Annotated in this window: 94 protein-coding genes and 3 tRNA genes; 31 read left to right on the top strand and 66 right to left on the bottom strand. The window is 72.0% G+C overall.

Annotation, left to right across the window (positions count from 1 at the left end; all coding sequences use genetic code 11):
- Positions 1–102 precede the first annotated feature (102 nt).
- From ACFVXJ_RS16060 to ACFVXJ_RS16030, 7 genes are all read right to left on the bottom strand, one after another.
- Positions 103–1,584: an MFS transporter gene (locus ACFVXJ_RS16060; RefSeq protein ID WP_389662309.1), complete on the bottom strand. Its 1,482-nt coding sequence runs from the start codon at positions 1,582–1,584 to the stop codon at positions 103–105.
- A gap of 166 nt (positions 1,585–1,750) precedes the next feature.
- Positions 1,751–2,335 (bottom strand): TetR/AcrR family transcriptional regulator, encoded by a 585-nt coding sequence (locus tag ACFVXJ_RS16055; RefSeq protein ID WP_389662308.1) that lies wholly within the window; start codon positions 2,333–2,335, stop codon positions 1,751–1,753.
- 324 nt (positions 2,336–2,659) lie between these two features.
- Positions 2,660–3,088, bottom strand: coding sequence for a MaoC family dehydratase (locus ACFVXJ_RS16050; RefSeq protein ID WP_389662307.1), 429 nt, complete (start codon positions 3,086–3,088; stop codon positions 2,660–2,662).
- 1 nt (position 3,089) lies between these two features.
- Positions 3,090–3,542 (bottom strand): MaoC family dehydratase N-terminal domain-containing protein, encoded by a 453-nt coding sequence (locus ACFVXJ_RS16045; RefSeq protein WP_389662306.1) that lies wholly within the window; start codon positions 3,540–3,542, stop codon positions 3,090–3,092.
- A gap of 210 nt (positions 3,543–3,752) precedes the next feature.
- On the bottom strand, positions 3,753–3,917 hold the full coding sequence (gene rpmG, locus ACFVXJ_RS16040) for a 50S ribosomal protein L33 (protein ID WP_003956487.1): 165 nt from the start codon (positions 3,915–3,917) through the stop codon (positions 3,753–3,755).
- Positions 3,918–4,006: 89 nt separating this feature from the next.
- A tRNA-Met gene (locus ACFVXJ_RS16035) sits at positions 4,007–4,079 on the bottom strand.
- Positions 4,080–4,127: 48 nt separating this feature from the next.
- Positions 4,128–4,200: transfer RNA gene (locus ACFVXJ_RS16030), tRNA-Thr, on the bottom strand.
- A 364-nt stretch (positions 4,201–4,564) separates the two neighbouring features.
- Here ACFVXJ_RS16030 and ACFVXJ_RS16025 point away from each other — a divergent pair.
- Together ACFVXJ_RS16025 and ACFVXJ_RS16020 are read left to right on the top strand one after the other, a co-directional pair.
- On the top strand, positions 4,565–5,872 hold the full coding sequence (locus tag ACFVXJ_RS16025) for an amidohydrolase family protein (RefSeq protein ID WP_389662305.1): 1,308 nt from the start codon (positions 4,565–4,567) through the stop codon (positions 5,870–5,872).
- Between the two features lie 64 nt (positions 5,873–5,936).
- Positions 5,937–6,593 carry an SDR family oxidoreductase gene (locus ACFVXJ_RS16020; RefSeq protein ID WP_389662304.1) on the top strand — a complete coding sequence of 219 codons (657 nt, stop codon included), beginning with the start codon at positions 5,937–5,939 and terminating at the stop codon, positions 6,591–6,593.
- Positions 6,594–6,654: 61 nt separating this feature from the next.
- On the opposite strand, the gene ACFVXJ_RS16015 is transcribed toward ACFVXJ_RS16020, so the two are convergent.
- The 3 genes from ACFVXJ_RS16015 to ACFVXJ_RS16005 form a co-directional block, all read right to left on the bottom strand.
- Positions 6,655–7,053: a DUF3574 domain-containing protein gene (locus ACFVXJ_RS16015; RefSeq protein WP_389662303.1), complete on the bottom strand. Its 399-nt coding sequence runs from the start codon at positions 7,051–7,053 to the stop codon at positions 6,655–6,657.
- A gap of 170 nt (positions 7,054–7,223) precedes the next feature.
- Positions 7,224–7,556: a hypothetical protein gene (locus ACFVXJ_RS16010; RefSeq protein WP_389662302.1), complete on the bottom strand. Its 333-nt coding sequence runs from the start codon at positions 7,554–7,556 to the stop codon at positions 7,224–7,226.
- A 321-nt stretch (positions 7,557–7,877) separates the two neighbouring features.
- Positions 7,878–7,959: transfer RNA gene (locus ACFVXJ_RS16005), tRNA-Tyr, on the bottom strand.
- Between the two features lie 200 nt (positions 7,960–8,159).
- Here ACFVXJ_RS16005 and ACFVXJ_RS16000 point away from each other — a divergent pair.
- From ACFVXJ_RS16000 to ACFVXJ_RS15990, 3 genes are all read left to right on the top strand, one after another.
- A complete protein-coding gene (locus tag ACFVXJ_RS16000) occupies positions 8,160–8,648 on the top strand; it encodes a YajQ family cyclic di-GMP-binding protein (protein WP_136213204.1) in 489 nt (162 codons plus the stop codon).
- A gap of 321 nt (positions 8,649–8,969) precedes the next feature.
- Positions 8,970–10,403, top strand: coding sequence for a SulP family inorganic anion transporter (locus ACFVXJ_RS15995; protein ID WP_389662301.1), 1,434 nt, complete (start codon positions 8,970–8,972; stop codon positions 10,401–10,403).
- Positions 10,404–10,478: 75 nt separating this feature from the next.
- Positions 10,479–11,801: an APC family permease gene (locus ACFVXJ_RS15990; RefSeq protein ID WP_389662461.1), complete on the top strand. Its 1,323-nt coding sequence runs from the start codon at positions 10,479–10,481 to the stop codon at positions 11,799–11,801.
- 252 nt (positions 11,802–12,053) lie between these two features.
- Here ACFVXJ_RS15990 and ACFVXJ_RS15985 read toward each other — a convergent pair whose 3' ends face one another.
- The 12 genes from ACFVXJ_RS15985 to ACFVXJ_RS15930 form a co-directional block, all read right to left on the bottom strand.
- Positions 12,054–12,446, bottom strand: a complete 393-nt coding sequence (locus ACFVXJ_RS15985) for a YccF domain-containing protein (protein ID WP_389662300.1) — start codon at positions 12,444–12,446, stop codon at positions 12,054–12,056.
- Positions 12,443–13,306, bottom strand: coding sequence for a zinc metalloprotease HtpX (gene htpX, locus ACFVXJ_RS15980; RefSeq protein ID WP_389662299.1), 864 nt, complete (start codon positions 13,304–13,306; stop codon positions 12,443–12,445). Before htpX ends, ACFVXJ_RS15985 begins: the two co-directional genes overlap by 4 nt.
- 285 nt (positions 13,307–13,591) lie before the next feature.
- Positions 13,592–15,196 carry an NADH-quinone oxidoreductase subunit N gene (locus ACFVXJ_RS15975; protein WP_389662298.1) on the bottom strand — a complete coding sequence of 535 codons (1,605 nt, stop codon included), beginning with the start codon at positions 15,194–15,196 and terminating at the stop codon, positions 13,592–13,594.
- A complete protein-coding gene (locus ACFVXJ_RS15970; protein ID WP_389662460.1) occupies positions 15,193–16,746 on the bottom strand; it encodes a NuoM family protein in 1,554 nt (517 codons plus the stop codon). The genes ACFVXJ_RS15975 and ACFVXJ_RS15970 overlap by 4 nt, the downstream gene beginning before the upstream one ends.
- Before the next feature lie 38 nt (positions 16,747–16,784).
- A complete protein-coding gene (locus ACFVXJ_RS15965; RefSeq protein WP_389662297.1) occupies positions 16,785–18,791 on the bottom strand; it encodes an NADH-quinone oxidoreductase subunit L in 2,007 nt (668 codons plus the stop codon).
- A complete protein-coding gene (nuoK, locus tag ACFVXJ_RS15960; protein WP_389662296.1) occupies positions 18,788–19,162 on the bottom strand; it encodes an NADH-quinone oxidoreductase subunit NuoK in 375 nt (124 codons plus the stop codon). The genes ACFVXJ_RS15965 and nuoK (ACFVXJ_RS15960) overlap by 4 nt, the downstream gene beginning before the upstream one ends.
- On the bottom strand, positions 19,162–19,833 hold the full coding sequence (locus tag ACFVXJ_RS15955; RefSeq protein ID WP_389662295.1) for an NADH-quinone oxidoreductase subunit J: 672 nt from the start codon (positions 19,831–19,833) through the stop codon (positions 19,162–19,164). Before ACFVXJ_RS15955 ends, nuoK (ACFVXJ_RS15960) begins: the two co-directional genes overlap by 1 nt.
- A complete protein-coding gene (locus tag ACFVXJ_RS15950) occupies positions 19,830–20,432 on the bottom strand; it encodes an NADH-quinone oxidoreductase subunit I (protein ID WP_361312488.1) in 603 nt (200 codons plus the stop codon). Before ACFVXJ_RS15950 ends, ACFVXJ_RS15955 begins: the two co-directional genes overlap by 4 nt.
- A complete protein-coding gene (locus ACFVXJ_RS15945) occupies positions 20,432–21,400 on the bottom strand; it encodes an NADH-quinone oxidoreductase subunit H (protein ID WP_389662294.1) in 969 nt (322 codons plus the stop codon). Before ACFVXJ_RS15945 ends, ACFVXJ_RS15950 begins: the two co-directional genes overlap by 1 nt.
- The gene (locus ACFVXJ_RS15940) at positions 21,397–22,389 is read right to left on the bottom strand and encodes an NADH-quinone oxidoreductase subunit C (protein WP_389662293.1); all 993 of its coding nucleotides are present in this window, start codon (positions 22,387–22,389) and stop codon (positions 21,397–21,399) included. The genes ACFVXJ_RS15945 and ACFVXJ_RS15940 overlap by 4 nt, the downstream gene beginning before the upstream one ends.
- Positions 22,386–23,021: an NADH-quinone oxidoreductase subunit B gene (locus ACFVXJ_RS15935; RefSeq protein ID WP_389662292.1), complete on the bottom strand. Its 636-nt coding sequence runs from the start codon at positions 23,019–23,021 to the stop codon at positions 22,386–22,388. The genes ACFVXJ_RS15940 and ACFVXJ_RS15935 overlap by 4 nt, the downstream gene beginning before the upstream one ends.
- Positions 23,012–23,419 carry an NADH-quinone oxidoreductase subunit A gene (locus ACFVXJ_RS15930; RefSeq protein ID WP_136213193.1) on the bottom strand — a complete coding sequence of 136 codons (408 nt, stop codon included), beginning with the start codon at positions 23,417–23,419 and terminating at the stop codon, positions 23,012–23,014. The genes ACFVXJ_RS15935 and ACFVXJ_RS15930 overlap by 10 nt, the downstream gene beginning before the upstream one ends.
- 157 nt (positions 23,420–23,576) lie before the next feature.
- Between ACFVXJ_RS15930 and ACFVXJ_RS15925 the strand changes: the two genes are divergently transcribed.
- The 5 genes from ACFVXJ_RS15925 to ACFVXJ_RS15905 all read left to right on the top strand — a co-directional run bounded on the left by ACFVXJ_RS15925 (position 23,577) and on the right by ACFVXJ_RS15905 (position 30,526).
- Positions 23,577–24,782, top strand: a complete 1,206-nt coding sequence (locus tag ACFVXJ_RS15925) for a sensor histidine kinase (protein ID WP_389662291.1) — start codon at positions 23,577–23,579, stop codon at positions 24,780–24,782.
- 332 nt (positions 24,783–25,114) lie between these two features.
- Positions 25,115–26,404: a sensor histidine kinase gene (locus ACFVXJ_RS15920; RefSeq protein ID WP_389662290.1), complete on the top strand. Its 1,290-nt coding sequence runs from the start codon at positions 25,115–25,117 to the stop codon at positions 26,402–26,404.
- 191 nt (positions 26,405–26,595) lie between these two features.
- Positions 26,596–27,255 (top strand): response regulator, encoded by a 660-nt coding sequence (locus ACFVXJ_RS15915; protein WP_389662459.1) that lies wholly within the window; start codon positions 26,596–26,598, stop codon positions 27,253–27,255.
- 255 nt (positions 27,256–27,510) lie between these two features.
- On the top strand, positions 27,511–29,460 hold the full coding sequence (locus ACFVXJ_RS15910; RefSeq protein WP_389662289.1) for a 2-oxoacid:acceptor oxidoreductase subunit alpha: 1,950 nt from the start codon (positions 27,511–27,513) through the stop codon (positions 29,458–29,460).
- Complete coding sequence (locus tag ACFVXJ_RS15905; RefSeq protein ID WP_389662288.1) at positions 29,453–30,526, top strand: 2-oxoacid:ferredoxin oxidoreductase subunit beta; 1,074 nt, start codon at positions 29,453–29,455, stop codon at positions 30,524–30,526. Before ACFVXJ_RS15910 ends, ACFVXJ_RS15905 begins: the two co-directional genes overlap by 8 nt.
- 32 nt (positions 30,527–30,558) lie before the next feature.
- Here the strand turns inward: ACFVXJ_RS15905 and ACFVXJ_RS15900 are convergent, their stop codons facing one another.
- On the bottom strand, positions 30,559–30,945 hold the full coding sequence (locus ACFVXJ_RS15900) for a winged helix-turn-helix transcriptional regulator (RefSeq protein ID WP_389662287.1): 387 nt from the start codon (positions 30,943–30,945) through the stop codon (positions 30,559–30,561).
- Positions 30,946–31,038: 93 nt separating this feature from the next.
- Here ACFVXJ_RS15900 and ACFVXJ_RS15895 point away from each other — a divergent pair, with 93 nt between their 5' ends.
- The 3 genes from ACFVXJ_RS15895 (at position 31,039) to ACFVXJ_RS15885 (ending at position 34,600) form a co-directional block, all read left to right on the top strand.
- The gene (locus ACFVXJ_RS15895) at positions 31,039–31,896 is read left to right on the top strand and encodes an SDR family oxidoreductase (RefSeq protein ID WP_389662286.1); all 858 of its coding nucleotides are present in this window, start codon (positions 31,039–31,041) and stop codon (positions 31,894–31,896) included.
- A 133-nt stretch (positions 31,897–32,029) separates the two neighbouring features.
- Complete coding sequence (gene rarD / locus ACFVXJ_RS15890) at positions 32,030–33,016, top strand: EamA family transporter RarD (protein ID WP_389662285.1); 987 nt, start codon at positions 32,030–32,032, stop codon at positions 33,014–33,016.
- Positions 33,017–33,247: 231 nt separating this feature from the next.
- Positions 33,248–34,600, top strand: coding sequence for a M28 family metallopeptidase (locus ACFVXJ_RS15885; RefSeq protein WP_389662284.1), 1,353 nt, complete (start codon positions 33,248–33,250; stop codon positions 34,598–34,600).
- Positions 34,601–34,639: 39 nt separating this feature from the next.
- Here ACFVXJ_RS15885 and ACFVXJ_RS15880 read toward each other — a convergent pair whose 3' ends face one another.
- The 4 genes from ACFVXJ_RS15880 to ACFVXJ_RS15865 all read right to left on the bottom strand — a co-directional run bounded on the left by ACFVXJ_RS15880 (position 34,640) and on the right by ACFVXJ_RS15865 (position 37,886).
- Positions 34,640–35,056 carry a hypothetical protein gene (locus tag ACFVXJ_RS15880; protein ID WP_361312510.1) on the bottom strand — a complete coding sequence of 139 codons (417 nt, stop codon included), beginning with the start codon at positions 35,054–35,056 and terminating at the stop codon, positions 34,640–34,642.
- Positions 35,053–35,256: a hypothetical protein gene (locus ACFVXJ_RS15875; protein WP_389662283.1), complete on the bottom strand. Its 204-nt coding sequence runs from the start codon at positions 35,254–35,256 to the stop codon at positions 35,053–35,055. Before ACFVXJ_RS15875 ends, ACFVXJ_RS15880 begins: the two co-directional genes overlap by 4 nt.
- Before the next feature lie 111 nt (positions 35,257–35,367).
- Entirely contained in the window at positions 35,368–36,609 is a 1,242-nt protein-coding gene (locus tag ACFVXJ_RS15870) for an outer membrane lipoprotein carrier protein LolA (RefSeq protein WP_389662282.1), read from the bottom strand.
- Positions 36,610–36,875: 266 nt separating this feature from the next.
- Positions 36,876–37,886 (bottom strand): polyprenyl synthetase family protein, encoded by a 1,011-nt coding sequence (locus ACFVXJ_RS15865; RefSeq protein WP_389662281.1) that lies wholly within the window; start codon positions 37,884–37,886, stop codon positions 36,876–36,878.
- Positions 37,887–38,168: 282 nt separating this feature from the next.
- Here ACFVXJ_RS15865 and ACFVXJ_RS15860 point away from each other — a divergent pair, with 282 nt between their 5' ends.
- Positions 38,169–40,205 carry a CocE/NonD family hydrolase gene (locus tag ACFVXJ_RS15860; protein ID WP_389662280.1) on the top strand — a complete coding sequence of 679 codons (2,037 nt, stop codon included), beginning with the start codon at positions 38,169–38,171 and terminating at the stop codon, positions 40,203–40,205.
- Between the two features lie 37 nt (positions 40,206–40,242).
- On the opposite strand, the gene ACFVXJ_RS15855 is transcribed toward ACFVXJ_RS15860, so the two are convergent.
- Positions 40,243–41,061: a Cof-type HAD-IIB family hydrolase gene (locus tag ACFVXJ_RS15855; RefSeq protein ID WP_389662279.1), complete on the bottom strand. Its 819-nt coding sequence runs from the start codon at positions 41,059–41,061 to the stop codon at positions 40,243–40,245.
- A gap of 141 nt (positions 41,062–41,202) precedes the next feature.
- Between ACFVXJ_RS15855 and fahA the strand changes: the two genes are divergently transcribed.
- Positions 41,203–42,426 carry a fumarylacetoacetase gene (fahA, locus tag ACFVXJ_RS15850; protein ID WP_389662278.1) on the top strand — a complete coding sequence of 408 codons (1,224 nt, stop codon included), beginning with the start codon at positions 41,203–41,205 and terminating at the stop codon, positions 42,424–42,426.
- Positions 42,427–42,521: 95 nt separating this feature from the next.
- Here the strand turns inward: fahA and nuoN are convergent, their stop codons facing one another.
- Genes nuoN through ACFVXJ_RS15780 form a run of 14 tightly spaced genes read right to left on the bottom strand, consistent with a single transcriptional unit; the run spans position 42,522 to position 58,438 of the window.
- Positions 42,522–44,171 (bottom strand): NADH-quinone oxidoreductase subunit NuoN, encoded by a 1,650-nt coding sequence (gene nuoN / locus ACFVXJ_RS15845; RefSeq protein WP_389662458.1) that lies wholly within the window; start codon positions 44,169–44,171, stop codon positions 42,522–42,524.
- 5 nt (positions 44,172–44,176) lie between these two features.
- A complete protein-coding gene (locus ACFVXJ_RS15840; protein ID WP_389662277.1) occupies positions 44,177–45,796 on the bottom strand; it encodes an NADH-quinone oxidoreductase subunit M in 1,620 nt (539 codons plus the stop codon).
- A 1-nt stretch (position 45,797) separates the two neighbouring features.
- Complete coding sequence (gene nuoL, locus ACFVXJ_RS15835; protein WP_389662276.1) at positions 45,798–47,738, bottom strand: NADH-quinone oxidoreductase subunit L; 1,941 nt, start codon at positions 47,736–47,738, stop codon at positions 45,798–45,800.
- A 12-nt stretch (positions 47,739–47,750) separates the two neighbouring features.
- Complete coding sequence (gene nuoK / locus ACFVXJ_RS15830) at positions 47,751–48,050, bottom strand: NADH-quinone oxidoreductase subunit NuoK (RefSeq protein WP_007265827.1); 300 nt, start codon at positions 48,048–48,050, stop codon at positions 47,751–47,753.
- Complete coding sequence (locus tag ACFVXJ_RS15825) at positions 48,047–48,859, bottom strand: NADH-quinone oxidoreductase subunit J (protein WP_389662275.1); 813 nt, start codon at positions 48,857–48,859, stop codon at positions 48,047–48,049. Before ACFVXJ_RS15825 ends, nuoK (ACFVXJ_RS15830) begins: the two co-directional genes overlap by 4 nt.
- Positions 48,856–49,473, bottom strand: a complete 618-nt coding sequence (gene nuoI / locus ACFVXJ_RS15820; protein ID WP_389662274.1) for an NADH-quinone oxidoreductase subunit NuoI — start codon at positions 49,471–49,473, stop codon at positions 48,856–48,858. The genes ACFVXJ_RS15825 and nuoI overlap by 4 nt, the downstream gene beginning before the upstream one ends.
- Positions 49,466–50,836: an NADH-quinone oxidoreductase subunit NuoH gene (gene nuoH / locus ACFVXJ_RS15815; protein WP_389662273.1), complete on the bottom strand. Its 1,371-nt coding sequence runs from the start codon at positions 50,834–50,836 to the stop codon at positions 49,466–49,468. The genes nuoI and nuoH overlap by 8 nt, the downstream gene beginning before the upstream one ends.
- Positions 50,833–53,340 (bottom strand): NADH-quinone oxidoreductase subunit G, encoded by a 2,508-nt coding sequence (locus tag ACFVXJ_RS15810; protein WP_389662272.1) that lies wholly within the window; start codon positions 53,338–53,340, stop codon positions 50,833–50,835. Before ACFVXJ_RS15810 ends, nuoH begins: the two co-directional genes overlap by 4 nt.
- Positions 53,337–54,710 (bottom strand): NADH-quinone oxidoreductase subunit NuoF, encoded by a 1,374-nt coding sequence (nuoF, locus tag ACFVXJ_RS15805; protein WP_389662271.1) that lies wholly within the window; start codon positions 54,708–54,710, stop codon positions 53,337–53,339. Before nuoF ends, ACFVXJ_RS15810 begins: the two co-directional genes overlap by 4 nt.
- A complete protein-coding gene (gene nuoE, locus ACFVXJ_RS15800; protein ID WP_389662270.1) occupies positions 54,710–55,459 on the bottom strand; it encodes an NADH-quinone oxidoreductase subunit NuoE in 750 nt (249 codons plus the stop codon). Before nuoE ends, nuoF begins: the two co-directional genes overlap by 1 nt.
- A complete protein-coding gene (locus ACFVXJ_RS15795) occupies positions 55,456–56,790 on the bottom strand; it encodes an NADH-quinone oxidoreductase subunit D (protein WP_389662269.1) in 1,335 nt (444 codons plus the stop codon). Before ACFVXJ_RS15795 ends, nuoE begins: the two co-directional genes overlap by 4 nt.
- Positions 56,790–57,512, bottom strand: a complete 723-nt coding sequence (locus ACFVXJ_RS15790) for an NADH-quinone oxidoreductase subunit C (protein WP_361312540.1) — start codon at positions 57,510–57,512, stop codon at positions 56,790–56,792. Before ACFVXJ_RS15790 ends, ACFVXJ_RS15795 begins: the two co-directional genes overlap by 1 nt.
- Positions 57,509–58,063: an NADH-quinone oxidoreductase subunit B family protein gene (locus ACFVXJ_RS15785; RefSeq protein ID WP_007265818.1), complete on the bottom strand. Its 555-nt coding sequence runs from the start codon at positions 58,061–58,063 to the stop codon at positions 57,509–57,511. Before ACFVXJ_RS15785 ends, ACFVXJ_RS15790 begins: the two co-directional genes overlap by 4 nt.
- A 15-nt stretch (positions 58,064–58,078) precedes the next feature.
- Positions 58,079–58,438, bottom strand: a complete 360-nt coding sequence (locus tag ACFVXJ_RS15780; protein WP_190182942.1) for an NADH-quinone oxidoreductase subunit A — start codon at positions 58,436–58,438, stop codon at positions 58,079–58,081.
- Between the two features lie 846 nt (positions 58,439–59,284).
- On the opposite strand from ACFVXJ_RS15780, the gene ACFVXJ_RS15775 reads away from it, so the two are divergent.
- Positions 59,285–60,133 carry a C40 family peptidase gene (locus ACFVXJ_RS15775; RefSeq protein WP_389662268.1) on the top strand — a complete coding sequence of 283 codons (849 nt, stop codon included), beginning with the start codon at positions 59,285–59,287 and terminating at the stop codon, positions 60,131–60,133.
- Positions 60,134–60,313: 180 nt separating this feature from the next.
- On the opposite strand, the gene ACFVXJ_RS15770 is transcribed toward ACFVXJ_RS15775, so the two are convergent.
- Positions 60,314–61,288 (bottom strand): hypothetical protein, encoded by a 975-nt coding sequence (locus ACFVXJ_RS15770; RefSeq protein WP_389662267.1) that lies wholly within the window; start codon positions 61,286–61,288, stop codon positions 60,314–60,316.
- A 23-nt stretch (positions 61,289–61,311) separates the two neighbouring features.
- Entirely contained in the window at positions 61,312–61,722 is a 411-nt protein-coding gene (locus ACFVXJ_RS15765; RefSeq protein WP_389662266.1) for a hypothetical protein, read from the bottom strand.
- Positions 61,723–61,980: 258 nt separating this feature from the next.
- On the opposite strand from ACFVXJ_RS15765, the gene ACFVXJ_RS15760 reads away from it, so the two are divergent.
- The 5 genes from ACFVXJ_RS15760 to ACFVXJ_RS15740 are packed head-to-tail and all read left to right on the top strand — an operon-like array spanning position 61,981 to position 66,308.
- A complete protein-coding gene (locus ACFVXJ_RS15760) occupies positions 61,981–62,433 on the top strand; it encodes a hypothetical protein (RefSeq protein WP_389662265.1) in 453 nt (150 codons plus the stop codon).
- Complete coding sequence (locus ACFVXJ_RS15755) at positions 62,430–63,968, top strand: peptidoglycan-binding protein (RefSeq protein WP_389662264.1); 1,539 nt, start codon at positions 62,430–62,432, stop codon at positions 63,966–63,968. Before ACFVXJ_RS15760 ends, ACFVXJ_RS15755 begins: the two co-directional genes overlap by 4 nt.
- The gene (locus ACFVXJ_RS15750; RefSeq protein WP_389662263.1) at positions 63,965–64,720 is read left to right on the top strand and encodes an ABC transporter ATP-binding protein; all 756 of its coding nucleotides are present in this window, start codon (positions 63,965–63,967) and stop codon (positions 64,718–64,720) included. Before ACFVXJ_RS15755 ends, ACFVXJ_RS15750 begins: the two co-directional genes overlap by 4 nt.
- Positions 64,717–65,949, top strand: a complete 1,233-nt coding sequence (locus ACFVXJ_RS15745) for an ABC transporter permease (protein ID WP_389662262.1) — start codon at positions 64,717–64,719, stop codon at positions 65,947–65,949. The genes ACFVXJ_RS15750 and ACFVXJ_RS15745 overlap by 4 nt, the downstream gene beginning before the upstream one ends.
- A 41-nt stretch (positions 65,950–65,990) precedes the next feature.
- Positions 65,991–66,308, top strand: a complete 318-nt coding sequence (locus ACFVXJ_RS15740) for a hypothetical protein (protein WP_389662261.1) — start codon at positions 65,991–65,993, stop codon at positions 66,306–66,308.
- A 517-nt stretch (positions 66,309–66,825) separates the two neighbouring features.
- On the opposite strand, the gene ACFVXJ_RS15735 is transcribed toward ACFVXJ_RS15740, so the two are convergent.
- Positions 66,826–68,109 (bottom strand): geranylgeranyl reductase family protein, encoded by a 1,284-nt coding sequence (locus tag ACFVXJ_RS15735; protein ID WP_361312612.1) that lies wholly within the window; start codon positions 68,107–68,109, stop codon positions 66,826–66,828.
- A 109-nt stretch (positions 68,110–68,218) separates the two neighbouring features.
- Here ACFVXJ_RS15735 and ACFVXJ_RS15730 point away from each other — a divergent pair, with 109 nt between their 5' ends.
- Positions 68,219–68,758 carry a GNAT family N-acetyltransferase gene (locus ACFVXJ_RS15730; protein ID WP_389662260.1) on the top strand — a complete coding sequence of 180 codons (540 nt, stop codon included), beginning with the start codon at positions 68,219–68,221 and terminating at the stop codon, positions 68,756–68,758.
- Positions 68,759–69,024: 266 nt separating this feature from the next.
- On the opposite strand, the gene ACFVXJ_RS15725 is transcribed toward ACFVXJ_RS15730, so the two are convergent.
- The 6 genes from ACFVXJ_RS15725 to ACFVXJ_RS15700 form a co-directional block, all read right to left on the bottom strand.
- The gene (locus ACFVXJ_RS15725) at positions 69,025–69,945 is read right to left on the bottom strand and encodes a glutaminase (RefSeq protein WP_389662457.1); all 921 of its coding nucleotides are present in this window, start codon (positions 69,943–69,945) and stop codon (positions 69,025–69,027) included.
- A 61-nt stretch (positions 69,946–70,006) separates the two neighbouring features.
- A complete protein-coding gene (locus ACFVXJ_RS15720) occupies positions 70,007–70,699 on the bottom strand; it encodes a demethylmenaquinone methyltransferase (protein ID WP_389662259.1) in 693 nt (230 codons plus the stop codon).
- Positions 70,700–70,785: 86 nt separating this feature from the next.
- Positions 70,786–71,430 (bottom strand): hypothetical protein, encoded by a 645-nt coding sequence (locus ACFVXJ_RS15715; RefSeq protein ID WP_389662258.1) that lies wholly within the window; start codon positions 71,428–71,430, stop codon positions 70,786–70,788.
- A 5-nt stretch (positions 71,431–71,435) separates the two neighbouring features.
- Positions 71,436–72,635 (bottom strand): cyclic dehypoxanthinyl futalosine synthase, encoded by a 1,200-nt coding sequence (gene mqnC / locus ACFVXJ_RS15710; protein WP_389662257.1) that lies wholly within the window; start codon positions 72,633–72,635, stop codon positions 71,436–71,438.
- Between the two features lie 176 nt (positions 72,636–72,811).
- Complete coding sequence (locus ACFVXJ_RS15705; RefSeq protein ID WP_389662256.1) at positions 72,812–74,428, bottom strand: serine/threonine-protein kinase; 1,617 nt, start codon at positions 74,426–74,428, stop codon at positions 72,812–72,814.
- 283 nt (positions 74,429–74,711) lie between these two features.
- On the bottom strand, positions 74,712–75,575 hold the full coding sequence (locus ACFVXJ_RS15700) for a menaquinone biosynthetic enzyme MqnA/MqnD family protein (protein WP_389662255.1): 864 nt from the start codon (positions 75,573–75,575) through the stop codon (positions 74,712–74,714).
- 237 nt (positions 75,576–75,812) lie between these two features.
- Between ACFVXJ_RS15700 and ACFVXJ_RS15695 the strand changes: the two genes are divergently transcribed.
- Positions 75,813–76,016 (top strand): cold-shock protein, encoded by a 204-nt coding sequence (locus ACFVXJ_RS15695; protein ID WP_015610594.1) that lies wholly within the window; start codon positions 75,813–75,815, stop codon positions 76,014–76,016.
- Between the two features lie 213 nt (positions 76,017–76,229).
- Here the strand turns inward: ACFVXJ_RS15695 and ACFVXJ_RS15690 are convergent, their stop codons facing one another.
- Positions 76,230–77,918, bottom strand: coding sequence for a hypothetical protein (locus tag ACFVXJ_RS15690; protein WP_389662254.1), 1,689 nt, complete (start codon positions 77,916–77,918; stop codon positions 76,230–76,232).
- 360 nt (positions 77,919–78,278) lie between these two features.
- Between ACFVXJ_RS15690 and ACFVXJ_RS15685 the strand changes: the two genes are divergently transcribed.
- Positions 78,279–79,061, top strand: coding sequence for an SDR family oxidoreductase (locus ACFVXJ_RS15685; protein WP_389662253.1), 783 nt, complete (start codon positions 78,279–78,281; stop codon positions 79,059–79,061).
- Between the two features lie 39 nt (positions 79,062–79,100).
- Positions 79,101–81,677 (top strand): bifunctional FO biosynthesis protein CofGH, encoded by a 2,577-nt coding sequence (locus ACFVXJ_RS15680; protein WP_389662252.1) that lies wholly within the window; start codon positions 79,101–79,103, stop codon positions 81,675–81,677.
- 21 nt (positions 81,678–81,698) lie between these two features.
- Here ACFVXJ_RS15680 and ACFVXJ_RS15675 read toward each other — a convergent pair whose 3' ends face one another.
- Positions 81,699–82,826 (bottom strand): cation diffusion facilitator family transporter, encoded by a 1,128-nt coding sequence (locus tag ACFVXJ_RS15675; RefSeq protein ID WP_389662456.1) that lies wholly within the window; start codon positions 82,824–82,826, stop codon positions 81,699–81,701.
- A gap of 281 nt (positions 82,827–83,107) precedes the next feature.
- Here ACFVXJ_RS15675 and ACFVXJ_RS15670 point away from each other — a divergent pair, with 281 nt between their 5' ends.
- The 4 genes from ACFVXJ_RS15670 to ACFVXJ_RS15655 all read left to right on the top strand — a co-directional run bounded on the left by ACFVXJ_RS15670 (position 83,108) and on the right by ACFVXJ_RS15655 (position 86,840).
- Positions 83,108–83,515 (top strand): ribonuclease domain-containing protein, encoded by a 408-nt coding sequence (locus ACFVXJ_RS15670; protein WP_389662251.1) that lies wholly within the window; start codon positions 83,108–83,110, stop codon positions 83,513–83,515.
- 242 nt (positions 83,516–83,757) lie between these two features.
- Positions 83,758–84,966, top strand: a complete 1,209-nt coding sequence (locus ACFVXJ_RS15665) for an ADP-ribosylglycohydrolase family protein (RefSeq protein ID WP_389662250.1) — start codon at positions 83,758–83,760, stop codon at positions 84,964–84,966.
- A 47-nt stretch (positions 84,967–85,013) separates the two neighbouring features.
- Complete coding sequence (locus ACFVXJ_RS15660) at positions 85,014–85,877, top strand: hypothetical protein (RefSeq protein WP_389662249.1); 864 nt, start codon at positions 85,014–85,016, stop codon at positions 85,875–85,877.
- Positions 85,878–85,979: 102 nt separating this feature from the next.
- Positions 85,980–86,840: an LLM class F420-dependent oxidoreductase gene (locus ACFVXJ_RS15655; protein WP_389662248.1), complete on the top strand. Its 861-nt coding sequence runs from the start codon at positions 85,980–85,982 to the stop codon at positions 86,838–86,840.
- Between the two features lie 111 nt (positions 86,841–86,951).
- Here ACFVXJ_RS15655 and ACFVXJ_RS15650 read toward each other — a convergent pair whose 3' ends face one another.
- Together ACFVXJ_RS15650 and ACFVXJ_RS15645 are read right to left on the bottom strand one after the other, a co-directional pair.
- The gene (locus tag ACFVXJ_RS15650) at positions 86,952–87,911 is read right to left on the bottom strand and encodes a M56 family metallopeptidase (protein WP_389662247.1); all 960 of its coding nucleotides are present in this window, start codon (positions 87,909–87,911) and stop codon (positions 86,952–86,954) included.
- On the bottom strand, positions 87,908–88,279 hold the full coding sequence (locus ACFVXJ_RS15645; protein ID WP_389662246.1) for a BlaI/MecI/CopY family transcriptional regulator: 372 nt from the start codon (positions 88,277–88,279) through the stop codon (positions 87,908–87,910). Before ACFVXJ_RS15645 ends, ACFVXJ_RS15650 begins: the two co-directional genes overlap by 4 nt.
- Before the next feature lie 133 nt (positions 88,280–88,412).
- Here ACFVXJ_RS15645 and ACFVXJ_RS15640 point away from each other — a divergent pair, with 133 nt between their 5' ends.
- Both ACFVXJ_RS15640 and ACFVXJ_RS15635 read left to right on the top strand, forming a co-directional pair.
- A complete protein-coding gene (locus tag ACFVXJ_RS15640; protein WP_389662245.1) occupies positions 88,413–89,111 on the top strand; it encodes a DedA family protein in 699 nt (232 codons plus the stop codon).
- Entirely contained in the window at positions 89,111–89,719 is a 609-nt protein-coding gene (locus ACFVXJ_RS15635; protein ID WP_389662244.1) for a phosphatase PAP2 family protein, read from the top strand. The genes ACFVXJ_RS15640 and ACFVXJ_RS15635 overlap by 1 nt, the downstream gene beginning before the upstream one ends.
- A gap of 139 nt (positions 89,720–89,858) precedes the next feature.
- On the opposite strand, the gene ACFVXJ_RS15630 is transcribed toward ACFVXJ_RS15635, so the two are convergent.
- The 11 genes from ACFVXJ_RS15630 to ACFVXJ_RS15580 all read right to left on the bottom strand — a co-directional run bounded on the left by ACFVXJ_RS15630 (position 89,859) and on the right by ACFVXJ_RS15580 (position 101,416).
- Positions 89,859–90,479 carry an isochorismatase family protein gene (locus tag ACFVXJ_RS15630; RefSeq protein ID WP_389662243.1) on the bottom strand — a complete coding sequence of 207 codons (621 nt, stop codon included), beginning with the start codon at positions 90,477–90,479 and terminating at the stop codon, positions 89,859–89,861.
- 57 nt (positions 90,480–90,536) lie between these two features.
- Positions 90,537–91,520 carry a GlxA family transcriptional regulator gene (locus tag ACFVXJ_RS15625; protein WP_389662242.1) on the bottom strand — a complete coding sequence of 328 codons (984 nt, stop codon included), beginning with the start codon at positions 91,518–91,520 and terminating at the stop codon, positions 90,537–90,539.
- Between the two features lie 90 nt (positions 91,521–91,610).
- Complete coding sequence (locus ACFVXJ_RS15620) at positions 91,611–91,946, bottom strand: hypothetical protein (protein ID WP_389662241.1); 336 nt, start codon at positions 91,944–91,946, stop codon at positions 91,611–91,613.
- Positions 91,947–91,988: 42 nt separating this feature from the next.
- Positions 91,989–92,810 carry a DUF4239 domain-containing protein gene (locus ACFVXJ_RS15615; protein ID WP_389662240.1) on the bottom strand — a complete coding sequence of 274 codons (822 nt, stop codon included), beginning with the start codon at positions 92,808–92,810 and terminating at the stop codon, positions 91,989–91,991.
- Between the two features lie 77 nt (positions 92,811–92,887).
- A complete protein-coding gene (locus ACFVXJ_RS15610; RefSeq protein ID WP_389662239.1) occupies positions 92,888–93,178 on the bottom strand; it encodes a hypothetical protein in 291 nt (96 codons plus the stop codon).
- Between the two features lie 87 nt (positions 93,179–93,265).
- Positions 93,266–94,831, bottom strand: a complete 1,566-nt coding sequence (locus ACFVXJ_RS15605; RefSeq protein WP_389662238.1) for an APC family permease — start codon at positions 94,829–94,831, stop codon at positions 93,266–93,268.
- Positions 94,832–95,064: 233 nt separating this feature from the next.
- Positions 95,065–96,531, bottom strand: a complete 1,467-nt coding sequence (locus ACFVXJ_RS15600) for an aldehyde dehydrogenase family protein (RefSeq protein WP_389662237.1) — start codon at positions 96,529–96,531, stop codon at positions 95,065–95,067.
- On the bottom strand, positions 96,528–98,267 hold the full coding sequence (locus ACFVXJ_RS15595; RefSeq protein ID WP_389662236.1) for an amidohydrolase family protein: 1,740 nt from the start codon (positions 98,265–98,267) through the stop codon (positions 96,528–96,530). The genes ACFVXJ_RS15600 and ACFVXJ_RS15595 overlap by 4 nt, the downstream gene beginning before the upstream one ends.
- A 104-nt stretch (positions 98,268–98,371) precedes the next feature.
- Positions 98,372–99,493 carry an LLM class flavin-dependent oxidoreductase gene (locus tag ACFVXJ_RS15590; RefSeq protein WP_389662235.1) on the bottom strand — a complete coding sequence of 374 codons (1,122 nt, stop codon included), beginning with the start codon at positions 99,491–99,493 and terminating at the stop codon, positions 98,372–98,374.
- 122 nt (positions 99,494–99,615) lie between these two features.
- Positions 99,616–100,401 carry an SDR family NAD(P)-dependent oxidoreductase gene (locus ACFVXJ_RS15585; RefSeq protein WP_389662234.1) on the bottom strand — a complete coding sequence of 262 codons (786 nt, stop codon included), beginning with the start codon at positions 100,399–100,401 and terminating at the stop codon, positions 99,616–99,618.
- Between the two features lie 67 nt (positions 100,402–100,468).
- A complete protein-coding gene (locus tag ACFVXJ_RS15580) occupies positions 100,469–101,416 on the bottom strand; it encodes a TIGR03619 family F420-dependent LLM class oxidoreductase (RefSeq protein WP_389662233.1) in 948 nt (315 codons plus the stop codon).
- Positions 101,417–101,882 lie beyond the last annotated feature (466 nt).

Raw genomic sequence — 101,882 nt, 5'->3', positions numbered from 1 at the left:
CCCCGCACCGTGACTCGCGGGGGGGCGCGGCGGCCGTGACGACGCCCGGGGGGGGGGCCGGGCGGCGCCGGGCCCCCCGGCCGCCGCACGTGGGGCTCGGGCTCAGCTCGCGGCGGGCACCTTCGGCGCGCCCGCGGCGGAGGCCGGCGCCGCGTCCGCGGCGGGCTCGGTCGGCGCGGCGGCGACCGGCGGGGTCTTCGCCTTGCGGGGCAGCAGCAGGGCGAGCCCGGCGGCGAGGGCCACGGCCCCGGCGCCGATCCACAGCGCGGGGACGGTGCCGTCGGTGAAGGCCTGCGGGGTCTCGTAACCGCCCTGGGCGGAGAACACCGAGGCCAGGACCGCGACCCCGAGGGCGCCGCCGACCTCGCGCAGCGCGTTGTTGGTGCCGGACGCCTTGCCCTGGTCGGCGGGGCCGACGGTGGACATGAGCGCGTTGGAGGCGGGGGCGAAGTACAGCGCCATGCCGATACCGCTGAGGATCAGGGCGGGCAGTTGGGCGGCGTAGGAGACGTCCGCGCTCAGGATCACCGCGAACCAGCCGAGGCCGATGGCCTGGAAGGCGAGACCGGCGGTGACGACGGGACGGCTGCCGATCCGGTCGGAGAGGATTCCGGCGATCGGCGCGACGATCATCGGCATTCCGGTCCAGGGCAGCATGCGCAGCCCCGCCTCGGTGGGCGAGTAGCCGGCGACGCCCTGGAGGAACTGGCTGAGCAGGAAGATCGACCCGAACATGCCGAGGAACATCAGGAGGCCCGCGAAGTTGATCCCGAGGAAGCCGCGGTCGCGGAAGAGGCGCATCGGGAGCATGGCGTGCGGGTTGCCGGAGCCGTGGCGGATGAAGCCGCCGACGAGCGCGACACCGACGATCAGGCCGGTCAGGACGGGCGCGCTGGTCCATCCCTTGGCGTTGGCGTTGACCAGGGCGTAGACGATCCCGAAGAGACCACCGCTGATGAGGAGGGTGCCGGGGACGTCGAGGCGGGCGCCGGGGGCGGTGGACTCGGCGAGGCGGAGGCGGGCGAGCGGGACCAGGGCCACGCCGATCGGGACGTTGATCCAGAAGATCCACTGCCAGGAGACGTGCTCGGTGAGGCTGCCGCCGATGAGGGGCCCGCTGGCGACGGCGAGGCCGGTCACGGCTCCGTAGACGCCGAGGGCCATGCCCCGGCGGGCGGCCGGGACGGCGGCCGTGAGCAGGGTGAGCGTGAGCGGCATCATGACGGCGGCGCCGACACCCTGGACGGCCCGGGCGGCGATGAGCTGGTCGATGCCGGGCGAGAGGGCGGCCGCGGCGGAGGCGACGGTGAAGAGCGAGAGCCCGCCGATGAAGAGGCGTCGCCGGCCGAAGCGGTCGCCGAGGGCGGAGCCGAACATGAGGAGGACGGCGAAGGTGAGCGTGTAGGCGTTCACCGTCCACTCCAGGTCTTCGAGCTTGCCGCCGAGGTCCGCGCGGATGGCGGGGAGGGCGGTGGTGACGACGAGGTTGTCGAGGGCGGCCATGAAGCTGGCGGCGCCGGTGATGACCAAGGCCCAGACGGCGGAGCGGCTGAGGGCGGGTGGTGCGGCTATCTGCTCGTTCACGGGTCCCCCTGAGAGACGATGTTAGTTATTGCTGACTAACTTGACGGGACAAACGAAAGGGCGGCGGGTAGGTGCACCGGAAGGTGCGGAGGTGCCGGAGGCGCCGAGGTGCGGGAGGCGCCGAGGTGCGGGAGGCGCCGAGGTGCGGGAGGCGCCGGTCCGGGGTCTACGCCTCCGCCTCCGCCTGGGCTGTACCGCCCGGCTCCTTGCCGGTGAGGTAGCACCCCTCCCAGACGCGGTGACCGGGCGGGAAGCCGAGGGCGGTGAGGGTGTTGATGAGCATCCCGTGGGCCATGAAGTCGGTGGTCTGTCCGACGTCGGCCCCGAGCGCGAGGTGGACGGTGTCCCACAGCCGCATCCAGCCGGCCCGCACCATCTCCCCGAACTCCGGCTCCCCGGCGGCCTCGGCGGCGGCGATGGTGAGGCTGGCCTGGAGCTGCATCTGCAGCTTGTCGGGGTGCTCGGCGATGAGCCGCAGGTAGGCGTCCCCCATGGAATGGAGGGCCTCCTCGCTCGTCCGCCCCTCGGCGGCCTCTTCGAAAACGATCCGAATGTCCTCGGTACACCGGGCGACGGCGGCGACGAAGATCGCCTGCTTGTTGGGGAAGAGCCGGAAGAGGTACGGCTGCGAGACACCCACGCGCTTGGCGATCACCTCGGTGGAGGTCCCGTAGTAGCCGCCGCGGGCGAACTCCTGCATCGCCGCGCGGATGACGCTCTCGCGTCGTTCTTCTGCACTCATCCTTGCCATGAGAGAAAGTTAGTATGCAATCACTAACTTGGCAAGGGGGCCGGAAAGCGGGTCGGGCGGGGCGGGGTCGGCCTCGTGGGGCCCGTCACGGGGGCGGGGTTGTGGTGGGGCGGTGTCGGGGTGGTGCTGGGGGCTGGAACGGTCGGAGGTGTGCCCGGGGAGAGCCGGTCTCAGCGCTGCCCGACCGAAGCCCCGGTTCAGCCCCTTGGCCGCCTGGGTCGTTTCAGCCTCGTGGGGGCACCTCCCAGCGGTAGCTGGGGGAGTTTGAGGCGCGGCTCGAAAGGGGCCCCGCCAGGCCGACCCCGCCCCGCCCCTTTCCGCCCCCTACGCCAGCCGCACCACAGCCCGGGACATGCCCAGGACCTTCTGGCCCGCGCTCGTGGCCGTCAGGTCGACCCGGACGCGGTTGTCGTCCAGCTTCGCCGCGACCTTGCCGGTGACCTCGATCACCGCGCCGGCGTCGTCGTTCGGGACGACCACCGGCTTCGTGAACCTGACCCCGTACTCCACGACCGCGCCCGGGTCGCCCACCCAGTCGGTGACCACACGGATCGCCTCGGCCATGGTGAACATGCCGTGCGCGATCACGTCCGGCAGCCCGACCTCCTTGGCGAACTTCTCGTTCCAGTGGATGGGGTTGAAGTCACCCGAAGCCCCGGCGTACCGGACGAGCGTGGCGCGCGTCACGGGGAAGGACGCCGCCGGCAGCTCGGTGCCGACCTCGACGTCGGCGTACTGGATCTGCGCGGTCATCTCATGCCTCCTCAGGGGCGCGGGACACGAGCTTGGTCCACGCCGTCACCACGTGCTCGCCGGATTCGTCGTGCACTTCACCCCGGATGTCGATGATGTCGTTGCCCGCCAGCGACTTCACGGCCTCGATCGTCGACGTCACCGACAGCCGGTCCCCGGCGCGCACCGGGCGGGAGTACGCGAACTTCTGGTCGCCGTGCACGACGCGGCTGTAGTCCAGCCCCAACTGCGGATCCTCGACGACCTGGCCCGCGGCCTTGAACGTGATGGAGAACACGAACGTCGGCGGCGCGATCACGTCCGGGTAACCGAACGCCTTGGCGGCATCCGGGTCGGTGTAGACGGGATTGGCGTCACCCACCGCGACCGCGAATTCGCGGATCTTCTCCCGGCCGACCTCGTACGGATCGGTGGGCGGGTAGCTCCGCCCCACGAAGGTCTGGTCGAGGGCCATGGCTCACTACCTCCTGTTGAGGGACACGAAAGTCGTCCGACGGTCGACCGTCGATCGTCGGACACCGGCATCGCCCGCCCCACTCCCGCCGGCTCGGGCCGGGCCGCGGCCGGAGCGGTGCGGTGCGGTGCGGTGCGGAAACGACACGAGGCCGCCCCCGGTGAAGGGGACGACCTCATGACGGTGCCTGTATTCGAGACTCGCTAAGGCTTAGCGGGTCTCGCGGTGCGCGGTGTGCGAGTTGCAACGCGGGCAGTGCTTCTTCATCTCAAGACGGTCCGGGTTGTTACGCCGGTTCTTCTTGGTGATGTAGTTCCGCTCCTTGCACTCCACGCAGGCCAGCGTGATCTTCGGGCGGACGTCGGTGGCAGCCACGTGAGTGCTCCTTGACGGACAATTGGGACGGATGAACGCATACAAGAGTAGCCGACCGGGAGACCGACCCCGCAATCGGCTACTGTGTGTAGCGGCGACCGGACTTGAACCGGTGACACAGCGATTATGAGCCGCTTGCTCTACCGACTGAGCTACGCCGCTTTGATGTGATCGACTCCCCACCCGAGGGTGGGGAACCTCTCTCACCAGAGCCCCAATGCGGAATCGAACCGCAGACCTTCTCCTTACCATGGAGACGCTCTACCGACTGAGCTATTGGGGCGAGCGATGAAGACATTACACGGTTGCCCGCCGATCGCCCAAATCCTTTGGGGCGACAGGGCTCGGGGGCGCTCCGGCCTCGATTCCCGTCCGGCTCCCACGTCACGCCCGACCCGTTTTCCCCCGTATCCGCGGAGATTTGTGTCCGACGTCACGCGCCGGCCCGCGCCGCCGTCACGCAGCGCATGCGACGCCACGGGACACCGCACCGCGGCGCGCACCCCGTGGCACCACACCGGTACGACTATTTCGCTCCTCCGCCAACCGGCCATCCCCGCACCCTAGGCTCTGACCACGCTGCGTGATCTTGGGCCGCAGGCCGCGGGCCGTGGCCCAGGAACCGCCCGAGCCACCGCAGGAGCGCGATGTCCGACAGCCAGCCGCAGCAGCCCTCCCCTCCTCCGCGCGGCGGCCGGGGTGACGGCGGTGGGTACGGATCCGCGCGGGGCTCCGCCGGAGGGTCCGCCGGGGCCGAGGTCACCACGCTGCTCCTCGTCGGCGCGCGCCTCACCGACGGCCGGACCGTCGACATCCGGCTGCGCGGCGGCCGTATCCAGGCGGTGGGCGCCCCCGGCAGCCTGCCCGTGCCCGCCCCCTCCCGCGTCGACCTGAGCGGCTACCTGCTGCTTCCCGCCCCCGCCGAACCGCACGCCCACGGCGACACCGCCATGACGGCGGACGGCGAGGGCCCCGTGTCGTACACCGCCGACGAGGTCCAACGCCGGGCCACCGAGTCCGCGCTGCTCCAGCTCGGCCACGGCGCGACCGCCCTGCGCTCGCACGTGCGCATCGGCGAGGCCCACGGGCTCGGCCCCCTGGAGGCCGTGCTCCAGGCCCGCCGCTCCCTTCGCGGCCTCGCCGACCTGACCGCGGTCGCCGTCCCCCGGCTGCTCACCGGTGCCGCCGGGGCGGACGGCCGTGCCATGCTGCGCGACGCCGTCAAGATGGGCGCCTCGGTGATCGGCGGCTGCCCGGACCTGGACCCCGACCCGGCCGGCTACCTCGACACCGTCCTGGAGCTGGCCGGTGAGCAGGGCTGCCCCGTGGACCTGCACACGGACGGTGACGACCCCGCCCGTCTCACCCGCCTCGCCGCCATGGCCGGCGGCCTGCGTCCCGGCGTGACCATCGGCCCCTGTGGCGGCCTGTCGCGCCTCCCGCTCGACGTGGCGAGCCGCGCCGCCGACGAGCTGGCCGCGGCCGGGGTGGGGGTCACCTGCCTCCCGCAGGGCGACTGCGCCGCGCTGGAACGCCGGGGCCTGCGCACCGCGCCCGTACGCCTGCTGCGCAGCGCCGGGGTCCGGGTCGCGGCGGGGAGCGGGGCGCTGCGGGACGCGGCCAACCCGGTCGGCCGCGGCGACCCGCTCGAAGCCGCGTACCTGCTGGCCTCCCAGGGCGGCCTGCGACCGGCGGAGGCGTACGAGGCGGTCAGCGCCACCGCCCGCGAGGTGATGGGCCTGCCGGAGGTGCGGGTGGAGGCGGGGTTCCCGGCGGAGCTGCTCGCCGTACGCGGTGACCGCATCGCGGGCGTGCTGTCTCTCGCGTACAGCCGCATCGTGATCCACCGGGGGCGGGTGGTAGCCCGTACGAGTGCCGTACGGGAGTACTGCGACTCGGCGGTCGCGGTCGCCCTGGACCTGCCCCGGCAGGGACGTACGGAGCCGGGACCCTGACCGGTGTCGGGCCGGCGCCGGCCGTTCGCGGGCGGTCGGGCCCGGCTCGTCGTACGGTCGGGGCATGCGCATCGTCATCGCTGGTGGACACGGTCGGATCGCGCTGCGGCTGGAGCGGCTGCTCTCCGCGCGCGGGTACGAGGTCGCGGGCATCATCCGTGACCCGGAGCAGGGCGACGACCTGCGGGAGGCGGGCGCCGAACCGGTGCTGTGCGATCTGGAGACCGCCACGGTGGAGCACGTGGCGGGAATCCTCCAGGGCGCGGACGCGGCGGTGTTCGCGGCCGGCGCCGGTCCGGGCAGCGGTATCGCGCGCAAGGACACGGTGGACCGCGCGGCGGCGGTGCTCTTCGCGGACGCGGCCGAACGCGCGCGCGTCCGGCGCTTCCTGATGGTCTCCTCGATGGGCGCGGACGCCCGCCACGAGGGCGAGGAGGTGTTCGACTACTACCTGCGCGCCAAGGGCGAGGCCGACGACCACCTCCGCACGCGCCTCGGCCTGGAGTGGACGGTACTGCGCCCGGGCGCGCTGACCGACGCCGAGGGCACGGGGCTGGTCCGCATGGAGGCGCACACGGGGCGCGGGTCGATCCCGCGCGAGGACGTGGCGGCGGTGCTGGCGGAGCTGGTGGAGACCCCGGCGACGGCCGGCCTGACGCTGGAACTCGTCTCCGGGTCCGCCCCGGTGTCGGTGGCCGTCAAGGACGTGGCGGGCAACTGACCGGGGCGGAAACCGGGCGCCCGGGCGGCGCGGGGGCGGAAGCGGGGGTCGGCGGCGGGGGTTAGAACTCGGCCGTGACCTCGTCGTCGGAGCGGCCGACTGAGTCCTGTTCGTACTGCCGCTCGTACGCCTGCCGGATCCGCTCGATGCGCGCGCTGCGGTCGTCGGCCTCCTTCTTCGGGTAGAGCAGCACCACTTCGTACGACGCCTCGTGGACGATCGCGCCGTCTTTGCCGCGCCACTGGCCGTGCGCGTCCTGGACGGTGAGCCCCTCGGGGAACGCCGGGGTGATCTCGCGGTCGATGAAGCGGTCGAACTCCGCCGCGTCGACCGGCTCCTGGCCGACGGGCCGCGCGGTGCCGAAGTAGAGCCGGGTCTCCTGGTACGGCTGCCCGACATGGGGGTGCAGGGCTGCTCCGACCAGGGCCGGGATGCCGGCGCCGAGCAGGGCGATGAGCACCCCGCCGCCGACCTTGCCACGTGTATGCGATGTCCAATTCACGCCCCGTGAACGACGGGACGCGTTGATCGTTGCGCCGGGGCGCCCGATGGGGTCACCGCGACTCTGGCGCGGAGGCGGGGCGGAGGGCGGCCGGCTCGCCCCACTCCGCCCACTCCGCCCCCGGCGTCTCAGGGCCGCTCCAAGCGGCGAAGCCACCACGGGTCCTGGGGCGAGGCGAACGGGTCGTTGAGCGTGCGGGCGAGGAACCGCTCGTCGAGCGGGGTGAGTACGGCGCGCAGCTCCCGGGCCGATCGGCGCGGCAGGACACGGCACATGGCTTCGAGCACCGAGCGGACTTCCACACCGCGGAACGGGTCACAGCACTCGCACGTGCCATCGTCGAGTACGGCGTGCATCACCCACGGCCCGGGTTTGTAGGCGAGCGCTCGCCAGCGCCGCCATGCCTCGAACGTCGGGCCGGGCCAGTACGGTTTGCGCTCTGTCCGGGAGATGTCCGCCACGGCTCTGGCGGACAGGCCGGGTACGACCTGGCGCCGGCTCGCCGCTGTTCCCCTCCGGGGCAGGTCTGCTCTGACCTGCGCGGGTGTCCTACGCGGCATGGGCCTTTCGGGCGTTGTTCATGGCGGCCATGGTGCCAAGACCCGGGCGGCCTGCCCACCGGTTTTCCCCGGCGTGCCGGCGGGACTTGTCGCCGGACCGAGAGCAGGGCCGGGGCCGGGGCCGGGAGCAGAGCGCCAGGGTCGAGAGCAGTGCCCGGGCCGGGGGTAACGAAAGAACCCCCGTTCGCTGCGTTTCCGCAGAGAACGGGGGTTCCACTCGCGTGGCGGCGCCAGGGTTCGAACCTGGGTAGGCTGAGCCGGCAGATTTACAGTCTGCTCCCTTTGGCCACTCGGGCACACCGCCATGGGATGTTGCCGTTTTTCCGCCTTGCGGCGGCGCTCCGTGGCAACGACGTAAACAATACCCGATGCCCGGGGGTGCTCCGCCACCGGATTGATCAGCACCGCACGGGGGCGTGATGGCTAGGCTTGCGGAGCGGTCCGGGGATGTCCGGACCGTGGCCCCACGGGGCACAGCCAGCCGACTTCAAGGAGCCACAGCACATGGCCGACTCCAGTTTCGACATCGTCTCGAAGGTCGAGCGGCAGGAGGTCGACAACGCCCTCAACCAGGCCGCCAAGGAACTTTCGCAGCGCTACGACTTCAAGGGCACGGGCGCGTCGATCGCCTGGTCCGGCGAGAAGATCCTCATGGAGGCGAACTCCGAGGAGCGTGTGAAGGCCATCCTCGACGTTTTCGAGACCAAGCTGGTCAAGCGCGGCATCTCGCTAAAGGCGCTGGACGCCGGCGAGCCGCAGCTGTCCGGCAAGGAGTACAAGATCTTCGCGACGATCGAGGAAGGCATCTCCCAGGAGAACGCCAAGAAGGTCGCCAAGATCATCCGGGACGAGGGTCCCAAGGGCGTCAAGGCGCAGGTCCAGGGTGAGGAGCTGCGTGTCAGCTCCAAGAGCCGCGACGACCTCCAGGCCATCCAGGCGCTCCTCAAGGGCAAGGACCTGGACTTCGCGATCCAGTTCGTGAACTACCGCTGATCAGCGGCTCCGCCCTGGGCGAACGCGGCAGGGTGAGCACGGCAGGGCGCGATGGGGGCACGGCGCCGAGGACCGCCTCGACGGCTGCCCGCGTCGCGCCCTCGCCGTGCCGGACGTGAGTGCGGGCTTCTGTACCCGTGGGCGAGACAGCCCGGGCCACCGCCCGTCACCGGGGGTTCCGGGCGGGGCGTGGGGCGTGGGTGGGGTGCGCCGGGCGTGAGCGGCGCGTGCTCCGCCAGGGCTCCCAGTGGTCACTAGGCACCGGGCTGCGCGCCCGTCACGCTGAGTGCCATCCGTCACCGTGTGACAGGAGGTTCTCACATGCCTGGGGCCGACACCTTTCGCGAAGACTTCGGGGCGTCCGTCGTCGTCGCGCTCGTCGCGCTGCCGCTCTGCGTGGGGGTGGCCGTCGCCTCCGGCGTGCCCGCCGAGCTGGGCATAGTGACCGGGATCGTCGGCGGCCTGCTGACCGGCTGCTTCCGTGGGAGCTCGCTTCAGGTCAGCGGGCCGGCGGCGGGACTGACCGTGCTCGTCTACGAGGCGGTGCGGACGTACGGCCTCGCCGCACTCGGCGTACTGGTGGCCGCTGCCGGGGTGGCGCAGCTGGGTATGGGGATGCTCCGGCTCGGGCGGTGGTTCCGGGCGATCTCCGTTGCCGTGGTGCACGGGATGCTGGCCGGGATCGGGCTCGTGCTGATCGCCGGGCAGCTCTACGCCCTGGGCGGTGTGGAAGCGCCGGCGAGGACCCTGGGGAAGCTGGCCGGGGTCGCCGCGTTGGGCGCGCGGGCCGACTGGGGGGCCGTGGCGCTCGGGGTCGGGACCATCGCCGTTCTGGTGGTGTGGCGCCGGATGCCGGCCCGCCTGCGGCTCATGCCCGGGGCGCTGGTCGGGGTGGCGGCCGCCACCGCCGTGGCCGCGCTGCTGCGGCTGCCGGTCGAGCGGGTACGGGTGACGGGCGTACTGGGCGCGGTGTCGCCGCCCCGCTGGGAAGACCTCGGGGCGCTGGCGTCCGTGGGGGCGTTCGGGACGGTGGTGGCGATCGCCCTGATCGCCTCCGCGGAGACCCTTTTCAGCGCCGCCGCAGTGGACCGGATGCACGACGGGCCCCGCACCGACTACGACCGGGAGCTCGTGGCCCAGGGCGTCGGCAACCTGGTGTGCGGGCTGCTCGGCGCGCTGCCGATGACGGCGGTGATCGTACGCAGCGCCGCGAACGTGGAGGCCGGGGCCCGGACCCGGGCGGCCAGGGTGATGCACGGCGGCTGGCTCCTGCTGTTCGCCGTGGCCTTCCCCCGGGCGCTGGAGGTGGTGCCGCTGGCCGCACTGGCCGGCGTGCTGCTGCACGCGGGGTGGAAGCTGCTCCCCGTCCGGGCGGTCACCGCCCTGTGGCGTACCCACCGCGGCGAGGCCGTCGTCCTGGTGGCGACGGCCGGCGCGATCGTGGCCACCAACCTTTTCGAAGGTGTGCTGGTCGGTCTGGGGCTGGCCGTCGCCAAGGCGGCCTGGGAGACCTCCCAGGTGCACATCGAGGAGGTCTGGGAGGCGGAGGGGGACGTACTGTGCGTGCGCATGGTGGGGACCGCCAGCTTCCTACGGCTGCCCAAGATGCTGGACTCCCTCGACGGCCTGCCGCCGGGCCAGTCGGTGCGGCTCGACCTCACCGGGTTGCGGCACCTGGACCACGCCTGTCTGACCGCCCTCGACGGCTGGGAGAAGCAGCGCTCGCCGGTCCCGCGCCCTCGGGGCGTCATGTAGGGCGGTTAGCCTCCCCCCATGGAGGATTTGCCCAGAGACGGCCTGCCCGAGGCACTGCCCGGGACCGACTCGCCGATGGGTGACGCACCGGCGCAGAAGCCGCCGCACGACGCGGAGTTGAAGCGCACGCTCGGTGTCTTCGACGCCGTCGTGGTCGGGCTGGGCGCGATGGTGGGTGCCGGGATCTTCGCGGCGCTCGCCCCGGCCGCCCGCGCGGCGGGCCCGGCGGGCGGCGCGCTGCTCACCGCGCTCGGGTTGGCGGGCATCGTGGCGTACTGCAACGCACGGTCCTCCGCGCGGCTCGCCGCCCGGTACCCCTCCTCCGGCGGCACGTACGTGTACGGGCGCGAGCGGCTCGGCCCGTTCTGGGGATATCTGGCCGGCTGGGGCTTCGTCGTCGGCAAGACGGCCTCGTGCGCGGCGATGGCACTGACCGTGGGGGCGTACCTGTGGCCGGGGCAGCGGCATGTAGTGGCCGTGGCGGCGGTAGTGGCGCTGACCGCCGCGAGCTACGGCGGTGTGCGGAAGTCGGCCGGGATCGCCCGGGTGATCGTGGCGACGGTGCTGGTGGTGCTGGCCGGGGTGGTGGCCGTCTGTCTGGCCTCCGGCGCGGCGGACCCGGCGCGGCTCGGTGCCGGCCCGGCGGCCGACGGGCCGTGGGGAGGCGGCCAGTGGGGAGGTGGGCAGTGGGGAGGCGTGGCCGGGCTGTTGCAGGGCGCCGGGCTGCTGTTCTTCGCCTTCGCCGGCTATGCCCGGATCGCCACCTTGGGCGAGGAGGTGCGTGATCCGGAGCGGACGATCCCGCGCGCCGTGCCGATCGCGTTGGGCATCGCCCTGCTGGTGTATGCCGCCGTGGCGGTGGCGGTCCTGTCGGTGCTGGGCGGTGCGGCGCTGGCGCGGTCCACTGCCCCGTTGGTCGATGCCGTGCGCGCCGCGGGGTGGTCCGGGCTTGCCCCTGTGGTCCGGGTGGGTGCGGCCTTGGCCGCCTTGGGCTCGCTGTTGGCCCTGGTGCTCGGGGTGTCGCGCACCAGCCTGGCGATGGCCCGGGACGGCCATCTGCCGCGGGTGCTGGCCGCCGTACATCCCCGGCGTCGGGTGCCGCACCACGCGGAGCTCGCGGTGGGCACCGTGGTGGCGGTGCTCGCCGCGACCACCGATCTGCGGGGAGCGATCGGTTTCTCCTCCTTCGGAGTGCTGGTCTACTACGCGATCGCGAACGCCTCCGCGTGGACTCTGGATTCAGGTGTCAAGGACCGGGCCGGGGCAGCGGTCGGACTGGCCGGCTGTGTGCTGCTCGCCTGCGCGCTGCCCGTCGCGTCGGCGGTCGCGGGGGCGGCGGTGCTGGGGGCGGGCGCGGTCGGCTACGCCGCGCGGAGGCGGCGTCGGCACGGCATATGAGGACGGGTCAGGTGTGCGGTGCACAGGGGCGGCGGGCGCGGCCGGGAGCGACCGCCTATGCGGTCGGCGCGGGAGGGCGTACCGGCTTCCGGCAGGGCGCGTGCGGGCCTTCCACAGGACTTCCCGGACGTCTGCGCGGAGTTGGTTCGCCGGTGGGGTGCTTGCTGTGGCAACTGCCTGGTCTGCTTGGTCTCGTTCATGTGTTCATGGTGGACCACCCCACTGACAATCGCCCTGACCTGCGCCGACCCGTCAGCGGGAGGTGAAGGGGGCGTCCGTCGGGACGATCTCGCGACCCAGCGGCAGCAGGGAGAGCGGCACCATCTTGAAGTTGGCGATGCCGAACGGGATGCCGATGATCGTCACGCACAGGGCGAGGCCCGTGACGATGTGGCCGATGGCCAGCCACCAGCCGGCCAGGACGAGCCAGAGCACGTTGCCGACGCAGGACGCGGCGCCCGCGTCGCGGCGCTCGACCGTGGTGTAGCCGAAGGGCCAGAGGGCGTACAGCGCGATGCGGAAGGCGGCGATCCCGAAGGGGATGCCGATGATGGTGACGCAGAGGATCAGCCCGGCGAGGCAGTAGCCCAGGAACAGCCAGACGCCGCTGAGTACGAGCCATATGACGTTCAGAATGGTCTTCACTGGGTCCTGCCTGCCATCTGTTCGAGCCGGGCGATGCGCTCGGCCATCGGGGGGTGCGTCGAGAACATCTTGGAGAGCCCTTCGCCCGGACGGAAGGGGTTGGCGATCATCATGTGGCTCGCCGTCTCCAGTCGGGGCTCGGGCGGCAGCGGGAGCTGCTTGGTGCCCGCGTCGAGCTTGCGCAGGGCGCCGGCCAGGGCCAACGGGTCCCCGGTCAGCTGGGCACCGGAGGCGTCCGCCTCGTATTCGCGCGAGCGGCTGATGGCGAGCTGGATGACGGAGGCGGCCAGCGGACCCAGGATCATGATCAGCAGCATGCCGAGGAGGCCCGGCCCCTCGTCGTCGTCGGAGCGGCCGACCGGGATCAGCCAGGCGAAGTTCACCAGGAACATGATCACGGAGGCGAGGGCTCCGGCGACCGAGGAGATGAGGATGTCCCGGTTGTAGACATGGCTCAGTTCGTGGCCGATGACGCCGCGCAGCTCGCGTTCGTCGAGGATGCGCAGGATGCCTTCGGTGCAGCACACGGCGGCGTTGCGGGGATTGCGGCCGGTGGCGAAGGCGTTGGGGGCTTCGGTGGGCGAGATGTAGAGCCGGGGCATGGGCTGGCGCGCGGAGGTCGAGAGTTCGCGCACCATGCGGTATAGCGCGGGCGCCTCGAACTCGCTGACGGGACGGGCGCGCATCGCGCGTAGAGCCAGCTTGTCGCTGTTCCAGTACGCGTACGCGTTCGTCCCGAGGGCGATGAGGACGGCGATGATCAGACCGCCGCGCCCGAAGAAGCTTCCGATGACGATGATGAGTGCCGACAGCCCGCCGAGGAGTACGGCGGTCTTCAGCCCGTTGTGCCGGCGGTGCACGGTACGCCCTCCAAATGGTGCGGCAGGGGGAACCCGTCCAGGTGGTGTGGAACGGAGGGTCTTCCGGTCCAGTGGACCCTCCCTTCCTGGTCAACGCGAGGTGAACGCGCCAGGTTCCCGGGGCCGCGCCCCCGCCCCCGCCCTCGGGGGGCCGCCCCCGCCCTCGGGGGGCCGCCCCCGCCCTCGGGGGGCCGGTGGGGGGCGACCTGGGGCGTTGCTCCGTCCGGGCTACCGCGGGGAAGCGCCGACCGGCGTAGCCGCTGCCGCGGAGGCGCCGACGTACGGCTACTGCGGGAAGAGGCTGCCCGACGCGAAGCGCAGCACCAGTTGCGGCGCACCCGAGAGGACGAGCGCGGTGACACCGGTGAGCAGGATCGCGACGGTGACCGGCCAGGGGGCAGTGACCACGGCGGGGACTCCGCCGGCGGGCACGGCCCCGGTCGGTACGGCCGAGATCGGTGCGGTCCCGGTCGGTACGGCCTCGGTGGCTGCGGGGCGGAAGAGCAGGGCCGTCCACCGCAGGTAGTAGTACAGGGCGATGACCACGTTGATCGCCATGACCACGGCCAGCCAGCCCAGGCCCGCGTCCACCGCCGACCGGAAGACGGTGACCTTGGCGAAGAGGCCGATGATGCCCGGTGGCAGGCCGGCCAGGCAGAGCAGGAAGAAGGCCAGCGCGAGGGCGGTCAGCGGGCGCTCGGCGTACAGGCCGCGGTAGTCGTCGATCCGGTGCAGCGGCTTCGTCCGGGCCACCACCGCGGCCACGGCGAAGGCGCCCAGGTTCACGGCTCCGTACATGAGCGCGTAGGCGACGGTGGACCCGATCTGGTCGCGCTCCGCGTACGCGGCGGCGGCGATCGGCACCAGCAGGTAGCCGGCCTGTCCGACCGAGGACCAGGCGAGCAGCCGGACGGCGCTGTTCGGGCGGTCGGCGGCCTGGCGGAGGGCGGCGACGTTGCCGACGGTCATGGTGAGGGCGGCGAGGACCGCCAGCGCCGGGCCCCAGACGGCGGAGTACGCGGGGAAGGCGACGACCGTGACGAGGATCAGGCCGGTGAAGCCGACGGCCTTGCCGACCACCGACAGGTAGCCGGCGATGGGCAGGGGCGCGCCGACGTACGTGTCGGGGACCCAGAAGTGGAAGGGGACCGCGGCCGTCTTGAAGGCGAAGCCGACGAGGGTGAGGGCGACGCCGGCCATGGCGAGGGTGTCGAGCTGCGCGGGGACGTCTTCGAGGCGGTCGGCGACCTGGGTGAGGTGCAGGGTGCCGGTGGCGGCGTAGACGAAGCTGACGCCGAGCAGGGACACGGCCGTGGCGGTGACCGAGGACAGGAAGAACTTGAGGGCGGCCTCGGAGGAGAGCCGGTCGCCGCGGCGCATGCCGACGAGCGCGAAGGCGGGCAGTGAGGCGACTTCGAGGGCGACGATGAGGGTGGCGAGGTCGCGGGCGGCGGGCAGCAGGGCCGCGCCGGCGGCGGAGGAGAGCAGCAGGAACCAGTATTCGCCGGCGGGCATGCGCGACTCGTGGACGGCGGTGATCGACAGCAGGGCCGTGACCAGGGCGCCGGCCAGGACGAGGAACTGGATGACGAGCGTGAAGTGGTCGGCGGTGTAGCTGCACGCGGCGGCGTCGCCGGTGAGGCAGAAGGTGGCGCGGTCGCCGGCGCGCAGCGGCAGCAGGGTGGCGGTCGCGACGGCGAGTCCGGCCACGGAGAGCCAGCCGAGGAGCGGCTTGTGCTTCGGCGCCAGGAAGAGGTCGGCGACCAGGACGACCAGGGCGACGGCGGCGGGGATCAGGACGGGTGTGATCGCAAGCCAGTCGACGGACTGGACGAGGCTCGGCGCGGCCGGGCCTGGGGCCGGGGCGGCCGCGACGGACAGGACCGTCATGAGTTGCCTCCTGCGAGGAGCTTCTGGACGGCCGGATCGGTGAGGCCGAGGAGGACGGCGGGCCACAGGCCGGCGAGGACGGTGAGGGCGACGAGCGGCGTCCAGGCGGCGAACTCGTAGCGCTGGACGTCGGCGAGGGCGACGGCGGGGCCCTGCTTGGGGTCGCCCATGCACACCCGTCGTACGACGATCAGAAGGTATGCGGCGGTGAGCAGGGTGCCGAAGGCGCCGACGGCCATGTAGGTGAGGAAGGCCGGGCGGGACAGGCCCGCGGCCGGGTCGAACGCGCCGAACAGGGCCAGCATCTCGCCCCAGAAGCCGGCCAGGCCGGGCAGGCCGAGCGAGGCGACGGCGGCGAAGGCGAGCAGCGCGCCGAGGCGGGGGGCGCGGCCGTAGAGGGCGGCGCCGGTGGCTCCGGCGAGGGTGTCGAGATCGGCGGTGCCGTGGCGGTCCTTGAGCGCACCGACCAGGAAGAAGAGCAGGCCGGTGATCAGGCCGTGGGCGATGTTGGCGAAGAGCGCGCCGTTGACGCCGGTGGGGGTCATGGACGCGATGCCGAGGAGCACGAAGCCCATGTGGCCGACGGAGGAGTACGCGATGAGGCGCTTGAGGTCGCCTTTGTTGCCCTTGCGGGTCAGCGCGAGGCAGGCGAGGGACCCGTAGACGATGCCGATGGCGGCGAACGCCCCGAGGTAGGGGGCGAAGGTCTGCATGCCCTCGGGGGTGACGGGGAGCAGGATGCGCACGAACCCGTACGTGCCCATCTTGAGCAGTACGCCCGCCAGCAGGACCGAGCCGACGGTGGGCGCGGCCGTGTGGGCGTCCGGGAGCCAGCTGTGCAGCGGCCACATCGGGGTCTTCACGGCGAGGCCGATGCCGATGGCGAGGACGGCCAGCAGTTGGGTGGTGTGGGTCAGCCCGCGGCCGTTGTCAGAGGCGAGTGCCACCATGTCGAATGTGCCGCTGTTCAGTCCGATCAGCAGCAGACCGAGCAGCATGACCACGGACCCGAGGAGGGTGTAGAGGATGAACTTCCAGGCGGCGGCCTGCCGCTGAGCACCGCCCCAGCGGGCGATGAGGAAGTACATCGGGATGAGGACCATCTCGAAGGCGAGGAAGAACAGCAGCAGGTCGAGGACGGCGAAGGTCGCGAGGGTGCCGGACTCGAGGACCAGGAGCAGTGCGACGAACGCCTTCGGGGAGGGGCCGTCGGGCAGCTTGAAGTAGCTGTAGAGCGCGCAGAGGAAGAACAGCAGCGCGGTCATCAGGAGGAGGGGGAGCGAGATGCCGTCGACGCCGAGGTGGATCCGGATGTTCAGCGCCTGGATCCAACTGATGTCCGTCGTCGCCTGGAAGCGGGACGGGGTGTCCTGGTCGAAGCCCACGGCGAGGGCGATCGCCGCGGCGAGGATCACGCCGGTCACGGTCACGCCGTGGCGCAGCACGGCCTGTTCGGGGCTCTTTCCCTTGAGCCCGGGCGGGGCGGGCAGCAGGGCCGCGACGGCGCCGAGGAGCGGTGCGGCCACGATGAACGCCAGAAGGAACTGCATCACGGACGGGCTGATATCAATCACGGCTGGCTCACGGCTCACGATCCGGCGTTGACGTTGGCGATGACGGCGGTGGCGATGGCCAGGACCACGGCGCCGGCGAGCAGGGCGCTCAGGTAGCTCTGCAGGTTGCCGGTCTGGGCCCGGCGTACGAGACCGCCGAGCAGCCGGGGGCCGGTGCCCGCGCCGCGGACGTACGTGTCCACCACCTCGCGGTCGAGGAAGCGGACCAGGCTCGCGGCGCCGCGGACGGGGCGGACGAAGAGCCGGTCGTAGACGGCGTCGAGGTGGAAGCCGTCGGCGGCGTGGCGGTGCAGGGGGCCGAGGAGGGCCTTGCCGGGGTCGGGGGCCGGCCCGGCGGGCACGGTGGGGTGGTCGTGGGTGACCTCGGCGACCTCGGGGGTCTCGGCGGCCGACTCCGCGGCTGCGGCAGCGGCGGGCACTCCGGTCGCGGCCAGGCCCGCGCCGGCGGCGGCCTTGGCGGTGGCGCGCTGCCACAGGCCGTAGGTGAGCAGGGCTCCGATGAGCGCGGCGCCGGTGCCGAGGAGGGAGGTCGTCAGGGTCGGGGTGAGTGCGCGGCCGTCGAACCAGTCGGCGATCGGTCCGGCGGCGAGGCCGAAGCCGATCGACGGGATCGCCAGCAGCCACAGCACGCCGGTCATGGCGAGGGGTTCCCGGCCGTGGTCGGGGGCGGCGGCGCCCCGGCCGTGGAAGGCCATCAGCCACAGGCGGGTGGCGTAGGCGGCGGTGAGCAGGGCGGTCAGCACGCCGGCGGTGAGCACGATCCAGCCGGCGGCGGCGGGCGCGAACTCGGAGTGGCCGCCGGCGGTGTGTTCGGCGGCGACGAGGACGGCTTCCTTGGAGAAGAAGCCGGCGAAGGGCGGGATCGCGGCGAGCGCGAGGAGCGCGATCGTCATGGTCCAGAAGGCGTCGGGGATGCGCTTGGCCAGGCCGTCCATCCGGGACATGGCGGCCAGGGAGTTCGTCCCGGCGGCGTGGATGATGACGCCCGCGCCGAGGAAGAGGAGCGCCTTGAAGGCGCCGTGGGAGAGGAGGTGGAAGACGGCGGCGGCACGGTCGCCGACGGCCAGGGCGCCGGTCATGTAGCCGAGCTGGCCGATGGTGGAGTAGGCGAGGACGCGTTTGATGTCGTCCTGCGCCAGGGCGGCCAGGGCCGAGCCGACCATCGTGAGGGCCGCCATGACGGCCATGACCATCAGCGCGGCGCGGGAGGCCGCGAAGACGGGGAGGAGGCGGGCGACGAAGTAGATGCCGGCGGCGACCATCGTGGCCGCGTGGATGAGTGCGGAGACCGGGGTGGGGCCCGCCATCGCGTCGGGGAGCCAGGTATGTAGCGGGAACTGCGCGGACTTGCCCGCCACGCCGGCCAGCAGGAGCAGGGCGATCAGCGTCGGGTGGTTCAGGTCGCCGGAGGCGACGGCGCCCAGGATCTTGGTGATCCGGAAGGAGCCGGCGTCGGCGGCGAGCGCGAACAGGCCGATGAGGAAGGGCACGTCGCCGAGCTTGGTGACGAGGAAGGCCTTGAGGGAGGCGGAGCGGGCCGCCTCGGTCTCCCAGTAGTGGCCGACCAGGAAGTAGGAGCAGATGCCCATGACCTCCCAGCCGACCAGCAGCACCATCAGGTCGCCGGAGTAGACGACGAGCAGCATGGCGGAGGTGAACAGGGAGACCAGGGCGGCGTAGGAGGGGTAGCGCGGGTCGTCGCGGAGGTAGGCCGTCGAGTAGATCTGCACGCAGGTGGCGACGACCCCGACGAGGACGGCGACCAGCGCGGCGAAGCCGTCGATGTCGAGGGAGAGGTCGATCGGCACGGAGCCGGTCGGAGTCAGCTCGGTCGCCGTTTCGATGGCCTGGCCGCCGCCTTGGCGGACGGCGACGAGGACGGCGAGGACGGCGGCGGCCAGCGTCGGGAGTACGGCGAGCGGCCGGACGAAGCCGGGGGCCCGGCGGCCGAAGAGGAGTCCGGCGACCGCGGCCAGGAAGGGGAGGACGGGGACGAGGACCGCGAGGGTCGTGGTGCTCACGCGGTGACCTCGCTCTGCTGGTTCGCGGCGGTGGAGGAGTCGGGGGTGGCCGGGGGCGGTTCGTGGCCTTCGGCGGTGTCGCGCAGCCGGTCGATGTCGGAGCTGCCCCGGTTGCGATACACCATCAGCACGATCGAGAGGCCGATGCCGATCTCGGCGGCGGCGATGGCGATCGTGAAGAGGGTGAGGGCCTGGCCGGCGTGCAGGGTGTCGCGCAGCCAGATGTCGAAGGCCACCAGGTTGAGGTTGACGGCGTTGAGCATCAGCTCGACGGACATCAGGACGAGGATGGCGTTGCGGCGGGCGAGCACTCCGTACAGGCCCGTGCAGAACAGCAGCGCCGCGAGCACGGCGGGGTAGGCGAGGTGCATCAGCGCGGCCCCTTCTCGGTGGCGCGGCCGGTGGCTCGGGGGCCGGTGGCTCGGGGGCCGGTGGGGCGGGAGGCGACGGCGTCGCGGTCGGGGTCGGCCGGGTCGGTCCTGCGGGAGAGCACGATGGCACCGATCAGGGCGGCGAGGAGGAGGACGGAGAGCGCCTCGAAGGGCAGCACCCAGTGCCGGAAGAGGATCTCGCCGGAGACCTTCGTCGAGCCTTGGACGGGCCCGTCGAGGTCGATCCAGGTGGTACGGAAGGCATCGACGACGACCCAGACGAGCGCGGCGGCGGCGACCGTCGCGACGCCGAGGGCGACCGGGCGGTTGCGGGAGTCGGCGTCCGGTGAGGGCCCGATGGGGGCCTTGGTGAGCATCAACCCGAAGAGGAGGAGGACGACCACGGAACCGAGGTAGATCAGCACCTGCACCCAGGCGATGAACTCGGCGGTCAGCAGCAGGTACTCGACGGCGATCCCGCCGAGCGCGACGACCAGCCACAGGGCGGCGTGCACGAGCTGCTTGGTGGTGACGGTGATGGCGGCCGCGCCGAGGGTGGCGAGGCCGACCAGGACGAAGGCGATCTCCACGCCGGTCGGGGACAGGAAGCCCGGTCCCGCCGTCGTGGCCGGCGCGTGGGTCGTGGCCAGGATGTGGGCGGCGGGGCTCACGCGTCTGCCTCCGGCGTGCTGTCGGTGGCCGGCCCGGCGGTGGGCTCGGTGCTGGTCGGCGCGGTGGCCGCCGCGGCGGCGGCCTCGGCCTTCTCCACCGCCTTGCGGGCGGCGGCGACTTCCTTCGGCTCCTCGGCTGCCGGGTCGAGGGCGGGCGGGGCGGGCACGGTCCACATCCACTCGCGGAGCTTGTCGCGCTCGTGGGTGAGTTCCAGGATGTCCGTCTCCGCGTACTCGAACTCCGGCGACCAGAACAGGGCGTCGAAGGGGCACACCTCGATGCAGATGCCGCAGTACATACAGAGGGAGAAGTCGATGGCGAAGCGGTCGAGGACGTTGCGGCTGCGCTCGCGGCCGCCGGGGGCCGCGGCCGGCACCGTCTCCTTGTGGGAGTCGATGTAGATGCACCAGTCGGGGCACTCACGGGCGCACAGCATGCAGACCGTGCAGTTCTCCTCGAACAGGCCGATGACCCCGCGCGAGCGGGGCGGGAGTTCGGGCTGCACCTCGGGGTACTGGGCCGTGTGCGAGCGCTTCGTCATCGTGCGCAGGGTGACGGCCAGCCCCTTGGCGAGGCCGGATCCGGGGATGGGGGGCATTACTGGATCGCCACCTTCACGATGCCGGTGAGCGCGATCTGGACGAGCGCGAGGGGGATGAGCACGGTCCACGCCAGCTTCTGCAACTGGTCCTCGCGCAGTCGCGGGTAGCTCACACGGAGCCAGATCACACCGAAGGCGAGGATCGCGACCTTGAGGAGGGTCCACACCCAGCCGAGGCCGTCGGCGCCGAACGGGCCGTGCCAGCCGCCGAGGAAGAGGACCGTGGTCAGGGCGCAGAGGACGACGATGCCCGCGTACTCGGCGAGCAGGAACAGCGCGAAGCGCAGGCCCGTGTACTCGGTGTACGCGCCGAAGATGATCTCGGAGTCGGCGACGGGCATGTCGAAGGGGGGCCGCTGGAGCTCGGCGAGGCCGGCGGTGAAGAAGACGACGGCGCCGATGATCTGCCAGGGCAGCCACCACCAGTGGAACGATTCGAGGATGCCGGGCAGGGACACGGTCCCGGCGGCCATGGCGACCGAGGCGGCCGCGAGCAGCATCGGCAGTTCGTAGGCGAGGAGCTGGGCGGCGGTGCGCAGGCCGCCGAGCAGGGAGAACTTGTTCGCGGACGCCCAGCCGGCCATCAGGCTGCCCAGTACGCCGACGCCCATGACGGCGAGCGCGAAGAAGAGACCGGCGTCGATGACCTGGCCGACGGCGCCGGTGCCGGGGCCGAGCGGGATCACCACCAGGACCAGGAGGTACGGGAGCAGCGCGACGGCGGGCGCGAGCTGGAAGATCCGCCGGTCGGCGTTGGCCGGGACGATGTCTTCCTTCTGTGCGAACTTCACGCCGTCCGCGACGAGCTGCGCCCAGCCGTGGAAGCCGCCGGCGTACATGGGGCCGAGGCGGCCCTGCATGTGGGCCATGACCTTGTGCTCGGTCTGGCCGACGACGAGCGGGAGCACGAGGAAGACGGCGAAGACGAGGACCAGGCGCAGGGCGACGTCGAGTACGTCGTTCACGCGTCGCCTCCATCGTGGGGGTCGGGGGTGTTCGGGCTGGTGGTGTCGGGGCGGGCGGCCGGCTCCGCGGTCGGGGCCGGGTCGTCGAAGGCCGGCTTCGGGTCGTGCCACGGGGCGTCGCGCCTGGCCGGCGGTTTCGCGGCGGGGGTCGTCGCCTCCGTCGCGGGCTCGGCGGGAGCGGGCTGAGCCGGAGCGGCCTCGGTCGGAGCGGCCTCTGCCGGCGGGGTCGCCTGGCTCGCCGAGCCCTCCGACACCGAACGGGTACGCCGGGCCGGACGCGGGGGCGGGGTCTCCTCCATGGGCGCCTGGCCGGCGGAGCCTTCGGCGACCGAGCGGGTGCGGCGGACCGGGGCGCCCTCGCGCGCGGCGGCGGCGCGGGGGGTGCGGGCCGGGCGGGCCGGGGCCGGGGGCAGCTGGCCCTTGAGCGGGCCCCACTCGTTCGGGTCGGGCACGCCCGGCGGCAGCATCTGCCGCCGCTTCGGCGCGTCCGGGTCGTGGGCCTCGCCCGGCTCCTTCGCGCCCGGCCACGCCTTGGCCACGCGCGCCGCCAGGACGAAGTCCTTGCGCAGCGGGTGTCCCTCGAAGTTCTCCGGCAGCAGCAGCGGCACGAGGTGCGGGTGGTCGGTGAAGGTCACCCCGAACATCTCGAAGGTCTCGCGCTCGTGCCATTCCGCGCCCGCGTAGACCGCGACCGCCGACGGCAGCGACGGCGCCGCGTGCGGAACCGTCGTCCGCAGCAGCAGGCGACGTACGCGGTGGCCCTCCAGCGCGACGACGTGCGCGCAGATCCGGAAGCCGGTGCCCGGCTCGTCCACCGCGCTCAGCCAGTCGAAGTAGGTGCAGCCCAGCTTGTCGCGGGCGATCTCCAACGCGGCGATCCAGGACCCGACGGGCACGTCGACCGTGAGGACGTCGTACGCGAACGAGCCCACGGCCTCGGCCCCGAACACCGTCGGGGCGCCGTCGGGCAGGGTGTCGTAGAGGTTCACTTCGCCGCCCCCTCGGCGGCGGGCGGTGCGACGAGGCCGCTGGTGAGCTGCGCGACCGACGAGCCGGCGGTGGCGTAGCGGTCGGCGAGCGACTCCCGGGCGATCTTCTCCTGGAGCTTGAGGATGCCCTGGAGCAGCGCCTCGGGGCGCGGCGGACAGCCGGGGACGTAGACGTCGACGGGGATGATCTGGTCGACGCCCTTCGTCACCGCGTACGAGTCCCAGTACGGTCCCCCGCAGTTGGAACAGGCGCCGAAGGAGATCACGTACTTCGGCTCCGGCATCTGCTCGTAGAGCCGCTTGACGGCCGGGGCCATCTTGTCCGTGACGGTCCCGGAGACGATCATCAGGTCGGCCTGGCGGGGGCCGGGCGCGAACGGGATGACGCCGAGCCGGATGAAGTCGTGCCGGGCCATCGACGCGGCGATGAACTCGATCGCGCAGCAGGCGAGGCCGAAGTTGAAGACCCACAGGCTGTACCGGCGTCCCCAGTTGAGGACCACCTTCATGGGTTCGGGGGCCAGCCGGGAGAGCACTCCGAGCCGCTTCGGCTCCGGGAGGAACTCCGGGGTGGTCGCGGCCGGTGGCAGGTCCGGCGTCATGCCCGGTGTCACGTCCGGTGTCACGTCCATTCGAGGACGCCCTTCTTGTACGCGTAGAGCAGGCCGACGGCCAGGAAGCCCAGGAAGACGAACATCTCCACGAGCGTCGTGGCGCCGTAACCGGCGGCGGCGAAGACCGTCGCCCACGGGAAGAGGAAGATCGAGTCGACGGCGAAGATGACGTAGAGGAACGCGTACACGTAGTAGCGGACCTGGGTGTGGGCCCAGCCCTCGCCCACCGGGTCCACACCGCATTCGTACGTCAGCAGCTTTTCGGGGGTCGGGACCACGGGCCGCAGCAGGCGGCCGGCGCCGAAGGCCACGGCGACGAAGAGCACGCCGAGTACGGCGAGCAGTCCGACGACCGAATAGCTTCGGAAGTAGTCCGCCGCGAGCACGTTTACGGTCGATACCGTTGGGTCGGGCACGTCCGTTTCCTCGCTCCTCGGCCACTGTCGACGATCTGGATGATCTGGTACGCACGGGAGTCTAGAGCCTGGGCCACAGCGGGTGGGGTTATCCCCCGTTCACTGCGGGCGGGCCACCCCATGGCATCCGGGCTGCGCACTTGGCACGCTGTGCCGCATGACCGCGAGCAGCCACACCCTTGATGACGACCGTCCTCCCCGCGTCCGGGGCGCCTTCGACGTCTCGACGTGGAAGGAGATCGCGTACCTGCTGAGCAATCTGCCGGTGGCGTTGATCGGTTTTGTTTACATGGTTGTCATGGTTGCGGCGATGGCTGGGCTGTCCGTGACCGCCGTCGGACTGCCGTTGCTCGCCGGTGGCCTGTGGGGCGCGCGGCAGCTCGGGAAGCCGGAGCGCGCGCGGGCGCGGGCACTGCTGGGGGTCCGCGTGGACGAGCCCACACCGCTGCCGGGGCCGCGGCGGTCCGGTGGGTTCTTCCCCTGGCTGTGGACGAGCGTCAAGGATCCGGTGGCCTGGCGGACCGTGCTGTACGCGCTGGTCCGACTGCCGTGGGCGGTGCTGACTTTCAGTATGGCGCTGGTGGGGCTGTTCGTGCTGTGGCCGGTGTTGCCGTGGTTGGTGCGCGGCCTGGCCCTCGTGGACCGGGCGATGGTACGGGGTCTCCTGTCGCCGTCCGACGGGCTGGAGCGGCGCATCGCGGAGCTGGAGTCCGGCCGGGGCGTGGTCGTCGACACGGCGGCGGCGGACCTGCGGCGGATCGAACGGGACCTGCACGACGGGGCGCAGGCGCGGCTGGTGGCGTTGGCCATGGGGCTGGGCCTGGCGAAGGAGAAGGTGCTGGAGGACCCGGACGCGGCGGCGGCGATGGTCGACGAGGCGCACGGGGAGGTGAAGATCGCCCTCCAGGAGCTGCGGGACCTCGCACGGGGGATCCACCCGGCGGTGCTGACGGACCGGGGGCTGGACGCGGCGCTGTCGTCGTTGGCGTCGCGGTGCGTGGTGCCGGTGAAGGTGGCGGTGGACCTGCCGGGGCGGCCGGCGGCGGCGATCGAGGGGATCGCGTACTTCGTGGTGTCGGAGCTGCTGCAGAACGTGAGCAAGCACGCGCGGGCGACGGGCGCGAGTGTCGAGGTGTGGCGGGCGGGAACGGGGCGGCCGGGGGGCCGGGGTGCGGGGCGGCTGCTGATCCGGGTGTCGGACGACGGGCGGGGCGGAGCGGATCCCCTGGCCGGGGGTGGGTCTGGGATGGCGGGGCTCGCGGAGCGGGTGGGGGCGGTGGACGGGGTCTTCCTGGTGGACTCGCCGGAGGGTGGGGGGACGGTGGTGACGGCGGAGCTGCCGTGGCGCGACCGCGCGGTGTAGCGGGGGGCTCCGCCGGTTTCGGGGGTTCGGGGGCGTGGGTGCGGCGCCGTTGCGCGAAGCGGTCCCGGCTGCGCCGGGCCTTACGGGGCTCCGCCCCGGGCCCCACGCCTCAAACGTCGGCGAGGCTGGATCGGGCCCGGCGGGGGTGGATTTGCCCAGCAGGGCTGGATCGGCGCCGCGAGGCTGGGTTTGCCCGGCGAGGACGGAGTGGCCCCGCCAGGCTGAAGTGGGGGTGGGGTTAACCCCCCGGGCGGGAGGCCCACGTGCCGGATGGTTCGGGGGTGGGGGCGGCGGCAGGGTGGGGGTATCGGAAAGACGCGAAGGGCGGGGACATGGGTGAGGGCAGTGGGGTCGGGCGAGTGGTGCGGGCGCCCGTGGCGGGGCGGACGTGGCGGGAGTTCGGGTACCTGATCACCGGGTTTCCGCTGAGCGTGCTGTACTTCGGGCTCACCGTCACCGGGCTGAGCCTCGGCGCCGGGCTGTTGGTCACCTTCCTCGGGGTGCCCGTGCTGGCCGGGGTGCTCGCGATGGGCCGGGGTTTCGGTCGGGTCGAGCGGGCCCGGGTGCGGGGGTTGCTGGGCGGGAAGGTCGGGGAGCCGGCGCCGATCCGGGCTCGTAAGCCGGGGATGTTCCCCGCCGTGGGGGCCGTGCTCAAGAGCGGGAGCGCGTGGCGGCACGCCCTGTACCCGGTGCTGCACTTCCCCTGGGCGGTGTTCGGGTTCACCGTGGCACTGGTGTTCTGGGTGTGCGGCTGGTCCATGCTGCTCTACCCGCTCTGGTTCTGGATCTTCCCGACCTTCACCGACCGGAGCGGCCTGGTCGTGTTCCAGAACGACAGCTACTCCTTCACCCTGGACACCCCGGCGGCCGTCGCCGGCGCCGCCGTCTGCGGCCTCGCCCTCACCCTGACCACGCCTTGGGTGATCCGCGCGCTGACCACCGTCGACCGCGTGCTCGTGACGTCCCTCCTCGGACCGTCCCGGCTGGACAGCCGGGTCAGCGAGCTGGAGTCGGACCGGGGCGCGGTCGTCGACACGGCCGCCGCCGACCTGCGCCGCATCGAGCGGGACCTGCACGACGGGGCGCAGGCCCGCCTGGTGGCGCTGGCCATGGATCTGGGTCTGGCCAAGGAGAAGCTGGCCGAGGACCCGCACGGCGCCGCCCGGATGGTGGACGAGGCGCACGGTGAGGTGAAGGTCGCCCTCCAGGAGCTGCGGGACCTGGCGCGCGGCATCCATCCGGCCGTCCTCACCGACCGGGGACTGGACGCGGCGCTGTCGTCGGTGGCCGCGCGGTGTGCGGTACCGGTGGCGGTGGCGGTGGAGCTGCCGGAGCGGCCGTCGGCCTCGGTCGAGGGGATCGCGTACTTCACGGTCTCCGAGCTGCTGCAGAACATCAGCAAGCACGCGGGGGCCCATACCGCGAGCGTGGAGGTGTGGCGGGCGGGCGACCGGCTGCTGCTCCAGGTGTCCGACGACGGCCGGGGCGGTGCGGACGCGCGGGCGGGGTCGGGGCTCGCGGGACTCGCCGGACGGCTCGACGCGGTGGACGGGACGCTGGTCGTCGACTCCCCCCTCGGCGGCGGCACCACCGTGACGGCCGAGGTGCCCTGGCGCGCGTAGCGCCGTGACCGGACGCCTCCGGCCGGCCACAGCACCGGTGGCCCGGATCGGCCCCCGATCGCCCCCGATCACCCCCACTTGGCCCGGACTCCCCTGTTCCGGGCCATCGGGCTGGGATGCTTGGCCCAGCCGGGATCACCGGGGTCACGGGTACGAGTGGACGCGGGAGCTGCTGAGTCGTGGAAGACAGGGTGCGGGTGGTCATCGCCGAGGATTCAGTGCTGCTCCGTGAGGGCCTGACCCGGCTGTTGACCGACCGGGGGCATGACGTCGTCGCGGGCGTCGGGGACGCGGAGGCCCTGATCAAGACGGTGGCGGAGCTGGACGCCGAGGGTGCGCTGCCCGACGTGGTCGTCGCCGACGTACGGATGCCGCCGACGCACACCGACGAGGGGATCCGGGCCGCCGTGCGACTGCGCCGCGACCACCCCGGGATAGGTGTCCTGGTGCTGTCGCAGTACGTGGAGGAGCAGTACGCCACCGAACTCCTGGCCGGTTCCACTACCGGCGTGGGGTACCTGTTGAAGGACCGGGTGGCCGAGGTGCGGGAGTTCCTCGACGCCGTGGTGCGCGTGGCCCGGGGCGGCACCGCCCTGGACCCCGAGGTGGTCGCCCAGTTGCTCGGCCGCAGCCGGAAGCAGGACGTGCTCGCGGGCCTGACGCCGCGCGAGCGCGAGGTGCTGGGGCTGATGGCCGAGGGGCGCACCAATTCGGCGGTGGCCAAGCAGCTCGTGGTGAGCGACGGGGCGGTCGAGAAGCACGTCGGCAACATCTTCATGAAGCTCGGCCTGTCCCCCAGTGACGGGGATCACCGGCGCGTACTGGCGGTTCTCACCTATCTGAAGTCCTGATCGACTGACACCTTGTCAGCCGGGACGGGTCGGCGCGGTCAGCCGGCACGGGTCGGCGCGCCTCCATCGACGCGCCGGCCGGTATCCGGGGCAGCACCGTCGACCGTTTGGCATATTCGCGTAATGCACGGCGTCTGTCGGACAGACCGTCCTCGAAACGACGGTCCAGAATACGGGCGGCCCAGGGACGAGAGACCTGACGGACGTAGGGTTGACCTTGGGAGCGAACGCCCGCCTCGAAGGAGGTCCAGTTCAGTGACCAGCCAGGTCAGTAGCCCAGCCGAGCAGGCCGACGGGGCCGGAGAGACCGTGGTCGGCGAGCAGCGCACGCTGCCCCGACCAGGTGGGGGCGGCAAGGAGATCCGCCGTCTGGACCGTGTGATCATCCGTTTCGCCGGTGACTCGGGTGACGGCATGCAACTCACCGGCGACCGCTTCACCTCTGAGACGGCGTCGTTCGGCAACGACCTCTCGACGCTGCCGAACTTCCCGGCCGAGATCAGGGCGCCCGCGGGCACCCTCCCGGGTGTCTCTTCGTTCCAGCTGCATTTCGCGGACCACGACATCCTGACGCCCGGCGACGCGCCGAACGTGCTGGTGGCGATGAATCCCGCGGCCCTCAAGGCGAACATCGCCGATGTGCCGCGCGGCGCGGAGATCATCATCAATACGGACGAGTTCACGAAGCGGCCGATGGCGAAGGTGGGTTACGAGACCTCCCCGCTGGAGGACGGTTCCCTCTCCGCGTACAACATCCACCCGGTGCCGCTGACGACGCTGACGGTGGAGGCGCTCAAGGACTTCGGTCTCTCGCGGAAGGAGGCCGAGCGGAGCAAGAACATGTTCGCGCTGGGCCTCCTGTCGTGGATGTACCACCGGCCGACCGAGGGCACGGAGAACTTCCTGCGGCAGAAGTTCGCGAAGAAGCCGGACATCGCCGAGGCGAACGTGACGGCGTTCCGGGCCGGCTGGAACTTCGGCGAGACGACCGAGGACTTCGCGGTCTCCTACGAGGTCGCCCCCGCCACCCGCGCGTTCCCGACGGGCACCTACCGCAACATCTCCGGGAACCTGGCCCTCGCCTACGGCCTCATCGCCGCAGGTCAGCAGGCCGATCTCCCGCTCTACCTCGGCTCGTACCCGATCACCCCGGCCTCGGACATCCTGCACGAGCTGAGCAAGCACAAGAACTTCGGCGTGCGGACCTTCCAGGCGGAGGACGAGATCGCCGGCATCGGCGCGGCCCTCGGCGCGGCCTTCGGCGGCGCCCTCGCGGTGACCACCACCTCCGGCCCCGGTGTCGCGCTCAAGTCCGAGACCATCGGCCTGGCGGTCTCCCTGGAACTGCCGCTGCTGATCGTGGACATCCAGCGCGGCGGCCCCTCCACGGGTCTGCCGACCAAGACGGAGCAGGCCGACCTGCTCCAGGCGATGTACGGGCGCAACGGCGAGGCGCCGGTGCCGATCGTCGCCCCCCGCACCCCGGCCGACTGTTTCGACGCCGCCCTGGACGCGGCGCGGATCGCGCTGACCTACCGCACGCCGGTCTTCCTGCTCTCCGACGGCTACCTCGCCAACGGCTCCGAGCCCTGGCGGATCCCGGAGGTCGCCGACCTGCCCGACCTGCGGACCCGTTTCGCCACGGGACCCAACCACACCCTCGCCGACGGCACCGAGGTGTTCTGGCCCTACAAGCGGGACCCGGAGACCCTGGCCCGCCCCTGGGCGCTGCCCGGCACCCCCGGACTCGAACACCGCATCGGCGGCATCGAGAAGCAGGACGGCTCGGGCAACATCTCCTACGACCCGGCCAACCACGACTTCATGGTCCGCACCCGCCAGGCGAAGATCGACGGGATCGCCGTCCCGGACCTGGAGGTCGACGACCCGGACGGGGCCCGCACGCTCGTCCTGGGCTGGGGCTCCACGTACGGCCCCATCACCGCCGCCGTCCGCCGGCTGCGCACCGCCGGTCTCCCCGTCGCCCAGGCCCACCTGCGCCACCTCAACCCGTTCCCCGGAAATCTCGGGGAGGTCCTGAAGCGTTACGACAAGGTAGTGGTGCCGGAGATGAACCTCGGGCAGCTGGCCACCTTGATCCGGGCGAAGTACCTGGTGGACGCCCAGTCGTACAACCAGGTCAACGGCATGCCCTTCAAGGCGGAACAGCTCGCGACGGTTCTCAAGGAGGCCATCAATGACTGACGTGACCGACGCGCCGACCCCGTCGCTGCTGTCGCTGGTGCCCAAGGCGCAGGCCAAGCAGTCGATGAAGGACTTCAAGTCGGACCAGGAGGTCCGCTGGTGTCCGGGGTGTGGTGACTATGCCGTCCTCGCCGCCGTGCAGGGCTTCATGCCCGAGCTGGGGCTGGCGAAGGAGAACATCGTCTTCGTCTCGGGCATCGGCTGCTCCTCCCGCTTCCCCTACTACATGAACACGTACGGGATGCACTCCATCCACGGCCGTGCCCCCGCCATCGCCACCGGCCTGGCCACCTCCCGCCGGGACCTGTCCGTGTGGGTCGTCACGGGCGACGGGGACGCCCTGTCGATCGGCGGCAACCACCTGATCCACGCCCTGCGCCGCAACGTCAACCTGAAGATCCTGCTCTTCAACAACCGGATCTACGGTCTGACCAAGGGCCAGTACTCGCCCACCTCAGAGGTCGGCAAGATCACCAAGTCCACCCCGATGGGCTCCCTCGACGCCCCCTTCAACCCGGTCTCCCTCGCGCTCGGCGCCGAAGCGTCCTTCGTCGCCCGCACCGTCGACTCCGACCGCAAGCACCTCACCGAGGTCCTGCGCCAGGCGGCCGACCACCAGGGCACCGCCCTCATCGAGATCTACCAGAACTGCAACATCTTCAACGACGGCGCCTTCGAGGTCCTCAAGGACCAGGAGCAGGCCCAGGAGGCGGTCATCCGTCTCGAACACGGGAAGCCGATCCGCTTCGGCGCCGAGGGCCACAAGGGCGTGGTCCGCGACCAGACCACCGGCGACCTGGAGGTCGTCACCGTCACGCCGGAGAACGAGGCGCGCGTCCTGGTCCACGACGCGCACGCGGCGAGCCCGACCACCGCCTTCGCCCTCTCCCGGCTCGCCGACCCCGACACGCTGCACCGGACGCCCATCGGCGTCTTCCGCGACATCGACCGGCCGGTCTACGACACCCTCATGGCCGACCAGCTCGACACCGCGATCGACCAGCGCGGCAAGGGCGACCTCGGCGCCCTCCTGACGGGCAACGACACCTGGACGGTGGTCGGCTGATCCGCCGCCCCCCGCGAGAGGCCCGGATCCCGTCAGGGAGTCCGGGCTTCGTCGTAGCGGGCCCGGGCCGCCTGGACGTCCGAGGTCCGCCGCTCGGTCCAGCGGGCGAGCGCCCAGACCTGTTCGGCCGCCTCGCGGCCGAGGTCGGTGAGCGAGTAGTCGACGCGCGGCGGTATCACCGGATACGCCCGGCGCAGCAGGAAGCCGTCGCGTTCCAGGGTCCGCAGGGTCTGGGTGAGCATCTTCTCGCTGACGCCGCCCACCTCCCGGCGCAGTTCGGCGAACCGGTACGGCCGCTCGACGAGGGCCGCGAGGACGAGGACGCCCCAACGGCTGGTCACGTGCTCCAACACCCCGCGCGACGGGCACATCGGGGCCTTCACACTTACGTCCGCACTCGTCTCTGCCCTTACGTCCATACCAGCACCTTACTTCAAAGTGGGTACTTCCCAAAAGTTAGCGCTCTCCATACGGTAGTGACACAAGCGAACGTCGCACGAAGGAGAGCCGTCATGAGCCGCATCGTCGTCACCGGAGCCACCGGAGCCCTCGGCCGGCTGGTCGTCGCGGACCTGCTGGAGCGGGTTCCGGCCGACCGGATCGCCGTCCTCGTCCGGAACGAGGAGAAGGCCGCCGACCTCGCCGCGCGGGGCGTCGACGTACGCGTCGCCGACTACGACGACCCGGCGAGCCTCGCCGGCGTCTTCACCGCGGGCGACCGGGTCCTGCTGATCTCCGGCAGCGAGGTCGGGCGCCGCGTCCCGCAGCACACCGCCGTGATCGAGGCCGCGAAGGCGGCGGGCGTCGCGCAGCTCGCCTACACCGGCATCCTCGGCGGCCCCGACGCGGACTTCGAGCTGGCCGCCGAGCACAAGGTCACCGAGCAGGTGATCCTCGACTCCGGGCTGCCGTACACCTTCCTCCGCAACGGCTGGTACCACGAGAACTACACCGCCCAGCTCCCCGTCGTCCTGGAGCACGGCGCGGTCGTGGGCAGCGCCGGGGACGGCCGGATCGCCTCCGCCGCGCGGGCCGACTACGCGGCGGCCGCCGCGGCAGTGCTGACCGGCGAGGGGCACCTGAACCGGGTCTACGAACTCTCGGGCGACACCGCCTGGAGCCTGGAGGAGTACGCGGCCGAGGTGGCCGGGCAGTCCGGCCGCGAGGTCGCGTACGCGGCGCTCCCCGCCGACGCCCACCTGGACGTCCTCACCGGCGCCGGGGTGCCCGAGCCGTTCGCGGCGATCCTGGTCGACGTGGACGCGGCGATCGCGCGCGGCCGACTGGCCGGGGCGAACGGCGACCTGTCCCGGCTGATCGGGCGGCCCACCACCCCCGTCGCCCGGGCCATCGCCTCGGCCCTGGCCTGAGTCCGCTCGGCTTCGGCTCCACAAGCTCTCGGATGTGTCATGAGTATCTCGCGCTGACGGACATGACATCCACGCGCTGCGGCGCTACGGTCGTGAAGTTGTGAGATTGGCCGGAAGTCGCACTGGAGGGCCCGTGAAGGCGGACAACGAGCAGCGCACGGGTTTGCTCTACGGATTCGGCGCATATGGGATGTGGGGGCTGGTCCCCCTGTTCTGGCCGCTCCTCAAGCCGTCCGGGGCGATCGAGATCCTCGCCCACCGCATGGTGTGGTCCGTCGTCGTGGTGGGCGTCGCGCTCCTCGCGCTGCGCCGCTGGGGCTGGATCGCCGAACTGGTGCGGCAGCCGCGCAAGCTCGGCCTGACCGCGGCGGCCGCCTGCGTGATCAGCGTGAACTGGGGCCTTTACATCTGGGCCGTCAACCACGGCCGGGTGGTCGAGGCGAGCCTCGGCTACTTCATCAACCCGCTCGTGACCATCGCCCTGGGCGTCCTCCTCCTGGGCGAGCGGCTGCGCCGGGCCCAGTGGGCGGCGGTGGCCATCGGCTGCGCCGCCGTCGCGGTGCTCGCCGTCGGGTACGGGCGTCCGCCGTGGATCTCGCTGGTGCTCGCCTTCTCCTTCGCCGCCTACGGGCTGATCAAGAAGAAGCTCGACATGGGCGGCCTGGAGTCGTTGACCGCCGAGACCGCGCTGCTGTTCCCGGCCGCGCTGGCGTACCTGGTGTGGCTCGGGGTGCGGGGCGAATCGACCTTCACCACCCATGACCTCGGCCATTCCGCGTTGCTCGCCTCGACGGGCCTGGTCACGGCGCTCCCGCTGATCTGCTTCGGGGCCGCCGCGATCCGCGTGCCGCTCTCCACCCTGGGGCTGCTCCAGTACCTGGCGCCGGTGTTCCAGTTCGGGCTGGGGGTCGTGTACTTCCACGAGGCGATGCCGCCCGAGCGCTGGGCCGGCTTCTCCCTGGTCTGGGTCGCGTTGGTCATCTTGACCTGGGAGGCGCTGCGGACCTCGCGGCGGAACCGGGCCCGGCTCGAAGCCGCCACGCCCGGGTCCCCCGGGACGGCCGCGCCCTCCGATTCGACGCCGCCCGCGGCCGTGGCGCCGACCCCGGAACCCGCGTAACGCCCCCGAACCCGCGTAACGCCCGCCCGTCACACCCCACCGCACCCCCGCTCCCCGGCACGGACCCACCGTGCCGGGGATCGTCCGTTCACCGAACACCGCTGTCCGGATTGCGCTCTTGACGGTTCGTCGCGCACTCACTGAGCATCGGGCTCGCACTGACGCACGCACGCTCACTTGCTCGATCCCCACACGTTCCGTCTCATCCCCAACGGAATCCGGAGCCCCCACATGAGCCTGTCCGTCTCCCGGCGCCTCGCCGCCGTGACCGCGCTCGCGGTCGCGGCCACGGGACTGTACGCGGCCACCACCCCCGCCGCGCTCGCCGCACCGGCCCAGCCCCCCAACGCCGTGACGGCCGCGACGGCCGTCACGGCGGCGCCGACCCCGCCCGACATCCCGGTGGCCAACGTCAAGGCGCACCTGGCACAGCTCCAGACCATCGCCACCAACAACGGCGGCAACCGCGCCCACGGCAAGTCCGGCTACAAGGCGTCGATCGACTACGTGAAGGCCAAGCTGGACGCGGCCGGGTTCACCACGACCGTGCAGACCTTCACCTCCAGCGGCGCCACCGGCTACAACCTCATCGCCGACTGGCCGGGCGGCGACCCCGATTCCGTGCTGATGGCCGGCTCCCACCTGGACTCGGTGAACGCCGGTCCCGGCATCAACGACAACGGCTCGGGCAGCGCTGCCATCCTGGAGACCGCGCTCGCCGTCTCCCGCGACCGACTCCAACCGACCAAGCACCTGCGCTTCGGCTGGTGGGGCGCGGAAGAACTCGGCATGATCGGCTCGAAGTCCTACGTGAACAACCTGCCGGCCGCCGAGAGGTCGAAGATCTCCGGCTACCTGAACTTCGACATGATCGGCTCGCCGAACCCCGGCTACTTCGTCTACGACGACGACCCGACGATCGAGCAGACCTTCAAGACCTACTTCGCGGGCCAGAACATCCCCACCGAGATAGAGACCGAGGGCGACGGGCGCTCCGACCACGCCCCCTTCAAGAGCGCGGGCATCCCGGTCGGCGGCCTGTTCTCCGGCGCCGACTACACGAAGACGGCCGCCCAGGCGCAGAAGTGGGGCGGTACCTCCGGTCAGGCGTTCGACCGCTGCTACCACGCGTCCTGCGACACCTCCGCGAACATCAACGACACGGCGCTGGACCGCAATTCCGACGCGATCGCCTACGCGGTGTGGACCCTCGGCGCCGCCGCCACGGTGCCGCCCGGCCGGTCCTTCGAGAACACGGCGGACGTGGCCGTCCCCGACTCCCCCGCCCCGGCGGTGACGTCACCGATCACCGTCTCGGGCGTCACGGGCAACGCTCCGGCGACCACCAAGGTCGACGTGAACATCGTCCACACCTACCGCGGTGACCTGGTGATCGACCTGATCGCTCCGGACGGCACGGCGTACCGGCTGAAGAACTCCGACTCGGACTCCGCCGACAACGTCGTCGCCTCGTACACGGTGAACGCGTCGAGCGAGGTGGCCAACGGGGTGTGGAAGCTCCAGGTCAAGGACGTGGCGGCGCAGGACACCGGCTACATCGACAGCTGGCGGATCACCTTCTGACCCGGCGCACCGGAACGGGACCACGCCGCCCCGGCTCCGCTACGCGTCCCCGCCGTGGGACCGCAGCGAGGCCGGGAGCGGCTCCCTGATGAGGGCCCGCAATTCCTCGGCGACCGTCCCGATGTCCGCGCGGCCGACCTTTGCCGCCTCCACCAGGTCGCCGAGCTCCTCCGGCGAGGGCAACTGCTTGGCCCCGGCGACCCGCAGGTACGAGCGGGTCGCGGCGGCGGCGTAGAACTCGTTCATCGGGGATTCCAGCGCCGGGCAGACGGCGAGGGTGTGCAAAAACGCGGCGGCCCGCCACGCGGTGTCCGGGGCGGGCTGTTCGGGCACCAGCACGAGGTCGTTCTGGTGCCGGGCGACCGCGGCGGCCACCCCGGACGGGTCCCATACGGCGGGATCCGACGGCAGATGATGGGCCAGAGCGGTCCAGGCCCACTCCATGGTGATCTTCAATGGCCGAACCGCTTCTGGAAATAGCCCCAGTGGTCGGCGAACTCGTCGATACCGGAGAGGAACGACTTCCGGTCCTCGTCCAGCTCGCGTTCGGTGACCTCGGTGATCAGCGCGGTGACCGTCGTACCCAGTGCCGCCGCGCGCGCCTTGAGGCGTTCGTGGAACTCTTCGTCCAGGCGGATGGTGACGTGTCTCGACATGTCCCTCACGGTACAGCGACCGCGCTGTACGCAGGAGGGGAACGGCACAAGGGTGGCCGGGGACACAGTCCCGGGCCACCCTCGCGCGTGGTGCGCCTACTTGGCGTCCGGTTACTTGGCCGAGTTGGCCGTCTTCACGAGCGCGTCCTTGGTGACCGCGCCGACGTAGACCTTGCCGTCGTCCGTGATCAGGGCGTTGACCAGGCGCGTCGAGAAGATACGGCCCGAGCCGAAGGAGCCGGTGACCTTGTCCCCGAGGGAGTCGAGGAACTGCTTGGCCTCCTTCGGGGCGTTCTTGTCCTTGGCCGCGCTCTCGGCGTCCTTGAGGCCCTTGCCGCCCGGTACGGAGATCTGCGCGACGGAGGCCCAGCCCTCGCCGAGCACCTTCACATCACCCTTGCCGGCACCGGCGGCGCCGCCGGTCAGACCGTCGAGGCCGGGGATGGACTCCAGGCCCTTGCCCCACTCCTTGCCGTGAACGCCGTCCTTGCCGTCCTTGCCGTCCTTGCCGGGGCCGTCCGCGCCCTCGGTCACCTTCGCGCCCTTGGGCGGGGTGAAGGCGAAGGAGTCGGCGGCCGGCTTGGCGAAGTCCACCTTGGTGAAGCCCGCGTCCACGATCGGCTTGCCGCCCTGGCTGGACAGCACCTGCACGCGCAGCGGCACACCGTTCTTGGCGTCCACGGCGATCTGTACCGAGCCGACCGTGGAGCCGGCCTGCTTGGGCTTGAGTACGAGCTGGTAGGCGTCCCGCCCGGCCACCTGGGCGGTGTCGCCCACGCTGACGTCGGTGGTGGGACCGGCGGCCTTGAGGGCCTGCTGCGCCATCTCCTGCGGCGAGGCCGGCATCCGCTCTCCGGCCTTGCGCTCGACGCCCGGCCCGGTCCGGCCGTCCTTCTCGTGGAAGACCTGGTTGGACTTGCTGTCGTAGCCCCACACGTCCTGGCCGTTGTGGGTGAGGCTGTACTCGTCCTTGCCGTCGAGGACGGTGAGCTTCTGCCGGTCCGGTCCGTCGGCGGCGACGCGGACGGTGTGCGTGCCGGTCGCGAGCTGCGCCACCTTGTCCTGCGGGTCGGCCGAGCCGCCCGTGACGCCGCCGCCGGCGCGCCCGCCCAGCAGGCCGCCCGCGAGGGTCGGCAGCCCCAGGTCCGTGCTGATCTTGGCGCTGCCGGAGAGCTGCTGGACGTCCGAGGCCGCGATCTTCTCGATGAGCTGCTGGGCGGTCACCTTGGGCAGGTCCGGGTTCCCGGCGTTGGCGAAGGCCGGGACCATCGCGATGGTCGCGGCCGCCACGCCGAACACCGCGACCGGTACGGCGTACCGAGCGGCCTTGCGGGTCTTCGTGTTCGTTGCCATCTTCTCTGCCTGCCTCCGTAGATGCGTCACGTCCACTCCCCGCCGCCACTCTCACCCGATCTGGTGGGGATGTGCCTCTATCTGACCAAAGGAGAGGGGTCGACGGCGTCACTCCCCGGACTCAACCCGGCGTACACCCCAGGGATGACACGACACGGGCCCGGCACCCCCTACCCGTAGGGGATGCCGGGCCCGTCGCAAGAGCCACCGGGTCCGTCCCGCGCGCCCAAACCAGCGCGTCCGACCCGCGCGTCCAACCCGCGCGGCTAGCCCGCCCGGTGCACCACCGCGTCGCACAGCTCTTCGAGCGCCGACTTGGCGAAGCACTCGGGGAGCGGGGCGAGCGTGGCCCGCGCGTCCTGCGCGTAACGGATGGTGTCGCGGCGCGCCTGCTCCAACGCGGGGTGCACGCGCAGCCGGGCCAGGGCCTCGGCGTGCCGGGCGTCGTCGCTCAGGTCCCCGTCCAGCAGCCGTACGAGGTCCAGGTCGTCGGGGTCGCGGTCCCGCTCGGCCATCTCGCGCAGGCGCAGGACAGGCAGGGTCGGGATGCCCTCGCGCAGGTCGGTGCCGGGGGTCTTGCCCGACTCGTGGGAGTCGGAGGCGATGTCGAGGACGTCGTCGGCGAGCTGGAAGGCGATGCCGAGCCGCTCGCCGTACTGGGTCAGGATGTCGACCACGGACTCGTCGGCACCGGCCATCAGCGCGCCGAACCGGCCGGAGACGGCGATCAGCGAGCCGGTCTTGCCGGCCATGACGTCGAGGTAGTGGGCGACCGGGTCGCGGCCGTCGCGCGGGCCGGCCGTCTCCAGGATCTGCCCGGTCACCAGCCGCTCGAACGCCTCGGCCTGGATGCGTACGGCCTCGGGGCCGAGGTCGGCCAGGATGTGCGAGGCGCGGGCGAAGAGGAAGTCACCCGTCAGGACCGCCACCGAGTTGCCCCAGCGGGTGTTGGCGCTCTCCACCCCGCGGCGTACGTCCGCCTCGTCCATGACGTCGTCGTGGTAGAGCGTGGCCAGGTGGGTGAGTTCGACGACCACCGCGGACGGCACGATCCCGGGGGCGTACGGATCTCCGAAACGGGACGCGAGCAGCACCAGCAGCGGTCGGAACCGCTTGCCTCCGGCCCGCACCAGGTGCTGCGCGGCCTCGGTGATGAAGGGGACTTCGCTCTTGGTGGCCTCCAGCAGACCCGCCTCGACGGCGGCCAGTCCGGCCTGGACATCGGTCTCAAGAGCCTGGTCCCGCACGCTCAGTCCGAACGGCCCGACGACGGTCACGAGGGGTACTCCTGTCTGCTGACGATCACTTTGACGATCACATGGATTGTCGATGTGTCGCTGCCATCACTCAAGCCAGCGTATCCGGTCTGTTTTCGATCACCCAGAGCGCCTGCCCCGTCGCCACGCGCGCACCGCCCGATGCGCACCGGTATGTTCGTCAGGAGCCTGAACAACCGGAGAAACAGGTTTTGTCCGGAACTGTCACCGACACAGACGAGCCGACCGATCCGGAGGCGGACGCCATGGCCGGGCCGCCCCCGTTCACCGAGGCGGTCCCGCATGATCATCCGTACCGACTTCCCCTACGAGACCACCCGCGAGGATGTCCGGATCCCGATGGCCGACAGGGTCGAGCTGTACGCGCGGATCTGGCGCCCGGTCGGCGACGAGCCCGTCCCGGCCCTGCTGGAGTACACCCCGGAGGGTCTCACCGACCGCACCGCCCCGCGCGACTGGCAGCGCCACCCCTGGTACGCGGGTCACGGCTACGCCTCCGTACGCGTGGACGTGCGCGGCCACGGCTGTAGCGGCGGCGTGCCCGGTACCGGCGGCGGGCCCGGCGACGGCGGCGGGCCCGGTGACGCGTACGACGCGCGGGAGCCCGCCGACGGCGTGGCGGTGGTGGAGTGGCTCGCGGCGCGGCCGTGGTGCACGGGCGCGGTGGGCATGTTCGGGATCTCCCGGGGCGGCTCCGACAGCCTCCGGATCGCCGCGCTCGCCCCCCGGGCGCTCAAGGCCGTCGTCGCGGTCTGCTGCACCGACGACCCCTACGACAACGACGGGCACTACCTGGGCGGCTCCGTGCTGGCCGCGGACCTGCACGCGGGGGCGGCCCGGACGCCGGCCCTGGCCGCACTGCCCCCGGACCCGCTGTACGTCGGCGACGGCCGGCGGGAGCAGTGGCTGACCCGGCTGGAGGCCGTGGAACCGCTGATCCACGCCCGGCTCGCGCACCAGACCCGCGACGCCTACTGGAGCCGGGAGAGCGTCCGCGAGGACTACGGGAGCGTCCGCGCGGCGGTGCTGGCGGTCGGCGGGTGGCACGACCCGTACCGGGACACCGTGCTGCGCCTGGTCGAGCACCTGCCGCGGGGCCGCGTCCGCGGACTGATCGGCCCCTGGTCGCACCAGTACCCCGACCGGGGGCTGCCGGGCCCGGCGATCGGCTTCCTCCAGGAGACCCTGCGCTGGTGGGACCACTGGCTCAAGGGCGAGGACAACGGGGTGATGGACGAGCCGCTGCTCCGCTCCTGGATCGGCGAGTCGCATCCGCCCGCCACCGGGTACGAGCGGATGGCGGGGCGCTGGGTCGGTGACGCGGCCTGGCCGTCGCCCTCGGTCGTGCCCGTCTCCTACGGGCTCCAGGGCGCGCCGGTGGCGGTCGCCTCGCCCCAGCACACCGGGCTGGACGCGGGCCGGTTCCGCCCCCTGGGGGGTGACGCGGACCTGCCGCCGGACCAGCGCGAGGAGGACGCGAAGTCGGCGTGCTTCGAGTTCCCGGTGGCGCCGGGCGAGCCGGTGGAGGTCCTGGGCCGGGCGCGGGTGACGCTGCGGCTGCGGATGGACGTCCCGTACGGGCAGGTGATCGCCCGGCTGTGCGACGTCGCGCCGGACGGGGCGTCGACGCTGGTCACGCGGGGCGCGTTGAACCTGTCGGCGCGCGGCGGCCGGGACCGGGCGGCGCCCTGGCCGGTGGGCTCGTACGAGGAGGTCGCCTTCGAGCTGAACGGGATCGGGCACGCGTTCCCGCCCGGTCACCGCATCCGGTTGGCGCTGTCCTCGGCGTACTGGCCGTGGATCTGGCCCCGGGCCGGCTCGGAGACGGGCTGGACCCTCGACCCGGCGGGCAGCACGCTGGAGCTGCCGTTGCGCACGGCGGGCCCGTTGGACGGCGGCATCGTCTTCGAGGCGCCGGAGCAGGCGGCGCCGCTGGGGGTCGTGTACCCGGCGACGCTGGACGAGCCGCGGCCGGAGCGGGTCGTCGTACGGGACGTCGCGCGCGGGGCGTGGCGGCTGGAGGTGAACCCCCGCCGCGGGGGGACGCGGGTGTACCCGGACGGACTGGAGGTCGGGGAGGAGGGGACGGAGGAGTACGAGATCCGCTCGACGGACGCCCTGTCCGCGCGGGTCCGCTCCCACTGGCGGATCCGGCTGCACCGGCCCGAGCCCGCCTGGGAGGCCACGGTGGAGACCCGCTCGGAGGTCTCCTGCGACGCGGGCGGGTTCCTGACGTCGAACGAGGTGGTGTGTCGGGAGGGCGACGAGGTGGTCTTCCACCGCACCTGGGAGCGCCGCTTCCCGCGCACGGCGGGCTGACCGGCCCCGGCCCCCTGCCCCGGCCCCCGGCGGCGGTTCAGCTGAACAGTCGCTCCAGGACCACCGCGATCCCGTCCTCCTCATTGGAGAGCGTCACCTCGTCGGCCACCGCCACCAGTTCCCGGTGGGCGTCCGCCATCGCCACCCCGTACGCCGCCCAGGCGAACATCGGCACGTCGTTGGGCATGTCGCCGAAGGCGATCGTGGCCGAGGCGGCCAGTCCCAGGACGTCCGCGGCCCGCGCGAGGCCGCTCGCCTTGTCGATGCCCGGTGGTTGGAGCTCCACCGTGTGCTCGCCGGCCATCGTCACGTTGACGAGGTCTGCGACCACCCCCCGGGCGACCCGGGTCAGTTCGTCGTCGTCCAGCTCGGGATGCTGGAGCAGCACCTTGTTGATCGGCGCCGTCCACAGGTCCGCGCGGCGCCGTACCCGGACCGTGGGCAGGTGCGGGTGCGGCATCCGGTAGCCCGGCCCTATCAGCATCTCGGCGTCCACCCCCTCCTGGTCGACCGCCACGTACACCTCGCCGATCTCCGCCTCGATCTTGCCGAGGGCGACCTCCGCCAGCCCCCGGTCCATGCACACGGAGTGCAACAGGCGCCCGCGCGCCGCGTCGTACACCTGCGCGCCCTGCCCGCACACCGCGAGCCCCGTGTACCCGAGGCCGTCCAGGACGTGGCGTACCTGGGGGACCGGGCGGCCGGTGACGATGATGTGCTGGGCCCCGGCGGCGCGGGCCCGCGCAAGGGCGGTGTGGGAACGGGCCGAGACGGTGTCCCCGGCGCGCAGCAGAGTCCCGTCCAGGTCGGTGGCGATCAAGGCGAAGGGGAGGGCCGAAAGCGGGGCGGAAGTCACCCGCGCAAGGATACGGACCCCTTTGGACAAGTCCTACAAATAGCGCCCGAATCCGGCCTCCCGCACGCCCCACCAGCCACGTAACGTGTCAACGAGCCCCCGGGACACCCCCGGACCGCGTCGAAAGCGAGGCAGCAACCCATGCCCCAGCAGAGCCCCCTCGATGTCCCCGAGGGCGACCCGTTCGGACCGCACAACCTCCCCTACGGCGTGTTCTCCACCGCCGAGGACCCCCGGCGCCGGGTCGGTGTGCGGATCGGCGGGCACGTCCTGGACGCCGGAGCGGCCGCGCTCGCGCTCGGTTCCCCTTACGCGGGGCTGCTCGGGCGCCCCTCCCTCAACCCGCTGCTCGCCGCCGGGCGCACCACCTGGCGCGACGTACGGCGCGCGCTGACCGCCTGGGTGACCGACCCCGGCCACCGCGACACCGTCGAGCCGCACCTGACGCCGCTCGACGCGGTCACCCTGCACCTGCCGTACGAGGTCGCGGACTACGTCGACTTCTACGCGAGCGAGCACCACGCCACGAACGTCGGGAAGATCTTCCGCCCGGACGGTGACGCGCTCACCCCGAACTGGAAGCACTTGCCGATCGGTTACCACGGCCGCTCCGGCACCATCGTGGTCTCCGGGACCGATGTCGTACGCCCGCGCGGGCAGCGCAAGGCGCCCGCGGACCCGGCGCCCGTCTTCGGCCCGAGCGTCAAGCTCGACATCGAGGCCGAGGTCGGCTTCGTCGTCGGGACCCCCTCCGAACTGGGCCGGCCGGTCGGGCTCGGCGAGTTCGAGGACCACGTCTTCGGCCTGTTCCTCCTCAACGACTGGTCGGCGCGGGACATCCAGGCCTGGGAGTACGTGCCGCTCGGCCCGTTCCTCGGCAAGTCCTTCGCCACCTCCGTCTCCGCCTGGGTCACCCCGCTGGAGGCGCTGGACGCCGCCCGGGTCGCCCCGCCCGCCCGGGACTTCCCGCTGCTGCCCTACCTGGACGACGCGGACGCCGACCGTCCCGGCGGCTTCGACCTGCGCATCACCGTCTCCATCAACGGGCAGGAGGTGGCCCGGCCGCCGTTCGCCTCGATGTACTGGACCGCCGCCCAGCAGTTGGCCCACATGACGATCAACGGCGCCTCGCTGCGGACCGGTGACGTGTACGGCTCCGGCACCGTCAGCGGTCCCGAGACCGATCAGCGCGGCTCCCTGCTGGAGCTGACGTGGAACGGGCGCGACGCCATCGAGCTCACCGACGGCAAGCGCACCTTCCTGGAGGACGGCGACACCGTCACCCTCACCGCCTGGGCGCCCGGTCCGGACGGCAGCCGCGTCGGCCTCGGCGAGGTCACCGGCCGCATCGCCGCCTCCCGCTGACCCCGACCGGGGCGGCCACCACGCCACCCCGGGCAACGCGAGGGCCCGGCCCCCCTTCCGCGGGGAGCCGGGCCCTCGGTACGACCGCGCGGGCGCTACCGCACGAACGTGCTCGCGTGCCCCGCCAGGTCCAGGAAGTACTGCGGCGCCACACCCAGCACCAGCGTCACCGCCACACCGACCGCGATCGTCGTCATCGTCAGCGGCGAGGGCACCGCCACCGTCGGGCCGTCGGCCTTCGGCTCGCTGAAGAACATCAGCACGATCACCCGGATGTAGAAGAACGCGGCGATCGCCGACGAGATCACACCGACCACGACCAGCACCCCGGCGCCGCCCTCCGCCGCCGCCTTGAACACGGCGAACTTGCCGGTGAAGCCGGACGTCAGCGGGATGCCCGCGAAGGCCAGCAGGAACACCGCGAACACCGCCGCCGTCAGCGGCGAACGACGGCCCAGCCCCGCCCACTTCGACAGGTGGGTGGCTTCTCCGCCCGCGTCCCGCACCAGCGTGACCACGGCGAACGCGCCGATCGTCACGAAGGAGTAGGCGCCCAGGTAGAAGAGGACCGACTTGACGCCCTCGGCGGAGGTGGCGATGACACCGGCCAGGATGAAACCGGCGTGCGCGATCGAGGAGTACGCCAGCAGCCGCTTGACGTCGGTCTGGGTCACCGCGATCACCGCGCCGGCCAGCATCGTGACGATCGCGACGCCCCACATCACCGGCCGCCAGTCCCACCGCAGGCCCGGCAGCACCACGTACAGCAGCCGCAGGAGCGCGCCGAAGGCCGCGACCTTGGTGGCCGCCGCCATGAAACCGGTGACGGGGGTCGGGGCGCCCTGGTAGACGTCCGGCGTCCACATGTGGAAGGGGACGGCGCCCACTTTGAACAGCAGACCCATCAGGATCAGCGCGCCGCCGATGAGCAGCAGCGCGTCGTTGCCCATGGTGGAGGCCAGCGCCGGATCGATCTTCGAGACGGTGCCGTCCACCACGTCCGCGATCACCGCGTACGAGACGGAGCCGGCGTAGCCGTAGAGCAGCGCGATGCCGAAGAGCAGGAACGCCGACGAGAACGCCCCCAGCAGGAAGTACTTGACCGCGGCCTCCTGCGACATCAGCCGCTGGCGGCGGGCGAGGGCGCAGAGCAGGTACAGCGGGAGGGAGAAGACCTCCAGCGCGATGAACAGCGTCAGCAGGTCGTCGGCCGCCGGGAAGATCAGCATGCCGGAGATCGCGAACAGGGCCAGCGGGAAGACCTCGGTGGTGGTGAAACCGGCCTTGACGGCCGCCTTCTCGCTGTCGCTGCCCGGGACGGACGCCGCCTGCGCGGCGAAGGAGTCCACCCTCTTGCCGTGTGCGGCCGGGTCCAGGCGCCGCTCCGCGAAGGTGAACACGGCCACGATCGAGGCCAGCAGGATGGTGCCCTGGAGGAACAGGGCGGGGCCGTCCACGGCGATCGCGCCCATGGCCGCGATGTGCGCCTTGGAGTTCGCGTACCCGCCGGCAGCGAGGCCGACGACCGCGGCGAAGGCCGCGGCCAGGGCGGCGACGGCGAGGAACACCTGGACGTAGTAGCGGTACGCGCGCGGTACGAACGCCTCGACGAGGACGCCGAGGACCGCCGCGCCCACCACGATCAGCGTGGGCGCGAGCTGCGCGTATTCGATGTGCGGGGCCGGGATCTTGGCGGCCGGGTCCGCGGCAGCCAGTGTCAGCAGGTGGCCCTGGGCAGCAGTCAGCGTGCTCACTTCGCCGCCTCCCCGTTCTTCGCTTGGACGGCGACCTCGGGCTTGGGGTCCGTCTGCTTCACATCCGACATGGTGTGTTTCACCGCCGGGTTGACGATCTCGGTCAGCGGCTTCGGGTACACGCCCAACCCGATCAGCAGCGCGATCAGCGGGGCCACGACCAGGACCTCCCGCAGGCGCAGGTCCGGCATCGCGCGGACCTCCTCCTTCACGGGTCCGGTCATCGTGCGCTGGTAGAGCACCAGCGTGTAGAGCGCGGCCAGCACGATGCCGAAGGTGGCGATGATGCCGACGACCGGGTACCGGGTGAACGTGCCGACCAGGACCAGGAACTCGCTGACGAAGGGCGCGAGTCCCGGCAGGGACAGCGTCGCCAGACCGCCGATGAGGAAGGTCCCGGCGAGGACCGGGGCGACCTTCTGCACGCCGCCGTAGTCGGCGATGAGCCGGGAGCCGCGCCGCGAGATCAGGAAGCCGGCGACCAGCATCAGCGCCGCCGTGGAGATCCCGTGGTTGACCATGTAGAGCGTCGCGCCCGACTGTCCCTGGGTGGTCATCGCGAAGATGCCCATGACGATGAAGCCGAAGTGCGAGATCGAGGCGTAGGCGACCAGCCGCTTGATGTCCCGCTGGCCCACGGCGAGCAGCGCCCCGTAGACGATGCTGATCAGGGCCAGGACGAGGATCACCGGCGTGGCCCACTTGCTGGCCTCGGGGAACAGCCCGAGGCAGAAGCGGAGCATCGCGAAGGTGCCGACCTTGTCGACGACCGCGGTGATCAGTACGGCGACCGGGGCGGTGGCCTCGCCCATCGCGTTCGGCAGCCAGGTGTGCAGCGGCCACAGCGGGGCCTTCACCGCGAAGGCGAAGAAGAAGCCGAGGAACAGCAGCCGTTCGGTGTTGGTCGCCATGTCCAGGGTGCCCGCGCCGCGCGCGGCGGTGATCTCCTGGAGGGAGAAGTTCCCGGCGACCACGTAGAGCCCGATGACGGCGGCCAGCATGATCAGGCCGCCGGCGAGGTTGTAGAGGAGGAACTTGACCGCCGCGTACGAGCGCTGCGCGGCCGCGTTCTCGTCGGCCCCGCCCGCCGCGCCGGCGGCCGATCGGGTGGAGGTGGCCCGGTCGCCGAAGCCGCCGATGAGGAAGTACATCGGGATGAGCATGGCTTCGAAGAAGACGTAGAAGAGGAAGACGTCGGTGGCCTCGAAGGAGATGATCACCATCGCCTCGACCAGCAGGATCAGGGCGAAGAAGCCCTGGGTCGGCCGCCAGCGTCGGCTCTTGGTCTCCAGGGGGTCGGCGTCGTGCCACCCGGCCAGGATGATGAACGGCATCAGCACGGCCGTGAGCGCGATCAGCGCCACCCCGATGCCGTCGACGCCCAGTTCGTAGCGGACCCCGAAGTCGGAGATCCAGGCGTGGGATTCGGTGAGCTGGTAGCGGGCGCCACCGGGCTCGAAGCGGACCGCGACGAGCACGGCCAGGGCCAGGGTCGCCAGGGAGACGAGCAGCGCGAGCCACTTGGCGGCGCCCCGGCGGGCGGCCGGGACGGCCGCCGTCAGGACCGCGCCGACCGCGGGCACGACCGCCGTCACCGTCAGAAGCGGGAAACTCATCTCACACCGCCCTCATCAGCAGGGTCGCGGCGATGAGGATCGCCGTGCCCCCGAACATCGAGACCGCGTAGCTGCGGGCGTAGCCGTTCTGCAGCTTGCGCAGCCGGCCCGACAGTCCGCCGACCGAGGCGGCCGTCCCGTTGACCACCCCGTCGACCAGGCTGTGGTCGACGTACACGAGGGAGCGGGTCAGGTGCTCCCCGCCGCGCACCAGCACGACGTGGTTGAAGTCGTCCTGGAGCAGGTCGCGCCGGGCGGCCCGGGTGAGCAGGCTGCCCCGGGGGGCGACCACCGGGACGGGCCTGCGGCCGTACTGCAGGTAGGCGAGGCCCACGCCGATCAGCAGGACCACGACCGTGGCGGCGGTGATCGCCCCGGCGCCCAGCGGCGGGTTCCCGTGCTCGAAGGAGGTGACGGGCTCCAGCCACTTCACGAACGCCTCGTTGATGCTGAACAGGCCGCCGAGGAAGACGGAACCGAAGGCCAGCACGATCATCGGCAGGGTCATGACCTTCGGGGACTCATGCGGGTGCGGCAACTCGCCGGCCCGGTGTTCGGCCGCGGGCTCGGCGCTGGGCACGGCGTCCGCGTCGGGGGCCGGCTGCCAGCGCTTCTCACCGAAGAAGGTCAGCAGCATCACGCGGGTCATGTAGAAGGCGGTGATCGCGGCGCCCAACAGGGCCACGCCGCCCAGGATCCAGCCCTCGGTGCCGCCCTTCGCGAAGGCGGCTTCGATGATCTTGTCCTTGGACCAGAAGCCCGACAGGCCCGGGAAGCCGATGATGGCGAGGTAGCCGAGGCCGAAGGTGACGAAGGTGATCGGCATGTACGTCCGCAGGCCGCCGTACTTGCGCATGTCCACCTCGTCGTTCATCCCGTGCATCACGGAACCCGCGCCGAGGAAGAGGCCGGCCTTGAAGAAGCCGTGCGTCACCAGGTGCATGATCGCGAAGACGTAGCCGATGGGGCCGAGGCCGGCCGCGAGGACCATGTAGCCGATCTGCGACATCGTGGAGCCCGCGAGGGCCTTCTTGATGTCGTCCTTCGCGCAACCGACGATCGCACCGAAGAGGAGCGTCACCGCGCCGACCACGACGACCGCGGTCTGCGCGTCCGGCGCCGCGTTGAAGACCGCCCCGGAGCGGGTGATCAGGTACACGCCCGCGGTGACCATGGTGGCGGCGTGGATCAGGGCCGAGACCGGGGTCGGGCCCTCCATGGCGTCACCGAGCCAGGACTGGAGCGGCACCTGCGCCGACTTGCCGCAGGCGGCCAGCAGCAGCATCAGGGCGATCGCCGTCAGCTTCCCCTCGGAGGCGCCGCCCACGGCGCCGAACACCGGCCCGAAGGCGAACGTCCCGAAGGTGGTGAACATCAGCATGATCGCGATCGACAGACCCATGTCGCCGACCCGGTTGACCAGGAACGCCTTCTTCGCGGCGGTGGCCGCGCCGGGCTTGTGCTGCCAGAAGCCGATGAGCAGGTACGAGGCCAGGCCCACGCCCTCCCAGCCGACGTACAACAGCAGGTAGTTGTCGGCGAGCACGAGGAGCAGCATCGCCGCGAGGAACAGGTTCAGGTAGCCGAAGAAGCGGCGGCGCCGCTCGTCGTGCTCCATGTACCCGATCGAGTAGATGTGGATGAGGGTGCCGACACCGGTGATCAACAGGACGAAGGTCATCGACAGTTGGTCGAGCTGGAAGGCGACGTCCGCCTGGAAGCCCTCCACCGGGATCCAGCTGTAGAGCCGCTGGTACACGGCGCGGTCGTCGGCGCCGCGCCCCAGCATGTCGACGAACAGGGCCACGCCGATGCCGAAGGAGGCGGCGGCGAAGAGGGTGCCGAGCCAGTGGCCGGCCTTGTCGAGGCGACGGCCGCCGCACAGCAGCACCGCCGCTCCGAGCAGGGGCGCCGCCACCAGCAGCGCAATCAGATTCTCCACTGTGAAGGCCCCTTACAGCTTCATCAGGCTGGCGTCGTCGACCGAGGCCGAGTGGCGGGTACGGAACAGCGACACGATGATCGCGAGGCCCACCACGACCTCCGCGGCGGCGACGACCATCGTGAAGAACGCGATGATCTGACCGTCGAGGTTGCCGTGCATCCGCGAGAAGGTGACGAAGGCGAGGTTGCAGGCGTTGAGCATCAGCTCCACGCACATGAACAGCACGATCGCGTTCTTGCGGATCAGTACGCCGGCCGCGCCGATGGTGAACAGCAGGGCGGCCAGGTACAGGTAGTTGACCGGGTTCACTTCGCGGCCTCCTCTCGGCCGAGGCGCTCCGCGGACTTCTGCTCCAGCGCCTTCAGGTCGTTCAGCGCCTCGTCCGACACGTCACGGATCTGGCCGCGGGCCCGCAGCGTCTTGTTGACGGTCAGCTCGGACGGGGTGCCGTCCGGCAGCAGACCGGCGACGTCCACCGCGTTGTGCCGGGCGTAGACGCCGGGGGCGGGCAGCGGCGGGAGCTGGACGCCCTCGCGCACGCGCCGCTCGGCGAGTTCGCGCTGGGTGGCGGCCCGCTCGGTGCGCTCGCGGTGCGTCAGCACCATCGCGCCGACGGCCGCCGTGATCAGCAGGGCGCCGGTGATCTCGAAGGCGAAGATGTACCGGGTGAAGATCAGCTCGGCGAGTCCCTCGACGTGCCCGCCGGAGTTGACCGCGCCCAGGCCGTTGAAGTGGGTGAGCTTGGCGTTGGCGATGCCGGCGATCAGCAGGATCCCGAAGCCCAGCCCACACAGGGCGGCCAGCCAGCGCTGCCCCTTGAGGGTCTCGGTGAGCGAGTCGGCGGCGGTGACGCCGACGAGCATGACCACGAAGAGGAACAGCATCATGATCGCGCCGGTGTAGACGACGACCTGGACGACGCCCAGGAAGTACGCCCCGTTGGCGAGGTAGAAGACCGCCAGGATGATCATCGTCCCGGCCAGGCACAGCGCGCTGTGCACGGCCTTCTTCATCGTGATCGTGCACAGCGCGCCGATGACGGCGACCGTGCCGAGCACCCAGAACTGGACGGCCTCACCCGTCGAGGTGGTCGATGCCGCCGCGGCGAGCGCGCTCATGCGTCCACCCCCTCGGCTTCGGCCGCGTCCTGCCCGGCCCCTTCGGGAACCTCGCCCCTGGAGCGCGCGACCTGCCGCGCCGTCCCCGGCGCCGCGCCCGTCACCAGACCGCGGTAGTAGTCCTGGTCGTCGGTGCCCGGGTACATCTCGTGCGGCGCGTCGACCATGCCCTCGGTCAGCCCCACCAGCAGCTGTTCCTTGGTGTAGATCAGCGACGCGCGGCTGGAGTCGGCCAGTTCGAACTCGTTCGTCATCGTCAGCGCCCGGGTGGGGCACGCCTCGACGCACAGCCCGCACAGGATGCAGCGGGCGTAGTTGATCTGGTAGACCGCGCCGTACCGTTCACCCGGGGAGTAGCGCTCCTCCGCGGTGTTGTCCGCGCCCTCCACGTAGATCGCGTCGGCCGGACAGGCCCAGGCGCACAACTCGCACCCGATGCACTTCTCCAGACCGTCGGGATGGCGGTTGAGCTGGTGCCGCCCGTGGAAGCGGGGCGCGGTGGTCTTGTGCTGCTCCGGGTACTGCTCGGTGAGGCGCTTCTTGAACATGGCCTTGAAGGTCACGCCGAAGCCGGCCACCGGGTTCTGCCACTTCTCGTTCTCGGGGTCAGACATTCTCACCACCCTCCTCTCGGTCACTGTCAGTATTCGCCCCGCCACTGACAATCAGCTCCCGCTGCCCGCGGGGCCGCCTGCGCGGTACGGGTGCGGATCGCTGGCCGGGCTTGGGGGGCACGGGGAATCCGCCCGCCATCGGGTCGAAGGGCTCGTCCGTCGCACCCTCGCCCGCCGCGCCCCGGGCCTGCTCCTCCCGCTTGTTGCGGAGGACGTCGGCGACGAAGGAGAGCAGCAGTACGGCGATGACCGCGCCGCCGACGTAGAGCACGATCTGCTGGAATTCGTAGTGCTCGTTCCGCAGCGCCCGGACGGTGGCCACCAGCATCAGCCAGACCACGGAGACGGGGATGAGCACCTTCCAGCCGAGCTTCATCAGCTGGTCGTAGCGCACCCGCGGCAGCGTGCCGCGCAGCCAGATGAAGAAGAACAGCAGCAACTGGACCTTGATGACGAACCAGAGCATCGGCCACCAGCCGTGGTTCGCGCCCTCCCAGTACGTCGAGATCGGCGCGGGGGCCCGCCAGCCGCCGAGGAAGAGGGTGACCGACACCGCCGAGACCGTGACCATGTTGACGTACTCGGCCAGCATGAACAGCGCGAACTTGATGGAGGAGTACTCGGTGTTGAAGCCGCCGACCAGGTCGCCCTCGGACTCCGGCATGTCGAAGGGGGCGCGGTTCGTCTCCCCGACCATCGTGATCACGTAGATGATGAAGGAGACCGGCAGCAGGACGATGTACCAGCGGTCCGCCTGCGCCTCCACGATCTTCGAGGTCGACATCGACCCGGAGTAGAGGAACACCGAGGCGAACGCCGCGCCCATCGCGATCTCGTACGAGATCATCTGCGCGCAGGACCGCAGGCCGCCGAGCAGCGGGTACGTGGAGCCCGAGGACCAGCCGGCGAGGACGATGCCGTAGATGCCGACCGAGGCCACGGCGAGGACGTACAGCATCGCGATGGGCAGGTCCGTCAGCTGCATCGTGGTGCGCTGGCCGAAGATCGAGACCTCGTTGCCGGAGGGGCCGAAGGGGATCACCGCGATGGCCATGAAGGCCGGGATCGCCGCGATGATCGGGGCCAGGACGTACACCACCTTGTCGGCCCGCTTGACGATGACGTCTTCCTTGAGCATGAGCTTCACGCCGTCGGCGAGCGACTGGAGCATGCCCCAGGGGCCGTGCCGGTTGGGCCCGATGCGCAGCTGCATCCAGGCGACGACCTTGCGCTCCCAGACGATGGAGAAGAGCACCGTCACCATCAGGAAGGCGAAGCAGAACACCGCCTTGACGACGACGAGCCACCACACGTCCTTGCCGAAGAGGGACAGGTCCTCCGCGGCGAGCTGTACCGGGTTCACGCGTCCACCTCCGCGGTGCTGTCGCCCGCGCCGGCCGCGACGGCCGGGCCGATGCGTACGAGGGCGCCCGGGCGGGCGCCGGTGTCGGCGAGGACGCCGGCGCCGGTGGAGTTCAGCGGGAGCCAGACCACCCGGTCGGGCATCGCCGTGATCCGCAGCGGCAGTTCCACGGTCCCGGCCGGGCCGGTGACCGCGAGGACGTCCCCGTCCTTGACGCCCGACTCGGCGGCCGTGGCGGCCGAGAGACGGGCGCTCGCCTCGTGTCGGGTGCCGGCCAGGGCGGCGTCGCCGTCCTGCAGCCGGCCCTGGTCCAGCAGCAGGCGGTGGCCCGCGAGGACCGCCTCGCCCGCGCCGGGCCGGGGCAGGGAGGCGGTGTCCGCGCGCTGCTCGGCGGCGCGCTCCCCCGTCCACGGGCCGAGCCGGTCGAGTTCGCGCCGTACGGCGTGGACGTCGGGCAGGCCGATCGACCGGTCCGCCGCGTCGGCCAGCATGTGCAGCACGCGGTGGTCGGCGGGGGCCAGCCGGCGGGTCATCTGGTCGGGCTTGAGCGCCGCCTCGAAAGGCCGCACCCGACCCTCCCAGTTGATGAACGAGCCGGCCTTCTCGGCCACGGCCGCGACCGGGAACACCACGTCGGCGTGGTCGGTGACCTCGCCGGGCCGCAGCTCCAGCGAGACCACGAACGCCTCCTGGAGCGCGAGGCGGGCGCGGGCCGGGTCGGGCAGGTCGGTCACCTCGACGCCCGCGACGAGCAGCGCGGACAGCTCGCGCCCGGCCGCCGCCTCGACGATCTGGCCGGTGTCGCGGCCGTAACGGTGCGGGAGTTCGTCCAGCCCCCAGGCCACCGCGACCTCCTCGCGGGCCCGCGGGTCGGTGGCCGGGCGGGCGCCGGGCAGCAGCGACGGCAGCGCGCCCGCCTCCACGGCGGCCCGCTCCCCGGCCCGGCGCGGGATCCACACGAGCCGCGCGCCGGTCGCGGCGGCCGCCCGTACGGCGGCGGTCAGCGCGCCCGGCACGCCGGCCAGGCGCTCCCCGACGACGATGACGGCGCCGGGCTCGCGCAGCGCTTCGGCGGCCTCGTGGCCGCCCTGCTCCAGGCCGGTCCGCGAGGCCAGCGCGTTCAGCCAGTCGGGTTCCGTCCCCGGGGCGGCGGCCAGCAGGGTGCCGCCCGCCTTCTCCAGCCCTCGGGTGGCGAACGGGGCGAGGCCGAAGGTCCGCTGCTTGTGCTTGCGGTGGGCCTTGCGCAGCCGCAGGAAGACCCCGGGGGCCTCCTCCTCGGACTCGATGCCGGCCAGCAGCACGGCGGGCGCGGCCTCCAGGGAGGAGTACGTCACCCCGCCGCCGGAGAGGTCCTTGCCGGTGCCGGCCACGGTGGCGGCCAGGAACTCGGCCTCCTCCGCGCTGTGCACCCGCGCCCGGAAGTCGATGTCGTTGGTGTCCAGCACCACGCGGGCGAACTTGGCGTACGCGTAGGCGTCCTCGGCGGTGAGCCGGCCGCCCGTGAGCACCCCGGCCCGGCCGCGCGCGGCGGCCAGCCCGTGCGCGGCGGCCGCCAGCGCCTCGGGCCAGCTCGCCGGGGCGAGCACCCCGTCGGAGCCGCGCACCAGGGGGGTGGTGAGGCGGTCGGGGCGCTGCGCGTAGCGGAACGCGAAGCGGCCCTTGTCGCAGATCCACTCCTCGTTGACCTCGGGGTCCTCGGCGGCGAGCCGGCGCAGCACCTTCCCGCGCCGGTGGTCGGTCCGGGTCGCGCAGCCGCCCGCGCAGTGCTCACACACGCTCGGGGAGGAGACGAGGTCGAAGGGGCGGGCGCGGAACCGGTACTCGGCCGAGGTGAGGGCGCCGACCGGGCAGATCTGGATGGTGTTGCCGGAGAAGTACGACTCGAACGGGTCGCCCTCGCCGGTGCCGACCTGCTGGAGGGCGCCGCGCTCCAGCAGCTCGATCATCGGATCGCCCGCGATCTGCGTGGAGAAGCGGGTGCAGCGCGCGCACAGCACACACCGTTCGCGGTCCAGCAGTACCTGCGTGGAGATCGGGACCGGCTTCTCGTACGTCCGCTTCTTGCCCTCGAAACGCGATTCGGCGTTGCCGTGCGAGAGGGCCTGGTTCTGCAGCGGGCACTCGCCGCCCTTGTCGCAGACCGGACAGTCCAGCGGGTGGTTGATGAGCAGCAGCTCCATCACCCCGCGCTGGGACTTGTCGGCGACCTGCGACGTCAGCTGCGTCTTGACGACCATGCCGTCGGTGCAGGTGATGGTGCAGGAGGCCATCGGCTTGCGCTGGCCCTCCACCTCGACGATGCACTGGCGGCAGGCGCCGACGGGGTCGAGGAGGGGGTGGTCGCAGAACCGGGGGATCTCGATGCCGAGCTGTTCGGCGGCCCGGATGACCAGCGTCCCCTTGGGGACGGACAGTTCGATGCCGTCGATGGTCAGCGAGATCAGGTCCTCGGGCGGAACCGCCGCCCCGCCGCCGCCCGCCGGGGCGTTAGTGGTGACGGTCATGCGTTCACCTCCGTGTCAGCCCAGAGGGTCGACTTCTTGGGGTCGAAGGGGCAGCCCTTGCCCGTGATGTGCTGCTCGTACTCCGCGCGGAAGTACTTGAGCGAGGAGAAGATCGGGCTGGCGGCGCCGTCGCCGAGGGCGCAGAACGACTTGCCGTTGATGTTGTCGGCGATGTCGTTCAGCTTGTCGAGGTCGCTCAGCACGCCCTTGCCGGCCTCGATGTCACGCAGCAGTTGGACGAGCCAGTACGTGCCTTCGCGGCACGGCGTGCACTTGCCGCAGGACTCGTGGGCGTAGAACTCGGTCCACCGGGTCACCGCGCGGACCACGCAGGTGGTCTCGTCGAAGCACTGGAGCGCCTTGGTGCCGAGCATCGAGCCGGCCGCGCCGACGCCCTCGTAGTCGAGCGGGACGTCGAGGTGTTCGTCGGTGAACATGGGGGTGGAGGAGCCGCCCGGGGTCCAGAACTTCAGCCGGTGCCCGGGGCGCATGCCGCCGCTCATGTCGAGGAGCTGGCGCAGGGTGATGCCGAGCGGGGCCTCGTACTGGCCGGGTCCGGCGACGTGCCCGGACAGCGAGTACAGCGTGAAACCGGGGGACTTCTCGGTCCCCATCGCCTTGAACCAGTCCTTGCCCTTGTTCAGGATCGCGGGAACCGAGGCGATGGACTCGACGTTATTGACGACAGTGGGGCACGCGTAGAGGCCCTCCACAGCGGGGAAGGGGGGACGCAGCCGGGGCTGACCGCGCCGGCCTTCGAGGGAGTCGAGCAGTGCCGTCTCCTCGCCGCAGATGTACGCGCCCGCTCCCGCGTGCACCGTGATGTCGAGCTTCAGCCCGCTCCCGAGGATGTTCTCCCCGAGGTACCCGGCCTCGTACGCCTCGCGCACCGCCTCGTGCAGGCGCCGCAGGACCGGCACGACCTCGCCGCGCAGGTAGATGAAGGCGTGCTCCGACCGGATCGCGTAGCAGGCGATGACCATTCCCTCGATGAGGGAGTGCGGATTGGCGAAGAGGAGGGGGATGTCCTTGCAGGTTCCCGGTTCCGACTCGTCCGCGTTCACGACGAGGTAGTGCGGCTTGCCGTCGCCCTGCGGGATGAACTGCCACTTCATTCCGGTGGGGAAGCCCGCGCCGCCGCGTCCGCGCAGACCGGAGTCCTTCACGTACGCGATCAGGTCGTCCGGGGTCATCGCGAGCGCCTTGCGCAGGCCCTCGTACCCCTCGTGGCGCCGGTAGGTCTCCAGCGTCCACGACTCGGGCTCGTCCCAGAACGCCGACAGGACGGGCGCCAGGAGCTTCTCCGGGCTGGTGCCGCCCCCGGCGTCCGGCCGGGAGCTCCCGTTGCCCAGTTCGGATGACACGGACATCACGCCCCTCCCTCGGTGGTGGTCCCGCCGCGCGCTTCGCCGCGCGGGTGCACGATCGGGGTGTGCGGGGCCTCGCCGCGGGCGATGCGCAGGCCGATCAGCGAAGCCGGGCCGGCGCCGCCGCCCGCCTCCACCGCGCCCTCCCGCTCGTCCGGGAACCCGGCCAGGATGCGGGCGGTCTCCTTGTACGTGCACAGCGGCGCGCCCCGCGTCGGTACGACCTGCCGGCCGGCCAACAGGTCGTCCACCAGCGCCTTCGCGGACTCCGGGGTCTGGTTGTCGAAGAACTCCCAGTTGACCATCACCACGGGGGCGTAGTCGCAGGCCGCGTTGCACTCGATGTGTTCGAGGGTGACCTTCCCGTCGGGGGTGGTCTCGTTGTTCCCGACGCCCAGGTGCTCCTTGAGCTCGTCGAAGATGGCGTCGCCGCCCATCACCGCGCACAGGGTGTTCGTACAGACGCCCACCTGGTAGTCGCCGGAGGGCTTGCGCCGGTACATCGTGTAGAAGGTGGCGACGGCCGTCACCTCGGCGGTGGTCAGGCCCAGTGTCTCGGCGCAGAACCGCATGCCGGTGCGCGTGACGTGGCCCTCTTCCGACTGCACCAGGTGCAGCAGCGGCAGCAGCGCGGAGCGGCTGTCGGGGTAGCGGGCGATGATCCGGGCGGCGTCGGCCGCCAGCCTCTCGCGGACCTCCGCCGGGTAGTCGGGGGCCGGGAGCTGGGGCATGCCCAACGACACGTCTGTCATCGGTCGACGCCTCCCATCACGGGGTCGATGGAGGCGACGGCGACGATGACGTCGGCGACCTGGCCGCCTTCGCACATCGCCGCCATGGCCTGGAGGTTGGTGAAGGACGGATCGCGGAAGTGGACCCGGTAGGGACGGGTGCCGCCGTCGGAGACGACGTGCACGCCGAGCTCGCCCTTGGGTGATTCGACGGCCGCGTACGCCTGTCCGGCGGGGACGCGGAAACCCTCGGTCACCAGCTTGAAGTGGTGGATGAGGGCCTCCATCGAGGTGCCCATGATGGTGCGGATGTGGTCGAGCGAGTTGCCGAGGCCGTCGGGGCCCATCGCGAGCTGCGCCGGCCAGGCGATCTTCTTGTCGGCGACCATCACCGGGCCCGGCTCCAGCCGCTCCAGGCACTGTTCGACGATCCGCAGCGACTGGCGCATCTCCTCCAGGCGGATCAGGAACCGCCCGTAGGAGTCGCAGCTCTCGGCGGTCGGCACGTCGAACTCGTAGTCCTCGTAGCCGCAGTACGGGTCGGACTTGCGCAGGTCGTGCGGCAGACCGGCGGAGCGCAGGATCGGGCCGGTGGCGCCCAGGGCCATGCAGCCGGTCAGGTCGAGGTAGCCGACGTCCTGCATGCGGGCCTTGAAGATGGGGTTGCCGGTGGCGAGCTTGTCGTACTCCGGCAGGTTCTTCCTCATGGTCTTTAGGAAGTCGCGCAGCTGGTCGACGGCGCCCGGGGGCAGGTCCTGCGCGAGGCCGCCGGGGCGGACGAACGCGTGGTTCATGCGCAGGCCGGTGATCAGCTCGAAAATGTCGAGGATCAGCTCGCGGTCGCGGAAGCCGTAGATCATGATCGTGGTCGCGCCCAGCTCCATGCCGCCGGTGGCGATGCACACCAGGTGGGAGGAGAGCCGGTTGAGCTCCATCAGCAGGACGCGGATGACGGTGGCGCGGTCCGGGACCTGGTCGGTGATGCCGAGCAGCTTCTCGACGCCCAGGCAGTACGCCGTCTCGTTGAAGAACGGCGTCAGGTAGTCCATGCGCGTCACGAAGGTGGTGCCCTGCGTCCAGTTCCGGAATTCGAGGTTCTTCTCGATGCCGGTGTGCAGGTAGCCGATGCCGCAGCGGGCCTCGGTGACCGTCTCGCCGTCGATCTCCAGGATCAGCCGGAGCACGCCGTGGGTCGAGGGGTGCTGCGGGCCCATGTTGACGACGATCCGCTCGTCGTCCGCGCGGGCCGCCGACTGGACGACCTCGTCCCAGTCGCCGCCGGTGACGGTGTAGACGGTGCCCTCGGTCGTCTCGCGGGCGGACGCCTGCCGCGAAGTGTTCGGGGTGTTCATCAGCTGTACGACCTCCGCTGGTCGGGAGCCGGGATCTGGGCGCCCTTGTACTCGACGGGAATGCCGCCGAGCGGGTAGTCCTTGCGCTGCGGGAACCCCTGCCAGTCGTCCGGCATCATGATCCGCGTGAGGGCGGGGTGTCCGTCGAAGACCAGGCCGAAGAAGTCGTACGTCTCGCGCTCGTGCCAGTCGTTGGTCGGGTAGACGGAGACGAGCGACGGGACGTGCGGGTCGCTGTCGGGGACCGAGACCTCCAGGCGCAGGACCCGGCCGTGGGTGAGCGAGCGCAGGTGGTAGACCGCGTGCAGCTCGCGTCCCTTGTCCTTCGGGAAGTGCACGCCCGAGACGCCGGTACAGAGCTCGAAGCGCAGCGCCGGGTCGTCGCGCAGGGTGGAGGCGACCCGGACGAGGTGTTCGCGGGCGATGTGGAAGGTGAGCTCGCCCCGGTCGACCACCGTCTTCTCGATGGCGTTCTCGGGGACGAGGTCCTGTTCCTCCAGGGCGCCTTCGAGTTCGTCGGCGACCTCGTCGAAGTACGAACCGTAGGGGCGGCTCGTCGCCCCGGGCAGGGCCACGGTGCGCACCAGACCGCCGTAGCCGGTGGTGTCGCCGCCGTTGTTCGCGCCGAACATGCCCTTGCGGACGCCGATCACCTCGGGGCCGACCGCGCCCCGGGGGGCGGGAACGTTGTTGCCGTTGTCCACGGCGGGGTCGTCGCTCACCGCAGGAGCCCCTTCATCTCGATGGTGGGGAGGGCCTTGAGGGCCGCCTCCTCCGCCTCGCGCGCCGCCTCTTCCCGGTTCACGCCGAGCTTGGAGCCCTGGATCTTCTGGTGGAGCTTGAGGATCGCGTCCATCAGCATCTCGGGGCGGGGCGGGCAGCCGGGCAGGTAGATGTCCACGGGCACGATGTGGTCGACGCCCTGGACGATCGCGTAGTTGTTGAACATGCCGCCCGACGAGGCGCAGACGCCCATGGAGATGACCCACTTCGGAGCGGGCATCTGGTCGTACACCTGCCGCAGCACCGGGGCCATCTTCTGGCTGACCCGGCCGGCCACGATCATCAGGTCGGCCTGGCGCGGGGAACCGCGGAAGACCTCCATGCCGAAGCGGGCGAGGTCGTAGCGGCCGGCTCCGGTGGTCATCATCTCGATGGCGCAGCAGGCCAGGCCGAAGGTGGCCGGGAAGACGGATGACTTGCGCACCCAGCCCGCGGCCTGTTCGACGGTGGTCAGCAGGAAGCCGCTCGGCAGCTTCTCTTCCAGTCCCATGGAAAATTCAGCCCCTCAGTCCCATTCCAGGCCGCCGCGGCGCCAGACGTAGGCGTAGGCGACGAAGACGGTGAGCACGAAGAGCAGCATCTCGACGAGCCCGAAGATCCCCAGGGAGTCGAAGGTGACGGCCCAGGGGTAGAGGAAGACGATCTCGATGTCGAAGACGATGAAGAGCATCGCCGTCAGGTAGTACTTGATGGGGAAGCGACCGCCGCCGGCCGGCATCGGAGTGGGCTCGATGCCGCACTCGTATGCTTCGAGCTTCGCCCGGTTGTACCGTTTTGGGCCGATCAGCGTGGCCATGACCACGGAGAAGATCGCAAACCCTGCGCCGAGGGCGCCGAGCACGAGGATGGGCGCGTACGCATTCACGCTCCTCGCTCCTTCCAGTCGTCCTTGACCGTTGGACCGCTGTGCCGGCGCCAAGAGCCCCGCCTCGCGAAGATCTTGCACATGTGAGGCAGTTCACAAGCCGGACTGCTGCGCATCTTATGCCTGTCGATCTGTGATCTGCGACACGGGTTACAACAACGAGTTTGTGATCTCCACCACCCGACGAACGATCATGAAGTCCGTTGAGCGGCGATCTTCATACGCAAGGCATCCACATGGTTACCAAAGGTGACATCCACGCCTGTCACCGCAGGTGGAAGGGGGGTTCCACTATCAAATGATGGCCATTGCAGGCAAATTCGCCCCCTGGGTGGAGCCGGTGATAAAGGAATCCGCGTCGCCCGCGCGGGGGAGCCGGCGCGGACGCGAGTGGACGGGGGCCGCGCGGGGGCCGCGCGGGAGGCCGGACGAGGGGTCGCCGGCGGGGAGCGCCGGAGGTGCCGGCGGGGGCGGGAGGGGCAGGAGCGGCCAAGATCGCGGAGCCCCGGGAGCCCCACATCCGCTCGCCAATCCCACGAGAAGCTCACAGCCCGGTCACGGACCGGCCACAGCACCCGCACAGCGGTAGGCGAATGTGACCTGCGCCACTCGGAATCCGGGCCGCCGAAAGGGGGCTTGGCCAACTGTCGAACGGGATGGTAGGCGCGGATCAATTCGGACTTATTAGAGAAAGCCCATGATCACAGGCTTGTGAGGGCGTGTCCGATTCGCCCGTTACGGCGTCAATATGCCGCGTGACGCGCCCGGTTAAGCCGCTTCTCGCGCAACTGTGGCGCACACCACGTTTCTTGAAGCCAACCCCTGCGCCCTGATAGCGGTTGTCCCATGTCCCACACCGCTCACATACCCAGCCACCGGAAGCCCCGCCGCAGCGCCTCGAAGCTCGCGGTCCGCGCCGGAGTTGCCGGTGGCGTCCTCAGCACCCTCGCCATGGCCGGCACCGCGAGCGCGTCCCCGTCCGCCGAGCCCGTGGCCGAGACGACGCTCGAAATGCCGGTCCTGAGCCTGGACCTGACCGCCGACGTCGCCTCCGCGGTCACCACCGCGGCCGAGAACACCCGCGTGGCAGCCGTCGAGGCGGCCGTCACCGGCGAGCTGAACGCCCAGGAGGAGAGCGCCCGCAGCGGCGCCGCCGCCGAGGCCAAGCAGGCCAAGGAAGACGCCCAGCAGAAGGCCGAGAAGAAGGCGAAGGAGGAGGCGGACCGCAAGGCCGACGCCGAGCGCGCCACCCGCGGCTCCGGCCGTTCGACCCTCCAGACCGCCTCCGCGTCCGCCGGCGCCTCCGACGACGGCGAGGGCACGGTCACCGCCCCGGCCACCGGTTCGGCATCCGCCATCATCAACTTCGCCCGCAACCAGGTCGGCAAGGCGTACGTCATGGGCGGCACCGGCCCGTCCTCGTACGACTGCTCCGGCCTCGTGCAGGCCGCCTACCGCCAGGCCGGCATCTCCCTGCCGCGCATGTCCCAGGACCAGTCCTCCGAGGGCACCTCGGTCTCCCTGGGCAACCTGCAGCCGGGCGACGTCCTGTACTGGGGCTCCCGCGGCAACGCGTACCACGTCGCCCTCTACATCGGCGGCGGCAAGTTCATCGGCGCGCAGAACCCCAGCACGGGCATCGTCGAGCGTCCCCTGAGCTACGACATGCCGACGGGCGCCGTCCGCATCCTCTGAGCCTCCCGAGGGGCCCCGAAGGCGTCCTGAGCCGCTCTCAGGGCCTTCGGGGGCCTTCCCGGCCGCCCCGCGGCCGGCTCACGCATGCGCGTAAGGGCCGGTACTCCCCCGCTCGGGGGTGGAGTACCGGCCCTTTCGCATGCCGTTGTCCGCTTTCGTCCGACATTCGCCGACGCGGCGTCAGGCGAGGCTCGCCGCCAGCTTGAAGCGGGCCTCGCGCTGTTTCTTGTAGAGCGCGAGCGTCTCTGCCTGCTCCTCGACGAGGCGCTGTTGGTAGGCCTTCTCGACGGCGTACCAGATCCCCACGAGGTTCACCTCGCGCTTGCACGCGACGTCCGCTTTGGCCGCGGTGACTGCCTTGGCTCCTCCCAAGTCACTTTCCAGGCCGAGCTTCTCCACCACCTCGTACGGGGTTTTGATCCCGGTGTAGCCGGACTTGTCCATGCAGGCGGACCACTTGCGCAGGACGTCGGCGACACGCGAGTCCCCCTTGGACCGGTCGTGCGCCTCGCCCGCCAGGCCGAAGGCGAAGAGGAGGTCCACGCTGTCCTTGGTCGGCGCGTACAGCTTGCGGTACCCCTCCCGTCCGCATCCCCCGGCGGGCACCTTCTGCCCGCCGACCTCGATGCCGCTGTCCACCCGGGCGGCGTCCTCCTCGTTGAGCGCGTCGGGGGGCGGTTGTGCGCCCTGCCCGCCGCCGCCCGGCGTTTCACCGTGCAGGACGGTGTACGCGCTGTCGCTCAACTTCGGGGCGGCCGGCTTGGCCGGCCTTCCCTCCCCCGAGGTCTTGTCGTACCCGTGGGCCGCCGCGCGTGCCGGGTCGGCCAGGCCGAACAGATAGGCGTGCCGGTCCTGCGCCGCCGCGCCCGGGGACGGCTCGACCGCGGTCACCCCGTCGTACGTGAATCCGAACCGGGCCATGCACCGGGCGACCAGGCTTTCCTGCACCCGGCCCATCCGCAGGGCGTCCGCCTCGGTGTCCGTGTACGCGTCCATCGGCAGGGACAGCGATGACGTGGGCGGGTTCACGGCGACGGTGCCCAACTCAGGCTCTCCGCCGCTGCTCCCCCCGCCGGGATCCGAACAGCCCGCCAGGAGGACGGCCGCCAGCAGTACCGCCGGAACGGGAATCCGGTGGAAACCGGCGGTGCCCATCTCGGTCGACTCCTTCACCCCGCTCAGGCGTGAAGGGTGAAGGTGGACGAGCTGATCGTGTTCTTGAAGGTGGCGGAGGCGTTGCCCTGGTAGTTCGAGGGGACCTCACCCACACTGCCGTCGATGTTGGCGTCGGTCGCCACCTTCCACGCGTACACGTCCCGGTTCTTGTAGGACTCCGTATTGTCGTTCACCAGGGACGTGCCGCCGGTGCAACCGCTCTTGAAGTAGTTGTCGTTGAAGTTCAGGTCCTCGCCGTATAGGTCGAAGACACAACCCCCCTGGTACTGGTTGTAGAAAAGACCGAACTCGTTGACTTCGAGATTTCCGTCCTTGCCGTACGCGGCCGACGGACCCGCCGCGGCCAGCAGGATCGCGGCGGTCGAAACGGCGGCGACGCAGCCCGTCGCCAGGTTGCGGAATACCTTCTCCATCGTGTGCTCCTCAGTCCTCGGGATAAACAAGTGACCCGGTGGGAGAACCGTGATCACGGTTCACTTCCGGCGGGGAGTCAACAGGCTGGAAGGCCTTCCGGCAAAGCCCCTTCTCATCTGATGGACAGTCACCCTTGGTTTCCCGAAGGTAACTTGTGGCAGTCGATCTACACTCCTTACTATCTGCCGACGTGTCTCCGCGCCCTTCGCCGCGGACGCTCCGCAGCCCCACTTCTACGGCCCTAGGGAATCGCCGACGTGCACGCACGCCATTTCGCTCCACTGCTCGCCCTGTGCCTTTCCCTGACGGCATGCGGAGGCGAGAAGGAGCCCAAGGCAAGCGATAGCCCGCCCCCCACGCAGCAGGAAATCGCCTACCACGAATGTCTGAAAAAGCACGGGGTCGGCATTGTTTACCGGGGCAACGGAATGCCCTACGAGGACAAGACAAAGCCCTGGAACGAAGAGGCGCACACCGCGTGCGCTTCACTGCATCCGGTGCCGCGCAGTCCCGACCCGGCCGACCCCGATCAGCTCGCCGCCGCGCGGAAGCAGACCGCCTGCATGCGGGCCGAGGGTGTCTCCTGGTATCCGGATCCCGACCCGGTCACGGCCGAGATCGACCAGGCCAAGGGCGGCACCCCCGAGCAGTGGTCCGCCCTCAAGCGGGACCACGCCGACGTCCTGCAGAAGTGCCGGCCGGCGAGATGAGCGAACCCGACCCCACCGTGGAGACGGTACCCGCCCCGGCGTCCGCCGAGGACGACCGCGGCGGGCTCGCCCGGGGGCGGCGTGTCGTCCTCGGGGTCGTCGGCGGCGCCGCGCTGATGGCGGTCGGCGGCCTCCTGGCGACGGCACTGGTCAAGTCGCCGGCGCAGGTGGCTGCGGAGACCGGCCCGCCGACACAGGGCGCGTTGACCGCGGAGGTCGAGCGACGGGTCCTCGCCGAGACCGTGGTGATGCGCGGGACCGTCGTGGCCGGCCAGAGCGTCACCGTCTCGCCCCAGGGGCTGCGGACGGGCGAGGGCTCCGGGGCCGCGGTGGTGACCAAGCTGCCGCTGAAGCCCGGGGATCCGGTCAAGGCCGGGCAACTGCTCGCCGAGGTGTCCGGACGGCCGGTGTTCGCGCTGCACGGCAGCCTGCCGATGTACCGGGACCTCAAGCCGGGTGCCACCGGTGACGATGTCTCGCAGCTCCAGCAAGCGCTGCGCGAGCTCGGGCACGGCACCGGCGAGGACGCGCGCGGGGTCTTCGGCCCCGGTACGAAGGCAGCCCTCGCCGCCCGTTACAAGGCGGCTGGATACGACCCGTTGCCGGCCGTCGCGGACGGCGGCTCGGCGCTGAAGGCCGCCCGGGAGGCGGTGCGGTCGGCGCAGTGGGCGGTGGAAGACGCCGGCGGGGCGGGCGCAGCCGGCGCAGGCACCGGGCAGCCCTCCCCCAGCGCGACGCCCGGCGCCGGCAAAGCCTCCGGCTCCGGCTCCGGCTCCGGCTCCGGCTCCGGGCGCGAGCTCGCTCGCGCCCGGGAGGCTCTCACGGAGGCACGGACCGCCCTGGCCGCCGCAGAAGCCGCGGATGGGCCGATGCTGCCCGCCGCCGAGACCGTGTTCCTCGGGAACTTCCCGGCTCGGGTCGGCTACGTCGGCGGCCAGATCGGCGCGGCCGCGTCCGGACCGGTGCTGACCCTGTCCGCGGGGGAACTCGTCGTGGAGGCCTACCTCAAGGAGGACAAGAAACAGCTGCTGCGCGCCGGAATGACCGTGCTGATCTCCTCCGAGCTCGCCGGCAGCGACGCTCGGGGCAGAGTCTCGGTGGTCGCCGCCGAGCGGTCGGGAGGCCAGGCCGCCGGGCGAACGCAGCAGGACCAGGCACAGGGCCAAGGCCAGGACGCCAAGGGCACGGGCGGCGGGAGCGGCAGCGGCGGCGGCGGCGATCTCGGCTACCGCATGGTCATCCGCCCCGACCAGCCGCTGCCGGCGTCGTTCGCCGGGCAGGACGTACGGCTGACCGTGGAGTCCGCCGCCACGGACGGCGAGGCACTCGTGGTGCCGGTCACCGCGGTCTCCGCCGGTGCGGACGGGCGCACGGTGGTCACCGCCCAGGACGCCGACGGCGCGCAACGCCGTGTCGAGGTCCGCATCGGCACCAGCGGAGACGGCTATGTGGCCGTCGCCCCCGTCCAGTCGGGCGCCCTCACGGCCGGGACCCGGGTGGTCGTCGGGGTCGCGCCCAAGGGGGCGCCCCGATGAAACTGCGTTTCCCGCGCGGCGCCATCACCCGCCCCGGAACCCCCGACCAGGACCTGGCCGTCGACGAGGCAGCGGAAGGGACGGCTCCACCCGTCATCGAGTTCCGCGGTGTCGGGCTCACCTATCCCGGGCCGCCTCCCGTCGAGGCGCTGCACCCCTTCGACCTGGCCGTGGGACGCGGGGAGTTCATCACCGTCGTCGGACCCTCCGGTTCCGGGAAGTCCACCTTCCTCAACGTCGCCGGGCTGCTGGACTCCCCCACGTACGGCCGCTACCTCCTCGACGGGATCGACACGGCCGCCCTGCCGGACCGCGAGCGCACGGCTTTGCGCGGGCGCCGCATCGGCTTCGTCTTCCAGTCCTTCCACCTCCTGTCGCACCGGTCCGCCCTGGAGAACGTCACCCTCGCCATGCTCTACACCGAAGTCCCGCGCGCGCAGCGCCTCGTACGCGCCCGTGCGGCCCTGGAGCAGGTCGGACTCGGGCACCGGGCACATGCCGTCCCCGGGCGGCTCTCCGGCGGGGAACGCCAGCGCGTCGCCATCGCCCGGGCGCTCGTCGGACGTCCGTCGCTGCTGCTGTGCGACGAACCGACCGGCAACCTCGACTCCGCCAACGCCGCCTCCGTCCTCGCGCTGCTCGACGAACTGCACGGCTCCGGCATGACCGTCCTGCTGATCACCCACGACCCCCAGGTCGCCGCCCGCGGCCGGCGGACCGTCACCATCCGGGACGGGCGGCTCTCCGAGTGAGCGCCGTCCGCCCCACCCGGCTGTCCCCGCGCGACACCGTCTCCGAGGCGGTCGCCGGGATGCTGCGCCGTCCCGGTCGGGCCGTGCTGACCGCCCTCGGCACCGTCCTCGGCGTCGGCAGCTTCGTCGCCGTGCTGGGCCTGACCGCAACCCTCTCCTCACAGATCGACGGCCGTTTCAACGTCCTCACGGCCACCGAGGTGACCGTCGAGGACGTCGCCGCACAGCACGAGGCGTTCGCCGGCCCGGCCTTCCCCGCCGATGCCGAACATCGGCTGCGCCAGGTCGCCGGCATCGCCCACGCCGGGGTGCTGTGGACCGTGCGGCTCGACCAGAAGACCCCGATCGGGGCGCTCCCGCCGGCCGCCGGCCCGGGCGCGCCGGGCACCGCGGGGGGAACCTCCGTGGTCGCCGCCTCCCCCGGTGCCATCGCCGCCCTGGCGCCGACGCTGGCGCAGGGCCGGCTCTACGACGAGTACGCCGAGCGCGACCACCTGAGGGTCGCGCTGATCGGTGGCGGCGTGGCCGAGCGCCTCGGCATCACTACCCTCGCCACCCGGCCCGTGGTCTACGTGGGCGAGGAGCCGTTCACCGTCGCCGGCATCATCGGCGATGTCGAACGCCGCCCGGAGCACCTGCTGTCGGTCCTGGTCCCGCGGTCCACCGCCGAGGAGCTGTGGGGACCGCCGGGCCCGTCCGACGCTCAAGTCCTGATCGCCACCGACCTCGGCGCCGCCCGCCAAGTCGCCGACCTCGCCCCGCTCGCACTGCGCCCCGACCACCCCGAGTACCTGAAGGCCGTACCGCCACCGGACCCGCGCACGCTGCGCTCGGGCGTCACCTCCGACCTGAGCGCCCTGTTCCTCCTGCTCGCCGGCATCTGCCTGGTCATCGGGGCGGTCGGCATCGCCAACACCACGCTCGTCGCCGTACTGGAGCGGACCGCGGAGATCGGGCTGCGTCGCGCGCTCGGCGCCCGGGGGCGGCACGTCTCGGCCCAGTTCCTCACCGAGTCCGCCGCGCTCGGCGGACTGGGCGGGCTGGTCGGGACCTCGCTCGGCGAACTGACCGTGGTCGCCGTCTCATTGGCGCGCGACTGGACCCCGGTGATCCACCCGGCCACCGTCGCCGCCGCCCCGCTCGCCGGGCTGGCCACCGGACTGCTGGCCGGGCTCTATCCCGCCTGGCGGGCAGCCCGCGTCGAACCGGCCGAAGCCCTGCGAAGATAGCGGGGGGTGCAGCGCCCGATTCGCCCCAGGAGGTGTGGTCCGTGATCACCGAGCCGTACGAACGCCACGGCCCCGGCGGCGACCCCACCGCCCTCCCCGCCGCCGGCGGGCTCGCCCTCCTCGCCCTGGGCGGCTGGCTGCTCACCACCACCCGCCCCTGGGCGAAGCCGGGACACCCCGTCACCCTCGGCCTCGACTGGACGGCTTCGGGGCTGCTGTTGCTGTGGGGGCTGGTCCTGCTGACCCGCTGCGTGCGGACGGTGCACGCGGCCCCGCACGACGCCCTCCCCGCCGAAGCCGCCCCGGTACCCGCCCCGCCCGGAGACCACCCGCCCCGCCCCGCCGACGCCGCGAACTAGCACCGGCAGGCGCCAAGAGCGAGGGCACACTCGTCCTCGACGCCCAAGGGCTCTCGCTGCACGTCGATGACGACGAGGGGATGCGGGCGCGCGTCGAGGTCGCTCAGCAGAGCGGCCGGCGCGTGGCGCTGTCCGCCCTGACGCCCTGACGCCCTGACGCCCTTGGAGGTGCGCCGAACCGGGGAGGCCGCCGAGCGACTCCGGGTCCTGCTGTCCCGGTTCGACGTGAAACCGTCAACGACGCGGTGACGGACGCCGCGGCGAAGCTGCTGGGCGCCTCCGGCGTTGACGGACACGAATGCCTCGTGGACGCACTCGTGGTGGCCACGGCGGCGCTCTGCACACCCCCGGTACTCCTCGTCACCTCCGACACGTCGCACATCCGGCGCTTTGCAAGGCCGCCGAGGAGCTTCCCGGCTCGCCGAAGGTGAAGATCGTCAACGTGTGAGGGGTCGACCGCCCCGCGCCGGGCCGCTCGGCTTCGTGCCGGGCGGCCCGGTTCCGGGGCCGGGGGAGGTCACGCCTTCGGCGCGACCTTCGAGAGGCCGTTGATGATGCGGTCCATCGCGTCGCCGCCCGTGGGGTCGGTGAGGTTGGCCAGCATCTTGAGGGTGAACCTCATCAACACGGGGTGGCTCAGGCCGCGCTGTGCGGCGATCTTCATCACCTTCGGGTTGCCGATCAGCTTCACGAAGGCGCGGCCCAGCGTGTAGTAGCCGCCGTACGTCTCCTTGAGCACCTTCGGGTAGCTGTGCAGCGCCAGTTCGCGCTGCGCCGGGGTGGCACGGGCGTGGGCCTGGACGATGACGTCCGCCGCGATCTGGCCGGACTCCATCGCATAGGCGATGCCCTCGCCGTTGAACGGGTTGACGAGCCCGCCCGCGTCACCGACCAGCAGCAGGCCCTTGGTGTAGTGCGGCTGCCGGTTGAAGGCCATGGGCAGGGCCGCGCCGCGGATCGGCTGCGTCATGTTCTCGGGGGTGTAGCCCCAGTCCTCCGGCATGGACGCGCACCACGCCTTGAGGACCTCGCGCCAGTCCAGTTCCTTGAACGCGGACGAGGAGTTGAGGATGCCGAGGCCGACGTTGGACGTACCGTCGCCCATGCCGAAGATCCAGCCGTAGCCGGGCAGCAGCCGGTCCTGCGGGCCGCGCCGGTCCCACAGCTCCAGCCAGGACTCCAGGTAGTCGTCGTCGTGCCGCGGCGAGGTGAAGTACGTACGCACCGCCACGCCCATCGGGCGGTCCTCGCGCCGGTGCAGGCCCATCGCCAGCGACAGCCGGGAGGAGTTGCCGTCGGCGGCGACGACCAGCGGCGCCTTGAAGGTGACCGGGGTCTTCTCCTCGCCCAGCTTCGCCTGCACACCGGTGATGTGGCCTGTGCGCGGGTCCCGCACGGGCTCGCCGACGTTGCAGCGCTCGTACAGCCGCGCGCCCGCCTTCTGCGCCTGGCGGGCCAGGGTCTCGTCGAAGTCGTCGCGCTTGCGGACGAGACCGTAGTCCGGGAAGGAGGCGAGTTCCGGCCAGTCCAGCTGGAGCCGCTGGCCGCCGCCGATGATCCGCAGGCCCTTGTTGCGCAGCCAGCCGGCCTCTTCGGAGATGTCGATGCCCATGGAGACCAGCTGCTTGGTGGCACGCGGGGTCAGCCCGTCGCCGCACACCTTCTCGCGCGGGAAGGCCGTCTTCTCCAGCAGCAGGACGTCCAGTCCCGCCTTGGCGAGGTAGTAGGCGGTGGTGGAGCCGGCGGGCCCGGCCCCGACGACGATCACATCCGCGGAGTGTTCGGAGAGGGACTCGGTCACTGCCTCGGTCACTGCGGGGTCTCCCGAAGGCTCGATAAGGGGTGCCCAACGGCACGGGACACGTGCAGTCTATGCAGCAGGAAAGATCGCGATCAGAAGGGCTACTGCGTTGACTGGCTCGACCACCTCGCCGACCCGGCCACTCCCCGTCGTACGGCTGCGCGTGCCCACCGACGAGGACGCGCGCGGCTGGCACGGCGTCTTCGACGACCCGGACGTCATGGAGTACCTGGGCGGCCCCGCCGAGCTGTCGCTGTACGAGGAGTTCACCGCGCGACAGCGCCTGCACGACGCCCGGCTCGGCTACTGCCTGTGGACCCTGCTGGACGAGGAGGGCACGGTGATCGGCTTCACCGGGGCGCAGCCGTGGCCCGAGACGAAGACGTGGGGGCCGGTCGGCGAGATAGAGATCGGCTGGCGGCTGGGCCGCGCCCACTGGGGCAAGGGGTACGCCTACGCCGCCGCGCTGGCCACCTTGGACCGGCTCCGGGAGGTGGGCCCGCCGCGGGTGGTCGCGGTGATCGACGAGGCCAACGCCCGGTCCGTCGCGGTGGCGGAACGCCTCGGCATGACCCTGGCCGGGACCTTCGACCTCCCGGGCGAAGGTCGCCGGCGGTGCCGTTACGAGCTGACGCTCCGGGCGGAGTGAGGGGGCCGGGGCGGGCCCCCGGCATCCTGCCGCGGCCCCGCGCCGCTCGATCGCGGGGCCCCGGAGCGTCTGACCTGCCGGACTGCCGGACTGCCAGGCTGACGGCTGGCGGACCGCCGGACGGAGTCTGGCGCAGCGGCCCGAAGCCCGCGAGGCGCCCCGGCGCCGCGCGGTGCGAGGGGCGCGTCAAAAGGGCGCGGGGCGCGTCAAAAGGGCGCGGGGCGCGTCAAAAGGGCGCGGGGCGCGTCAAAAGGGCGCGGGGCGCGTCAGAAGACGGACATGCCGGTCAGGGTCGTGAACCGGTCGAGCGCCGCGACGCCCGCCACCGAGTTGCCGTGCGCGTCCAGCCCCGGACTCCACACCGCCAGGGAACACCGGCCGGGCACGACCGCGACGATCCCGCCCCCCACGCCGCTCTTGCCGGGCAGGCCGACGCGGTAGGCGAACTCGCCCGCCGCGTCGTACGTCCCGCACGTCAGCATCACCGCGTTGATCTGCTTCGCGCCGCTGCGCGTCAACAGCCGCGATCCGTCCGCGCGCAGCCCGTGTCGGGCCAGGACCCGCCCGGCGCGGGCCAGGTCGGCGCAGCTCATCTCGATGGAGCACTGCCAGAAGTAGTGGTCCAGCAGGGTCGGTACGGGATTGTCGATGTTCCCGTAGGAGGCCATGAAGTGGGCCAGCGCCGCGTTGCGGTCACCGTGCTCGTGTTCGGAGGCCGCCACCTCGGCGTCGAACGCGACGTCCGGGTTGCCGCTCTCCTCGCGCAGGAACTTGAGCAGTTCGCTGCTCGCGTCGCCCGTCAGCGTCTGGAGCCGGTCGGTGACGACGAGCGCCCCCGCGTTGATGAACGGATTGCGCGGGATGCCGTTCTCGTACTCGAGCTGGACGAGCGAGTTGAACGGGTTGCCGGACGGCTCGCGCCCCACCCGCTCCCACAGGCTGTCGCCGCCCTCGGCCGCCAGCGCCAGGGCGAGCGTGAACACCTTGGTGATCGACTGCGTGGAGAAGGGCACCTGCCAGTCCCCGACCCCGAAGACCTTGCCGCCCATGGTGACCAGCGCCATGCCGAACTGCGCGGGGTCCACCGCGGCGAGGGCCGGGATGTACTCGGCCGGGGTGCCGCCGCCGACCAGCGGCGCGACGTCCCGCGCGATCTGGTCGAGCACCGCCTGGTAGTCGAAGGGCACGGTTTCGAAGGGCGCGGAGTCGAAGGGCGCGGTATCCACGGGTTCGTTCCTCCGTACGCCGCTACGCCTTGGTCCCGCGGTGCAGCGCGACGATGCCGCCGCTCAGGTTCCGCCAGGCGACCTTCGACCAGCCGGCCTTCTGCAGCAGCGCGGCAAGCTCCGGCTGGTCCGGCCACGCGCGGATCGACTCGGCGAGGTACACGTACGCGTCGGGGTTGGAGGACACCGCGCGGGCGACGGGCGGCAGGGCGCGCATCAGGTACTCGGTGTAGACGGTGCGCAGCGGCGCCCACGTCGGCTGGGAGAACTCGCAGATGACCACCTGGCCGCCCGGCTTCGTCACCCGGTACAGCTCGCGCAGCGCCGCGTCGGTGTCATGGACGTTGCGCAGCCCGAAGGAGATCGTCACGGTGTCGAAGACGTCGTCCTTGAACGGCAGCTTCGTCGCGTCACCGGCGGTCAGCGGCAGCCAGGGCTGACGCTTCTTGCCCTCGCGCAGCATCCCGAGGGAGAAGTCGCAGGGGACGACGTACGCGCCGGTCGCGGCGAACGGCAGCGAGGACGTCGCCGTACCGGCGGCCAGGTCGAGGACGGTGTGCCCGGGGCGCGCGCCGACCGCCTTGGCGACCTCCCTGCGCCACAGCCGGGCCTGGCCGAGGGAGAGCACGTCGTTGGTGAGGTCGTAGTTCGCCGCGACACCGTCGAACATGGAGGCGACTTCGTGCGGCTGCTTGTCCAGGGAAGCGCGGGTCACTGGCGTAGGCCCCTCGGTGCGGTGTGGCTCGGGTCGGTCGATACCGGGCCATTCTCGCAGGCGGCCCCGGCGTCGCTTCGCCCGGCTCAGCGCCGGCGGTGCAGCAGCCGGCCGCCGATGACGGTGGCCACGCAACCGGTCGCCCCCTGCTCCAGCAGGTCCCGCGCGTCCGCCGCCGCGAACACCGCGAAACGGGCCGGGGCACCCGCCTCCAGCAGTCCGTGGAACGCGTCCTCGGCGGCGGTGAGTCCGGCCAGCGGGTCGAGGGACGGCGGAGCCCCGTACGGCAGCGGCCCGAGGACCGTCAGCCCCGACCGCACCACCGCCGTGCGCACCGCCGGCACCGTCAGCCGCCCGGCCACCGCCACCACCCCGCGCGCCAACAGCTTCTGCGTGGCCCGCCGGGCGCTGTTGCCCCGGCGGGACTCGGTCAGCTTCAGGTCGGCGAGCGCCTCGGCGCCGCTGATCGGGTCGGTCCCGAGCTCGGTGGTCTCGTACGGGTCGTCCGGGTAGTACGTCCGCTCCAGCAGTTCGTCCGCCCCGCGCACCAGCAGCCCCGGGGTCAGCACCCCGGGCCAGCGGCGGACCCGGGCGTGCGCGAAGGCCGCGCCGAGTTCCTCGTACGGTCCCACCCGGGCGATCCCGTCGCCGTCGACGAGGACCGCCCCGCCGGGCAGCGGCGCGCGGCCGGGCCCGGGGAGGAGGAGGTCGGCGGTGTGCAGCGTCAGCACGGGCGTCAGTTGGAGGAGATGAGCTTCAGCTCGGGGTGCGCCGTACCGCCCTCGATGGCGGTGGAGGAGATGTGCGAGACCACGCGGTCGTCGACCGGGTCGTTCGCCGGGTCGTCGTGCACGACCAGGTGCTCGTACGTCGTCGCGCGCTGCGCCGGGACCCGGCCCGCCTTGCGGATCAGGTCGATGATCTCCTGGCGGTTCGAGCGGTGCTTGGCACCGGCCGAGGAGACCACGTTCTCCTCCAGCATGATCGAGCCCAGGTCGTCGGCGCCGTAGTGCAGGGACAGCTGGCCCGCCTCCTTGCCGACGGTCAGCCAGGAGCCCTGGATGTGGGCGATGTTGTCGAGGAACAGGCGCGCGATGGCGATCATCCGCAGGTACTCGAACACCGTCGCCTGCGTCCGGCCCTTGAGGTGGTTGTTCTCGGGCTGGTAGGTGTACGGGATGAAGGCGCGGAAGCCGCCCGTGCGGTCCTGCGTGTCACGGATCATCGCGATGTGCTCGATGCGCTCGGCGTTGGTCTCGCCCGTGCCCATCAGCATGGTGGAGGTGGACTCCACGCCCAGCTTGTGGGCGATCTCCATGATCTCCAGCCAGCGCTCGCCGGACTCCTTGAGCGGGGCGATCGCCTTGCGCGGCCGCTCCGGCAGCAGTTCGGCGCCGGCGCCCGCGAAGGAGTCGAGACCCGCGGCGTGGATGCGGCGGATGGCCTCTTCGGCGCTCACCCCGGAGATCCGGGCCATGTGGTCGACCTCGGACGCGCCGAGGGAGTGGATGACGAGCTGCGGGAACGCCTTCTTGATGGCGGAGAAGTGGTGCTCGTAGTACTCGACGCCGTAGTCCGGGTGGTGGCCGCCCTGGAACATGATCTGCGTGCCGCCCAGCTCCACGGTCTCCGCGCAGCGGCGCAGGATGTCGTCGAGGTCCCGGGACCAGCCCTTGGCGGTGTCCTTGGGAGCGGCGTAGAAGGCGCAGAACTTGCAGGCCGTCACGCACACGTTGGTGTAGTTGATGTTGCGCTCGATGATGTACGTCGCGATGTGCTCGGTACCCGCGTAGCGCCGCCGGCGCGCCGCGTCGGCGGCCTGGCCGAGCGCGTGCAGCGGGGCGTGCCGGTAGAGGTCGAGCGCCTCTTCCTTGGTGATCCGGCCCCCTGCGGCGGCACGGTCGAGGACAGACTGGAGAGCGGCCTGGTCGGTCACCGGTGCTTCACCTTTCGGCGGTGTGTCAAGGTCCGGGCCGATCCAGCCTACGGCAGGGCCACCCGCCGGCGGTTTGAGGGGGCGGTGGTCCGGGGCTCGGGGGCGGTTCATCCGGGGCTCGGGGGTCGGCGTCCGCGGGCGGGCGTCAGCCGGCCGGCGTCAACGGGCGGGAGGTTTCAGGGGCTACGGGTGAGGTCGCCCTCCGGGTTGCCGGCCGCCCGGTCGCCGGACCGGTAGTGGAGGGTGCCGTTCGGGTTGAGCGTGAACCGCTCGTCGGCCGAGCCGTCGGAGCAGATCCCGGGCGCGGGGTTGGGGCCGCCCGCCGTGTCGAGGACCAGGGAGCGGTCGGTGGCGGAGGCCAGCTTCCAGTCGCCGCCGCAGTCGGTGTCGAAGAGCGGGATGACCGACTTGTCGCGGGCCACCACCTCGCCCGTCTTGCCGCCCTTGATGGTGATCTCGAACCGGCCGGGGGCGCCGAGGTTGGTGGTGGTCGTCCCCTTCCAAGTGCCGAGCAACTCCTTCGGCACGGTGTCACGGGTGCCCTGCGGGCCGGTGGACGGGCTCGGGGAGGGGGTGGTGGTGGAGGCGCTCGCCGGGGCCGACGGCTTGCTCCCGGTGGGCAGCGGGTGGTGCCCGTCCCCGCCGCCCGTGCCGGGCAACAGTCCCAGCCCGTACAGCCCGCCGGACAGCGCCACCAGTGCGGCGGCCACCGAGACGACCACCGTGCAACTGACCCGGCGACGCCGGCCGGGGCCGCGGTCGCCGTCAACCCCGCCGCCGGGTTCCGCGCCGGCCCGCGCGCTCCCGCCGCCGCCGCCCGTCCGGGTGCCGGCGTGATGGACGGAAGCAGGGCAGCCGGGTGGCCCGTAGGGCCCGTACCCCTCCGCGCCCGCGACCACCTCGGAGTCGAGGTTCAGCAGCGCCACCGCCGCGCGGCTCGCCTCCTCCACCAACGGCGCGGGCAACCACCCCGGCGTGCGCAGGGCGCCGTCCAGCGCCGCCGCGATCGCCGCCGGCGCCGGGCGGTCGGCGGGCGCCTTGGCCAGGCACGCCTCGATGAGGTCGCGCAACTCCCCGGGCGCGACCCCGTCCAGTTCCGGCGGCTCGTGCACCACCTTGTAGAGCAGCGCCGCCGAGTGGTCCCCGGTGAAGGGCGGCCGCCCGCTCGCCGCGAAGGCCAGGACCGCGCCCAGCGAGAACACGTCCGCGGCGCCGGTGACCTCCTTGCCGATGATCTGCTCCGGCGCCATGTAGCCCGGCGAACCCACGGACACCCCGGTGGAGGTGAGGGAAGCGGTGCCGGCGGTGGCCCGGGCGATCCCGAAGTCGATCAGCCGGGGCCCGGGCCCCTCCAGCGTCAACATCACGTTCGACGGTTTCACGTCACGGTGTACGAGGCCCAGCGCGTGCACCGCCACCAGGGCCCGGGCCAGACCCTCGCCGATGGCCCGTACCGAGCCCTCGGGCAGCGCGCCCTGCGCGGCGACCGCCCGGTCCAGGGAGGGGCCGGCCACGTAACCGGTCGCCACCCACGGCACTTCCGCCTCCGGGTCGGCGTCCAGCACGGGCGCCGTCCACTCCCCGCCGACCCGGCGCGCGGCCGTGACCTCCCGGCGGAAGCGGGCGCGGAACTCCGGGTCGGCGGCGAACTGCGGGTGCACGACCTTCACGGCGACGGTCCGGCCTCCGGCGCTCCGCCCGAGGTACACCCGTCCCATGCCGCCCGCGCCCAGCCGGCCGAGCAGCCGGTACGCGCCGATGGTCCGCGGATCGCCGGCTTCGAGCGGCTGCATCGCGTCCCTCCCCCGTCCCCGTTCACCTTGGTGGGTCAAGCCCATGAGCACCCTAGGGCGGCGCGGACGGGAGCGGCCACGATTACCCGTATCCGGCTCGTCACGACGGCGGGACGGGCACCGCGCCCTCCCTCCTCTCCCTTCCCCCGGCCGTCCATTCCATGACGGAAAGCGAAAGGGGAACGAATTCCCGGGAAACGACCCATTGCGCGTTCCGCGATACGGAAAGGGGCTCGCGTGTCGCTACCGTGTTCCCCTTCCCGTCCGTCGGGTATAAGCCGCGCTAATGGCCGGCGGGGGACGCGGCCAGCAGTTCGACGGTCACGTCCGCCGCGTAGCCCGAGGCGGAACCGGTACGGCGGGCGAATTCACGCACGCCCGCCAGCTGCTCCGGACCGAAGCGGAAGTCGAGGGTGGTGAAGTACCGCTCCAGCAGCTCGGCGTCGAAGCTCTCCCAGCGCGCCGCCTGCTCGGCGACCTTGGTGACCTCCTCCAGGGAGACGTCCCGGGAGGAGAGGAACGCCTCGTGGACCTCGCGCACGACGAGGGGCTCGCGGGCGAGGTAGTCCTTGCGGGCGGCCCAGACGGCGAAGACGAACGGCAGTCCGGTCCAGTCCTTCCACATCTGCCCCAGGTCGTGCACGGCGAGGCCGAGCCGGGGCGCGTCGTGCAGCGAAGCGCGCAGCGCGGCGTCCCCGATCAGGACCGCCGCCTCGGCCTCCTGCATCATCAGCCCCAGGTCAGGGGGGCAGGTGAAGTAGTCGGGGCGTACTCCGTACTGCTCGGCGAGCAGGAGCTGGGCGAGCCGGACGGACGTACGGGAGGTCGATCCGAGGGCCACCCGGGCGCCGTCGAGTTCCTCCAGGGGGACCTGCGAGACGATCACGCAGGACATCACGGGGCCGTCACAGCCCACGGCGAGGTCGGGGAAGGCGACGAGCTGGTCGGCGTTGCGCAGGAACTCCACGAGGGTGATCGGCGCGATGTCCAGATCTCCCCGGACGAGGCGTTCGCTCAGCTTCTCGGGGGTGTCCTTCGTCAGCTCCAGGTCGAGCAGCGTGCCGGTTCTGGCCAGCCCCCAGTAGAGCGGAAGGCAGTTCAGGAACTGGATGTGGCCGACTCGGGGCCGGCTGCGATAGACGTCCACATCGCGAGACTAGCCCCCGGGGTCTCGTCAGCCTTAGGGCGGGTCTCAAACGTCCGAGTGACGTGATCTTTCCCTCTGGTCTCGGCCGCAGGGTGCGTGCTAGGCTCGACGCAAGTTGCAGTTTGGTTTCCCTTGCAGTACGAAGCCTGCGGAGAATGTGACCCGCAGGCTTTTGTAGTTTTCAGACTTCTTAGCAGGTTCTGGAGCAGGGCGACCCTTTGGCCCATAGGAGGGCTCATGGCTACCGGAACCGTGAAGTGGTTCAACGCTGAAAAGGGCTTCGGCTTCATCGCCCAGGACGGCGGCGGCCCGGATGTCTTCGTCCACTACTCCGCGATCAACGCCTCTGGCTTCCGCTCCCTCGAGGAGAACCAGCAGGTCACCTTCGACGTCACGCAGGGTCCGAAGGGCCCGCAGGCGGAGAACGTCATCCCGGCCTAGTCGCCTGGCCGACCGGATCGCGGTTGGATTAGCAGTACCCAAGGAGCCCTGCCTCCTCCGTGCGAGCGGAGGTGGCGGGGCTCCTGCCTTTTGTGCGCGCTCGCGCGGGTCCGGGTACGCGAGCGCCCCCGGCACCGTGCGTACGGTGTCGGGGGCGCTCGGTGTTCCGGCCTACGGCGGGTTCGGGTCTACGGCGGGTTCGGGCCTACGGCCTTACGGCTTGGTGGCCTTGGGGGTGCCGGTCGGAGCGGGGGACGGCGTAGGGGCGGGGGTGGGGGTCGTCGTCGGCGGGGCGGTGATCTTGAGTTCCAGGATCAACTCCACCTTCTCCGGCGTGACGACCCGAAGGAAGTACGTACCCGGCGCCACGTCCGTGGTGAGCAGCTCCGGCAGGGTGAGTCGCCCGTCGGCGTCGCTCGGGTCGAGGTCCGGGGTGAACAGCTTCTTGCCGTCCTTGCCCTTGAAGTAGGGACCCGTCGTCTTCTCCGGGTCCACCGGGACCCACGCGCCGTCCTCGCCCTTCACACCGAGGCCCGCGGTGGCCTTCGTACCGGCCACCGGCCGGCCCTTGTACGTCGCGAGCATCCGGAAGTCCTTGACGCTGTTGCCCGCGACGATCTCCAGCGGCTTCGTCCCGGCGTCGGCCCGCACCAGCAGGTCGGCGGCCGGCTTCGCGGTGACGGTGCCCTTGAGCGTCACCGTGAACTGGTTCGAGGCGTCGTAGGCCGAGGCGCGGAAGGAGAAGGTGCCGGGCTTCGGGCCCGCGACGAGCTGTGGCACCCGCGCGATGCCCTGGTCGTCGGTGACGACGACGACGTCGGCCTTCTTGGCGTCCTGGAAGAGCGTGCCTCCGGTGGTGTCCGACTCGACGACGAACACGACCTTCCGGCCCACGGCCGGCTTGCCGTCGGAGAGCGTCGCCTTGACCTTGGCGTCCGGGGTGAACGCGGTCCCGACCTCGGCCGTCAGGGCCGGATCGCCGACCGGCTCCAGTTTGTTGAGCCGGGGGGCCGTCGGCTTCGGCTTCTCGGGCTCGGTCGGCTTGTTCGGCTTGCCGGCGGGCGGCTGGGGGGCCGGGGTCGTCGGCGTGGGCAGCGGGGCCGTGACCGGCGGCGTCGGGTAGTTGCCCGCGGGCGGGTTCGGGACGTCGGCGACGCCACCGTCCTGGTACTGGCGCATGTAGCCGAGCACGGAGTTCACGTACTCGCGCGAACTGTTGTAGCTCAGGATCGCCTGGTCGAGCTTGGCCGGATCGGAGAGGTCCCGGTCGCCGGCGCAGAGGTAGAGGCCGGCGCCCAGTGCCGCGTCGTAGATGTTGTTCGGGTCGCGCTTGCCGTCGCCGTTGCCGTCGGCGCCCCACGTCTTCCACGTCTCGGGGATGAACTGGAGCGGCCCGACGGCGCGGTCGTACTCGGCGTCCCCGTCCCACTCGCCCTTGTCGGTGTCCTTGATCTGGGCGTAGCCGTTGCCGTCGAGGCGGGGGCCGCGGATCGGCTTCTCGGTGTAGCCGTCGGACTTGAGCCCGTAGCCGGATGCGTGCACGGACTCGACCCGGCCTATGCCCGCGAGCAACTGCCAGGGCAGGTTGCAGTGGGGCAGCGCGGCGGCCACCGACACCGCGCCGCGCTTGTAGGCGTCGAGCGCGGTCGCGGGTATGCCGCTGGCGCCCTCGGGGGCGACGGCTCCGGGCGGCGGAGACGGATCGGCGACCAGGCCCGGCAGATCCAGCCGGGCGTCACCGCGGTCGGTGGCCTGTGGGCTGTCGGGCGTGGGCTCGGACTCCCCGGCGCCCGCGGTCGGTGTGTTGGTCACGACCGCGGCGGTGGTCAGACTGGCCGCGAGCGCGGCGGTGCACAGGACCTTGCGCGAGGTGTTGACTACGTGGCGGTGAAGCGGCTTCACAGTGCGGCGATCCCCCCAAGGCGGCCGACAGGACGTGTGGCTGGTCGAGCCGTGAATATTCTGTCTATCAGGTATTCGCCCACGACTCGCCGTCACCCCGACAGATATGACACACCATTCGTCTCACCTTCGCCATGTGTTCGACGGGGCGGGGCGGAGGGCGGGGCGGGGTCGGCCTGTGGGGCCCCTCACGGGGGGCGGTGTTGCGGTGGGGCGGTGTCGGGGTGGGGCTGGGGGTCCCGCTGCAACCCCGCCCCCAAACCCCCCGCCCCGCCCCCCACCTTCCCTTCCACCGCCGCCGGCCCTACCCTGACGCCCCGTCAGGTGAAACGTGGACACAACCACAGGAGGCCAGGCCGCATGCTGCTTCGCGGGAAGACCGTCATCGTCTCCGGGGTCGGCGCCGGGCTCGGGCATCAGGTGGCCGCCGCCGTCGTGCGGGACGGGGGGAACGCCGTGCTGGGGGCGCGGACCGAGGCGAACCTGGTCAAGTCGGTCGTCGAGATCGACCCCGACGGCGCGCACACCGCCCACCGCCCCACCGACATCACCGACGAGGCGCAGTGTCAGGCCCTGGCCGCGCTCGCCGTCGAGCGTTTCGGCGGCATCGACGCCGTCGTGCACGTCGCCGCCTGGGACTCCTACTTCGGCGGTGTGGAAGACGCGGACTTCGGCACCTGGCAGCAGATCATCGACGTCAACCTGCTCGGCACCCTGCGCATGACCCGGGCCTGCCTGCCCGCGCTCAAGCGGGCCGGCGGCTCCGTCGTCATCATCGGCACCCAGTCGGCCGTGGCCTCCCCCTCCCAGGTGCAGCAGGCCGCGTACGCCGCGTCCAAAGGCGCGCTGACCTCCGCCATGTACTCCATGGCCCGGGAGCTGGGCCCCCACCGCATCCGGGTCAACACCGTGTTGCCGGGCTGGATGTGGGGTCCGCCCGTGCAGGCCTTCGTGACCTTCACCGCCCACTCCGAGGGCGTGCCCGAAGCCGAGGTGCACGCGCGGCTGACGGAGCGGATGGCCCTGCCGGACCTCGCCACCGACGGCGATGTCGCGGACGCCGCCGTCTTCTTCGCCTCCGACCGGGCACGGGCCATAACCGGCCAGTCCCTGCTGGTCAACGCAGGTGAGCTGATGCGATGACCTCCCCCCGCCCGGTCGACCGGATCGTATGCTCGGCCCATGACCACTCCGAGTGACGCTCCGACCGACAACGCGATGCGCCGCGCGCTCCGGCGTGCCCGTGACGGCGTCGCGCTCGACGCGACCGAGGCGGCCGTGCTCCTCCAGGCGCGCGGGGAGGCCCTGGCGGACCTCACCGCCTCCGCCGCCCGGGTCCGCGACGCCGGCCTCGCCGCGGCCGGCCGCCCGGGTGTGATCACGTACTCGAAGAGCGTGTTCGTCCCCCTCACCCGGCTGTGCCGCGACAAGTGCCACTACTGCACCTTCGCGACCGTCCCCGGCAAGCTCCGCCGGGCCGGGCACGGGATGTTCATGTCGCCCGACGAGGTGCTCGACATCGCCCGCCGGGGCGCCGCGCTCGGCTGCAAGGAAGCACTCATCACCCTCGGGGACAAGCCCGAGGACCGCTGGCCGGAGGCGCGCGAGTGGCTGGAGGCGCACGGCTACGACGACACGATCTCCTACGTACGGGCCATCTCGATCCGCATCCTGGAGGAGACCGGCCTGCTCCCCCACCTGAACCCGGGCGTGATGTCCTGGGCCGACTTCCAGCGCCTCAAGCCGGTCGCCCCGTCCATGGGGATGATGCTGGAGACCACCGCCACCCGCCTGTGGTCCGAGCCGGGCGGCCCGCACCACGGTTCCCCCGACAAGGAGCCGGCGGTCCGGCTGCGCGTGTTGGAGGACGCCGGGCGGTCCTCCGTACCGTTCACCTCCGGCCTGCTCATCGGCATCGGCGAGACGTACCAGGAGCGCGCGGAGTCGCTGTTCGCGCTGCGCCGCGTCGCGCGCGCCTACCACGGCATCCAGGAGCTGATCATCCAGAACTTCCGCGCCAAGCCGGACACGGCGATGCGCGGGATGCCGGACGCCGAACTCGACGACCTGGTGGCGACGATCGCCGTCGCCCGGCACATCATGGGCCCCGCGGCCTGCCTGCAGGCGCCGCCCAACCTGGTCGACGGCGAGTACGCGCGGCTGATCGGCGCCGGCATCGACGACTGGGGCGGTGTCTCCCCGCTGACGCCCGACCACGTCAATCCCGAGCGGCCCTGGCCCCAGATCGACCTGCTGGCCGAGCGGTCGGCGGCGGCCGGCTTCGAGCTGCGCGAGCGGCTGTGCGTGTACCCGGAGTTCGTGCGGCGCGGCGAGCCGTGGCTGGACCCGCGGCTGCTGCCGCACGTACGGGCGCTCGCCGATCCGGAGACCGGGCTGGCCGATGAGACGGCCGAGGTGACGGGCCACCCGTGGCAGGAGCCGGACGAGGGCTTCACCGCGTTCGGGCGCACCGACCTGCACGCCACCATCGACACCGAGGGGCGGACGGGCGACCGGCGCGAGGACTTCGACCTGGTCTACGGCGACTGGGACGCCCTGCGCGAGGCCGCCGCCCCCGGCATGGTTCCCGAGCGCATCGACACGGACGTACGGGCCGCGCTCGCCCAGGCCGCCGACGACCCGACGAAGCTGACCGACGCCCAGGCGCTGGCGCTGCTGCACGCCGACGGGCCGGCGCTGGACGCGCTGTGCCGGATCGCGGACGACCTGCGCAGGTCGGTGGTGGGCGACGACGTCACCTACATCGTCACGCGGAACATCAACTTCACCAACGTCTGTTACACCGGCTGCCGGTTCTGCGCGTTCGCGCAGCGCCGGACCGACGCGGACGCGTACACGCTCTCCCTGGACCAGGTCGCGGACCGGGCGGCGCAGGCGTGGGACGTCGGCGCGGTCGAGGTGTGCATGCAGGGCGGCATCCACCCGGACCTGCCGGGGACGGCGTACTTCGACATCGCGCGGGCCGTGAAGGAGCGGGTGCCCGGCATGCACGTCCACGCGTTCTCGCCGATGGAGGTCGTCAACGGCGCCACCCGGACGGGGATGTCCGTACGGGACTGGCTGACGGCCGCCAAGGAGGCCGGGCTCGACTCGATACCGGGCACGGCGGCGGAGATCCTGGACGACGAGGTCCGCTGGGTGCTGACGAAGGGGAAACTGCCCACGGCGGACTGGATCGACGTCGTCACGACGGCGCACGAGCTGGGCATCCGCTCCTCGTCCACGATGATGTACGGGCACGTGGACCAGCCCCGGCACTGGCTCGGGCACCTGCGCACGCTGGCCCGGATCCAGCAGCGGACGGGCGGTTTCACGGAGTTCGTGACGCTGCCGTTCATCCACACCAACGCGCCCGTGTACCTGGCGGGCATCGCGCGGCCCGGGCCGACGGTCCGCGACAACCGGGCGGTGACGGCGATGGCCCGGATCCTGCTCCACCCGCACATCACCAACATCCAGACGAGCTGGGTGAAGCTGGGCACGGAGGGCGCGGCGGAGATGCTCCGCTCCGGGGCCAACGACCTGGGCGGGACGTTGATGGAGGAGACCATCTCGCGGATGGCGGGTTCGAGTTACGGCTCGTACAAGTCCGTGCGGGACCTGATCGCGGTCGCGGAGGCCGCCGGGCGGCCCGCGAAGCCCCGTACGACCCTGTACGGCGAGGTGCCGCAGGAACGCGTCCGGGCGGCGGCGGCCTCGGACGGGCACCTGCCGGAGCTGCTGCCGCTGGTGGACTGAGCCGGCGCGGTGGGGGCGCGCTCAGCGGCGCGCGGTGTGGTGGGCGAGGGCCGCGTGCGGGTCGGCGCCGTGGTCGTGGTCGGCGGTGTGGTCGGTGTGGACGGTGGCGGCCGTCAGCCGGGGCACGGCGTGGATGAGGGCGTGTTCGGCGGCGACGGCCAGGGCGTGGGCCTGCACGACGGTGAGGTGCGGGTCGACGACGATGTCGGCCTCGGCCCGCAGCGTGTGGCCGATCCACCGCAGTCGGACCTGCCCGAGGCCGCGTACCCCGGCCACGCCGCGCAGCGCCCGTTCGGCGGTGTCGACGAGGGCGGGGTCGACGGAGTCCATCAGCCTGCGGTAGATCTCGCGGGCCGCGTCGCGCAGCACCAGCAGGATCGCCGCGGTGATGAGCAGGCCCACCAGCGGGTCGGCGGCCCGCCAACCGAGCGCGGCGCCGGCCGCGCCGAGGAGGACGGCGAGCGAGGTGAACCCGTCGGTCCGGGCGTGCAGTCCGTCCGCGACGAGGGCGGCCGAGCCGATCCGGCGGCCGGTGCGGATGCGGTACCGGGCCACCCACTCGTTGCCGACGAACCCGACCACCGCCGCGGCGGCCACCGCCCCCAGGTGGCTGATCCCGCGCGGGTGCAGCAGCCGGTCCACGGCGGCGTGGGCGGCGAGCGCGGAGGAGGCGGCGATGGTCAGCACGATGACGATGCCGGCCACGTCCTCGGCACGGCCGTACCCGTACGTGTAGCGGCGGTTGGCGGCCCGGCGCCCCAGGACGAACGCGATGCCGAGCGGTACGGCCGTGAGCGCATCGGCCCCGTTGTGCAGGGTGTCGCCCAGCAGCGCCACCGAGCCGGAGAGGGCGGCGACGACGGCCTGGACGGCGGTGGTCAGCGCCAGGACGGCCAGGGAGAGCCACAGGGTGCGCATGCCGTCGCGGGAGGACTCCATGGCGGGGTCGACCTTGTCGCGGGTGTCGTGGCTGTGCGGGGTGAGGAGGTGGGCGAGCCGGTGGCGCGGCCGGAAGCGGCGGGTGGCGTGGCGCTGCCGGTGGTCGTGCGCGTGGTCCGCGTGGTCGTGGGCGTACGCGTGGTCATGGGCGTGGGCTTGCACGTGGTCGTGGTCGTGCACGTGGGCTTGCACGTGGTCGAGGTCGTGCACGTGGTCGTGGGCGGGGGGTTCGCCGTGCTCGTGGTCGAGGTCGTGATCGTGCGGGGTGTTCACGGCAGGGGCGCCTTCCGGGAAGACGGGGCAGCACGTCACCAGCCTACAAACGGCGCCCTCGCCGAAGGCGTATCCCACGTCGGGCACGTGCCCCGGTTGCGGCGGGCTTAAGGCCGGGCGGCGTCCCGGTTCCGCCGATCGCCGGACCGGTGAACAGCTCGGGAACACACGGCAGTTGGCGTTCCACCGCCCGCTCTACGCGCGTCATCATGGCCCGCATGAGGATCTCCCCACGCATCGCAGCCCTCGGCACGGCCGCCGCCGTCGCCGTCACCCTCCTCGCGGGCCCGGCCGCCTCCGCCGCCCCCGCCGCCCCCACCTCCGTCGCCTCCGTCACCTCGGTCGGCCGGATCTGTTACTCCGCCCTGCCCTCCCAGGCCCACGACACCCTGGACCTCATCGACCAGGGCGGCCCGTTCCCGTACTCCCAGGACGGCGTCGTCTTCCAGAACCGCGAGGGCCTGCTGCCCGGCCAGGCCACCGGCTACTACCACGAGTACACCGTCATCACCCCGGGCTCCCCGACCCGCGGCGCCCGGCGCGTCATCACGGGCCGACAGACCGCCGAGGACTACTACACGGCGGACCACTACGCCTCGTTCCGCCGCGTCGACTTCGCCTGCTGACACCGCGGTCGAACCGGCTCGCGCACAGGCGCACACGTACGCGCACGCCCCCGAACGGTCACGGACCGGCCGGGGGCGTCGCCGCGTCCGCGGGCCCTCGACGGCGGGGCGACGACCGACTGCGGCCGGAAGCGTTCGGATTCCGGCCGTTCTCCGGCCACTTCTGCGCGACGTGACTCATACCGTCCGGGTTCGACCGAACCTGTCCACTACAGTGCGCGCCAAACCCTGGGGGAAACAGCATGGACACGAGTACAGCGACGCCTACGGCCCCGGACGCGGCGGCCCCCGCGGGCAACGGCCCTCCGGCGGCCGCGTCCACCCTCTCCTCCACCGCCACGTCCACCGCCCTGTGGGGCCGGGCCGAACAGCAGGACTTCCGCAGCCGGGTGCGCGGCGCCCTGCTCGGTTCCGCGATCGGCGACGCCCTCGGCGCGCCCGTCGCCGGGCTCTCCCTCGACGGCATCCGCGAGACCCACGGCCTGGCCGGCCTGACCGAACCGGCCCCCGCCTTCGGCCGGCGGGGCACCGTCACCGCGTCCACGCAGCTCGCCCTCTTCACCGTCGACGGGTTGATCCGGGCCCACGTACGGCGGGACACCGGCGGCTGGCACCCGCCGACCGACGTCCACCGGGCCTACCTGCGCTGGGCCGCGACCCAGCACGACTGGGGTCCCGACGAGCGCCGCAAGGAAAACGGCTGGCTCGCGCAACAGGAGTGGCTCTACGCCCGCCGCGGGCCCGATCGCGCCTGCATGACCGGCTTCGCCGACGACCTGCTCGGTACCCCGGACCAGCCGAAGAACCCCACCGCCCGGGACGCCGCCGCGACCGCCCGCTCGGCCCCCTTCGGCCTGTTGGTCGGTTGGGAACCGGCCCTCGTCCTGCAACTGGCGGTGGAATGCGCCACGCAGAGCCACGGACACCCCACCGCGTTCCTGTCCGCCGGCGCCTTCGCCGTGATCGTCCACGGCCTGACCCGGGGCGAGTCGCTGGACGCCGCCGTCCAGCGCGCCCTCGGCCTGCTCGGCGTCCGCCCCTCGCACCAGCCGGTCACCGACGCCCTCCAGCGCGCGGTCTCCGCCGCCACGCAGGGGGAGCCGAGCCCGAAGATGGTGGAGTCCCTGTCCCCGGGCGACGGCCGTGACGCCGAGGACGCGCTGGCCGTCGCCGTGTACTGCGCCCTCGTCGCCGAGGACGTCCCGCACGGCCTGCGGCTCGCCGTCAACCACGGCGGGGACTCCACCGTCACCGGCGCGATGTGCGGGGCGCTGCTCGGCGCGCTGCACGGGGAGACGGCCCTGCCGGCGGCCTGGCTGGCCGACCTGGAAGGCCGGGCCACGATCCTGGAGTTGGCCGACGACTTCGCGCTGGAGATGACCCAGGGTCCGGCCCTCCACGGCCCCTCCGCTTCCGCCCCGGGCTGGCTGGCGCGCTACCCGCGCGCCTGACCCCCGGTGGCGGGCGGCATGTCGGAGGCGTCAAGTAGCTTTCGGTCATGAGCATGCCGCCTTCGCCCCCGCACTCCCCCGGCCCGTACGGGCCCCCGCAGCAGCCGAACCCCTACGGCGGCGGGCAGTACGGGCAGCAACAGCCCTTCCCGCAGCAGTCGGGGCCCCAAGGACACCCCGGCGGTCCCTACGCGCAGCAGCCGTACCCGGGCCCGGCACCCTGGGGCGGGCCCCCCATGGGACCGCCGATGGGGCCGCCGCCGCGCAAGAACCGGACCGGGATGGTGATCGCCATCGTCGCGATGGTCCTGGGTGGGCTGCTCGTCGCCGGCTTCGTGGTGAACCGGATCACCCAGGCGGGAGCCGTCGCGAGCGGGGCCGGCTTCCCCGCCGCCACGTACCGCCTGACGGTGCCGAAGACGCTGCTCGGCACGTACCGGCTCTCCGATGACGCGTCCGCGACCAAGGGCAAGGAGATAGTCGACGGCGCCTACGACCCCAAGGTCCGGGACCCCAAGCCGGTGGTCGTCCGGTACACCGCCGAATCGGACACCGACGCCGGTGTCCTCGTCGTCTCCGGCATGTACGGCCGGTTCAAGGACCCGGCGGACGCCCGCCGGAAGATGGTCAAGGGCGCCCAGGAGGGCGGCGGCACCCAGCCGGCGGTACCCCCGAAGGACATCACGCCGACCGGCTCGGACGTCACCCTGACCTGCCAGGTGCTCACCTCGCTCCAGAACGGCACCAAGGTCTCCCTCCCCACGTGCGCCTGGGCGGACGGGAACACGGTGGCCACGGTCGGCGTGGTCACGGCCGAGACCGCCCGGCAGACCCCCGCCGCCATCGACCTCACCCGCGTGGCCGAAACCACCCTCAAGGTCCGCAAGGAACTCCGCCAACCGATCGCCTGACACCCTCCGACCTCGGGCCGGCGGGGCGCGGCCCGCGCTCTGTCGCCGGGCGGTCGGGGCGCCGTACGTTGGCCGTCCGACGTCTCGGAGGTGCCATCACCCATGCGGATCGCCACGACCATCTTCCTCACCGACCGCACCATCAGCCCCACCCGCCTCGCCCGGGCCCTGGAGGAGCGCGGCTTCTCCGGCCTCTACCTCCCCGAGCACACGCACATCCCGGTCAGCCGTGACACCGCCGCGCCGATGGGCGGTGAACTGCCCGAGGAGTACGGGCGCACGCTCGACCCCTTCGTGGCGCTCGGTCAGGCCGGCGCCGTCACCGAGCGGCTGCACCTGGGCACCGGCATCACCCTGGTCGCGCAGCACGACCCGATCGTCCTCGCGAAGCAGGCCGCCACGCTGGACCACCTCTCCGGCGGCCGTCTCACCCTCGGCGTCGGCTACGGATGGAACGTGGAGGAGGCTGCCGACCACGGCGTCGAGTGGCGGACCCGGCGCGAACTCGTCGCGGACCGGCTGGCCCTGATGCGCGCCCTGTGGTCCCCCGAGCCCACCGCCCACGAGGGCCGGTTCGGCTCCGTACGGGCCAGCCAGGCCCACCCCAAGCCGGCCCGCCCGGCGCGTGAGCTGGGCCCCGGCGTCCCGTTGTACGGGCCGCGCACCCTCATCGGCGGCGCCGCCGGGCCGAAGCTCTTCGCGGCCGTCGCCGAGCACGCCGACGGCTGGCTGCCCATCGGCGGCGGCGGGCTCACCGAGTCCGTCCCGGTGCTGCGGCGGGCGTGGGAGGACGCGGGTCGCGATCCGAAGGCCCTCCAGGTGGTCCCGTACGCCGTCCGCCCCAACCCGGGGAAGCTCGCCCACTACGCGGACCTCGGGATCGAGGAGGTCGTACTGCAACTGCCGCCGGCGGCGGAGCCGGAGGTGCTGCGGGTCGTGGACGACTTCGCCCGGTACCTCTGACCGACCCGGCATCGCGGGCCGACCCGGTACCTCGGGGAGATCCAGTACCTCGGGCCGACCCGGTAGCTCAGCCCGACCCCGTGGCTCAGGCCGTCCTCGGGGGCCGAAGCGCTAGTGGCCGCCCGGTGCCTCGCCCTGGGCGACCTCCACGTCATGGTGCAGGAGGTCGAGCCCGACGCCGGTGGTGACGGTGGTTCCCGCCGCGAGGGCCACCAGCAGGCAGGCCGCCGCCGCTGCCGCGAGCGGCCGGGCCGTCGGGGGGTGGAGCAGGGCCCGTACGCGTTGCGGGACCGGCCCGCCGACGGCGCGGGCGGCGAAGGCCGGGCGGGCGCCGACCGCCGCACCGCCGTGCCCGCCCCCGTGCGCCTGCCCGGCCAGCGCGGCGCGACCGATGGCCCGCGCGGTGAGCCGGCGGTCTCCGGTGGCGGTCGCGGCGGCCTCGTCGGCGACCCGCTCGACGGCCAGCGCGATGGCGTCGCGTACGGCCCGCAGGGCGGGGTGACAGCGCGCGGCGAGGTCGGCGGCGGCGAGGAACCAGTGGTGGCGGCCGCTCAGGTGGGCCCGTTCGTGGGCGAGCAGCGCCTCGCGCTCCGGCCCGTCCAGGGCCCGGAGCATGCCGGAGGTCACCACGACGCGCCCCGGGTTCCCGGGCAGGGCGTAGGCGTCGGGGTCGGGCCGGTCCAGGATGCTCAGGTCGCCGGCCTCGGCCGCCCCGCGCACCTGCTCGCGTGCCCGGCGGTAGTGACGGAGCTGGCGGAGCACCGAGCGGGTGATCCCGTACGCGCAGAGCGACAGGGCGCCGACGGCGAGCGCCGCCGCCGGGTCGGCGAGCGCGGCCGGTGCGACGTCGAGCGGGTGGATCAGGTGGCCGAGGCGCGCCAGCGCGGACACGCCGAGCGCGCCGGTGAGCAGCAGGCCGCCCAGGGCGGCGAGCCAACCGGCCGCGAGGGCGCACGCGGTGAAGGTCAGCGCCCACAGGGCGACCGACGGGCGCAGACGGGGGGCGGCCCAGCGGGCGAGGGGCGGTGCGGCGAACGGCAGCAGGAGGGAGGCGAGCAGGCCGGTGATCACTGGGCGCCGCCGTCCAGCAGTTCCCGTAGGACGCGCTCGTCGTCGGGGCTCAGCTCGGAGACGAACCGGGCGAGGACGGTCTCGCGGTCGCTGTCCTTGTCGAGCTCGTGGTGCATGCGCCGGGCCGTGAGGCCGTGGGCGTCCCGCACGGGGAAGTAGGCGTAGCCGCGGCCGGAGCGCTCCCGGGCGACGGTCCCCTTCTCGTGGAGGCGGGACAGGATGGTCGTCACCGTCGTGCGCGCGAGGTCCGCCGTCAGGGTCTTCTGCACCTGGGCGGCCGTCTGGGGCTCCTTCGCCGCCCACAGCGCGGCGAGCACGCTCGCCTCCAGCTCACCCGCCGGTCTGCGGTCGGCCGTCGCCCCGGTCATCGCTCTCTCCCCGCCTCGCGATCGTCTACAGTGCCGTAGACCGTCTACGGGATTGTAGTCGACCGGATGTTCCCCCCGGCGGCCGGCTTCGGCTGCGCGCATCCGTCCCGAACCCAATGAGAGGCCCCCTTCCATGGCCGTTGACATCTCCTTGGCCGCGTCCGTCTCCTCGGCCGTCCCCGCCCCGAGCGACCTCGCGGTCAACCTGCTCGACGCGCACTCCCTCCTGGCCACCTTCGGCGTCGTCGGCATCGCGGTGGTGATGTTCGCGGAGACCGGGCTGCTGGTCGGGTTCTTCCTGCCCGGCGACTCGCTGCTGTTCACGGCAGGTCTGCTGTGCGCCGGATCCTCCGAGGGTGATCTGCGCCTCTCGCTCCCGCTGGTGCTGGCCGCCTCGGTCGTCGGAGCGTTGGCGGGTGCGCAGACCGGCTATCTGATCGGTCGGCGCGCGGGCGGCGCCCTCCTGGAGCGCAGCCGGTCCCAGCGCCTGCACGAGGGCGCGGAGCGCGCCGGGGAGTTCCTCGCCAAGTACGGGCACGCCAAGGCGATCGTGCTGGCCCGCTTCGTCCCCGTGGTGCGTACGGTCCTCAACCCGCTGGCCGGGGCCCTGGACGTGCCGGCCCGCGTCTTCACCCTGTGGCAGGTCCTCGGCGGTCTCGCCTGGACGGTCGGCCTGGTCCTCGCCGGCTACGCGCTCGGCTCTTCCATCCCGAACGTCGACCGGTACCTGCTGCCGATCGTCGCCCTGGTCGTCGCAGTGTCCCTGCTGCCCCTCGCCATCGAGGTGCTCCGCTCCCGGCGGGCCCGCAAGCACCAGAACGGAACCGTTTGATGACCCACGCGTACGACGGCTCGCACATCGACGGCTCGGCCTACGTCGACGTCATCGATGCCGCCCACCGGGCGCCGGGCTGGCTCAACACCCTGACGGCCGGCTGGTCGGCCTACGGTCTGGCGCTGTTCGCGCTGCTGATGCTGGTCGGCTGGTGGCGAGCCCGCCGGGCCGGCACCCCGGCGGTGGTCAACGCCCTCGCGGTCCCGCTGATCACCCTCGCCGCCTTCGGCGTGGACGTCCTGCTCAAGCTCGTGGTCCGCGAGGACCGGCCGTGCCAGACCTTCGGGGTGGCCACCCTGGAAGCCTGCCCGGCCCCCGGCGACTGGTCGTTCCCCAGCAACCATTCCGCCCTCGCCGCCGCGGCGGCCGTCGCGCTGCTCTACGTATCGCGGCGGCTCGGCGCCGTCGCCCTGGCCGCGGCCGTCCTCATGGCCGCCTCCAGGGTCTGGGTGGGCGTGCACTACCCGCACGACGCGATCGCCGGCTTCCTCGTCGGCGCGCTCGTCGCGGCCGTCGCGGCCATGACCGTCCGCCGGCACGCGCCGGCCCTCGCCGGCCGCCTGGCCCGCGGGCCGCTCCGCCCGCTCCTGGCCGCGAGGACCTGACGGCGCCCGAGCGGTCGCGGCGCCCGGCCGGCACGCCGGACACCGCGACCGCGGGCCCCCACCACCGCGGACCCCCTTGGCACGCCACCGCCGCGTCGGGATCTCCGTCACCAGGAGCGCAACGTTTCCCGCCACGTGATCACAGCCGCGGACCCACCCGGTCGATGAGGTCGGCGACGGTGGGGGCGACGACGCCGAACACGTCCCGGATCGTCGTCAGGGCGGCCGTCTGGAGCGCGGCGGCGGGCACGACGGTCCCGTCCGGGCCGGCCGGCGCGCGGGTGGCCGTCGCCTCGGCGACGACGGTGGGACGGTAGCCGCGGTAGAAGGCGCCCTCGGCCGTGAAGGTGACGCACATGTGCGTCATGAAGCCCGCCAGCACCAACTCCTTGCCCGCGCCCACCTCGCGCAGCGTCTTCTCCAGGTCGGTGTCGTGGAAGGCGTTGGGCACCCGCTTGACCACCACCGGCTCCCCGGCGATCGGGGCGACCTCCTCGCTGATCGCGCCGATCTCCGCGCGGATGTCGTACGGGGTGCCCTCGCCGCCGTCGTTGACGACGTGGATGACGGGAACCCCCGCGGCACGCGCCGCCCCCAGCAGCCGGGCTCCGGCCGCGAGGGCCTGCTCGGCGTTTTCGAGGGCCATGACGCCGGTGCGGTAGGTGTTCTGGTAGTCGATCATGATCAGGGTGGTGTCGGCGAGGCGCGGCAGCGCGTCGTCGAAGCCGGACAGGGCGCGCAGGGTCGTGGAAGCGGGCATGGCGAAGCTCCTTGGGTCGGTAAGGGGGGAACAACGCGGCGCGGGCGCGCCGGTCGGTCAGGAAGAGACGCGGAAGCGGCGGCGGTACGCGGCCGGGGTGGTGCCGATCTGCTTGCGCAGTGCCCGGTGGAGCGTCTCCACCGAACCGAACCCGCAAGCGGTCGCGACCTGCTCCAGAGGCTGGTCGGTGCTCTCCAGCAGCCGTCGGGCCGCCTCCACCCGGGCGGCCTCGACGTAGGCGGCGGCGGTCGTGCCCGTCTCCTGGCGGAACACCCGGGCGAAGTGGCGTTCGCTCAGGCACATCCGCTCCGCGAGGGCCGCGGCGGACAGATCGCCGTCCAGGTGCTCGGCGATGTGCATCCGCAGCGCGTCGATGTCCCTGCGGGAGGCGGCCGGCCTGCTGAGCGGGACCGAGAACTGGCTCTGGCCGCCCTGCCGCTTGAGGTACATGACCAACTGCCGCGCCACCGCAAGGGCCACCTCCTCCCCCAGGTCGTCGGCCACCAGCGCCAGCGCGAGGTCCATGCAGGCGCTGATCCCGGCCCCGGTCCACACGTTCCCGCTCCGCAGGAAGATCGGGTCCGGGTCGACCGTCACCTTCGGGTGTTCGGCGGCCAGTTGGGCGGCGGTCGACCAGTGGGTGGTGGCCGTCCTCCCGTCCAGCAGCCCGGCCGCGGCCAACAGGTGCGCGCCCACGCACACCGACGCCACCCGCCGGGCGAGCGGCGCGACCGTCTCCAGCCACGCCACCACGTCGCGGTCGATCCGGGCGATCGGCCCGTCCGGGCGGGGGTCCACGGCGCCGGGCACCAACAACGTGTCCAACACCCCCGCCACGTCGGCGAACGCGAGGTCCGCGACCAGCCGCACCCCCGCCGACGTGGTCACCACTCCCGCCGACGGCCCCGCGAGCTCCACCCGGTACCCGGCCCGCCCCCCGGTCTCCCGGTTGGCGAGCGCGAACACCTCGGCCGGGCCGGTGACGTCGAGCAGGTCGACATCGGGGAAGACCGCGATGACGACGCGGCGGTTGGTGGACATGCCCCCATCCTCACCCGACCCCCGGATGGCGGCAATGACGCGGTTCTGTCACATCCGGCCACCCCCACCGTTCCTCGGGGCGGTCCGCGACTACGGGGGCGGAATCGGCCCCGGGGCGGTCACACCGACCGCCGGACGCCAAAAACGCCCGTCAGGCAGGGCCTGACGGGCGCCGAGGTAGTAGTCCGCGTCACGGTGGAAGCAGAGACCCGCGACGGCTTGCCGCAGGTGGGGCCACAGGCCCGGCGCGACCCGGTATTCGCCGGCCACCATCCAGGGGTCGTCACCCAGCACGAACAGGTGCCGGATCGCCAGGAACTGGTCCCGGGTGAGGGTGACGGACCCGACCATCTCCTCGTCGGGACTGAAACCGGTCAGGTCCCAGACGAGGTTGTGCCCATCGGCGAATGGATAGTCGCTGCTCACCGCCTCACGCTAGGCCGCCCGCCGCCCCGCCCGCACCTGCTTTTAGGGCCCGGACCGGGGCCCGGCGGCCGCGCCTTCCGCCCAGAACTGGGCCAGCGCCGCCTCCTTGTACGGGGCCGGGCTGACGCTCAGGTCTCCCGCGAACGGCCGGTCCAGGACCATCACCAGCAGCAGGCTGAAGCCGATGAGCGCCGCCACCGCCGACACGAACAGCAGTTGCATCTTCAGGCTCCGCAACCCGAACAGGAACGTCAGCGGCAGGATCACCAGCGCACCGCCGTACACCAGTACCTGCAACAGCGTCGGCAGTGAGGTTTCCGCCATCGTGACGCGCGCCCTGCGCTGCGCCGCCACGTCGTTGAGGCGGGTCGCGGCCTCCTGGTAGAAGGTCTCGCTGCGGGGGCCGGCGGGTTCGTACGCCTGGAGAGCCGTGTACATGGCGTGCGTCTGCTCGGCGGTCGCGTCGAAGCTGGGCCTGCCGTCGCGCATCATCGGCCACTGGACGTCGACCACCGCGTGGACGTACGCGCCCACCGCCCGGTCCACCTTGGCCCGATCGGCCGCCGGGAACGCCTCCGCGCTGCGGACGACCAAGGCCAGGTCGGTGGCCTCGTTGGCGACGACGGTCTGGGTGTTCTCCAACTGCGTCCAGAGCGTGACGACGACGAACGCGAGGATGATTCCGTAGATCGCGCCGAACATGCCGAGGGCGACCCCGACCATTTCGTTGTGCTCACCGGCCGCCAGGTGCGGGAAGCGCCGCCGGGCGGCGACGCTGCCGGCCACCGCGAGGGCCGTGAAACCGCCCACGAGCAGGACGCCCAGGACGAACGTACTGAGGTTGTTGAGTAACCAGAGGATCATGCCCGGTTCAACGAGTGCGCCCGCCCGCGGCGACGGCCGCCGCGGGCGCGCCCGCCGGCGGGTCGGCGGCCCTCGGCTCAGCCCACCTTCGGGGCCTTCGGCAGGCCCGCGGTCAGCGCCGAGCCGGCGCCCGTGAGGGAGTTGTCGGTGGCCTTGGTCGCGCTGCCGGCCGCCGAGGCCGTGGCGCCCACCGCCGTCTTGGTGTCCTGCACGGCGTGGCCCGGGTGGTCGACGATGTCACCGACGCGCTCGGTGATCGGGGGCGCCTGGGCGGCGGGCTCGTCGGCATGGGCGAGGGCGGGGGTGAGGGCGAGGGCCGCACCGCCGGTGAGGATCAGGGCGGCGAGGCTGCGCTTGATGGGGTTCATGCCGGGCCCAACGACCCCACCGCGCGAGGGGTCACTCGCCGGGCGCACCCGAGGATGCGCCGATCGACGGACACCCCCTCGCACCGATCAGTCCTCGACCACCAGCGCCGGCGTCGACTTCGTCAGCACCTCGCCCCGGAAGAAGGCGGGGCTGCGGCGTTCGGTGACGAGCATGACGACCAGGCCGAGGACGAGCAGGCCGACGCCGATGATGAAGACGCTGCCCACGCCGAAGACGGTCGACCCGGAACCGTAGGCCGGGTTCCACATGTCGACCAGCGTCTTGCAGAAGACGGAGGCCAGCAGCAGGCCGCCCAGGACCGGGAAGACGCCCTTGAAGAGCAGGCCGCGGGCCGAGTCGCGCAGCTCGCGCCGGAAGTACCAGGCGCAGGCGAAGGCGGTCAGCGAGTAGTAGAAGCAGATCATCAGGCCGAGCGCGAAGATCGTGTCGGTCAGGACGTTCTCGCTGACCAGGGACATGACCGTGTAGAAGACGCCGGTCGCGGCGCCCGCCATGACGGTGGCGCGGCCCGGGGTCTTGAAGCGCGGGTGGACCTTGGCGTAGGAGGCGGGGAGCGCCTCGTACGTGGACATCGCCAGGACCGTGCGGGCCACCGGGATGAAGGTGGTCTGGAGGGAGGCGGCGGCGGAGGCGAGGACGGCGACGAAGAGCAGGATGCCCAGGAGCGGACCCATCACGGGGCCGGCGAGGGCGGCGAAGATGTTGCCGGAGGTCTGCGGGTTGCCGAGGCCCAGGCCCTTGGCGCCGGAGCCGACGGCCAGCTGGGCGGCGATGCCGGTGGCCAGGTAGGAGCCGACGAGGACGACCATGGCGATCAGCGAGGCGCGGCCGGGGGTCTTGGCCGAGCCGATGGTTTCCTCGTTGGCGGTCAGACAGGTGTCCCAACCCCAGTACATGAAGATCGAGAGGGAGAGTCCGGCGGTGAAGGCGCCCATGGACTCCACCGCGAAGGGGTTCATCCACTGCCAGGAGAAGTGCGCGCCGGTGTCGAAGGTGCCGGCGGACGCCTTCTGGAAGGCCATGGCCACGAAGATCGCGAGGACGGCCAGTTGCAGGCCGACGAGGGTGTACTGGACGCCCTTGGTGGCGGTCATGCCGCGGTAGCTGATGGCGGTCGCGGCGGCGATCAGGGTGAGGCAGGTGCCGATGTGGACGGCCTTGTGGTGGTCCAGGGCGGCGATCGCGTCGTTGCCGGTGATCTGCCCGGCCAGGAGCCAGAAGTAGGAGGTGGCGACGCCGGCGAGGTTGGAGAGCACGATGATCGTGGCGATGACCAGGCCCCAGCCGCACATCCAGCCGACGCGCGGGCCGAACGCCTTCACGGTCCAGGTGAAGGAGGTGCCGCAGTCGGGGACCGCCTTGTTCAGCTCGCGGTACGCGAAGGCGACCAGCAGCATCGGGAGGAACCCGGCGAGGAACACGGCGGGCATCTGGACGCCGACCTCGCCGGCCGTGGAGCCGAGCGTGGAGGTCAGGCAGTAGACGGGAGCGACGGTGGAGATGCCGATGACGGCGCTTCCGACGAGGCCGACGGACCCCTTGCCGAGCCCTTTGCCGCGGACGTCGCCGTCGGCGACGCCGCTCCCCGTCTCTGCGGCCGTTCGGGGCGGCCGTACGTCCAGCTGTGTCATGAGTCAGGACGTTAGAGGGTGCGGTTTCCACATCTGGAGGCTTTGACTCCGGATGGCCGACGGCCAAATGACCTTTGAATCCAGCCTCCGAACAACTTCACACCCCTGCAATACAAGGTTTCCTCAGGCACCCATCCATAGGTCGACAGGAGTCGGACAACGCCTTCCGTTATGCGGAAACCGCAGATGTGTCCGTTTCGCGAGGTTTCAAACTTGCCCGTGTGACCCGCGCCTCACCCCGCCCACACGATCGATTGCGTCTCGCTGTAGGCGTGCAGCGCGTACGAACCGACGTCCCGCCCCACCCCGGACCGTTTGAAGCCCCCGAACGGCGCCTCCATGTTCCGCCCGATCGTGTTCACGCCGACCCCGCCCGCCCGCAGCCGCCGCGCGATCCGGAAGGCCCGCGCCGGGTCCCCGGACCACACGTAGCTCAGCAGCCCGAAGTCGCTGTCGTTGGCCAGCGCCACCGCCTCGTCCTCGCCCCCGTCGAACGGCACGACCACCACCACCGGGCCGAAGATCTCCTCCCGCACCACCCGCATGTCGTTCGTGCAGTCCACCAGCAGCGTCGGGGCGACGTAGAAACCGCGGCCGTCCCCCACCACCGGGCGCTCGCCGCCGTACGCGATCCGCGCGCCCTCCTTGCGGCCCAGCTCCACGTACGACTCCACCCGGTCCCGGTGCGCCGCCGAGATCACCGGGCCGACCACCGTGCCCCGCACCCCCGGATCGCCCACCTTCATGAACGCCAGATAGCCGGTGAGCTTCTCCACCAGCGCCCCGTACACCGACCGGTGCACGATCACCCGGGTCGGCGCCGTGCAGATCTGGCCGCTGTAGAAGGAGAAGGTGGTGCCGATCCCCGCCACCGCCGCGTCGAGGTCGGCGTCCTCCAACACCACCGCCGCGCCCTTGCCGCCCAGCTCCATCAGCTGCCGCTTCATGGAACGGCCGCACACCTCGGCGATGCGCTGCCCGACCCCGGTGGAGCCGGTGAACGACACCATGTCCACGTACGGGGAGTCCACCGCCGCCTCGCCCACCTCCACCGAGGCACCCGAGACCACGTTGACGACGCCCGCCGGGACCCCCGCCTCGTGCAGCGCCTCGGCCATCTTGAACACCGACAGCGGGTCCTGCGGGGCCGGCTTCACCACCACCGTGTTGCCCATGGCCAGCGCCGGGGCCACCTTGCCCGCCGGGTTGGCCCACGGGTTGTTGTACGAGGTGATGCAGGTGACCACGCCGACCGGCTGGCGCACCTCCAGGGCGCCCAGCACGCTCGCCGCGCCCATCGGGCCGGCCTCGGTGACCTGCGGCGGGAGCCCCCGCTCCACCGGTTCCAGGGCGCCCTTCGCGTACCGCCGGAAGCGGGCCACCCCGACGCCCACCTGCATGCCGCGCGCGATGCCCGTCGGCGCGCCCGTCTCCGCCTGGGCGAGCGCCGCCCACGGCTCGTACTCCCGCTGGATGATGTCCGCCGCCCGGTCCAGGACCGCCGCGCGCGCCTCGGGGCTCGTACGGGACCAGCCCTCGAAGGCGTCGGCCGCCGCGCGCGCCGCCTCCGCCACCTGGGCGCGGCCGGCCTCGGGGGCGAGACCGACCACCGACTCGTCGGCGGGGTTGACCACCTCGTAGTGGCCGCCGGCGGGCTCCACCCACTCGCCCCCGATGTAGAGCCGCTGCGGAGCGTTCATCGTGTGCTCACCGTCCTCGTGTCGCGGCCCGAGCGCAGCACGGTGCCCGGGATCGCGCCGGTCACCTGGTCGTCGCGGATCGTCTCCACCCCGTTGACGCGTACGGACACGATCCCCACCGCCCGCGCGTCCAGCCGCGGGCTGTTCCCGGGCAGGTCGTGTACGAGCGTCGCCGGACCGGCCTCGATCCGCACGGGGTCGAAGAGCACCAGGTCCGCGTGGTACCCCTCGGCGATCCGCCCGCGCCCGCGCAGCCCGAACAGTCGCGCCGGGTCGTCGGTGAGCATCCGTACCGCCTGCTCCAGCGGCACCAGCCTGCGGCCGCGCAGGCAGTCGCCGAGGAAGCGGGTCGTGTACGGGGCCCCGCACATCCGGTCCAGGTGCGCGCCCGCGTCGGAGCCGCCGAGCAGCACGTCCTCGTGCTGCCAGGTCTCGGCGCGCAGCGCCCAACTCGCGGGGTCGTTGTCGGTGGGCATGGGCCACAGGATCGTGCGCAGGTCGTCGTTGGCGCAGATCTCCACCAGGCAGTGGAAGGCGTCCAGGCCGCGCTCGGCCGCGATGTCGTTCACGACCCGGCCCGACAGGCCCTCGTTCTCCTTGCTGTACGTGTCCCCTATGACGTAGCGGCCGAAGTTCGCGAGCCGGCGGAAGACCCCGGCCTCCTTGCTGTCGGCGCGGCGCAGCAGCTCGGCGCGCACGTCGGGGTCGCGGAGCCGCGCGATCCGCTCGGGGACGGGCAGGGCGAGGACCTCGCCCCAGCCGGGGATGAGGTTCAGCGCGCAGAAGGTGCCGAGCGACATGTTCATGGGGGTGAGGATCGGCATGGTCAGCGCGACGATCCGGCCGCCGGCCCTGCGGGCCCGCTCGCTCGGGATCAGCTGGCGCGGGACGCGTTCCGGGACGGAGGCGTCGATGGTGAGGACGTTCCAGTTCAGGGGGCGTCCGGCGGCGGCGCTCATCTCCACGAACAGGTCGATCTCCGCGTCGGAGAACTGGTCGAGGCAGCCCGCGACGATCGCCTCCAGTTGGGTGCCCTCGTGCTCGGCGACCGCCCGGGAGAGGGCGAGGAGTTCGGCCGGTTTCGCGTGCCGGGAGGCGACGGGGGCGCCGGAACCGTCGGAGTGGGTGGTGGACTGGGTGGTGGACAGGCCCCAGGCGCCGGCGTTCATGGCGTCGTGGAAGAGGTCGAGCATCTGCCGCATCTGCTGCTCGGTGGGCTGCCCGCCGATGGCGTCCTCGCCCATGACGTGCCGGCGCAGCGCGCAGTGGCCGACCATGAAACCGGCGTTGACGGCGATCCGCCCCTCCAGCGCGTCGAGGTACTCGCCGAAGGTCGACCAGGTCCAGTCGACGCCTTCCTCCAGGGCGGCCAGGGCCATGCCCTCGACCTTGCTCATCATGCGGCGCGTGTAGTCGGCGTCGTCCGGGCGGGCCGGGTTGAGGGGGGCGAGGGTGAAGCCGCAGTTGCCGCCGGCGACGGTGGTCACGCCGTGGTTCATGGAGGGGGTGGCGTACGGGTCCCAGAACAGTTGGGCGTCGTAGTGCGTGTGGGGGTCGATGAACCCGGGGGTCAGCACGAGCCCGGTGGCGTCCTCGCCGGTCCGGGCCGGCTCGGTGACGGTGCCGGGTTCGCCGATGACGACGATCCGCCCGTCCCGGATGCCGACGTCGGCGACGTACGCGGGCGCGCCCGTGCCGTCGACGACGGTGGCTCCCTCGATCAGGTGGTCGAGCATGACGCTGAGGCTCCTTCTTCCGTGACGTGATCACTGCCACCGGCGCCCCGCCGACCCGTCGGCCCCGCCGGTGGCGGCTCCCGGCGAGGCCGCGGACAGCCCGGTCAGACGGCCTGGCGGAAGCGGGTCGTGCGGTGCACCGGGTCCGTGTCGATGTGCGGGATCACGTGTTCGCCGATGAGCTTGATGGTCGTCATCGTGTCCTCGTACGACACGCCGGTCGGCAGGCCGAAGGACAATTGGTCGGCCCCGGCCTGCTCCCAGCGCTCGCACTGGGCGCGGACCTCGGACGGGTCGCCGCAGATCAGCAGCTCCTCGGCGATCAGCAGCTCGATGATCTCCGCGTTGTACTCGGGCAGCGTCTCGGGCCACTGCGGGATCGCCTCGGGGCGCGGGAAGGTGTCGTGGTAGCGGAAGACCAGCGACTGGAACCGGTTCATGTTCGCGTTGACGGCGATCTCGACGGCCTTGTCGTGGGTCTCGGCGCAGATCGCGGTCGAGGTGACCATCACGTTGTCGTTGACGAAGGCGCCGATGGCCTTCGCCTCCTGGACGGCTGTCTTGTACTGCTCCAGCACCCACTCCATGTCGGAGACCTTCTGCACGCTGAAGCCGAGCACCCCGAGGCCCTTCTTCGCGGCCATCGCGTACGAGGACGGCGACCCGGCGGCGTACCACATGGCGGGGTGCGCCTTGCCGTACGGCTTGGGGAAGATCTTGCGCGGGGGCAGCGACCAGTGCTTGCCCTGGAACCCCTCGTACTCCTCCTGGAGGAACATCTTGGGGAACTCCGCGATGGTCTCCTCCCAGATCTCCTTGGTGTGGTTCATGTCGGTGATGCCGGGGAGGAACCCGAGGATCTCGTGACTGCCCGCGCCGCGGCCGGTGCCGAACTCGAAGCGGCCCTTGGAGAGGTGGTCGAGCATGGCGACCTTCTCGGCCACCTTGACCGGGTGGTTCACCGGGGCGAGCGGGTTGAAGATGCCGGAGCCGAGGTGGATGCGTTCGGTGGCGTGGGCGAGGTAGGCGAGGAACACCTCGTTGGCGGAGAGGTGCGAGTACTCCTCCAGGAAGTGGTGCTCGGAGGCCCAGGCGTACTTGAAGCCGGACTTGTCGGCCTGGATGACGTACTCGGTCTCCTCGATCAGCGACTTGTGCTCCGCCTGGGGGTCGACCTTGGACCGCGCCTCAGGCACGTATCCCTGCACGAAGAGCCCGAATTCCAAGGGGGGTCACCGTCCTTAGTTTTCTGACGTAGCGTCAGATATCGATGAAGCCGACTGTTCCATCGCATGCCGGGAGCGTCAATACCTGACGCACCATCAGACAATGCTGCGGTCCCGGCGGGCTAGAAGAGGCTCACCCCGGCCATCCAGCCGCCGTCGATGACGAACGGCTGACCGGTGATGTACGAGGAGTCCTCGCCGGTCAGGAAGAGCGCGAGCTTCGCGACCTCCTCCGGCCGCCCCACCCGCCCCAGCGGGACCACCCGCTTGTAGAGGTCCGCCATCGCCTCCCGGGCCTCCTCGGTGACCCCCGCCGGGTCCAGCAACCCCGGGTTGGCCATCGGGGTGTCCACGGCGCCCGGGCACATCGCGTTGACCCGGATGTTCTTCGCGGCCAGCTCCAGCGCGGCGACGCGCGTCAGCCCCAGGACGGCCGCCTTGGTCGCGGCGTACGCGCCCACGTACGCCATGCCCGTCAGGCCGGTGTAGGAGGACGTGTTGACGATCGTCCCGCCGCCGGCCGCCTCGATCTCGGGGGCGAGCGCCCTGATACCGAGGAAGCAACCGACCTGATTGACCCGCACCACCTGCTCGAACTCCTCCAACGGGGTCGCGGTCAGCTCGTTGAAGCGCAGGATGCCGGCGTTGTTGACCAGCCCGTCGACCCGGCCGAAGGCCTCCTTCGCGGCGGCGACGGCGGCCGTCCAGTCCTCCTCCCGGCTCACGTCCATCCGTACGTAGCGCGCCCGGTCCCGGCCGATCTCCTTGGCGACCGCCGCGCCCCGATCGTCGAGTACGTCGCCGAGCAACACCTTCGCCCCCTCGGCGGCGAAGAGGCGGGCCTCCTGCTCGCCCTGGCCGCGCGCGGCGCCGGTGATGAGGACGACGCGTCCCTCCAACTTGCCCATGCCGGTGCTCCCAGTCTCTTGGTAGTCGGTCGCCGGTGGCCGGTCATCCGACGACGGTTGCCGGTCGTCAGTCGTTGAGCAGGGGGGCCACTTCGGTCCCGAAAGCGGTGATCTGGTCGGTCAGTTCGGCACGGTCACGGCTGCGGAAGCGCACCTGGATCTGGTCGACGCCCAGAGCCGCGTACTCCCGCAGGGACTCGGCGAGCGCCTCCGCCTTGCCGGTCAGGGTGCGGCGGCCGGTGGCCCAGCCGGGCTCGCCGACGTAGAGCGCCTCGGTGATCGCCCCGAACTCGACGGGTTCGGTGATCCCGGCCGCCTCGCGGAGCTGCCGGATACGGGCGATCCGCGCCGGGAGCTCGCCGCGCGGGTCGCCCTGCGGGAGCCAGCCGTCACCGCGCACGGCGGCCCGTCGCACGGCGGCGGGCGACGAACCGCCGACCCACACGGGGATCCGCGCCCGGGCGGGTCGGGGTAGCTGCCCGAGGTCCTTGAAGGAGAACCGCTCGCCCTCGAACTCCGGGTATTCCTCGGGGCCGAGGGCCGCGCGCAGGGCGTCCAGGGTCTCGTCGAGCACGGCCCCGCGGCGCGCGAAGTCGGCGCCCACCACCTCGAACTCCTCGGCCACGTGACCGGCCCCGACCCCGAGGATCAGCCGGCCGCCCGAGAGGTGGTCGAGGGTGGCGTACTGCTTGGCGGTGATCAGGGGGTGGCGCAGTCCGACGATCGCGACGTGGCTGAGCAGCCGTACCTGCTCGGTGATCCCGGCGAGGTAGGCCAGGGTCGCCACCGGGTCGTACCAGACGGTGCTCATCGCGCCGGCGAGGCGACGCGGGATGGCCACGTGGTCGCAGGTCGCGAGGTAGCCGAACCCGGCCCGATCGGCGGCCCGGGCCACCTCGGCGAGGTCGACGACGGTGGCCCCGGCCTCCCATGCCTCGGCGTACAGGGTGCTCTGCGACTGGATCGGGAGCTGCATCCCGTATGCCAGCCGGCCTTCCGTAAACACGCGCGCCATGCCGTGACCGCCTCGCCTTCGTGTGGGGCTTGCGTCCGCCGATGCGTGATACCGGCTCGGGGCATCGTCGTAGCTGACGATCCGTCAGGCAAGGGGTAGGGGCAACGGGTTGCGGTCCGGGGGGCGATCGGTCGACGGGCGGGGGCTTTGGGGGCGGGGTTGCGGTGGGGCGGTGTCGGGGATGGTCCGGGGGTGTGCCCGGGGAGAGCCGGTCTCAGCGCTGCCCGACCGAAGCCCCGGTCCGGCCGGGTTGGAGCGAAGCCCCCGTTCCGGCCCGAGCGGTGCTCCGCGCAGCCCCGGCCCCGGCCCCGGCACATTCCAGCCCCGCCGGCGATTGAGGCGCGGGGCCCGGGGCGGGGCCCCCGGCCCCCCGCCCCGCGCGGGGGGCCCGACACCGCGCCGCCCAACGGGTCGCGCGCCCCCCCCCACCCCGCGGGGGCCCCCCCGGGGGCCGGGCTCAGCCCCC

Source organism: Streptomyces sp. NPDC058279 (assembly GCF_042881255.1).
Taxonomy (GTDB): Bacteria; Actinomycetota; Actinomycetes; order Streptomycetales; family Streptomycetaceae; genus Streptomyces.
Note: the sequence above shows the minus strand (reverse complement) of the source record. Positions and strands in the feature narration are given on the sequence as shown.

Bases quoted from the DNA above. Each gene is read 5' to 3' on its own strand.
- ACFVXJ_RS15900 (WP_389662287.1), bottom strand. From the start codon at position 30,945: ATGGACGTAAGGGCAGAGACGAGTGCGGACGTAAGTGTGAAGGCCCCG.
- ACFVXJ_RS15810 (WP_389662272.1), bottom strand. From the start codon at position 53,340: ATGACCGTCACCACTAACGCCCCGGCGGGCGGCGGCGGGGCGGCGGTT.
- ACFVXJ_RS16020 (WP_389662304.1), top strand. From the start codon at position 5,937: ATGCGCATCGTCATCGCTGGTGGACACGGTCGGATCGCGCTGCGGCTG.
- ACFVXJ_RS15950 (WP_361312488.1), bottom strand. From the start codon at position 20,432: ATGCCCCCCATCCCCGGATCCGGCCTCGCCAAGGGGCTGGCCGTCACC.
- ACFVXJ_RS15680 (WP_389662252.1), top strand. From the start codon at position 79,101: ATGACCACTCCGAGTGACGCTCCGACCGACAACGCGATGCGCCGCGCG.
- ACFVXJ_RS15755 (WP_389662264.1), top strand. From the start codon at position 62,430: ATGAGCGAACCCGACCCCACCGTGGAGACGGTACCCGCCCCGGCGTCC.
- ACFVXJ_RS15970 (WP_389662460.1), bottom strand. From the start codon at position 16,746: ATGCAGTTCCTTCTGGCGTTCATCGTGGCCGCACCGCTCCTCGGCGCC.
- ACFVXJ_RS15625 (WP_389662242.1), bottom strand. From the start codon at position 91,520: ATGTCCACCAACCGCCGCGTCGTCATCGCGGTCTTCCCCGATGTCGAC.
- ACFVXJ_RS15640 (WP_389662245.1), top strand. From the start codon at position 88,413: ATGGCCGTTGACATCTCCTTGGCCGCGTCCGTCTCCTCGGCCGTCCCC.
- ACFVXJ_RS15585 (WP_389662234.1), bottom strand. From the start codon at position 100,401: ATGGGCAAGTTGGAGGGACGCGTCGTCCTCATCACCGGCGCCGCGCGC.
- fahA (WP_389662278.1), top strand. From the start codon at position 41,203: ATGCCCCAGCAGAGCCCCCTCGATGTCCCCGAGGGCGACCCGTTCGGA.
- ACFVXJ_RS16050 (WP_389662307.1), bottom strand. From the start codon at position 3,088: ATGACCGCGCAGATCCAGTACGCCGACGTCGAGGTCGGCACCGAGCTG.
- nuoI (WP_389662274.1), bottom strand. From the start codon at position 49,473: ATGTCTGACCCCGAGAACGAGAAGTGGCAGAACCCGGTGGCCGGCTTC.
- nuoE (WP_389662270.1), bottom strand. From the start codon at position 55,459: ATGACAGACGTGTCGTTGGGCATGCCCCAGCTCCCGGCCCCCGACTAC.
- ACFVXJ_RS15695 (WP_015610594.1), top strand. From the start codon at position 75,813: ATGGCTACCGGAACCGTGAAGTGGTTCAACGCTGAAAAGGGCTTCGGC.
- ACFVXJ_RS15660 (WP_389662249.1), top strand. From the start codon at position 85,014: ATGAGCATGCCGCCTTCGCCCCCGCACTCCCCCGGCCCGTACGGGCCC.
- ACFVXJ_RS15630 (WP_389662243.1), bottom strand. From the start codon at position 90,479: ATGCCCGCTTCCACGACCCTGCGCGCCCTGTCCGGCTTCGACGACGCG.
- ACFVXJ_RS15595 (WP_389662236.1), bottom strand. From the start codon at position 98,267: ATGCTCGACCACCTGATCGAGGGAGCCACCGTCGTCGACGGCACGGGC.
- ACFVXJ_RS15875 (WP_389662283.1), bottom strand. From the start codon at position 35,256: ATGTCGAGACACGTCACCATCCGCCTGGACGAAGAGTTCCACGAACGC.
- ACFVXJ_RS16045 (WP_389662306.1), bottom strand. From the start codon at position 3,542: ATGGCCCTCGACCAGACCTTCGTGGGGCGGAGCTACCCGCCCACCGAT.
- ACFVXJ_RS15795 (WP_389662269.1), bottom strand. From the start codon at position 56,790: ATGAACACCCCGAACACTTCGCGGCAGGCGTCCGCCCGCGAGACGACC.
- ACFVXJ_RS15925 (WP_389662291.1), top strand. From the start codon at position 23,577: ATGACCGCGAGCAGCCACACCCTTGATGACGACCGTCCTCCCCGCGTC.
- ACFVXJ_RS15860 (WP_389662280.1), top strand. From the start codon at position 38,169: ATGATCATCCGTACCGACTTCCCCTACGAGACCACCCGCGAGGATGTC.
- ACFVXJ_RS15885 (WP_389662284.1), top strand. From the start codon at position 33,248: ATGAGCCTGTCCGTCTCCCGGCGCCTCGCCGCCGTGACCGCGCTCGCG.
- ACFVXJ_RS15995 (WP_389662301.1), top strand. From the start codon at position 8,970: ATGCCTGGGGCCGACACCTTTCGCGAAGACTTCGGGGCGTCCGTCGTC.
- ACFVXJ_RS16025 (WP_389662305.1), top strand. From the start codon at position 4,565: ATGTCCGACAGCCAGCCGCAGCAGCCCTCCCCTCCTCCGCGCGGCGGC.
- ACFVXJ_RS16000 (WP_136213204.1), top strand. From the start codon at position 8,160: ATGGCCGACTCCAGTTTCGACATCGTCTCGAAGGTCGAGCGGCAGGAG.
- nuoK (WP_389662296.1), bottom strand. From the start codon at position 19,162: ATGCACCTCGCCTACCCCGCCGTGCTCGCGGCGCTGCTGTTCTGCACG.
- ACFVXJ_RS15895 (WP_389662286.1), top strand. From the start codon at position 31,039: ATGAGCCGCATCGTCGTCACCGGAGCCACCGGAGCCCTCGGCCGGCTG.
- ACFVXJ_RS15870 (WP_389662282.1), bottom strand. From the start codon at position 36,609: ATGGCAACGAACACGAAGACCCGCAAGGCCGCTCGGTACGCCGTACCG.
- ACFVXJ_RS15705 (WP_389662256.1), bottom strand. From the start codon at position 74,428: ATGCAGCCGCTCGAAGCCGGCGATCCGCGGACCATCGGCGCGTACCGG.
- ACFVXJ_RS15615 (WP_389662240.1), bottom strand. From the start codon at position 92,810: ATGATCCTCTGGTTACTCAACAACCTCAGTACGTTCGTCCTGGGCGTC.
- ACFVXJ_RS15920 (WP_389662290.1), top strand. From the start codon at position 25,115: ATGGGTGAGGGCAGTGGGGTCGGGCGAGTGGTGCGGGCGCCCGTGGCG.
- ACFVXJ_RS15600 (WP_389662237.1), bottom strand. From the start codon at position 96,531: ATGAACGCTCCGCAGCGGCTCTACATCGGGGGCGAGTGGGTGGAGCCC.
- ACFVXJ_RS15825 (WP_389662275.1), bottom strand. From the start codon at position 48,859: ATGAGCGCGCTCGCCGCGGCGGCATCGACCACCTCGACGGGTGAGGCC.
- ACFVXJ_RS15975 (WP_389662298.1), bottom strand. From the start codon at position 15,196: ATGACGGTCCTGTCCGTCGCGGCCGCCCCGGCCCCAGGCCCGGCCGCG.
- ACFVXJ_RS15655 (WP_389662248.1), top strand. From the start codon at position 85,980: ATGCGGATCGCCACGACCATCTTCCTCACCGACCGCACCATCAGCCCC.
- ACFVXJ_RS16055 (WP_389662308.1), bottom strand. From the start codon at position 2,335: ATGGCAAGGATGAGTGCAGAAGAACGACGCGAGAGCGTCATCCGCGCG.
- ACFVXJ_RS15635 (WP_389662244.1), top strand. From the start codon at position 89,111: ATGACCCACGCGTACGACGGCTCGCACATCGACGGCTCGGCCTACGTC.
- ACFVXJ_RS15785 (WP_007265818.1), bottom strand. From the start codon at position 58,063: ATGGGACTGGAAGAGAAGCTGCCGAGCGGCTTCCTGCTGACCACCGTC.
- ACFVXJ_RS15935 (WP_389662292.1), bottom strand. From the start codon at position 23,021: ATGGACGTGACACCGGACGTGACACCGGGCATGACGCCGGACCTGCCA.
- ACFVXJ_RS15840 (WP_389662277.1), bottom strand. From the start codon at position 45,796: ATGAGTTTCCCGCTTCTGACGGTGACGGCGGTCGTGCCCGCGGTCGGC.
- nuoF (WP_389662271.1), bottom strand. From the start codon at position 54,710: ATGTCCGTGTCATCCGAACTGGGCAACGGGAGCTCCCGGCCGGACGCC.
- ACFVXJ_RS15610 (WP_389662239.1), bottom strand. From the start codon at position 93,178: ATGAACCCCATCAAGCGCAGCCTCGCCGCCCTGATCCTCACCGGCGGT.
- ACFVXJ_RS15990 (WP_389662461.1), top strand. From the start codon at position 10,479: ATGGGTGACGCACCGGCGCAGAAGCCGCCGCACGACGCGGAGTTGAAG.
- ACFVXJ_RS15750 (WP_389662263.1), top strand. From the start codon at position 63,965: ATGAAACTGCGTTTCCCGCGCGGCGCCATCACCCGCCCCGGAACCCCC.
- ACFVXJ_RS15905 (WP_389662288.1), top strand. From the start codon at position 29,453: ATGACTGACGTGACCGACGCGCCGACCCCGTCGCTGCTGTCGCTGGTG.
- ACFVXJ_RS15765 (WP_389662266.1), bottom strand. From the start codon at position 61,722: ATGGAGAAGGTATTCCGCAACCTGGCGACGGGCTGCGTCGCCGCCGTT.
- ACFVXJ_RS15770 (WP_389662267.1), bottom strand. From the start codon at position 61,288: ATGGGCACCGCCGGTTTCCACCGGATTCCCGTTCCGGCGGTACTGCTG.
- ACFVXJ_RS15775 (WP_389662268.1), top strand. From the start codon at position 59,285: ATGTCCCACACCGCTCACATACCCAGCCACCGGAAGCCCCGCCGCAGC.
- ACFVXJ_RS15685 (WP_389662253.1), top strand. From the start codon at position 78,279: ATGCTGCTTCGCGGGAAGACCGTCATCGTCTCCGGGGTCGGCGCCGGG.
- ACFVXJ_RS15665 (WP_389662250.1), top strand. From the start codon at position 83,758: ATGGACACGAGTACAGCGACGCCTACGGCCCCGGACGCGGCGGCCCCC.
- ACFVXJ_RS15645 (WP_389662246.1), bottom strand. From the start codon at position 88,279: ATGACCGGGGCGACGGCCGACCGCAGACCGGCGGGTGAGCTGGAGGCG.
- ACFVXJ_RS15580 (WP_389662233.1), bottom strand. From the start codon at position 101,416: ATGGCGCGCGTGTTTACGGAAGGCCGGCTGGCATACGGGATGCAGCTC.
- ACFVXJ_RS15605 (WP_389662238.1), bottom strand. From the start codon at position 94,831: ATGACACAGCTGGACGTACGGCCGCCCCGAACGGCCGCAGAGACGGGG.
- ACFVXJ_RS15670 (WP_389662251.1), top strand. From the start codon at position 83,108: ATGAGGATCTCCCCACGCATCGCAGCCCTCGGCACGGCCGCCGCCGTC.